The organism is Rhodoferax sp. BLA1, assembly GCF_013416775.1.
In the GTDB taxonomy this organism is placed as follows: Bacteria; Pseudomonadota; Gammaproteobacteria; order Burkholderiales; family Burkholderiaceae_C; genus Rhodoferax.
Map to the genome: position 1 here is coordinate 454297 of NZ_SZVI01000001.1, position 114328 is coordinate 568624.

Here is a 114328-nt window from a genome sequence, read left to right on the forward strand (position 1 = left end):
GACGGCAACCTGCACCCACTCATCATGTTTGACGCCAACGACCCCGATCAGCTGAAACGTTGTGAGCTATTTGGCGCCGAGATTCTGGAAACCAGCGTCGCCATGGGTGGCACGGTGACCGGGGAGCACGGCGTGGGTGTCGAAAAACTCAACAGCATGTGTGTGCAGTTCAGCGCGGAAGAAAACGAGCAGATGTTTGGTGTCAAACGTGCGTTTGACCCGCCCGGCCTGCTCAACCCCGGCAAGGTCATCCCGACCCTGCAACGCTGCGCCGAGTACGGCAAGATGCTGGTGCGCAACGGCCAACTCAGCCACCCCACTATCTCACGTTTTTAATAGCAAACTATGCAAGCAATACAAGGGCTAGCATGGCTTCTGGCCATGCAATCGCTGGGGGAACTGTTGTCCCGCGGACTGTCACTGCCGATCCCCGGGCCGGTGATCGGCATGTTGCTGTTGCTGCTGGCCCTGCGCTGGCCAGCAGTACGTTTGCCGGTAGCCAGCTGCGCCGGTTTTTTGTTGTCCCACTTATCCCTGCTGTTTGTGCCGGTGGGGGTGGGGGTGATGACCCATCTGGGGCTACTGGCTCAGTTTGGGGTGCGCATGCTGGTGGTGATTGTGTTGTCGACCTGGATCGGCCTGGCAGCCACCACGTTGGTCTTGCGATATGTCCGGAGTGCCAGCGATGCCTAAGTTTGTGGAACTCTGGGTTTATCTCTCAGCCACACCGCTGTTTGGCTTGACCGCCACACTGGTGGTCTACGTGCTGACCCAAGCGGTCTATGCTCGCCTGGACCAGGCGGCGTGGGCTAACCCAGTGTTGTGGTCGGTGATTGTGCTGGCCTGCCTGCTGACCCTGACCGGGGAGGACTACCAGACCTACTTCTCGGGCGCGCAGTTCATCCATTTCCTGCTGGGCCCGGCCGTGGTGGCGCTGGCCTGGCCGCTGTGGGAGCGCCGCACCGAGCTGCTGCTACGCTGGCGGGCGCTGTTGCTGGCGGCCTTGGTAGGTGGTGCGGCGGCCAGCAGCTCAGCACTGGCTTTGGGCTGGGCGCTGGGTCTGCCCCATGATGTGGTGCTTTCACTCGCGCCCAAGTCGGTGACCTCGCCAGTGGCCATGGGCATTGCCGACAAGATCGGCGGCATTCCGGCGCTGGCGGCGGTGTTTACCGTGATCACCGGCATGGTCGGCGCCCTCAGTGGCAAGGCGCTGCTGAGCTGGCTCAAGGTGCCGCCCACCGCACACGGTTGGATGTCGCAGGGCTTTGCCTTGGGAACGGCAGCACACGGCATTGGCGCCGCTCGCGCCTTGCAGGTCAACGCCGATGCCGGCGCTTATGCCGGACTGGCGCTGGGCTTGCAGGCAGTGCTGGCGTCCCTGTTGATACCGCTGTTGTTCTGGCTGTTTTGAACCTCAGACGCGCTGGTTGAGGCGCCGGGCGGGTTCGTCATCCGCCAGAATTGCTTGCGCCCAAGGGGTGAGCTTGCTGGTGTCGGCACGCAACACCTCTTGCTTGACCGCCAGAATCTGCGCCGGATGCATCGAAAAACTGCGCAAGCCAAAACCCAGCAGTAGCTTGGTCAGGCTGGTGTCACCGGCCATTTCGCCACAGACGCTCACCGTCTTGCCCTGCAACCGCCCCTCTTCGATTGTGCTGGCCACCAGCCGCAACACGGCTGGATGCAAGGGGTCGTAGAGATGTGCCACCGACTCGTCGGCACGGTCGATCGCCAAGGTGTACTGGATCAAATCGTTGGTGCCGATGGACAAGAAGTCAAAGTACTTCAGAAACACCTTGAGCGTCAAGGCGGCGGCCGGGATCTCGATCATGGCGCCAATTTTCACGCTGCCATAACTCACACCCCGGTTGTCCAGCTGCACCCGGGCATGGTCGATCAAGGACATGGTCTGGCGGATTTCGCTGGCGTGCACCAGCATCGGAATCAGCAAATGCACCGGACCATGCACTGCTGCACGCAAGATGGCGCGCAGCTGGGTCAGGAACATGGCAGGCTCGGACAGGCTCCAACGGATGGCGCGCAAACCCAGCGCCGGATTGAGGTGGCCGATGTCGCGCGCGGTGTCGTCCAGCGGTTTGTCGGCACCAATGTCCACCGTGCGGATGGTGACCGGCAGGCCTTGCATGCCTTCGATGGCACGCCGGTAGGCCTGGTACTGTTCATCTTCGTTGGGCAACTTGCCGTGGCGGCCCATGAACAGGAATTCACTGCGAAACAGGCCAACCCCCATTGCCCCGGCCTGAACGGCCGCAGCCGCGTCGTCGGGCATCTCGATATTGGCCAGCAGCTCCACTTTCTGGCCATCCAGCGTGACAGCTGGGGTGTGCCGCAAACGAGCCAGGCGCCCGCGGGCCAGTTCACCCTGGCGCTGTTTAAAACCATATTCCGCCAAGATGATGGGCGAAGGGTCAATCACCGCCACACCGGCATCCCCGTCCACGATGACCCAGTCGTCCTGGCGGATCAACTGGCTCGACAAACGTGCGCCCACCACCGCCGGTATGTCCAGACTGCGCGCCACAATCGCGGTGTGTGAGGTTTTGCCACCCACATCGGTGATGAATCCGGCAAAAATGCTCTGCTTGAACTGCAGCATGTCGGCAGGTGACAGGTCATGCGCCACCAGGATCAACGGCACATCCACCGTGTCGTCCAGCAGCAGGTCTTGCTGCGAGGCTTTGCGCCCACCACGCCCGAGCGGCTGGATCAACGGAGAGGAAATACCCCGCATGGCGCGCAAGATACGCTCGGTGATCTGCTCCAGGTCGGACTTGCGCTCACGCAGGTACTCGTCCTCCATCTCGTCAAATTGGCGGCCCACCACCTCCAGCTGGCTGGTCAGCGCCCATTCGGCGTTGTAGAGCCGGTCTTTGATCCAGTGTTTGACACCTTGTGTCAGCTGCTCGTCCTGCAGCAGCATCAGGTGCACTTCCAGCAGAGCCGCCAGTTCGTGTGGTGTGTCCTTGGGCCCCATTTGACCAATGCTGGTCTGCAACCGGTGGATTTCCGCAATCACCGCATCACGACCATCACGTACCCGGTTGATTTCGGCAGCGACCTGCGTTGGTTCGATGAAGTAATGGGCGACGTCCAGTCGGCTCGAGGCAACCAGCACCGCACGCCCGATGGCGATGCCCCGTGCGACTGGCAATCCATGGATGGCAAACGTCATAGGTGGGACACCTGGGTCATTTATTCACCTTCGCCGAATTTGTCATTGATCAGGGCCAACAGCGCGTCCATGGCCTCTTGCTCACGTTCCCCGCTGGTTTCAACGTCAACCTCCACCCCTAGACCGGCCGCCAGCATCATGACACCCATGATGCTTTTTGCGTTGACACGGCGGTCACCGCGTGACATCCAGACTTCACACGGGAAGCTGCCTGCCAGCTTGGTCAGTTTGGCCGAGGCTCGGGCATGTAAACCCAGTTTATTGCTGATAGTCGTGGTCGTTTTGATCATGTGGTCTTCGTTTTTGATTCTGAGGTGCGGTCACGGCAACCTGCATCACACCTTGTGTCCCGCCAGCCAAAACCCGCGCCACCAAGGCATCCATGGCTTCCTGTCGGTAGGTCACGGCCCGCAACAACATGGGCAAATTGACGCCGGTGATGAGCTTGGAGTTCACACCATCTGCCATTTTTTGAGCGATGTTGCAAGGCGTGGCACCAAACAGGTCGGTCAGGATCAGGGTGCTCGGTGTGTTGAGCAGCGAGAGTGTCATCCGCGCCGCAGCCAGTGTCTCATCCGTGGGCATGTTGGGCTGGACATCAAACACAGCCAGCGATGTCGCTGCGTCTGGAAACACATGCAACACACATTGACGCAAGGCACTCGCCAGGGGTGCATGGGCAATGATGAAGATACCGTTGTTCATAAGATGAAAGAGGCGCCGGATGTGCAGCGATGTGCGAGGTGGATCCTGCTTGTAACAGTATGGGTGTGATTATGGCGTTGTCGCAGGTGTGTCTGGGTGGGCTGCACAGGGCTATTTCATCGCACCAAAAACCCTCTGCAACACGGCGCTGCCGGTGCCAACGGGATCTTGCCGGATTTTCTTCTCTTCTTCCCCGATCATGAAATAGAGACCATCCAGCGTTTTACCTGTCACATACCGCTCCAGACTGACCTCTTCCCCTTTGAGCAAACCGAAACTGGCGGCTTGGCTGGCAATGCGGTTGTATTTGTCGGCCAGTCTGACCTGCTGGGTGGTTTTCTTGACCATCGGCAGAAACTTGTCGCCCAATTGGACCCTGGTCTTGTCGGCAAAAAACTGCGTCACCGATGTCTCGCCACCCAGCAGAATATTTTTGGCATCTTGAACACTTATCGACTTGACAGCCCCGACCAACACATCACGAGCCAGCGGCACGGCGGCTTCTGCCGCGTGGTTCATGGCTGCAGAGAGTTCATCCAGCCTCGCACCCTGCCCCAATCGGCGTAACAATCCAGCGGCGTCTTCCAGGTACCCAGGCAAAAGAATGCGGACCTTGTCATTACCCAAAAATCCGTTGTTACGCCCCAGGGAGTCGATGGCAAAACGAACCCCGTTCTCTAGCGCGGCCTTCACGCCCTGCGTCGCTTGTGCACGGCTCACATCGTTCAGGGTCACGCCGTGGCTGGCCGTGGGAAGTGCACACAACAAGGCAGCGTATGCAACAGTGAGGCGGCTGAAGTGACGGCGTTTCATAGGCTCAAGCTCGCAAAAAGGGGCGAAAGATGGCCGCAGGCCATCTCCGCCATCAACCCCATCCGGACAGCAGGCTGTGCCCTGGAAGTAAATCACTTGTTTCTGAAATCGTCGTGGCACGACTTGCAGGTGCCACCCGTGGCATTCACAGCTGCCTTGATGCTGTCCAGGTTGCCAGATTTGGCTGCCACGCTGAGTTTGGCCATTTCAGTCTGCAGCTTGTTGGCATAGTCATCAAATTTTCCTTTGTTGGCCCAGATCTCAGGTTTGGCCTTGCTCTCGCCTTTGTCCATGCCAGGACCAAAGCCTGCCCAGGGCAATTTGGCCATGAAGTCAGCCACAGCAGCACTGTCAGCAGCGACCTTGGCGTCAAATGGGATTTTCCCAGCAGCCATACCCGCAACACGGCCAAAGTTTTGCTGCATAACAAACAGAGAACTCTGGCGGTATTTGATAGCGTCTTCCACCTTGGCGAACTGTGCCGAGGCCGGGGCCAATACACAAGCAGCGACCGCTGCCAGAACAAAAGTACGTAGCTTTTTCATCCCATTGCTCCAAGAGTTAAACTAAATCTGACCATCTTCATTCTAGGGTTTTCCTAGCTGAATCGCGTCGACAAGGATTGCTGAGATGTCCAAGAAATTTGTAGTTCGTGTATGGGATGCACCCACCCGTTTATTCCACTGGGCGCTGACCGTGTGTGTAGTCGCGGCGGTGATCACCGCACAAATCGGCGGAGCGGCGATGGACTGGCACTTCAGAATCGGTTACACCGTTTTCACCTTGCTGTTGTTCAGGCTGATCTGGGGCTTCGTGGGCGGGCATTGGTCACGTTTCAGCACCTTCCTGTACCGCCCGGCTCAGATCTTGGCATACATAAAGGGTCACAAAGACCCGCTAGGCGTCGGACATAACCCTTTGGGCGCACTGTCCGTGTTTGCTTTACTGGGCTTTCTGGCACTGCAAGTGGCATCTGGTTTGTTCAGCGACGACGAAATCTCGGCCACTGGACCGCTGGTGGCATTTGTGTCGTCAACCTGGGTTGCCAACGCCACCTATTACCACGCCGAAATAGGCAAACTCATCTTGATCGCACTGGTCACACTGCATGTGCTGGTGATTGGCCTGTATTTCCTGAAGAAGCGGGAGAATCTAGTCAGCCCCATGATTACAGGTGATAAGACCTTGGATAACAACGTAGTGAGCTCCGAAGACCATACCCGAAGCCGGATCAAAGCAACACTGGTCTTGGCAGTTTGTGTCATCTCTGTCTGGGGATTCACGCGCTGGTTGACATAAAAAAAGACTCGCAACAAGCACCCTTGCAGGGCAGCCAGCGCTCAATCTTAGAAAAAATTTTGTCCATAAAAAAAGGCCCACAATGTGGACCTTTTTTTGAGAATGAACGCCTATGGTTGGCGTCTACAAGCTATTTAAACAATAGCGGCTTTTTGCACCAAGCGGGTTGCAACCCAGTTCTTGGTCTTTGAAATCGGCCGACTTTCGGTGATCTCAATCGTATCGCCCAACTTGAACTCACCTTTTTCATCGTGAGCGTGGTATTTGCTGGACTTGCCAACAATCTTGCCATACAGCTCGTGCTTTACGCGGCGTTCAATCAGAACGGTCACTGTCTTGGCACGTTTGTCGCTAACGACCTTGCCAATCAAGGTGCGTTTGAGGGATGTTTTAGCTTCCGTCATTTATCGCTCCTTATTTGGCGGATGTGTCAGCAGCCAGCTTCTCAACCAAAATGGTCTTGGCGCGGGCAATGTCACGGCGCGCAGTGCGGATCGTGGCTGTGTTGGTAAGTTGTTGCGTGGCCTTTTGCATACGAAGACCAAAGTGCGCTTTTTGCAGCTCTTTGACTTCCGCTTTCAAACCGGCAACATCTTTTTGGCGTAATTCAGTCGTTTTCATATCATTTGCTCCTGATTACTGACCGATCATGCGGGCCACAAAAGTGGTGCGCAAAGGCAGCTTGGCCGCAGCCAAACGAAACGCTTCACGAGCCAACTCTTCTGTCACACCGACAATTTCAAAAACGATCTTGCCAGGCTGAATTTCAGCCACGTAGTACTCGGGGTTACCTTTACCGTTACCCATACGCACTTCAGCAGGCTTCTGGGAAATTGGTTTGTCAGGAAACACCCGAATCCAGATGCGGCCGCCACGTTTCACGTGACGAGAAATGGCACGACGGGCGGCTTCAATCTGACGCGCTGTCAAACGGCCACGATCAGTACATTTCAGACCAAAGTCACCAAATGCGACCGAACTGCCTCGGGTCGCAATACCGGTGTTACGGCCTTTTTGCTCTTTGCGGTACTTGCGACGAGCGGGTTGCAACATAGTTATTCTCCTTTACCGTCAGCTGCTGCAGCTGGCGCGGCTACCTTGCGGACGCGCTGAACGGCGGGTTTGTTGGCGTCGGCACCAGTGGCCTCAGCGGGTTTGTCACTGCCATCGGCAGGTGCGTTGTTGCCACCAAGCGGACGACGTGCACCACGAGATGCTGGACGGTCTGCACCAGGACGACGGTCATCGCGACGCGGGCCACGAGGACGACGTTCTTCTTCGGTGCGCTGTTCCACTGCCGGCAAATCGTTGCGACCCAAGGTATCACCCTTGTAGACCCACACCTTGACACCAATGATGCCGTAAGTGGTCTTCGCCTCTGATGTGCCGTAGTCGATATCGGCTCGCAGTGTGTGAAGTGGCACGCGACCTTCGCGATACCACTCGCAACGAGCGATTTCAATACCATTCAGACGGCCAGACGACATGATCTTGATGCCCAAGGCACCCAGACGCATGGCGTTTTGCATGGCGCGCTTCATGGCCCGACGGAACATGATGCGTTTTTCGAGCTGTTGTGTGATCGAATCAGCAATCAGCTTGGCATCGATTTCAGGCTTGCGCACTTCTTCGATGTTGACCGCCACTGGCACACCCAATTGACGACCGAGGTCGCGCTTCAGGTTTTCAATGTCCTCCCCTTTTTTACCAATCACCACACCCGGGCGTGCCGAGAAGATGGTGATGCGGGCGTTCTTCGCAGGACGCTCGATCAGAACGCGAGAAACAGAGGCGTTCTTGAGTTTGGCTTTCAGGTACTCGCGCACCTTGATATCTTCAGCCAGCATGCCCGCGAAATCGCGGTCATTGGCGTACCAGCGAGATGACCAGTTGCGGCTAACCGACAGCCGAAAGCCGGTTGGATGGATTTTTTGTCCCATAACTTCCTGGCCTCTTTCAGTTACCAACCGTCACGTACACATGGCACGTGGGTTTTCTGATTTGGTTGCCACGGCCTTTTGCGCGGGCCGTGAAGCGCCTGAGCGAAGCACCTTGCTCGACGTAGATGGTTTTCACCTTCAACTCGTCAATATCGGCGCCGTCGTTGTGTTCAGCGTTGGCGATGGCAGATTCCAGAACCTTCTTAATGATCACAGCAGCTTTTTTCTGCGTGAACTGCAAAATGTTCAGAGCCTGGTCCACCTTTTTGCCGCGAATCAAGTCCGCGACCAGACGACCTTTGTCTACCGACAAACGGACGCCACGAAGGGTTGCACGTGTTTCCATGGTCGCCTCCTTATTTCTTTTGGACTTTTTTGTCCGCAGGGTGGCCCTTGAAAGTCCGGGTCAGAGCGAACTCACCCAACTTGTGGCCGACCATTTGGTCAGTGATATACACAGGCACGTGCTGCTTGCCATTGTGCACAGCAATGGTCAAGCCGATGAAATCGGGCAGAACCATTGAACGGCGCGACCAGGTCTTGATCGGCTTTTTGTCTTTCGTAGCGACCGCTTTTTCGGTTTTAGCTACCAGATGATGGTCAACGAATGGACCTTTTTTGAGAGAACGAGTCATTACCTACCCCTTACTTCTTGCGACGCGACACGATCATGACCTGCGTGCGCTTGTTGTTTCGGGTACGGTAGCCCTTGGTCAGATTACCCCAAGGATCCACTGGATGACGGCCCTCGCCGGTCTTACCTTCACCGCCACCATGCGGGTGATCCACAGGATTCATCACCACACCGCGAACGGTCGGGCGAATACCCATCCAGCGTTTAACGCCAGCTTTACCGAGTTGACGCAGGCTATGCTCTTCATTGGCGACCTGGCCCAAAGTAGCACGGCATTCAATGTGGATCTTGCGAACCTCACCGGAACGCATACGAACCTGAGCATAGGTGCCTTCGCGCGCCAGCAAAGTAGCCGAAGCACCTGCGGAACGAACAACCTGGGCACCTTTGCCAACTTGCAGCTCAATACAGTGAACAACCGAACCCACCGGAATATTCCGAATAGGCAAGGTGTTACCTACACGAATTGGAGCTTCTGCGCCACTCATGATGGATGCACCAACTTCCAGACCACGCGGCGCGATGATGTACTTGCGCTCACCGTCGGCATAACACACCAAAGCGATGTGCGCAGAGCGGTTTGGATCGTACTCAATACGCTCAACCTTGGCTGCAATGCCATCCTTGTTACGCAAGAAGTCAACAACGCGGTAATGATGCTTGTGCCCACCACCCTTGTGACGGGTCGTGATATGACCATTGTTGTTGCGTCCAGCGTGTTGGAACTGAGGCTCCAACAAAGCTGCGTGCGGCGCACCTTTGTGCAGGTGGTCACGCGAAATCTTCACCACGCCACGACGGCCTGGAGAAGTGGGTTTCATTTTGATAACAGCCATGATTACGCAGCCTCCCCACCAAGGTTAATTTCTTGACCTGGCTTGAGCATCACGTAGGCTTTGCGAACATTGTCGCGACGCCCAACAGACTTGCCAAAACGCTTGGTCTTACCCTTGGTGTTCACCACAGACACGCCCTTGACTTCTACCTTGAACATCAATTCCACAGCGGCCTTGATTTCGTATTTGGTAGCATCTTGGAGCACCTTGAAGGTCACAGCATTGCTCTTTTCCGCAACCATCGTGGCCTTTTCAGACACGATAGGCGCAACGAGAACCTGCATCAAACGACCTTCGTCAAATTTTTGATTGGGGTTATTAGCATGGCTCATGCGAACATCTCCTGCAATTTACCCATAGCCGCTTTGGTCACCAACACCTTGCGGTAGTGAACCAGCGACACCGGATCAGCATAACGAGGCTCAACCACCAAGACATTCACCAGATTGCGCGAAGCGAGGTAAAGGTTTTCGTCAACTTCATCAGCAATCACCAACACCGAATCAAGGTTCATCGCCTTGAATTTGGCAGCCAGTGCCTTGGTCTTGGGCGACTCAACGGTCAACGAGTCGACCACCGCCAGACGACCTTCGCGTGCCAGCTGCGACAGAATCGAAGCCATACCAGCGCGGTACATTTTTTTGTTGATCTTCTGAGCGAAGTTTTCATCGGGCATATTCGGAAAAATCCGACCGCCGCCACGCCACAACGGCGATGACGTCATACCCGCACGAGCACGACCTGTACCCTTTTGCTTAAAAGGCTTCTTGGTAGAGTGACGGACCTGCTCACGATCTTTTTGAGCACGCGTGCCTTGACGAGCGTTAGCCTGAAAAGCAACAACAACCTGGTGAACCAGATCTTCGTTGTAAGCCCGACCAAACACAGTTTCCGGCGCATCCACTGTGGATGCCACTTGACCTTGATCATTAAGGAGTTCGATCTGCATCAGTTCGCCCCTTTCGATTCAACGGTTTTTGCTTTGATGGCGGGACGCACGGTCACAAAACCACCAGCAGAACCAGGGATAGCACCCTTGATCAACAACAACTGACGAGACTCATCAACCCGGACAATATCCAGATTCTGCGTCGTCACCAGATCAACACCCAGGTGACCCGTCATGCGCTTACCAGGAAACACCCGACCCGGATCTTGAGCCATACCAATGGAGCCAGGAACATTGTGCGAACGGCTGTTACCGTGAGACGCGCGCTGCGAACTCATATGGTGCCGTTTGATGGTGCCAGCATAACCCTTACCAATCGTGGTACCTTGGATATCCACTTTTTGACCGACTGCAAAGACAGCAGACACAGGAACCACGGCACCCGCTTGATACGAGGCGGCAGCCTCTGGGGTCACACGAAATTCGCGAATGATTTCACCCGCCTCAACACCCGCCTTGGCAAGATGCCCAGCGGTCGGCTTGTTGACACGAGAGGCTTTTCTCGCGCCAAATGTCACTTGCAAAGCAACATAGCCATCGTTCTCTTGGGTTTTGACTTGAGTCACTCGGTTGTTGGACACATCAATCACAGTGACAGGAATTGCATTCCCATCATCTGTAAACAGACGCATCATGCCAACTTTGCGACCAAGCAATCCAAAGTGATTGCTTAGACTCATTGTTTTCTCCATAACTTTCACCAGCCCCACTTCAATTGGTGAGACTGTTTGGTTGTGAAAGAGGGTTGATAAAAATCTGCGACATAGACTTTTGCAAGCCCATCTCAACAGAGCCAGCGAGTATAACCACAGATCGCCGCGTGCGCAAGCAAATCAGTTCTCGCCGGAAACTGCAGTTACTGCAATTTGATCTCTACATCCACACCTGCCGGCAAATCAAGCTTCATCAGTGCGTCAACGGTCTTGTCAGTCGGATCCACGATGTCCATCAAGCGTTGATGGGTGCGGATTTCGAACTGGTCACGACTGGTTTTGTTGACGTGAGGTGAACGCAAAATGTCAAAACGCTTCATGCGTGTTGGCAAAGGCACTGGGCCTTTGACAATGGCACCCGTGCGCTTGGCGGTGTCCACAATTTCAGCGGCCGATTGGTCGATCAGCTTGTAATCAAACGCCTTCAGGCGGATGCGGATTTTTTGTTTCGTTGCCATAATGTTCCCTTATTAAGCAAGAATCTTGGCAACCACACCGGCACCAACGGTCTTACCACCTTCACGGATAGCAAAGCGCAGACCTTCTTCCATGGCGATGGGTGCAATCAGCTTCACAGTGATCGACACGTTGTCACCAGGCATCACCATTTCTTTGCCTTCTGGCAATTCAATGGCACCGGTCACGTCGGTCGTACGGAAGTAGAACTGAGGACGGTAGTTGCTGAAAAACGGGGTGTGACGACCACCTTCGTCTTTGGACAGCACATAGACTTCACCAGTGAAGTGGGTGTGCGGCTTGATCGAACCCGGTTTGCACAGCACTTGGCCGCGCTGGACGTCTTCACGCTTGGTGCCGCGCAACAAGATGCCAACGTTGTCGCCCGCTTGACCTTGGTCGAGCAGTTTGCGGAACATTTCAACACCGGTGCAGGTGGTCTTTTGGGTGTCATGGATGCCGACGATTTCGATTTCTTCGCCGACTTTGACGATGCCGCGCTCGATACGACCAGTCACCACAGTACCACGACCCGAGATGGAGAACACGTCTTCCACTGGCATCAGGAAGGCACCATCCACAGCGCGCTCTGGCGTGGGGATGTAGCTGTCCAATGCGTCAGCGAGTTTGAAGATGGAACCTTCACCCAATTCACCTTTGTCGCCTTCCATGGCGAGCTTGGCTGAGCCATGGATGATGGGGGTGTCGTCACCTGGGAAGTCATACTTGTCCAGGAGTTCACGCACTTCCATTTCAACAAGTTCAAGCAGTTCAGCGTCATCCACCATGTCGCACTTGTTCAAGTAGACGATGATGTAAGGCACACCGACCTGGCGAGCCAACAGGATGTGCTCACGGGTCTGAGGCATGGGGCCGTCAGCAGCAGAACAAACCAGGATAGCGCCGTCCATTTGAGCAGCGCCGGTGATCATGTTTTTCACATAGTCGGCGTGTCCAGGGCAGTCAACGTGGGCGTAGTGACGTGCAGCGGTTTCGTATTCAACGTGGGCGGTGTTGATGGTGATACCACGAGCCTTTTCTTCGGGCGCTGCGTCGATTTGATCGTAGGCTTTGGCTTGACCGCCAAATTTAGCTGCCAGCACGGTGGTGATGGCTGCAGTCAAGGTGGTTTTGCCGTGGTCAACGTGACCAATGGTGCCCACGTTGACGTGGGGCTTGGTACGTGTGAATTTTTCTTTTGCCATTTTTCAGTTCCTTAAAAGAGCAATGCCCGTGGATTGGTTTAATGTTTGCATGTCGTCACTGGATCCCTTGCCACGGGCAGCGCGGGGTGCGACATCGCAGACAGATTTTTTTACTTGGCGCGAGCTGCCATGATGGCTTCAGACACGTTACGCGGTGCTTCCGTGTAGTGCTTGAATTCCATCGTGTAAGTCGCACGCCCTTGAGACATGGAACGCAGAGTGGTTGAATAACCAAACATTTCAGACAGCGGCACTTCAGCCTTGATGGCCTTGCCACCACCGACCATGTCTTCCATACCTTGAACCATGCCACGGCGTGAGGACAAATCGCCCATCACGTTGCCAGCATAGTCTTCAGGGGTTTCCACTTCCACAGCCATCATGGGCTCAAGAATCACCGGACCAGCCTTGCGGCAGCCTTCCTTGAAACCAAAGATAGCAGCCATCTTGAACGCCAGTTCATTGGAGTCCACATCGTGGTACGAACCGAAGTGCAACGTGACCTTGACGTCAACCACAGGGTAGCCAGCCAACACACCTTGTGTGACGGCTTCGTGAATACCCTTTTCGACCGCCGGAATGAACTCGCGCGGCACCACACCACCCTTGATCGCATCAACGAACTCAATACCCTTACCGGCTTCATTGGGTTCAATCTTCAGCACCACGTGACCGTATTGACCCTTACCACCAGACTGACGCACGAATTTGCCTTCAGCATCTTCAATGGTTTTGCGGATGGTTTCACGGTAGGCGACCTGCGGCTTGCCAACGTTGGCGTCCACGCCAAATTCGCGCTTCATGCGGTCAACAATGATTTCCAAGTGAAGTTCACCCATACCGGCAATCAGCGTCTGGCCAGACTCTTCGTCGGTCTTGACGCGGAATGACGGATCTTCCTGAGCCAAACGCTGCAAAGCGATGCCCATCTTTTCCTGGTCAACCTTGGTTTTTGGCTCGACCGCCTGGGTAATCACTGGCTCAGGGAAAATCATGCGTTCCAGCATGATGATGGCATTTGGATCACACAGGGTTTCACCAGTGGTGACATCTTTCAGGCCAATACAAGCAGCGATGTCGCCGGCGACAATTTCGCTCACTTCTTCGCGCTTGTTGGCGTGCATTTGCACGATACGGCCAATACGCTCTTTTTTGCCGCGAATCGGGTTGTAAACCGTGTCACCTTTGGTCAAGACACCCGAATACACACGCACGAAAGTCAACTGACCCACAAACGGATCGGTCATCAACTTGAATGCCAGCGCAGAGAATTTTTCTGTGTCACTGGCTTGACGCACGATAGGTGCATCATCTTCATCGATGCCCTTCACCGGCGGAATATCCACGGGCGACGGCATGAACTCAATCACTGCATCCAGCATCCGCTGCACACCCTTGTTTTTGAAGGCCGAGCCGCAATACATCGGCTGGATTTCACTGGCGATGGTTCGCGTACGAATACCAAGCTTGATTTCTTCTTCAGACAAATCGCCTTCTTCAAGGTACTTGTTCATGAACTCTTCAGAAGCTTCAGCAGCAGCTTCAACCATCTTCTCGCGCCACTCCTTGGCCAACCCAACGAGTTCGGCCGGGATGTCACGGTAGTCAAACAACATACCTTGCGAGGCTTCATCCCAGATGATGGCTTTCATCTTGAGCAAATCAACCACCCCAGTGAAGTTTTCTTCAGCACCAATCGGGATCACCATGGGCACAGGGTTGGCCTTCAAGCGCAGTTTCATCTGATCGACAACCTTGAAGAAGTTGGCACCCGTGCGGTCCATCTTGTTCACAAAGGCCAGACGAGGCACCTTGTATTTGTTGGCCTGACGCCAAACGGTTTCAGACTGCGGCTGCACACCACCCACAGCACAGTAAACCATACACGCACCATCAAGCACGCGCATGGAGCGCTCAACTTCAATCGTGAAATCGACGTGTCCAGGGGTGTCAATGATGTTGATGCGGTGCTCAGGCAAGGACTTGTCCATACCCTTCCAGAAGCAAGTGGTTGCGGCTGACGTGATCGTGATGCCGCGCTCCTGCTCTTGCTCCATCCAATCCATGGTGGCCGCACCATCGTGCACTTCACCAATCTTGTGGTTGACACCGGTATAAAAAAGCACGCGCTCGGTAGTGGTGGTTTTACCAGCGTCAATGTGAGCAGAAATGCCGATGTTGCGATAACGCTCAATGGGGGTATGGCGGGCCATGATGGATCCTTGGTTGATCTATATTTTCAAACTACTACGCCGCTGAAGGCTTGTGACCTCAGCGGCGCAGGGAGCAGCTTTCAAACCGAGCAGTCTTGCAGGCAGTATCGAGGACACAACCAGAGACTGCAGCGACGCATGAAAACCGCGCAGTAGCCGCTGCTTAGAAGCGGAAGTGAGAGAAAGCCTTGTTGGCTTCGGCCATGCGGTGAACTTCGTCACGCTTTTTCATGGCACCGCCACGACCTTCGGTAGCCTCCAGCAACTCATTGGCCAGACGCAGGGCCATGGATTTTTCACCACGTTTGCGAGCAGCTTCCTTGATCCAGCGCATGCTTAAGGCCAAACGACGGACCGGACGCACTTCCACCGGCACTTGGTAGTTAGCACCACCAACACGGCGGGACTTCACCTCAACCAGCGGCTTCACGTTGTTGATAGCCACGGTAAACGCCTCGAGAGCGTCTTTATCGGGGTGCTTCTTGGCGATTTGCTCCAGCGCGCCATAAATGATGCGCTCAGCAACCGCTTTTTTGCCGCCTTCCATGATCACGTTCATGAATTTGGACAGCTCGACATTGCCGAATTTAGGATCCGGCAGGATTTCACGTTTAGGGACTTCGCGACGACGTGGCATTTTTTTACCTCTATTGCTTCAGTTGGTGTTTCAACAACACCGCGAGAGTTAACAAATAAGACTCTCACTTACTCGACCCGAACCTTGGGTCACTACGTTTGCCGACTGCGCCACGCAGCAACAAACACCTCTTTAAACCAACAGACCAAAAGCTTATTTAGCCTTAGGACGTTTTGCACCGTATTTGGAACGCGACTGCTTGCGGTCTTTCACGCCTTGCAAGTCAAGCGAGCCACGCACGATGTGGTAACGCACACCAGGCAAATCCTTGACACGACCACCACGAACCAGCACCACGCTGTGTTCCTGCAAGTTGTGGCCTTCACCGCCGATGTAAGAAATCACCTCAAACCCATTGGTCAAGCGCACTTTGGCAACTTTACGCAAAGCCGAGTTGGGCTTCTTGGGGGTGGTGGTGTAAACGCGGGTGCAAACACCGCGGCGTTGTGGAGAATTTTCCATCGCCGGGCTTTTGGACTTGATCGTTTCGACCGCGCGCCCCTGACGAATTAACTGATTAATGGTTGGCACCTGAGCCTCCTAAAAACTAAACGTCCCTAAACGCTTAAGAAAACATGAAAATAACGAGAACGTGAACCCCTTCGGAAATTCCGAAAAGCCCGCTACTATATCAGGTAGCCTTGATGAGGGCAATGGACTTTATTTGATCCAGAGCCGCACGGCATCCCACGCGCGGCCAAGCACCCCTGCCTGCTCAACCTCTTGCAGGGCCAGCAGCGGCACCTCGGCCACCAGTTGACCCTGGCTGCTGACCTTGAGCGTTCCGACGGCTTGCCATTTGGTCAACGGGGCCACCAGCGGCTCCGGACGCGCCACCTCGGTGGACAATTTGGTAGTGCTTCCAGCTGGCACCGCCACAATGATCGGCCGGGGTTGCCCCAGGCCAACGGTGGACTGGGTCCCCTTCCAGATGGCAGGTGTCACCACCGCCTGGTTGCCATCAAACAGCTTGACCGCCTCAAAGGCGGTGTAACCCCAATTCAGCAGCTTCTGTGACTCGTTGGCGCGGGCGTTTTCGCTGGCCGTCCCCAACATCACAGACAACAGGCGCCGACTTCCGACCCCTGCCACATCACGGTGAGCAGTGGCAATCAGGCAATAACCCGCCGCATCGGTGTGCCCGGTTTTTAAGCCGTCCACCGTCGGATCGCGAAACAGCAGGGAATTGCGGTTGTTGTCATTGGCCGCAGGGGTGCCCGGATAGCGGTAATGTTTGATTGCGTAATAGTGCACATAGTCGGGAAAATCACGCATCAGCCGCGTGGCCAGCACACTCAAATCACGCGCTGTGGTGGTGTGGCCCGCTTCGGCCAGACCTTCCGGGTTCTTGTAACTGGTGGACTTCATGCCAAGAATCTTGGCCTGCTCGTTCATCATTTGCACAAAACGCTCAACATTGCCACCCACACCTTCGGCCAGTGCCATGGTGGCGTCGTTGCCACTTTGCACAATCATGCCCTTGATCAGGTCTTCCACCGGCACCTGCATCTTCGGGTCAATGAACATGCGTGAACCGGGCATCTTCCAGGCGCGTTCACTCACCGGCAGGGTTTGTTTGAGGTCGATTTTTTTGTTGCGCAAGGCATCAAACACCAGGTAAGCCGTCATCAGCTTGGTCAATGACGCCGGCTCCACCGGCATGTCGATGTCTTTTTGCGCCAGGATCTGATTCGCCGTCACATCCAGCAGCACATACGAGCGAGCGGCAATTTCAGGGGCTTGCGGGGTTTGTGCCGCAGCCGTCAGTGCAACCCAGGCAACCAGAGTCAAGAAGACTTTTTTCATGAGGGGTAAGGCGTCGACCCAGCCACAGGCAGGTTACTAACTATAGTTAATATAGCTATGAGCCCTTTATACATAAGGGCTTGAGCACAAAATATCTTGAATCAAATCAATGCCCCACGTCTGGCGGCACCAGCAGTCGCTCGACCACCTGCCCGTGTTTCAGGTGGGATTCCACAATCTCTTCAATGTCAGCTTTGTCCACATAGCTGTACCAAACTGCCTCGGGGTAAACCACCGCCACCGGCCCCGCTGCACAGCGGTCCAGACAACCCGCCTTGTTCACCCGCACCTGACCTGGGCCCGCCAGCCCGGCCGTTTTCACCAACACCTTGCAGTGCTCAAAAGCGCCTTGGGCGTCAAACTGCGCGCAGCTGGTCTGACCATTGGTTCGCTCATTGGTACAGAAAAAAATGTGCCGCTGAAAATAACTGGCGGCGGGTGCCACCGTGGCAGTGGCAGCCTCTGGGGATGTGGAGTGTGTCATGACTGAATTTTAGTTGCGCGGCTCTTTTCCCCACACCCGACTCAGCACATAGAGCAGTGTCGCAAAAGGCCACAACCAACCCAGCCACTGCGCCAACCCGTGAAAGCGAATAAAACGGCCCTGCTCCCACATGAACAAGGTCTGCTCAAAATAAGGGTCGGTCGAGGTCTGGTTGATCAGGCTCAGATCCACCCCCAAAGCCAACACAGCGAGGGCGGCGGCAGCACGCGGTGGCACCGCCAACAGCAACGCGAGCAGTACCAACGCGACCACCAAAGCACCCCGCACCGATTCACTCAACCAGACCCAGGCGTGCTCTGGCCCAAAACTCAGCGTTGCACTCAAACTGCTCACCCCCACACCCAACATCACCATCCAGATCAGGAACCACAGCCGCTTGCCAGCCTGAGCCATGATGCAATACCCCAACAGACCCGGAACCAGCACCCCCAGCAACACACACAGCCATTCGGTCACCGGCCACAGCGGCTGCAACTCAATGTCACGCACCGGCAACCACTCGAGAAAAGGAGTGTCGGCAAGCAAGTCAGCCAGCGTCGCCTCCAGGCGCTCCATCACCTGACCCAAGCCAAACGGCACCGTGGTCGGAAACAACAAGGCCAGGGGCCACAGCGCCAACAACACCAAGGCACCGCGCGCGTCCGGCACAAACCAATTGGCCCGAAACCGGCTCCAACGCTGCAGCATCCCCAGTTTTTCCAGACCCCAGGCCACCAACGCACCCAAGGCCGCGCCTGAAATGTTCAAGACCAAATCCAGGTTGGATGGCACCCGCGCGGGCAGGTAGATTTGCAAGGTTTCCATGGCCATCGACAAGATGGCGGCGGTTGGCACCGCCAGCAAAATCGCCCAGCGCAGGTGGCCGGTGCGCAGAGCGCCCAGGGTCATGAAAAAACCCAGCGGCATATAACCCAGCACATTGGAGATGACATCAAACGCGGTCCAGTACCTGGGCCAGGGCGCTGTCAGGAACACCCAGGGCGACACCCCCTGGTCGCGCCAGCCAAGAAACGGGTACAGGCTGGCGTAAACGATCAGGCCAACATACACGGCCGCCAACGGCCAGGCCGAGGTTTTGTGCGCAGGCATGCTGATGTCACAGGAAAGGGATCGGGGTCATGCGGCCAGTTTAGGGGAGAACACAGAGCGGCCCAAAAAAAACCCCAGCACAAGGGCTGGGGTGGTAAGCCTATTTGCTGTCACACATCAAGGCCCCGCTCAGGGAGGAAAAGCGGGGGGCAGTAAACTGCCCGGGTCGTAATTTAACAAAATTTTTTCCTTGTTTCAAGTCAAGCACGAAATAATGTCTTTACGACGACAAAATCATGCAAAGGAATTTAAAAATGACCCCTTACGCGCCTTTTCCCCTTGGCCGTGCGCGCCGTCTGCGCCGCGACAGTTTCACCCGCAACCTGGTCCGTGAACATGCGGTGACGGCCAATGATTTGATTTACCCGGTGTTTGTGGTGGATGGCACACAACAGCGCCAGGCGGTGTTGTCGATGCCCGGTGTGGAGCGCCTGAGTCTGGACCTGCTGCTGCCCGTGGCCGAAGACTGCGTGAAGCTGGGCATCCCGGTGATGGCCTTGTTTCCGGTGATTGACCAATCCTTAAAAACCCCTGACGGCCGTGAAGCCCTCAACCCCGACGGCCTGGTGCCACGGGTGGTGCAGGCGCTCAAGAAAGAGTTTCCCGAGCTCGGCATCATGTGTGACGTGGCGCTGGACCCGTTCACCAGCCATGGCCAGGACGGTCTGATTGACCCAGACCCGGCCGAAGACGGCTACATCACGAACGACGCCACGGTGGAGGTGTTGGTCAAACAGGCGCTGACCCAAGCCGGGGCCGGGGCCGACATCGTGGCACCGAGCGACATGATGGACGGCCGCATTGGTGCCATCCGCCAGGCCTTGGAAGCCAACCACTTCGTCCACACCCGCATCATGGCCTACAGCGCCAAATACGCCTCGGCCTTTTACGGCCCGTTCCGTGACGCGGTGGGCTCCTCGGGCAACCTGGGCAAAAGCAACAAAAAGGTTTACCAGATGGACCCCGGCAACAGCAACGAAGCCCTGCGCGAAGTGGCGCTGGACATTGCCGAAGGCGCCGACATGGTGATGGTCAAGCCCGGCATGCCTTATTTGGACGTGGTGCGTCGTGTCAAGGACGAGTTCCAGATCCCGACCTTCGCCTACCAGGTGTCCGGTGAATACGCGATGCTCAAGGCCGCTGCGCAAAACGGCTGGCTCGATCACGACGCCGTCATGCTGGAGAGCCTGCTCGCCTTCAAACGTGCTGGCGCCGACGGTGTACTCACCTACTTTGCCCGCGACGCTGCTCGCTTGCTCAAGAAATAAGAGCTACTGGCCCTTTATCCATAAGGGCTAGACAGCTTTTTCTTATACAACTACTGGGCATGCGCATCTTTGCCATCCACGCGGGCAGCGTGACGGAGAAACTCGGCACCACGCTGGAGGAGTTGCGCCTGCCCGCACCCGGCTTTCTGTGGCTCAGCTGCACCCGCGCCGAATTCGAACAGATGCAACACAGACTGCAAGCCACACTGCAGCGTCTGTGTGGCCTGCAGTTGCTGAACCTGCATGTCTCTGACCTGCTGAACCAGCAACTGCCCTCGCGCTTTGACTACACCTCGCAATACGACATGCTGGTGTTTCGCCGTCTGGCAGAAAGCCAGGTCGACGCGGCCCTGGCGCCAGCTGCGCCACGCACCAACAAGCGCAGCGGCCCCCCCTTGCTGCGACGCATCGACACCCGGGCCGTCGGGCTGGTGGTGTTTGACCAGCTCCTGCTCAGTGTGCACCCGGACGACTGCAGCCAGCGCGACAGTTATGCCCAACGCCTGCTGGCCGCAGGTGGCAACCCGGCCCCGGCCGCTCTGCCCGAAGGCCACACAGCTGGCGCACGTGATCTGCCCGGCAGCCCGGCCGATTTGATGCTGCGCATCGTCAACCACATGGTCGACGGTTTCCTGGCTTTGCGCCGTGAACTCAGCCACCAGCTCGACCACTGGCAAACCGAGTTGATCGACCCCAAAACCCGTTTCACCAACTGGCGCACCGTGCTCGACGCGCGCCAGACCCTGCACCAGCTCGACGAGATCTGCGACGACCAGCGCAGCGCCATCCAGGACTGGATCGAAGCCGTAAAAACCTGGCCGCAGAGTGAAGGCCACCTGGGCCAGCAAGAGCGCGACCTGCTGCAGGTGCGCAGCCGTGACGTGCTGGAGCACATTGACCGGGTGGTGCACCATGTCAGCCAGCTTCAGCGCAACGCCGAGACCGCGGTGCAGATCCACTTCAACGCACAAAGCCACCGCACCAACGAGATCATGCGCACCCTGACTGTGCTGACCGCGGTGTTCCTGCCGCTGAACCTGATTGCCGGTATTTTTGGCATGAACTTCGACTTCATTCCGCTGTTACACCGCGCTTATGGTTTTTGGCTGGCCATGGCCACCATGGGCCTGACCGCCCTGGCCCTGGTTGTTTTCTTCTGGCGCAAGCGTTACCTGGACCGCTCGGCGGCGCGCTAGTTTGTTGCTTGTCATGCCCATGCTGATCCTGCTCCTGGCCCTGTGGATGTTGTGGACCCCCGATCTGGACCGGGCCGACCTGGAGCGCCGTTACCTGGCCGCCCCGAGTGACTTGGTTGAGGTGCAGGGCATCAGGCTGCATGTGCGCGACAGCGGCCCGCGTGAGGCGCCCGCCGTGCTGATGCTGCATGGTTTTGGTGGCAGCCTGCAGACCTGGGACGCCTGGGCCCAAGATTTGTCGGGGTCGCTGCGGGTGATTCGCCTGGACCTGCCCGGCAGTGGCCTGAGTGAGCCCGACCCCACGGGCGACTACAGCGATGGCCGCTCCATCACGCTGATCCTGGCGCTGATGGACCAGCTGCAGCTCAAGCGTGCCAGCCTGGTCGGCCACTCGATGGGTGGTCGCATCGCCTGGACCCTGGCCGCCACCCACCCGCAGCGGGTCGACAAACTGGTGCTGGTGGCGCCCGATGGTTTTACCAGCCCGGGCGAAGTGTATGGGGCCCAGCCAGAGGTGCCGATCACGCTGCAACTGATGCGCTTCACCTTGCCCAAATGGCTGCTGCGCCAGAACCTGGCGCCCGCATACGCCAACACCAGCACACTGACCGATGAACGAACCACGCTCTACCACGACCTGATGCTGGCGCACGGTTCGCGCCAGGCGCTGATGGCACGTTTGCAACAACGGGTGCTGGTGGACCCGCGGCCATTGCTGCAAAGCATCGACGCACCCACACTGCTGGTCTGGGGCCAACAAGACGCGATGATCCCGTTCACCAACGCGGCCGACTACACCCAGGCCATACCACACAGCCAACTGCTGACGCTAGAGGCGGTGGGCCATTTGCCGCAAGAAGAAACGCCCGAACTGTCCCTGCCCGCAGTGCGCGACTTTCTGACTCAAAAGCCATAGCTGTCAGCCCAGACAAATCAAGGGCTAAGCCGAGTTTTTCTCTATAAGGATGTATCTTGTGCTGGCCCGCGTGAGAGGCGGCACAAAAGGCTGTCTTGAGGGCCGACTAAAAGCCTGCCGCAGCCCGGCATGGCGGCTGCGCAAGCAATGTAAGAATCAGGCCTTACCCATAGGCCCGCCATGCAGTTTTTCAAAGACCTTTCCCCCAGTGCTTTCACCGCCGGTTTTGTCGCCGTCCTGGTCGGTTTCACCAGTTCGGTGGCCATCGTGTTCCAGGCCGCGCTGGCGTTTGGCGCCACCCCCGAACACATCACCTCCTGGATGTGGGCGCTGGGCCTTGGCATGGGTTTTTGCAGCGCGGTGCCCTCGCTGATCCTGAAAAAGCCGGTGATGGTGGCCTGGAGCACACCCGGCGCGGCGGTGCTGGCCACCGCCGGTGTGGCGGGTGGTTTCAGCATGGCGGAAGCGGTGGGCGCTTTCATGCTGTGTGCGGCGCTGATCACGCTGGTGGGCGCCACCGGCTGGTTTGAACGTGCCATGAACCACTTGCCCATGGCCATCGCTTCGGGCTTGCTGGCCGGGGTGTTGGCACGTTTTGGCATGCAGGCCTTCACCGCAGCACAAACCAATTTGCCGCTGGTGTTGATCATGCTGCTGACCTATCTGGTGGGCAAACGCTGGCTGAGCCGTTACGCAGTGCCTGTGACCTTGCTGGTTGCTATTGCCTATGTAGCTATGACCTCAGGATTCACGGGGGCTAGCGTGCAATTTGGCTTGGCAATGCCGGTGTTCACCCAGCCGCAGTTCAGCTGGAGTGCGGCCGTCAGCCTGGCGCTGCCGCTGTTTGTGGTGACCATGGCCTCCCAAAACCTGCCGGGAGTGGCGGTGATCAACGCCGCCGGTTATGGCCGCACGGTTGACCAGCGCGGTATTCCGGTGTCAGGGGTGATCACCCTGACCGGCCTGGTCACACTGGTGCTGGCGCCGTTTGGCGGTTATGCGCTGAACCTGGCCGCCATCACCGCCGCCATTTGTATGGGCCGTGAGGTGCACCCGGACCCGGACAAACGCTACACCGCAGCGGTGTCGTGTGGCCTGCTGTACATCCTGATCGGTATTTTTGGCTCCGCCATCACCGGCGCCCTCACCGCTTTCCCCAAGGAGCTGATCGCGGCGATTGCCGGCCTGGCCTTGCTTGGCACCATTGGCTCGGCGCTGACGACGGCGCTGCGCGACGACTTCCACCGCGAGGCTGCACTCATCACTTTTTTGGTCACCCTGAGCGGCGTGGTGATTGCGGGTGTGGGCTCGGCGTTTTGGGGGGTGATTGCCGGGGCGCTGGCACTGTTGGTGCAAAGGGCGGGAAAATCGCACTTTGACCTGCCGCCGCGCTGATCTTTGCAGTGCGCGGCAGTCTCGTTTTGCGTCCCAGGCCCGATGTGGCCCACCCAGAAAGTGATGTTTCCATGAAGTTGTTGTTTGTTGCCGACCCGCTCGAATCGTTCAAGATTTACAAGGACACCACCTTTGCAATGATGCGAGAGGCACAACAACGTGGCCACAGCATCAGCAGTTGTGAACCCACCGACATCCTGTGGCAGCGTGGTGCCCCCGTGACCGCCAGCGTGCGCCACATCACTCTGACCGGCCAAAGCCCTGACTGGTTCACCGAAGCGCCACAAGCGGCCGATGCGCCACCGCTGGCCCTGAAGGACTTTGACGCCATCGTGATGCGCAAAGACCCGCCGTTTGACAGCGAGTTTTTCTACGCCACCCATTTGCTGGAGCAGGCTGAGCGCGAAGGCGCCCGGGTCTTCAACAAACCCCGTGCACTGCGCGACCACCCGGAAAAACTGGCGATCCTCGAGTGGCCGCAGTTCATTGGCCCCACGCTGGTCACCCGTGACGCCCAGGCCATCCGTCGCTTTCACGCGGAGCACAAAGACATCATCCTCAAGCCGCTCGACGGCATGGGCGGCATGGGCATTTTCCGCGTCAAGGAAGATGGCCTGAACCTGGGCGCCATCATCGAAACCCTCAACAAAGACGGTGCCGAGACGGTGATGGTGCAGGCTTTTCTGCCCGCCATTGCCCAGGGTGACAAACGGGTGCTGGTGATTGGCGGTCAGCCAGTCCCCTACAGCCTGGCGCGTATTCCGCAAGGTGGGGAGGTGCGTGGCAATTTGGCCGCCGGTGGCAAAGGTGTGGCGCAGCCCTTGACCGAGCGTGACCGCGAGATTGCCCAAGCCATCGGCCCGGTGCTGGCGGCGCGCGGTTTGCTGCTGATCGGGCTGGACGTGATTGGGGACCACCTCACCGAGATCAACGTCACCAGCCCGACCTGTTTCCAGGAAATTTTTGACCAGACCGGCTTTGACGTGCCTGCCATGTTTGTGGACGCCCTGGAAGCCGCCTGCGCCATCGCTTGATCCACGCAGCGGGTGCTGGTGCAAGTTGCCTGTACCAGCCCGTGTCAGGTCGTGGTCGCCATCCTGGTGCAGGCGCTTGAGGCCCCACAAGCCCGTTGGCACTGAGGCGCCGGTCCTTCGGGCACCACCGGCACCGGACCCAGCGGGTCGGTGATCGGCGCCGGGCGGGGTGGTGCGGCGCACTGGCAACTGCAATGTGCCAGCGTGCCATCCACAAACACCTTGAGCTCACCTGGGGTAAAGACCGTCCAGTCCTCATCGGTGGTTAAGGGCTCGGTCACGATGATGGCCAGACGGTCCTGCGGGCTGTTGAGCTGCGCCAGGTTCACCGTCACGTCGTCGTCTTTCAGGTGCACCTCGTAAAACGGGTGGCCGCGCAGCACATAACACAACTTGGTGGTGGCATGCGCCCACAGCGCCTGGCCGTTGCTGAGCAGAAAATTGAAGGTGCCGTGTTTGGAGATCTGCGGCACCAGCTCCTGCAGGGTACGGGTCAACTCATCCACCGAGGGCACATCGGCATGCGATTTGTCCAGCTCCTGCATCAACCAGCAAAAAGCGCGCTCGCTGTCGGTGTTGCCGACCGGCTTGAAATGGCCGTGCAGGTAGGGGTTGAAGTTCTTCAGGTCACCGTTGTGGGCAAACACCCAGTAGCGCCCCCACAACTCGCGCACAAAGGGATGGGTGTTTTCCAGCGAGACCTGGCCCACCGTGGCCTTGCGCACATGGGCCACCACGTTGTGGCTCTTGATCGGGTAATTCTTGAGCATCTGCGCAATCGGTGAGGTGGCGGCGCTTTGTTTGTCCACAAAATGCCGCACACCTTTGCTGGGCAGGTCACCGTCACTCTCAAAAAACGCGATGCCCCAGCCGTCGCCATGGTGGTCGGTGCAGCCACCGCGCTGTGAAAACCCGGTAAAGCTCAGCGTCAAGCTGGCTGGCAAATGGCTGTTCATTCCGAGAAGTTGGCACATGGTGGGTGTTCTGGTGGCTTGGCACTGGCAAGCGAAATGTTGCACTGAGGCCCAAAGCTTATAGATTTCCTGCTATGTTTTGTTTGAAAGGGGCAAGATGGCAGAAAATAAAGCTGTCTTGCGAGTATGCTTTCAGGGTATCCATTTGGACTTCATTTTGTCAGATCAGCTGGTACACCTGTGCCGGTCACCGGGTCTTTTTCGATGCGTCAATCAACACAACGTGGAACAGCTGTCTTGAAGAACAGAGTCAGTTATTTTGTTGCCTTGATGGCAGTCCTGACGGGTGCAGCGGCACCGGGCCACGCCTTTACCCTGGGTGATTTGCGCGGCAATGCGGTGGTTGGCCGTTCTCTGGATGTGTCTATCCCGGTGTTGCCCGGCTCCGGCGAAGAAGCTCTGGCGTCATGCCTCGCAGCCGATGTTCTGTTTGCCGACGCTCCGCAGGTCAACCCTTCCGTGACCGTGACACCCGTCACCACCGGGCCGGTTCCGATGGCCATGGTACGCATCAGGTCAACAGCTGCGGTTGACGAACCGGTGGTGTCCGTGGTGCTTCGCGCCACCTGTGGTGCCGCCACCTCGCGCCGCTATGTGTTGTTGTCTGACTTTCCTGCGCCAGACCTGCCCAGGGCAAGCGCCGCATCCCTAGCGGAGGCCACCTCATCAACCCCGTTGAAGGCGCCACAAGCTGGCACGGCTGACACCAACTCCTCAACATCATCAGCAGCGGCATCCCCTGTGGTGCAAGAGGCCGCACCGGCCAGAGCACCGGTTGTTGGCAAGCTCACGCCCAAGCCGGTGGTCAAAAAACCAGCTGCGCCGATCAAGCGAGTGGTTGCGCCAGAACCGGTTGCAGCCAAGCCGGTGCTGAAGCTGGATGCGCAGCCCGTTGCGCCGGCCCAAGTGCAAGCCCTGCTGCCTGCAACATTGCCTGCGTCTGCCCCCGCATCTGCACCTGCACCCAGCGATGAAGTGGTGCAGCAAGCCTTGCTCATTCAGGCCTTGCAGAATGATGTCAAAACCCTCAAGGACCTGGCGGTGATCAATCAGGCCAGCTTGGCGGAGTTCCAGTCCAAGCTGCGCCAGGCCGAGGCCGAACGTGTGCCAATGACCTGGTTTTACCTGGTGGTGGGGCTGCTGCTGGCCTCACTCGGTGCACTGACGTGGGTGCTGCGCAAACAACAAAAAGCGCAGCAGGGTGACTGGTGGCAACACGCCCAGAAAGACGCCTCCGAAACACTGGTGATCACACCCGCCTCCACCATTCAACCCTCGGCACCGGTGTCTGATTTTGGCAAGTTCATCCACCAGCAGGCCGCACCACTTGCTGTCGTGGCGCCCAGCACACAACCCGAAGCGGACCCCGATCACGACCTGGACATTGATCTGGACAGTCTGGCACCGTCCAACACGGAGCCCTCCATCTCGACCGAACCTCTGGCCGTGGTGCCGGTGGATGGGTTTGGCAGCGGCCACAACATCAATGTGGAGAGCATCTCCGACATTCGCCAACAAGCCGAATTTTTTGTATCCCTGGGGCAAACGGATCGTGCACTCAACATCCTGCGCCGCCAGATCATGGAAAGCACCGAGCCCAACCCACTGGTCTATCTGGACCTGCTGTCGCTCTACCACGTGCAGGGTTTGAAGGCCGATTTCCGCGAGCTGCGCGTCGCCTTCAGCCAGTTTTTTAATGTATCGGTGCCTGATTTCCCGGCCTACAACAACGAAGGCCGCGACCTGTTGGCCTACGCCGAACCACTGGCTGTGCTGACCCGGTTCTGGCCCAACATCGAAGCCATCGCTTTTCTGGAAGCCTGCATCTTCCACAACGACGCCGCCCCGATGCAACTGTCCTTTGACCTGGCTGCGTTCCGTGACCTGCTGATGCTGCACGCGGTGGCCGAAAAAGTCACCTCAGACTCGCCCTGGAAGATGACCTCACACGGCGGCCTGGGTGCATCCAGCGCAGCGGCGGAAATGGCCGAACTCGCCATGACCATGCGCGGACAATTTGATGAGGCCCCTGCAGGCGCCAGCCCCCTGGACGCCATGGACATGGACACCAGCGGCGACAGCGGCCCGCTGACACTGGACCTCTCGGTGACCGACCAACCGGCGCAAAGTCTGGACCTTGATCTGGACCTGGACGCACCGGGCTACTCCCAGCCTCCTCGCCCCTCGGGCCCGGTGTAAACACCAACAACAGAGAAACACTCTGTCGCGCTTTAGTCATAGACCATCCAGCGCCACAGCCTATTCACCCACAGTGACAGCGCCCTGACCTGGCCTGTTCACACCTCTTTTTTTGTGGCGCACGTGGCGCAAACACACGCGAGGTGTTTGCCTGTGGCAGGAATGCTGTCGAGCAAACTCTGGCTGAACGTGACCTGAGTACACCAGCAGGGCGCTTGCTCCTGACCGGTGGCACGCTGCGCCTCCATCGCGCACTGGTTGGGTTGACCGCAGAGCGGGCACAAGGATGCGGCGCTTGGTGTCGAGGGGATGGCACTGAGTGGCATGGGATCTGCTCCGGTAAGGCCGTTGATCAGCGGAGTGTAGGGTGGGATAGGTTCGTCGATCCCTTGGCTCAGGCCGTCCGTGACATGGTGGAAGCCACAACAAACGGCACCCGCAGGTGCCGTTGGCCTATCCACTTGCAAGAAAAATCAGGCTCTAGCCCTTGTTAAACAACGGCCAGCAGCTACTGATTAAATAGTATTTAGCAATCGCTGCATCAAGCTGCAGCCTTGACCTTCAGCCGCCAGCCATGCAACAGCGGCTCGGTGTAGCCGCTGGGTTGGGCCTGGCCTTTGAACACCAGGTCACAGGCGGCCTGGTAGGCTTTGGAGGTGTCAAAGTGGCCCGCCATCGGTTGGTACAGCGGGTCGCCCGCGTTTTGCGCATCCACCACAGCGGCCATGCGCTGGAAGGTTTCGGTGACCTGGGCTTGGGTCACCACACCGTGGTGTAACCAGTTGGCCATGTGTTGGCTGCTGATGCGCAGCGTGGCGCGGTCTTCCATCAAGCCGATGTTGTGGATGTCGGGCACCTTGGAGCAACCCACGCCCTGGTCCACCCAACGCACCACATAACCGAGGATGCCCTGGGCGTTGTTGTCGAGTTCCTGCTGTTTCTCGGCGGCGCTCCAAGTGGGTGTGGCAGTAACCGGAATGTGCAACAGGCCAGCCAGCAGCGCGTCGTGCTCACTCTGTGCGTCACGTTTGGCGTGGGTTTTTTCGATGTCTTTTTGCACCTCGCTGACCAACACCTGGTGGTAATGCAGCGCATGCAGGGTCGCGCCGGTCGGGCTGGGCACCCAGGCGGTGTTGGCACCGGCCTTGGGGTGGGCAATTTTCTGCTCGAGCATGGCTTTCATCAGGTCGGGCATGGCCCACATGCCTTTGCCGATTTGCGCCTTGCCGCGCAAGCCACATTGCAGGCCCACCAGCACATTGTTGCGCTCGTAGGCGTGAATCCAGACGCTGGCTTTCATGTCGGCTTTGCGAACCATCGGGCCGGCCAACATGGCGCTGTGCATCTCGTCACCAGTGCGGTCCAGGAAGCCGGTGTTGATGAAGGCGACACGGCTTGCGGCTGCCGCAATGCAGGCTTTCAGGTTGACGCTGGTACGGCGCTCTTCGTCCATGATGCCGAGTTTGACGGTGCTCTCAGGCAGGCCCAGCAGTTTCTCGACACGGCCAAACAGCTCGCTGGCAAACGCCACTTCCGCCGGGCCGTGCATCTTGGGTTTGACGATGTAGACCGAACCTTTGCGCGAGTTGCGGATGGCGTCCTTCTTGGTCTTGGCCAGGTCGTGCATCGCAATCGTGGTGGTGACCACCGCATCCAGAATGCCTTCTGGAATCTCACGCACTTCACCGGCTTTGTCGGTGTAGAGGATGGCCGGGTTGGTCATCAGGTGGCCGACATTGCGCACAAACATCAGGCTGCGGCCATGCAGACGCACCGGTTTTTTGCCGTCGGGCGCGGTGTAGAGGCGGTCGGGGTTGAGGCCACGGGTGAAGGTTTTGCTGCCTTTGGCCACTTCTTCGGTCAGGGTGCCTTTGAGGATGCCGAGCCAGTTGCTGTAGGCCAGCACCTTGTCGTCGGCATCCACCGCCGCCACCGAGTCTTCCAGATCAAGGATGGTGGAGAGGGCCGCTTCGACCACCAGGTCAGCCACACCGGCTGGGTCGCTGGCGCCAATAGGTGTGGCGCGGTTGATGATCAGGTCCAGATGCAGACCGTGGTGCACAAACAAGACGCTGGTCGGCGCTTTGGCATCCCCCTGAAAACCCACCAGTTGGTCGTGGTCGGCCAGGCCGGTGGTGCTGCCGTCAGCGAGTTTGACGGCCAGCTTGCCACCCTTGACGCTGTAAGCCACCGAGTCGATATGGGAGCCTTTTTTGAGCGGAGCACAGCGGTCCAACACATAACGTGCGTACTCGATCACCTTGGCACCGCGTTTGGGGTTGTAGCCACCCGTTTTGCCGACTTTTTGACAGCCCTTGGCCTCGTCGATCACATCGGTGCCGTACAGCGCGTCGTACAGGCTGCCCCAGCGGGCGTTGGCGGCGTTGAGCGCGTAGCGGGCGTTGAGGATTGGCACCACCAACTGCGGGCCCGCCTGTTTGGCCAATTCGCTGTCCACATTGCTGGTGGTAATGCGGGTTTTGGAGGGCACCGGCACCAGGTAACCGATGCGCTCCAGAAAGGCACGGTAGACGGGCATGTTGGTGATCGGGCCGGGGTGGGCTTTGTGCCAGGCATCCAGCTCGGTCTGCAGACGGTCACGCTCCTTGAGCAAGGCGATGTTTTTGGGTGCCAGGTCGGCCACGATGCCATCCAGTCCTTTCCAGAACTTGGCGGGCGTGATGCCGGTGCCAGGCAAAACCTGCTGTTCAACAAACTGGCACAAGTTGGATGCCACTTGCAGGCGGTGTTTGGAAATGCGTTGAGTCATGGTGGTGGGTGTCAATTGATGAAGCCAAAGAAAAGAAAACCTCAACAGGGCAAGCGCGGCTTGGAGTAGTTTGTGGCCGTTGGGGCCTGACCGCGCTGACCAGAGCCAACATCCTCTGGTTTTGCCAACATTTGTTGCATTTTAGTGAGGTAAACCGCCGAATTGAACGCCTACCCGGGCACGCAGTTGTGACAAAAAAGGAGGTAATCCATCGGATAAACGCGGGTTTGGGAAATAATCTGCCGCTCATCACCCCCACAGCCCCATGACACCTCCCACTAACACCGCCCCAACCTCTTCCCGGCTACCCCTGTTTGGCTTGCGTGTGGTGGAGTTCACCCACATGGTGATGGGCCCGACCTGCGGCATGGTGCTGGCCGACATGGGCGCCGAGGTGATCAAGGTAGAACCGATCGAAGGGGATCGCACGCGCCATCTGCTGGGCGCTGGCGCCGGTTTTTTCCCGATGTTCAACCGCAACAAAAAGAGCATTGCCATCAACCTGCACCAGCCCGAGGGCGCGGCTGTGGCACGCCAGCTGGCCCAGAGTGCAGATGTGGTGCTGGAGAACTTCAAACCCGACACCATGGCCAAGTACGGGCTGGACTACGGAGCGTTGTCACAGGTCAACCCGAAGCTCATTTACGTCAGCCACAAGGGTTTCCTGCCGGGGCCGTATGAACACCGCACCGCGTTGGACGAGGTGGTGCAAATGATGGGTGGTCTGGCCTACATGACCGGCCGCCCCGGTGACCCGCTACGTGCCGGCACCAGCGTCAACGACATCATGGGCGGCATGTTCGGCGCGATTGGCGCCTTGGGTGCGCTGATCCAGCGCGGCATCACCGGGCGCGGCCAGGAGGTGCAAAGCGCGCTGTTTGAGAACAATGTGTTTCTCGTCGGCCAACACATGCTGCAGTACGCCATGACCGGCCAGGCCGCCGCACCGATGCCTGCACGCATCTCGCCCTGGGGCGTGTACGACGTGTTCACCGCCGGGGATGGTGAGCAGATCTTCCTCTCGGCGGTCAGTGATGCCCAATGGCGCACCTTTTGTCAGGTGTTTGAACTGACCGATCTGTTGGCCGACCCGCGCTACGCCAGCAACAACGACCGGGTGCGTGAGCGCCCGAGCCTGATGCCGGTGCTGCGTGAACGCCTGGCGCGGTACCCCGCAGCGCAGATCGCCCAGATGATGGAAGCCAACAAGCTGCCCTATGCCCCGATTCGCAAACCCGAAGAATTGTTTGACGACGAACACCTGCTGGCCACTGGTGGCCTGGCCGACATCACCCTGCCCGACGGCGCGCGTGCTGGCCAAACCAGCAAGGCGACGCTGTTCCCATTCACGATGGACGGCCAGCGCCTGGGGGTGCGCCTGGACCCGCCCAAGCTGGGCGCCCACACCCACGAGTTGCTGAACGGGCTCGGTTTGGATGACCACCAGGTGCAGGCGCTGCGCCAGGCCGGGGTGGTGGCCTGAGCCGGAGGCCGACACCTGATGAGCAAACTCAAACAACTTGAAACCTTTGTCACCGTGGCCGCACGCGGTGGTCTGACCGCCGCCGCCCGGGCCGAGGGGGTGGCACCGGCCATCATTGGCCGACGCATCGACGCACTCGAAGAGCGCCTGGGTGTCAAGCTGCTGGTGCGCACCACCCGGCGTGTCACCCTTACGCAGGAAGGCAGCGCGTTTCTGGAAGACTGCCAGCGCCTGCTGACCGATCTGGACAACGCCGAGGCGAGTGTCTCAGCCGGGGGTGTACGGGCCACTGGCCACCTCAACATCACCGCCCCAGCGGGTTTTGGGCGCCGCCATGTGGCACCGCTGGTGCCCCGTTTTCGTGAGTTGCACCCCGATGTGACGCTGTCGCTCAACCTGAATGACAGGGTGGTGGACCTGGCCGCAGAAGGTTTCGACTGCGCGGTACGCGTGGGGGACTTGCCCGACTCGAGCCTGGTGAGTGTGCGGCTCGCTGACAACCGCCGCCTGTGTGTGGCCGCGCCCCTTTACCTCAAGCGCCACGGTTTACCCCAAACACCGCAGGATCTGGCCCGTTTTGACTGCCTGACGCTCTCCAGCGACGCTTCCCAGACCCGTGGCTGGGCGTTTTCACAAACCTCACAAGGCGGTACCGAAGTTGTCTACCTGAAACCGGGCGGGCCGCTGAGCTGCTCGGATGGTCAGGTGCTGTTCGACTGGTGTCTGGCGGGCTACGGCATCGCTTGGCGCAGCACCTGGGAGGTGCAGGCCGAGGTGGCTTCGGGCCTGCTGGTGCCGGTGCTGGAGGACTTTGCTGCACCACCCAATGGCATTTATGCGGTGTTTCCGCAGCGCAAACATTTACCGTTGCGCGTGCGCCTGTGGGTGGACTACCTCAAGCAGCAGTTTTCCCGCAAAGCTTATTGGCAAGGCTCGGCTTGACACAGCCGCCCCAACCTAACTTAAAACCATAGCGCCAGACCCTTACAGAATAAGGGCTTAAGCGGCTTTTTATGCAAAACGCCCGACCCAGGCTCGCACCAACGGCCTGGGCCAACCCCACTCAGATTTCGATCTTGGACCCGAGCTCCACCACCGCATTGCTGGGCAGGTTCAGGAAACCGGCCGCACCGCTGGCGTTCAGGTGCATCTGGGCGAAGAGTTTTTCTCGCCAAGGCGCCATGCCGCTGCCCAGCGTGGGGGTGACGGTGTCGCGGCTCAGGAAGTAGCTGGTGGTCATCGGGTCCAGATCACAGCCCCGGCCCTTGATGCTTTGCAGCGCCTTGGGCAGGTCCGGGTCGTTTTTGAAGCCGTAATTGACAATCACCTGCCAGCAGTCATGCCCAAGTGATTCAATGGCCAGGCGTTTGTCCAGACCAATCCACGGCACCTCCTGGCTCACCACGGTGACAAACAGGTTGGTCTCATGCAGCACCTTGTTGTGTTTGAGGTTGTGCAGCATCGCGTTGGGCACGGTGCCGGTTTCTGCCGTCAAAAACACCGCAGTGCCGGGCACACGGGTCGGCGGGCTGACAAACACCGCTTCCAGAAAACTGGTCAGATCGATGGCTTCGGCCTTGATCTTCTGTTTGAGCAGGCGCCGACCGTCTTTCCAGGTCAGCATGATGGTGTAGATGCCCCCGGCAATCAGCAGCGGGAACCAGCCGCCGTCCACCAGCTTGAGCATGTTGGAGGTGAAAAACGCCATGTCCACCACAAAAAACACACCGGTGGCTGCCAGGCACAACAGCAGCGGGTAATGCCAGGCGTAACGGATGACAAAAAACGTCAGCACGGTGGTGATCAGCATGTCCAGCGTGACCGCAATGCCATACGCCGCCGCCAGGTTGCTGGACGACTTGAACAGCACCACGGCCAGCACAATCATCACAAACAGGCCCCAGTTCACAAAGGGCATGTAGATCTGGCCGGTGTCCTTGACGCTGGTGTGCAAGACCTGGAAGCGCGGCAGATAACCGAGCTGGATGACCTGCTTGGTGACCGAAAACGCCCCGGTGATCAGCGCTTGTGAGGCAATCACCGTGGCCAGGGTGGCCAGGCCCACCAGCGGCAACAAGGCCCAGTCCGGCGCCATGTTGTAAAACGGGTTTTTGACCGCAGAGGGATCACTCAGCAGCAAGGCGCCTTGGCCGAAATAGTTGAGCGTCAGCGCGGGCATCACCACCGTGAACCAGGCCAGACGGATCGGCTTTTTGCCAAAGTGACCCATGTCGGCGTACAGCGCCTCGCCCCCCGTCACACACAGCACCACCGCACCCAAGATCAGAAAGGTGATCATGGGGTTGGACCAGGCAAACCCCAGCGCATAGTGCGGGCTCAGTGCCCACAGAATTTCAGGGTTGTGCCAGATGTGGGACACCCCCAACACCGCAATGGTGGCAAACCACAACAGTGTGATCGGGCCAAAAAATTTGCCGATGTCGGCCGTGCCACGCTTTTGCACAAAAAACAGGGCAAACAGAATCACCAGGGTCAGCGGAATCACCGCCTTTTTCAGGGCGGGTGACACCACCTCCAGACCTTCCACCGCCGACAACACCGACACCGCCGGGGTGATCACACCGTCACCATAAAACAGGCAGGTGCCAAAAATGCCCACGTACAAGAGCACCCGGCGCAGTTTGGGTTTGTCCACCACCGATTGGGAGGCCAGTGCCAGCATCGCCACCAGACCACCTTCGCCGTTGTTGTCGGCGCGCAGCACCAGCGTCACATACTTCAGTGAGATGATGACGGTGAGGGTCCAGAAAAAGATCGACAGGACACCCATCACGTTGTCCGTGGTGAAAGGAACGTGGCCTGCGCCAAACACTTCCTTGACGGCATACAGCACGCTGGTGCCGATGTCGCCATACACCACACCGATGGCGCCCAAGGTGAGCGCACGCAAAGTCGTTTTTGAAGTTACCAAGAATCACCAAGCCCCGGAATCATCAGGCTCCATGTCATAACAGGGCGCCATTTTGCGTCAGAAAGGCCCGCAGGTTCTGATGCCCATCCAAGCGCTACTTGATCCAGGACAAGCCCAGGCCCCAACTTGTGGCCTGAAACCAACACCCGAGGCTAGTCGTAGACCTCGGCTTCGGGGTCGGTGGCTTCGAGTTCATAGCTGGCCGCCAGCATGGCCAGGCGGCCCACCACGCCATACATGTAAAAACGGTTGGGCAGGCTGGCCCCAGGCTTTACCCCTGGTTGGGGCAACTGGGTGCTGTGCTCGAACGCCAGCGGGGCATAGTCCGAGCCCGGGGCGTTCAGCGCCTCGTCCACCCCGCGCCCGGCATGCACCCGGTAATAACCACCCACCACGTAACGGTCCATGGTGTAGATCACCGGTTCGGCCACGGCATCGTTGACATGCTCTTGTGTCATCACCCCTTCTTGCACCATGAAGCCATGCGGCATCAGCGGTGTCTTGCGTTCTTTGACCAGGGTATGGACCCGTTCACTCAAAGCCTGCATGTCCTTGGTGTCACGCACGGTGACGATGCCCAGCTCATGCGTGCCATGGTCGGCCTTGACGACCACAAACGGCTTTTCCTTGATGCCGTATTCCTTGTACTTGCGCCGCACGCGGGTCAGCACCAGATCGACCTGGCCGCGCAGGCAGTCCAGCCCGCTGTCTTGCGACAGATCGACCGCCTCGCACTTCTCAAACAAGGGGTTGATCAGCCAGGGGTCGACCCCCATGAGTTTGCCCAGCCGTTTGGCCACTTCCTCGTACGCCTTGAAGTGGTTGCTTTTGCGCCGGGTCGGCCAGCCTGCGTGCAAGGGAGGCAGCAGGTACTGCTCAAAAATCTCTTCCAAAATGCCGGGCACACCGGCGCCCAGGTCGTTGTTGAGCAGGATGGTGCAGGGGTCAAAGTCTTTGAGACCCAGGCGGCGTTTGCCGCGAATCACCGGCTCCAGGGTGACAGACGAACCACTTGGCAGATCCAGGGTGATGGTTTTCTTGAGGGCCGGGTCAATCGAACCCAGCCGCACATTCAGGCCCGCCATGTTGAAGATACGGGTGAGCTGAACCAGGTTTTCGAGATAGCGGACGCTGTGCGGGCCGTTTTTGGGAACAACCAGCAGGTTGCGCGCTTCGGGGCAGATCTTTTCGATCGCGGCCATGGCCGCCTGCACGGCCAACGGCAGCATTTCCGGGGTGAGGTTGTTCCAGGCGCTGGGGAACAGCCGGGTGCTCACCGGCGCAAGCTTGAAACCCGCGTTGCGGATGTCGACCGAACTGTAAAACGGTGGGGTGTGCTCCATCCATTCCAGGCGGAACCAGCGCTCGATGGCGGGCATGGAGTCCAGCACACGCTGCTCTAACTCGTTGATGGGGCCCGTCAATGCGGTAATAAGGTGAGGGACCATGGACGACCTTGCGAAATAGTTGCTTTGATTTTAGGTCGGGGCGATGTCGCTCCAACCCACCTGACGTGACAATCTGTCTGGCACCGGCTCAGAGCAGGCTGCGGCCCGATAGTTCCAGACCCAGCCCCCGTTGGCTGTCGCCCAGCACACACAAGCGGCTCACCCGGGTCAACACTGGCTCATGTCCGAACTTCGCCCTGCCCCAGAACCACGTACTTGAGCGAGGTCAGGCCTTCGATGCCGACCGGGCCACGCGCATGGAACTTGTCGGTGCTGATGCCAATCTCGGCACCCAGACCATATTCAAAGCCGTCAGCAAAACGCGTGCTGGTGTTGACCATGACACTGGCTGAGTCCACCTCGCGCAAAAAAGCTTGCGCATGCACATGGTCACGCGTCAGGATGGCGTCGGTGTGGTGGCTGGAAAAGTGGTTGATGTGGGTTATGGCCTCGTCCACACCAGCCACGATCTTGATGCTGATGATGGGTGCCAGGTACTCTTCAAACCAGTCAGCCTCGGTGGCAGGTGCCAGTTTGAATGCTTCTCCATTTATAGCATCATGCCCTTGATTAACGAGGGCTTGAGCACAGTTTTCTTTATAAGACTGCAGCAAAGCCAGCGCCTCAGGATCGCAGCGCATCTCGACCCCTTTGGCGGCGTAGATGGCGGCGATTTTCGGCAAAAACTCGGCGGCCACGCCGCGCGCCACCAGCAGGCTCTCGGTGGCATTGCACGGGCTGTATTTGTTGGTCTTGGCGTTGTCAGCCACGGTCACGGCCTGGTCGATGTCACACGGGTCATCCACATAGGTGTGGCAATTGCCGTCCAGGTGTTTGATGACCGGCACCTTGGCGTCGCGGCTGATGCGCTCGATCAGCCCCTTGCCACCGCGCGGAATGATCACATCCACAAACTGTGGCATGGCAATCAGCTGGCCCACCACCTCGCGGTCGGTGGTCTGCACCAGCTGCACCGCGTTGTCTGGCAAACCGGACTCGGACAAGGCCTGCTGCACCAGCCGCGCCAGCGCCTTGTTGGAGTCAATCGCCTCGGAGCCACCGCGCAGGATGCAGGCGTTGCCACTTTTGATGCTCAGTGAAGCGGCTTCAATCGTCACGTTCGGGCGGCTCTCGAAAATCATGCCAAACACACCAATCGGCACCCGCATCTGGCCAACCCGGATACCGCTGGGTTGCTCCTTCAGCCCGATGATCTCGCCAATCACATCGGCCATGGCGGCCAGCTGCTCGCAGCCCTGGGCGCAGGTCTCGATCACCTTGGGCGTGAGTTTGAGCCGGTCCACCATCGGCGCCGCCAGCCCGGCGGCCAACGCGCGCGCGATGTCTTTGGCGTTGTCGGTCTGCAAAGCCTCCACATTGCTGCGCAGCAGCGCCGCCAGTTTTTTAAGAGCTGCGTTTTTGCTAGCTGCTGAGGCTTTTGCCATCAGGGCTGAGGCCTGTTTTGCCTGAATACCCAGGGTCTGGATGTACTCGGAAAGCGTAATCTCGTTCATGCGGGTATTTTGGCACGCGGCAGTGCCAACAGCCAGCCTGCAAAGCACAAGCTGGCGCGCGGCAAGATCGGGCCAAAACCCCGATAACAGACCATCACCCTGGACGGTACCGGATACCGCTGTGTGTCATGGGGAGTCTCCCCCCGGGCAGGCTTGCCGCTTTGTGATGGCCGCATACAATGAGAAGTTGTCCTTGGACGGTCCACCCGGGTGCTCAGAGTGGGCGGTTTGTTTATCAATCTATTGAATATCTGGAGTTATTTGTGTTTATTTCTTCTGCATTTGCGCAAACCGCGCCCGCCGCTGCCGCTTCGGGTGACATGCAATCGACCCTGATGGGCATGTTGCCGCTGGTCCTGATGTTTGTGGTGTTGTACTTTGTGATGATCCGCCCGCAAATGAAAAAGGCCAAGGAACACAAAAACATGGTGGAGTCTCTGGCCAAAGGGGACGAAGTGGTGACAGCCGGTGGTTTGCTGGGCAAGGTGACCAAGCTGACCGAAGGTTTCATCAGCGTTGAGATTGCCAACGGCGTTGAGATCCAACTCCAGCGCAGTTCCGTGGTGCAAGTGTTGCCCAAGGGCACCATCAAATAAGCCGTCTTGAAGCTGGCCTTGGCCAGCGTTTTGTTATCTGAAGGGCGGTCATGAATCGTTACCCGGTCTGGAAATACGTGATCATCGTGATCGCGTTGGTGGTTGGAGCGCTGTATGCATTGCCCAACTTTTTTGGTGAATCCCCGGCGGTGCAGGTGTCTGCCGCCAAAACACTGGTCAAGGTAGATGCCAACACCTTGGCCCAAGTGGAGGCGGCCTTGAAGGCAGCCGAGATCACGGTGGACCAAGTTGTGCTGGATGGCACATCGATCAAGGTGCGCCTCAATGACACCGACGCCCAACTCAAGGCCAAGGACGCCATTCAAAGAGCCCTGTTGCCCGACCCCAGCAACCCCGCTTATGTGGTGGCCTTGAACCTGGTCTCGCGTTCACCGGCCTGGCTCACGGGGCTGCATGCGGCGCCGATGTACCTTGGTCTGGACCTGCGCGGTGGTGTGCACTTCATGCTGCAGGTGGACATGCAGGCGGCTTTGAGCAAACGCGCGGAGTCGCTCTCGGGTGATGTGCGCACCAGCTTGCGTGAAAAGAACATCCGGCACAGCGGCATCAACCGCGAAGGCCAGACCATCGAGATCAAGTTCCGGGACGCGGCCACCCGCACACTGGCGCAAGCGGTGTTCCAGGACCAGTTCACCGATCTGCAAACCGCTGAGTCCGCCGACGGCGTGGACTTCAAACTCACCGCCTCCATCAAGCCCGATGCCGCCCGGCGCATCCAGGACCAGGCCCTCAAACAAAACATCACCACACTGCATAACCGTATCAACGAATTGGGTGTGGCTGAACCGGTGATCCAGCAGCAAGGCCTGGACCGCATCGTGGTGCAACTGCCTGGTGTGCAGGACACGGCCAAAGCCAAAGACATTCTGGGGCGCACCGCGACCCTGGAAGTGCGTATGGTGGACGAAAGTGCGGAGGCACGCGGCGCTGAAGCCGGTACCGGCATGGTGCCCTTTGGCTCCGAGCGCTACCTGGAACGCAGCGGCCAGCCCGTCATTGTGAAAAAGCAGGTCATTTTGACTGGCGAAAACCTCACCGACGCCCAACCGGGGTTTGATGGCCAGACACAGGAACCCACGGTCAACCTGAACCTCGACGCAAAAGGCACTCGGATCTTCCGCGACGTGACCCGTGAAAACGTGGGCAAACGCATGGCGATCCTGCTGTTTGAAAAAGGCAAAGGCGAAGTGGTCACCGCCCCGGTGATCCGCACCGAAATTGGCGGCGGTCGGGTGCAAATCTCGGGCCGCATGACCACGATGGAAGCCAACGACACCGCGCTGTTGCTGCGCGCAGGCTCCTTGGCCGCGCCGATGGAAATCATCGAAGAAACCACCATTGGGCCGAGCCTGGGCGCTGAGAACATTGCCAAGGGCTTCCACAGCGTCGCCTGGGGTTTCCTGGCGGTGGCGGTGTTCATGTGTCTCTACTACATGCTGTTTGGTATTTTCTCGAGCATTGCGCTGGCATTTAACCTGCTGCTGCTGGTGGCTCTGCTGTCGATGTTGCAAGCCACCCTGACCTTGCCAGGCATGGCGGCCATGGCTCTGGTGCTGGGCATGGCGATTGACTCCAACGTGTTGATCAACGAACGTATCCGTGAGGAGCTGCGTAACGGCGCCTCTCCGCAAGCGGCCATCCACACCGGGTATGACCGCGCCTGGGCCACCATTTTTGACTCCAACATCACCACCCTGATTGCGGGCCTGGCGTTGCTGGCCTTCGGTTCGGGGCCGGTGCGGGGGTTTGCCGTTGTGCACTGTTTGGGTATCATGACCAGCATGTTCTCAGGCGTTTTCTTCTCTCGTGGCTTGGTGAACCTCTGGTACGGGCGCAAAAATCGGCTCAAGAGTGTCTCCATCGGTACCATTTGGCGGCCTGAATCTGGCGCCACCATCAAAGCGGAATAAGGGAGAACACGATGGAGTTTTTCAGAATCAAGCGTGACATCCCGTTCATGCGCCATGCTCTGGTGTTCAACGCGGTGTCCTTGGTCACCTTTTTGGCCGCCGTTTTCTTCCTGTTTTCCCGTGGTCTGCATCTGTCGGTGGAATTCACCGGCGGCACTCTGCTGGAAGTCACCTACGCCCAGCCTGCCGACGTGGGTGTGGTGCGCGACACGGTGGCCAAACTGGGTTTTGCCGATGTACAGGTGCAAAACTACGGCACTGCCCGTGATGTGCTGATCCGCTTGCCCGCCCAAAAGGGCGTGAGTTCGGCACAGCAAAGCTCCCAGGTGATGACCGCGTTGAAGGCCGTGGATGCCAGTGCCAGCATGCGGCGCACCGAATTTGTCGGCCCGCAGGTGGGTGATGAACTCGCTGCTGACGGCCTCAAGGCGCTGGCTTTTGTGGTGGTGGGCATCATGATCTACCTGGCGATCCGCTTCGAATGGAAGTTTGCGGTGGCGGCGATCATTGCCAACTTGCATGATGTGATCATCATCATGGGGTTTTTTGCCTTCTTCCAGTGGGAGTTTTCCCTGCCTGTGCTGGCTGCGGTGTTGGCGGTGCTGGGCTACTCGGTCAACGAGTCGGTGGTGATTTTTGACCGGATTCGTGAGAACTTCCGTCGTTATCGCAAGATGAACACGGTGGAAATCATCAACAACGCCATCACCTCCACCATCAGCCGAACCATCATCACCCACGGTTCGACCCAGATGATGGTGTTGTCGATGCTGCTGTTTGGCGGCGCAACCTTGCACTACTTTGCGCTGGCGTTGACCATCGGTATCCTGTTTGGCATTTACTCCTCGGTATTTGTGGCCGCATCGATTGCGATGTGGCTGGGCATCCAGCGCGAAGACCTGGTCAAGGGCACCGTGGTCAAGAAAGACACCGACCCGAACGATCCCAACGCAGGAGCCACGGTCTAAGCCGTTGTTTTGAGCATGGCCACCACAGCGCAAACGCCCTCGCAAATGCAGTTGTCTGCACGCGTGCGCCAGCGCCTGGTGTCTCAGACCGGCGCCTCCCTCAACAGCTTGCTTGCCAAGGTACAGGAACGCTTAACGCAACTGATGGATGAGGCGGCGCCATCACGTGAAGTGCAGGTGCGTCGAGATGCCTGGATGGCTTTTCAACGCCAGAAGACGCGTTGGCTTGATGGCACCCTGTCTGCCTGGGAGTCGGCGCTGCTTGCCGAAAAAAAAACGGCCCAGCCATCGAGCCGGGCTGCGTTGGCCGCCGATTTTGAGTTGCAGGGCACGGATGAGGTGGAGAACAAGATCATCGCATCCCGCATGGCGCTGAACCTGATGGAAAAAGGCGCCGAACCGGTCAATGACCTGCGCAAGCGACTCAAGTACCTCAACAACAACCAGGCCTTGTCAACACGCGATATTGTTCACCCTGAGGTCTTGTTCCTCTTGCTGGTGGAGCAATGGGAGGCCGCCGATCTGTCGCGCGAAGCCTTGCAACTGGTGTCGACGGTGGTGCAACGTCATTTCAATGAACACCTGGAGAAAGCCTACACCGCGTGCAACGAGGAACTCATCAAGCTGGGTGTGCTGCCGGTGATCGAGTTTGGGGGCCCCACCAGCGCATCCTCCTTGGAAGACGAACGCGAACCGCACGCCCAGGTGCCAACACCACAGCCCCCGCCCGCCCCCAACCAACAACGCCGCGCTTCCGATCAACCTGGGGGGGCCAACCCGGCGGAACAAAGACGCAGCGGCGGTGTGCGGATAGGTTCACCCGCCGGACGGGTTGGCGGCATCTATGGGCGCGCCCAAGGTCTGATGGAGCAGGTGGGCCGTTTGCTGAGTGGGGCGTTTCTGGAAAATCCACCTGCAGCAGGAGGCTTGAGCGGCGCGTCTGCTTATGCCGCCCAAGGGTTTGTGGGTGCGGAGGGCTACCCCGGGCAAGCCGTGGTCAGTGGCCCCGGTGGGATGCTGTTGCCTGCGTCAGGCGCAGGCGCCGCGCGCCTGGCCTACGCCGGACCGTCCGCCCCCCTGATGATGGCCATGGCACAGCAACCCCGGCTGCAGGAAGTGCAGTTTGTCACCACGGACGGTGGCAGGCAGGTTGTGTACCCGGTGGCAGTGGCCCAGGTTGCTACCGAACTGCGGCAGTTGTCCAGCGAACTCAAGGGCAAGGCCGAAACCGACAATGAAAAAGCCATCATCGAACTGGTGGCCTTGATGTTTCAGTCGATCCTGCAGGAGGATCGTATTCCGCCGGGTGCACGGGTCTGGTTTGCGCGGCTGCAAATGCCGGTGTTGCGCATCGCCCTCGCCGACCCGGACTTTTTCAACAAGCTGGACCACCCGGCGCGCCAACTGATTGACCACATGGGCTCGTGTGTGCTGGGCTTTGACTCGAGTGGCATCAGCACCGACGCGCTGGAGACCGAAATCAAGCGTGTGGTTCAGGTGGTGGAGCAGTACCCCGAGACGGGTGACCGGGTCTACCGACGAGTCTACGAAGAGTTTCAGCAGTTCCTGAAAAAACACCTGGCCAAGAAGCCGTCGACGCAGAAGGTGATGGGGGTGGCCGAACAGCTGGAGCAGAAGGAAACGCTGGCGATCCAGTACACCATTGAGCTGCGTGACCAGCTCAAGGACATGCCGGTGCGTGAAGAAATCCGCTCCTTTTTGTTCAAGGTCTGGACCGAGGTACTGGCGGTGTCCACGGTGCGCCAGGGCAAGCAGCATGAGGAAACCCTGCTGCTGAAAAAGACCGCCACCGACCTGATCTGGGCGGCCAGCGCCAAACCCAACCGGGCCGACCGCACCAAGGTGATTGCCGGTCTGGCCGCCCTGTTGCAAAACCTGCGCGACGGCATGAACCGACTCGGCATCGTGCGAGGTGCCCAGGAAGTGCACATCAAAATCATCAGCGACACCCTGGCCGATGCCTTCATGGCCAAAACCGAAACCGTCGCCGATGCGCAGATCCAGGCCCTGGCCAAACGGCTGGCAGAGTTGGACGACTACATCAGCGACGATGGTGGTGAAGAGCTGCCGCTGGACACCGAAAACATCGAGGAACTGCTGGGTTTTGAAGCATCCGAGCTGGATGTGGTCAGCGAAGGCGGTGAGACCGCCAGCCAGGACATGGCCGAGTGGGCACGTGAACTGGCACTGGGTTCGTGGTTTGCCCTTAACTACAAGGACGTCACGGTGCAGGTGCAGTATGTCTGGCGCAGCCCCCTGGGTCACCTGCACCTGTTCTCCAACAACGTCGGTCACAGCTACCTGTTTCAGACCGCGCGCCTGGCCGCCTATTTGCAGGCCAACCTGCTGACACCGCAGGAAGACGAACCCCTGACAGCGCGGGCGACCCGCTCGGCGCTGGATGAGATCCACGCCCATCCGCAGCGCCTGCTGGGCTGAGGCCTCAGTTTGCTAGGCGTGTGCTCTGGCTGTCGCAGAGTTCGTCCAGCACCAGCACATCTGGCGTGCGGCGCAGGCCCCAGAACACCATCAGCACAATCAGTTTGAGATCGTCCACACCGATGGGACCCGGGCCAGCGGCGGTGACCCGGTCCATCACCAGCTCCAGCTCCAAGGTGGACAGCGCACCCACCGACACCAGAAAAGCCAAAAATCCCCAACCGGCCACACCGAGCCGAGTCCACTCTGGCTGCGACAACACCCGCATCGCGGCGGCACCGGGCAGCGGGGGCACGGCAGCCACAGGGGTCTCGGGCAGCTGTCGCGTGGCGAATCTCAAGTCCTCCAGCCACAACAACGCAGCGTCGACTTCGTTGGCGGCGAAGCCCTGGGTGTTCAAGCTGCGGTGCAAAGCCAGCAGTTCAGGGCATGCATCGCTGTCAAGGTAGTTGTCGTAAACAAACGCGAGGACTTCAAACATGGCCTCAATATACCGCCGCCCGATCACCCCTAACCCTCAAACTGGGCCGGGAATCAGACCTCAGTCGCCCTGGCGTTGAAACAGGCCACCCGCCAGCCGCGCCACCAAGCCGTCCAGCTCCAAACCCATCAACTGGGCTTGGAGATCGGCGGTGGTAAGCCCGGTGCGGGCTTGCAAGGCCTCCAAGCCAACCGGGTCAAAGCCCATGGCCATCAGCAGCGGGGAACTGTGAGGGAAATCGGCCTCGGCCCTGACGTCCTCTGGGTCACCAGCTACAACGGTTGTAGCTATTGGCAAACGACCAGGCCACCGCAACTCCTCCAGCACATCCTGCGCCGACTCGACCAATTTGGCGCCCTGTTTGATCAGCGCATGGCAACCACGTGACTGCGCGGCGTGAATCGACCCGGGAATGGCAAACACCTCGCGCCCCTGTTCGGCCGTGAGGCGCGCGGTGATCAGGGAGCCCGATTGCAGCGCGGCCTCCACCACCAGTGTGCCCTGCGCCAGCCCGGCAATCAAGCGGTTGCGTTTGGGGAAATTGGCGGTGAGCGGTGGGGTACCCAGCGGGTACTCACTCAGCAGCAGCCCGTGCTGGGCAATGCGGTGCGCCAAATCCCGGTGCGCCCGAGGGTAAACACGGTCCAAGCCAGTGCCCACCACCGCAACGGTGACGGCCTGGTGGCTGGCACTGGCGCCGTCCAGCGCGCCTTCGTGGGCGGCACCGTCAATGCCCAGCGCCAAACCACTGACCACGGTCAACCCGGCCTGGGCAAACGATTTGGCAAACAGACGCGCGTTGGCAGCACCTTGGGGCGTGGGGTTGCGGCTGCCCACCATGGCCAGGCTGCTGCTGGTGTCGATGGTGTTGCAAGTCGCTATGTTTTCAGCAGCTATCTGTCCTTTATCCAAAAGGGCTGGAGGCCTATTTTCCTTGAACGCTGCGTTGCCCAGCAGGTACAGCATCAACGGCGGATCGTCCAGGTTCAGCAAGGCATTGGGATAAAGCACATCACCCAGTGTGGCAACCTGACGGCGTAGGCCGTGTTCTGCGTCCTGCTGCAGCCAAGTCCAGGTGCGCTCCAGCAGCTCAGCCAGTTGGGTCGGTTCGGTGCCCAGTGCCTGGGCTCGGGCGGGACTCACCACCTGTTTCAAGGCGGCGCTGCTTTGTTCAAAGATCGCCTGCGGCAGACCAAAAGCGGCCAGCAGTTTGCGGGCACTGTCGTTGCCCACGCCCGGGGTCAGGCTCAGTCTCAGCCAGGCAGCTAGTTCGTCACGTTCCACAACGTTGCGTGTGTCTGTGGCTCAAGCCAGAGGGCCTGCGGCGCCGATCAACGCGGGTTGACGAGCCGGTCACCCACCTTGACACCGCTGACAATGTCCAGCACCAAGCCATAGGACAGCTTGTCGAAGGTGCGAAACACCATCAGCAAACCGTTGCGCTCATCGGGCAGCTTGATGTTGGTCAGCGCCTGATCGGTCTTGTCAACCATGCGGGCGCCGCTCTGCAAAATAGCCAGCACATGCCCATTCTCCAGCCCGTCCAGGCTACCTTTGTTGAGGATCACCACCTGGTTTTGCGCCGCATTGACCACGCCCGTGCCGTAAATCGAGACGATGCGTGCATCCACCGGGCTGGCCGGGGCGTGGGGTACATAGTTCAGCAACTGCCGGGGTGGTTCAGGCAAGAGACGGTCACCGACGCGGATTTCTTCCTTCACATCCACAACGTCGAAGGTCGCAGGGATCACCTCTGAGGGCGCGTCGACCGCTGACGTGGCCGAGGCCTGAGCCCCTTCGCTGCGTGCCAGCAAGGCTTTGCCCAGGTAAGGCGCCTCAAAACCCAGCACTTCCCCGGTCACCGGGTCTTTCAGCGGCTTGGTGTCGCGAAAGATGCGGTAGGCTTTTTGTTTTTGCGTCGGGTCATCCATCAGGTCGCCCGAGCTGCTGCGCACATAAGCGCGGTCACCACGCGTCAGGAACACCCGGCCATCCTGGGTGGCAACAATACGCGGGGCCTGGTTCATGGTCTGATCGTCCACCACGATGCCCTCGGACAGGAAGGGTTCGATCAGGTGGTATTGCACGGTGGGCAAGGCGCTACCGGCCAGCCCTTCAATGCGCGTGCGTGGTGACAGCCTCACCGTGGGGGTGCCGCCGCCATTGTTGGCCTGGGTGCTGAGCCGGGCTCGGCCATTAGCGGTATCCAGATACAGTGTTTGCCCTGGGTAAATCAAATGCGGGTTACGAATGTCGGCCAGGTTCATGCCCCACAACTCGGGCCAACGCCAGGGCGATTTCAAGAACAGGCCGGAAATGGACCACAAGGTATCGCCCGACTGGATGGTGTAACTCTGCGGCGCATCAGGCCGCAGCTCGGTCAAGGCCACCCCGGTTTGTGCAACCTGGTTGGCGGTGGCACGCTGCTGCGCGGTGACGGGAAAGTTCTGCGCCTGGGCAGCCCCAGCGGCCAGCCAGCCAAACGCCAGCGTGACACAAGCCAGAGGGGTGACTGCTGCTCGAAGGAAAGTATGAGGCATGTGGTTCGTACCTTGTTGTATCGCGTGAGATTTTGCGCCCAAGCCCTTGATTGGACAACGATTCTCACCCGGCGATTGTGCAACCAGACAAAAATATAGCGAAAATAACGACATCGCAGGACACATACTATGGCATTACTGACAATTATTTGCTACCCAGACACCCGGCTGCACACGGTGGCCAAACCCGTGGTGGCGGTGGATGACCGCATCCAGACACTGGTCGATGACATGCTGGAAACCATGTACGAGGCCAACGGTGTGGGGCTGGCCGCCACCCAGGTCGATGTGCATGAACGGGTGGTTGTTCTGGACACCTCGGAGGGGCGCGACAGCCCGCTGGTGGTGATCAACCCCACGCTGGTCTGGACCAGCCCCGAAACACACCTCAACGAAGAAGGCTGCCTGTCGGTGCCCGGCATTTACGATGGTGTGATACGCCATGATGCGGTCAAGGTCGAGGCACTGGACCGTGAAGGCAAATCCCGCGTGATCGAAGCCGATGGCCTGCTCGCGGTGTGCCTGCAACACGAGATGGACCACCTGCTGGGCAAGGTGTTTGTCGAGTACTTGTCGCCACTCAAACGCAACCGCATCAAGACCAAATTACTCAAAGCGCAGCGCGACGGCCGCGTTGCCAAGCTGGTTTGAAGCTGGTTTTTGCCGGTACGCCGGAATTTGCCGCCGTTGCACTGGCCAAGCTGCTGGCGGCGGGCCACCAGATCACGCTGGTGCTGACCCAGCCGGACCGCCCGGCCGGGCGCGGCCTCAAATTACAAGCCTCCCCGGTCAAACAACTGGCCATGCAACATGGCATCCCCGTGGCCCAGCCGCGCAGCCTGCGACTGGATGGCAAGTACCCCGATGAGGCGCAAGCGGCCCACGCGCTGCTGCAAGCCGCGCAAGCAGACGCGATGGTGGTGGCCGCCTACGGCCTGATCCTGCCGCAGTGGGTGCTGGATCTGCCCCGGCACGGCTGCTTCAATATCCACGGCTCCTTGCTGCCGCGCTGGCGTGGTGCGGCGCCGATCCACCGCGCCATCGAGGCCGGGGATGCGCAAACCGGCATCACCATCATGCAGATGGACGCCGGGCTCGACACCGGCGACATGCTTCTGGCACAAGCGCTGCCGATTTTGGCCACCGACACCACCGGCAGCCTGCACGACCAGCTGGCAAACCTGGGTGGGGTGTTGATGGTGCAGGCACTGCAGTTGTTGCAGCAAGGCGCACTCCAGCCGGTGCCCCAGCCCACGGAAGGTATCACCTACGCGACCAAGGTCGAGAAGGCCGAGGCGGTGATCGACTGGCGCCAGAGCGCAGAGACCATCACCCGGCGGGTGCGGGCCTTCAACCCGGCACCGGGTGCCAGCACCTTGCTGGCCGGTGAGCCGCTCAAGGTGTGGGCCGCTTGCATCGGCCCGGGTCAACCCTCGGCCGACCAAGTTTGCGGGCAAATTGTGGCTGTAGCCCAGGACCACATTGCCGTCGCTGCTATGGATTCCATTGTCCACATCACCGAACTGCAACGCGCCGGTGGCAAACGCCTGAGCGTGGCCGACTTCCTGCGTGGTGTGCCGCTGCGGCCTGGTACGCAGCTGGGTTAGGTTACGCCCGTGTTTTTGAAGCCCTCTTTGTTCCGGCACCCCGAATTTCGGGTGGGGGTGATGGATGCACTGGGGGCGGCACCGGGATTGGCCGCCTGGGCGCTGATGACCGGTGTGGCCATGGTGAACTCGGGGCTGAGTACCTTTGAGTCCCTGTTGATGGGCCTGATTGTGTTTGCCGGCAGTTCGCAGCTGGCCGCCATTCCGCTGATCGCCGCTGGCGCACCCGCCTGGGTGGTGCTGGCCACCGGCTGGTGTGTCAACCTGCGCTTTGTGGTGTTCAGCGCCCACATGCGTCCCTATCTGATGCATTTGCCACTGCGTGAGCGGCTGCTCACCGGTTATCTGCTGACCGACCTGAGTTATGTGCAGTTCACCCGGCGTTACCCGCAGCATGGCAACAGCCCGGAGCAGCTGCAGGCACAGCAGGCCTATCTGGCGGGCAACTGCGGGCTCAGCTGGGCCTCCTGGGAGAGTTTCACGGTGCTGGGCATTGTGCTGGCGGGCCTGATCCCGGCGAGCTGGGGTCTGGGTTTTGCCGGTATTTTGGCGCTGCTCGGGGTCTTGTTGTCGCTGGCATCGAGCCCGCTGCGCTGGGTCAGCGCCGGTGTCGCCGGAGCCGCTGCGGTGGCGGCATTTGCCTTGCCCTTCAAGCTCAACATCCTGGTGGCGATTGCCGCTGCGGTGGCCATGAGCCTGATGCTGGAGGCGGCCCAGCGGGCCAAAAACACCCAGGTGGAGACCACGCCGTGAGCGCCGAAACCGATCTCTGGACCGTGCTGGTGATCCTCGGTCTGACCGCCATCACGGTGTTGACACGTTCGCTGTTTTTCCTCTCCAGCCGCCCCTGGCAGTTGCCCGGCTGGGTGCAACGCGGTTTGCAATATGCACCGATTGCAGCCCTGGCGGCGGTGATTGTTCCCGAACTGGTCATGACCCAGGGCCAGTTCATCCACAGCTGGCAAGACGCCCGGCTGTTTGCCGCGCTGGCAGGTACGGCCTGGTTTCTGACACACAAGACCCAGCGGCAGGCGGTGCTGGGCACGATTGTGGTGGGCATGCTGGTGTACCTGCCGCTGCATTTGCTTTTGGGTTGGTAGAAGCCCTGACGGCGCCGCAACGGGGCGGCCCCTAGAATGGACTGAGCCCCTCTGACACCCACCGCTGGCTTGTCCAGACGTGTTTCTGGGGCTGGCTCTGAGGCCCAACCGCCTGTCTCAGGCTGATCTGAAAGAAGCCCATGAATCTGTTGTCGCCGGGAATCACATTGCTCAGGCCCTTGTCGGCCCGCTGGCGCTTTTGGGTGTTGCCGATCCCGATGCTGCTGGTAGGGCTGGTCATGGGGTTCATGTGGTTGACAGCTTCGGCGCCCCACGCACCAGCAGGCGCGGTGTTGGTTTGGCTGGTGCTGGCCGGTTTGGCCATCTGGCTGTATTTGCAGCTGGCCTACGTCAGCCTCATGGATGGCGAGACCCAACACATGGACAGCGCCATGACCCGGGTGTCACACGGAGACCTGTCGCAAGCGGCCTCTGGCAAGGAGCCGTCCTTGGGCGGATTTGGCCGACAGTTGCAGCAGATGGTCACCAACATGTCGAGCATGGTGGCCAACATCCGCACCGCGGCCGTGTTGTTGGGGGACACCGGCAAAACCCTGGTCGAAGACACCCGCGGCCTCGCAGAACGTGCGCAGGCCCAAGGCCAGCACTTGCAGCAGACCTCGGTCCACGTCAAACATGTCAGCGAAACGGTGGCGCGCAACGCCCAGGCGGCACAACAGGTCAGCCAGATGACATCCAGCCTGCACCAGGAAGCCGATTCGGCCGGCAAAAAAATGACCGAAGCCATGCAGAGCATGGGCCCGCTGGAGGTGACCTCCAAACGCATGTCCGAGATCATCGGGGTGATCGACGGCATCGCATTCCAGACCAATTTGCTGGCGCTCAATGCCGCGGTGGAAGCGGCACGCGCCGGAGAGCAAGGCCGGGGTTTTGCCGTGGTGGCGGCCGAGGTGCGCAACCTGGCCAAACGCAGCCAGGGCGCGGCCGCTGAAATCCGTGACCTGATTGCCGAGTCGTCCAAACGCGTGGGTGAAACGGTGCATGGCATCAAACAGATCAACGACAGCATGGCCAGCCTGATTTCCGGCATAGGCGGCATTGCCACCAACATCAATGTCATGGCCGAGGGCAGTGCCTCGCAAAGCGCCGCGCTGGAAGAAGTGGTGCACGCGGTGGGCGACCTTGACGTGCTGACCCAGGAGAACGCGGTGCTGGTCAGCCGCGCCGGTGTCAACGCCGAGCGCCTGATCAACCAGGCCTCGATCCTGGAGGTCTCGGTCGGTGACATCCGCTTGCACCAGGGCACCGCCGACCAGGCGCGCCAGATGACGCTCAACGCCCTGGCGCACCTGCGCCAGGTGGGCTACGCCCAGGCGGTGCGTGACTTCCATGACCGCAGCAAACCCTTCATTGACCGCGACCTCTACATCTTCATTTTTGACCGGGCCGGGATCTACCAGGTGCACGGCGCTTTGCCCGAAAAAGACAACACCGACTTGCGTGTGATTCCCGGTCTGGACGCGGAAAAACTGATCACTGATGCCTGGGCGGTGTGTGACAGGGAACAGGGTGGCTGGGTCAATTACGTGATCACCAACCCGGTCAGCCGCGAAACCCAGGCCAAGACCTCGTACGTGGTGCCGCTGGACCAGCAGCACCTGCTGGGCTGTGGTTGTTATCTGAACTCTGAATGGCTCAACGTCTGACCGGGCCCGCCCCAACAAGGCACCCAGCCTGATCACCCTCAACCGGCAGGTGCACAAGACGCCGACGCGATGGCGCCACCACAGCCGGGGCACCCATTGCTATTGAGTAAATAGCAACATACCCATGATTTGTAAGGGCTAGAGCCCTAAAAAACCTGCAATTTCAGACCTGCGGGGTCAGGCGGATGCCCGCACCTACTGGTGTCGTCCGCGCCATGCGAGCAAGCTCTGTGGCAGCGCCTAGTCCGCGTTGAAGCCCGCGCCAAGCTGCTGAACAATATTTTTGTCAAATGCAGTTAACAAAAATCGGTTTTCTTGCGTTTGAACAGTTTCAGGTAAGGTGAAACGCTCAAAATCAGTAGCGTTTGATGCAATGAAACGGTTTTACCAGGAGGTTCAATGAACGCCGAAACGCAGCATGACTTATCCCACAAGGCTCCCGCTTATGTGCGCAACCAAGGTCTGATTTCCTGGGTGGCAGAGATCGCCGCCCTGACCCGCCCCGACGCCGTGTACTGGTGTGATGGCTCGGAAGAGGAATACACCCGCCTGTGCCAGCTGCTGGTGGACGCAGGCACTTTCAAGAAGCTCAACCCGGTCAAACGGCCCAACAGCTTTCTGGCCTGCAGCGACCCCAGCGACGTGGCCCGGGTTGAAGACCGCACCTTCATCTGCTCCGACAAGAAGGAAAACGCCGGCCCCACCAACAACTGGATGGCCCCGGCCGAAATGCGTGCGCTGCTGCAGACCGGCCAGGCCGACGGCACCAAAGCCCTGTTTGAAGGTTGTATGCAAGGCCGCACCATGTATGTGATCCCGTTCAGCATGGGGCCGCTGGGCAGCCCGATTGCGCACATCGGCATCGAACTCTCCGACAGCGCTTATGTGGCGGTCAACATGAAGATCATGACGCGCATGGGCAAGGCCGTTTATGACGTGCTGGGTGCCGACGGTGAGTTCGTCCCCTGTGTCCACAGCGTGGGTGCGCCTTTGACACCTGGTCAAAAAGATGTGACCTGGCCGTGTAACACCAACAAATACATCGTGCACTACCCCGAAACCCGTGAAATCTGGAGCTTTGGCTCGGGTTACGGTGGCAATGCGCTGCTCGGCAAAAAGTGTTTTGCGCTGCGCATCGCCTCCAACATGGCGCGTGACGAAGGCTGGCTGGCCGAACACATGATGATTCTGGGCGCCACCAACCCCGAAGGCAAAAAACACTATGTGGCGGCGGCGTTCCCGAGCGCCTGTGGCAAGACCAACTTTGCCATGCTGGTGCCACCTGCCGGTTTTGAAGGCTGGAAGATCACCACCGTGGGGGACGACATCGCCTGGATCAAACCCGGTGCGGACGGCAAACTCTACGCGATCAATCCTGAAGCAGGCTACTTCGGTGTGGCGCCGGGTACCAACATGTTGACCAACCCGAACTGCATGTTGTGCCTGGACAAAAACGTGATCTACACCAACGTCGCCCTGACCGATGATGGGGATGTCTGGTGGGAAGGTCTGGAATACGACACCCCCGGTAAGGCCCTGCCATCGCATTTGATCGACTGGAAAGGCAACGACTGGACACCCGAAATCGCCAAAGCCACCGGTGCCAAGGCAGCGCACCCGAACTCGCGTTTCACCGTGTCAGCCACCAACAACCCGGCGCTCGATACCGAATGGGACAACCCGGCCGGGGTGCCGATCGACGCCTTCATGTTCGGCGGTCGCCGTGCCAACACGGTGCCACTGGTGACCGAAGCCCGCAGCTGGGTCGACGGTGTCTACATGGCCGCCACCATGGGTTCGGAAACCACGGCTGCCGCTGTGGGCCAGGCCGGTGTGGTGCGGCGTGACCCGTTTGCCATGTTGCCGTTCACGGGCTACAACATGAGTGACTACTTCCAACACTGGTTGACCCTGGGTGCCGAACTCGAAGCCAAAGGTGTCAAGCTGCCCAAGATCTACACCACCAACTGGTTCCGAAAGGATGCGGATGGCAAGTTTGCCTGGCCCGGTTACGGTGAGAACATGCGTGTGCTCAAGTGGATTCTGGACCGTCTGGACGGAACGGCACCCGCAGGGGAAGAGTACTTCTTCGGCCTCACACCGACCTACGCGGCAATCAACTGGAAAGGCCTGGACTTCTCTGAAGCGCAGTTCAAGACCGTCACCAGCATCGACAAGGCCGCCTGGAAAGACGAGATGGCCTTGCACAACGAACTCTTTGCCAAACTGGCTTACCACCTGCCCAAGGCCTTGACCGACACCAAGGCGCGTATCGAGGCCGAACTGGCCGCCTGATAACCCAGGGTGACCTGGGGTCAGCCGTCACAAAGCCACCGCGAGGTGGCTTTTTTGTTGGTGACGCAGTGCCAAGGACCAGATCTGGCCGATGCCAACAAGCTGTCTCTGAGCGCTACACCCTGAATCAGGGGCATTCATGAAAACGATTACATTATTGTTTGATGTTGGTTAAGCTTTGCCTTGGCCGGAGCGCGACAATCAGCGCGCAAGTGCAGATTTTTTGATACGTGACTTGCTGGAAATCATGTGGAGCGGGTTGGTGCTGAGCAGATGCCAACCCGTTGTTGCCCTTGTCAAATTTGCCCAAAATGACCGCTACACACTGTTTTACCTCAGCCAGACGGCCCTGCGCCGCACCGGGTCGTCCAGAGACGCGCGACTTGCTGGGGTTGACCGTGTCAGCATGGCCCCGGTTTTTTCTTCCTCAACTCAACTAACTGAAAAGGATCGTCAATGTCTCAAAAAATTCTCGACGTGGTTCAACCTGGCGTGGTGTCGGGTGACGATGTGCAAAAAATCTTCGCCATTTGCAAAGCCAACAAGTTTGCGATGCCCGCCGTGAACGTCATCAGCACCGACTCCGTCAACGCGGTGCTGGAAGCGGCAGCCAAGGTCAAGGCCCCGGTGGTGATCCAGTTCTCCAATGGTGGTGCGGGGTTTGTGGCCGGTAAAGGCTTGAAGCTCGACGGCCAGCAAGCGGCCATTTTGGGTGGTATTTCTGGTGCCAAACACGTGCACCTGATGGCGCAGGCCTACGGTGTGCCAGTGATTTTGCACACCGACCATGCCGCCAAAAAGCTGCTGCCCTGGATTGACGGTCTGCTCGACGCTGGTGAAAAACACTTTGCGGAAACCGGCAAACCCCTGTTCAGCTCCCACATGCTGGATCTGTCGGAAGAACCCCTCAAAGAAAACATCGAAATCTGCGGCAAATACCTGGCCCGCATGGCCAAGATGGGCATGACGCTGGAGATTGAACTGGGCGTGACCGGCGGTGAAGAAGACGGTGTCGACAACAGCGGTCTGGACCACTCCCTGCTCTACACCCAGCCCGAAGATGTGGCCTACGCTTATGAAGAGCTGAGCAAGATCAGCCCCCGTTTCACCATTGCCGCCTCGTTTGGCAATGTGCACGGTGTCTACAAGCCGGGCAACGTCAAGCTCACACCCAAGATCCTGGACAACTCGCAAAAGTACGTGTCCGAGAAATACAAGGTCGCGCCCAACACGCTGGACTTTGTGTTCCACGGTGGCTCGGGTTCCAGCGCTGACGAGATCAAGGAAGCTATCAGCTACGGCGTGGTCAAGATGAACATCGACACCGACACCCAATGGGCGACCTGGGAAGGTGTGATGAACTTCTACAAAAAGAACGAAGGTTACCTGCAAGGCCAGATCGGCAATCCCGACGGTGATGACAAGCCCAACAAGAAGTTCTATGACCCACGCGTCTGGCAACGTGCTGGCCAGCTTGGCATGATCGGCCGACTGGAACAGGCCTTCAAAGAACTCAATGCGGTGAACACCCTGTAAAACAGGCCAACCGTGTCAAAAAGGGCCGATGGAAACATCGGCCCTTTTTTTATGGCCACGATGTGGGGAAGATGTCTTTTTGGCCAAGGTCTTTGCCGGAAACCGCCACGCCAAGGCCTGGCTTAGGGTTTGCCGTAAGGGTTTTGTTTGCTTTTGTATTTCAAAATACACATTTGTCAAAACCCTCACCAAGGACATCACGATGGCACTTGTTTCTATGCGCGAATTGTTGGACCACGCGGCGGTCAACGGCTACGGCATTCCGGCGTTTAATGTGAACAACCTGGAGCAAGTCCAGGCGGTGATGTCCGCTGCCGACGAGGTGGGCGCCCCGGTGATTCTGCAAGCCAGCGCCGGTGCCCGCAAATACGCGGGTGAACCCTTTATCAAACACCTGATCCAGGCAGCCATCGAAAGTTACCCGCACATTCCGCTGGTCATGCACCAGGACCATGGCCAGAACCCCGGCGTCTGCCAGGGCGCGATCAACCTGGGTTTCAGCTCGGTGATGATGGACGGCAGCCTCGAGGGCGACGGCAAAACCATCGCCAGTTTTGAATACAACGTGGAGGTCACCCGCAAGGTGGTCGACATGGCCCACGCCGTGGGTGTGACGGTGGAGGGTGAACTCGGTTGCCTGGGCAGCCTGGAAACCATGAAGGGTGACAAGGAAGACGGCCACGGCACCGACGCCACCATGACGCGCGAGCAGATGCTGACCAACCCCGAACAAGCTGCCGAGTTTGTCAAACGCACCCAGCTCGACGCGCTGGCGATTGCGATTGGCACCAGCCACGGCGCCTACAAGTTCAGCCGCCAGCCCACCGGTGACATTCTCGCGATCGACCGCGTGATGGAAATCCACGCGCGCCTGCCCAACACCCACCTGGTGATGCATGGCTCCAGCAGCGTGCCGCAGGCCTACCTGGCCACCATCAACCAGTACGGCGGCAAGATGAAGGAAACCTATGGCGTGCCGGTGGCAGAGATCCAGAAAGCCATCCGGTACGGCGTGCGCAAGATCAACATCGACACCGACATCCGCCTGGCCATGACCGCCGCGGTGCGCCAGTTCCTGTTTGAGAACCCCGACAAGTTCGACGCCCGCGACTGGCTCAAACCGGCCCGCGAAGCCGCCAAACAGCTGTGCAAACAGCGTTACCTGGAATTCGGTTGTGAAGGACAGGCCGCCAAGATCAAAGGCGACAACCTGACGGTGGTGGCCGCCAAATACGCACGTGGCGAGCTGGCGCAAGTGGTCAACTGAGTCGACCCCAGCGCTGTGCGAACAAGCCACCTGCGGGTGGCTTGTTTATATAGAAAATATGCCTCTGGCCCTTTTAAATGAAGGGGTTATAGCTATGAAGTTTGTCAACTCAAAATACCATTCCGTGCCGCGCCAACGTGTGTGGTCGGCCATACCTGGCCAGGCAGCAGGCCTCAGACGCGCTGCGCTTTGCGACATCGGCCCACTGCCTGGCCCGGCATGGCCTGCGGCGGATGATGTCATCGGGAAAAGAAGGCCGGTGAGCTGGCATGCATCCAACGGTGGGTGGGCCATTGGGGTACGCCGATGTCGCAAAGCGCAGCGCGTCTGAGGCGGGCCCCAATGGCCCATCCGCCGTCACCACAGGCAGACAGCGTCAAAGACCTCATCCAAGCCGATCAATCACAGTCACCAGCGTAGAAAATCGACCCATTGAACCTAAACTCGACCCCTGGCCTGATTGACTCTTTTGACTGATGCCCACGTTATGACCACCTCTGCTGAAACCACCGTTCACACCTCTTCCCTGACCTCGCTGACCCTGCTGGCTCGCGGCAAGGTGCGCGACAACTACGCGGTGGGGGACGACCGCATCCTGATGGTGGCCAGCGACCGCATCAGTGCCTTTGACGTGATCATGGGCCAACCGATTCCTGGCAAAGGTGTGTTGCTGACCCAGATGGCGCTGTTCTGGTTTGACAAACTCGGCCCCAAGGGGCTGAACCTGTGCCCGATCCACCTTACCGGTGAGGCGCCCGAAAGTGTCGTCACACCCGCCGAAGTGCCCCAGGTCACTGGCCGCTCGATGTTGGTCAAACGCCTCAAACCGATTCCGGTTGAGGCCGTGGTGCGTGGTTACCTGGCTGGCAGCGGCTGGAAGGAATACCAGGCAAGCCAGTCGGTCTGTGGTGTGCCACTGCCCGCAGGCCTGAAAAACGCCAGCAAATTGCCCGAACCCATCTACACCCCCGCGGCCAAAGCCGAGATGGGTGAGCATGATGAAAACATCACCTTTGAGAAAACCGTCGAGATGATTGGTGCCGACCTGGCCACACGCATCCGCGACATCAGCATCGCCATCTACAAAGCCGCCAGCGAGATCGCTGCCACCAAGGGCATCATCATTGCCGATACCAAGTTTGAATTTGGCCTGGACAAGGACGGCACCTTGGTGCTGATGGACGAGGTGCTGACGCCCGACTCATCCCGTTACTGGCCAGCCGAGAGTTATGTGGAGGGGATCAACCCGCCCAGCTACGACAAACAGTTTTTGCGCGACTGGCTGGAAACCGCCCAGGTGGGTGGCCGACTCTGGAGCAAAACACCGCCAGCGCCGCATCTGCCACGTGAGGTCATCGACAAAACCTCGGCCAAATACCAGGAAGCGCTGACCCGGTTGACCAGCTGAGTGATACGTGAAATCAGCCTCTAGCCCTGATACCGATTGGGCTGACAGCTACATTTTTTGAGGCAAAGTGCTTGTCAAGAACAAGCCCTTATTCCATCTCTACTTCCAGATTTTCGTCGGGCTGCAGACGTTTGATGGTCTGTTTGCGTGAGATCAGCATCGGGATGGCCACCCCCACCGACAGCGCCAGCATCACAAAAAAGGCCGACAAACCGTTGTTGACCGTGGCAAAAAAGATCTTGCTGTAGAGCACCGGGTCTTTTTCAACCGTTAACTCAATCATGCCCACCATGGCCTGGTAGGCAAAAAAGCCGGGAATCATCGGGATCACCGCCGGAATCGCAAAAATCATCGGCGGCGCCTTGCGCTGGTGCGCCGCCAGCACACTGAGCAGGCCAATCAGCGCCGCACCGGCCAAGGTGGCCAGGGCCGCCACCGTGCCCTGCTGCACCAGGCCGATTTTGAGCAGCCCGCCCAGAGCGGCGATCACAAAAATGGTGCCCAGCGTGCGCCGAGGCACATTGAACAAGACCGCAAAACCGATGGCGGCACAACCCAACCAGATGCCTTTTTCGAGAAACAACAAGGTATTCATGGCTCAGAACTTGTAGGCCAGCAGGGCAACCGTCAGCCCCAGGGCAATGGCAAACGCCATGATCATCACATTGACACCACGCACGATGCCGTTGAGGGTGTGGCCATCCATCAGGTCAGAAATCGCATGGATCATCGGCACACCCGGAATCAGGAACAACACCGAGGTAGAAAACGCGTGGCTGTAGACCTCGTCAGGGTGAAAGTGGAAATAGGCACCGGCCACCAGCGCGGCGGTGGCCGCAGCGAAAAAGATCGAGACGTAAAAATTGAACTTGAGCTTGATCGCCTCCTGGCGCACATACAGGCCACAAAACGAGGCCACAAACACCGCCAGCATTTCGGTCAGGTTGCCGCCAAACAGCCGACAGAACGAGGCACCGGCCAGCGCCACCAACAGCAGCACCAGGTACCTGGGGTACAGCGGTTTGCGGTTGAGCACTTTGAGCTCCTCGGCAATCCGCGCCACCGACCACTTTTCCAGCACGATCTGCCAGCTCATGGTGCTGATGTCGGAGATCAGGTTGAAATTCAGGTGCATGCCGGGCATCCACTTGACGCTGGTGAACACCTTGTTGCTGTCCGGGTAGGTCAGGGTCAGCATGAGCGCGTGGTTGGTGATCAGCAGATCAGGCACACAGGCAAAGGCGTTGGCGATGCGCTCCACGGTGATCTTGATGCGCTCGGTATTGGCGCCCGAGATCATCAGCATCACACCAATGTCCAGCAACAGTTCGCCCAGTTCATCGTAGTCGGATCGGTGGCTTGTGGGCATGGGTGGGTACAAGTGGCTGCTGGTTGAAGAAAGCGATGCATTTTACGTGCCGGGTGAGCCGCACCCCACAAGACAGACGCGGCTGTCACAACCCGCTACCACCACAAGCGCAGCAGCCCACCCAACAATGCACGAGCCAATCAACCAACAGGAGACAAACATGGCAGCCAAAAAGATACTGATGATCTGTGGTGACTACTGCGAAGACTACGAAACCATGGTGCCGTTCCAGGTGCTGCTGACCGTGGGCCACACGGTGCATGCGGTGTGCCCCGACAAAAAGGCGGGTGATCAGATCAAAACTGCCATCCACGACTTTGAAGGTGCGCAGACCTACAGCGAAAAGCCGGGCCACAACTTCAGCCTGAATGCCACGTTTGCCGACATCCAGGCACAAGACTACGACGCGCTGGTGATCCCCGGTGGCCGTGGCCCCGAGTACCTGCGCACCTACCCGGCGGTGGTGGCTTTGGTGCAGCACTTTTTCACAACCAACAAACCGGTGGCCGCGATCTGCCACGGTGCCCAGCTGCTGGCCGGGGCAGACGTGCTCAAAGGGCGCAGCTGCTCGGCCTACCCGGCCTGCCGTTACGAGGTGGAACGGGCTGGCGGCACCTATGCCGACATTGCCATCGACGGCGCATTTACCGAAGGCAACCTGGTCAGCGCCCCGGCCTGGCCCGCCCACCCGGCCTGGATGGCGCAGTTCCTGGCCCTGCTGGGCACCCAGGTCACACCGTAAAACGACATCAGAGGGTGGCGGTGGGTGGTGGAGGATCAACACACAACCTGCCGGGACGGCCCCTGGTTTGCCCGGATTGACGCCCTCCCACACGGTCGGCATGCTGGCCCGTGCCACCACCTCTCGGAGTCGCCCATGTGCCAGGTCTTTGTCAGCGCTGATCCGCATCTGTACCAAAGTCGCGCACGCTCGGTGCGCCTGCACGGCGTGGCCACCAGCATCCGCCTCGAAAACCTGTTCTGGAATGTGTTGGATACCATCGCCCGGCGTGATGGTTTGGGTGTGCCGCAGCTGTGCACCAAACTCTATGACGAGCTGATCGAGGCGCGCGGTCAGGTGGATAACTTTGCGTCATTTCTGCGGGTGTGTTGCGGGCGTTACCTGGCGCTGCAACTCTCGGGCGGCATCCCGAGCGACGTGTCGATTCCGATTGCCAGCCTGAACGCGCAGCGGGTATTGGCCACCGAACACTGGCCGATGGCCATGCTGGCCGCCGTGCCCGCCAGCGCTGCCCAGGTGCGGGCCGCCTGAACTCGTTCAAAACGAGACGCCTGCCCGGTGGCCAGATGGCCCAGCCGGTCAACGCGGTGCGAGTCGGTGGCGCGGGGTGGTGTCGGTGTGGGTGATCAGCACGCCGGTGTCGCCATCCCATTCCAAAGGTGTCACCGTCATGGTGAACCAGATTTGGGCGCCAGGGGTGTGGCAGGGGTAGGTCATACAGAAGGCTTCCATGCGCCCCGATAACACGTCACGAATACCCTGCACAGCGCGGCTGGCGCTGTCCTCAGGGCTGTGGCCGCGCAAAGCCACCTCAAGGTAGTTGGCACCCAGGTCGGAATCGGAGGCGGGTAGCCCGGACTGGCTGCTGTAAGCCATGGCGTATTGCCGCCAGGCGATGTTGGTCATGACGATGACGCCCTGTGCGTCCAGCACCACCGCGTTGTCCGGCAAGGCATCCAGCGCGGCGCGCAGCAAGACCTTGGGGTCTGGGTGCTTGTCCGCCGCAGGCGGCTTGTTGACATCAGATAAAGGATCGTTCACGACAGATACCCTTCACGGGTTGATCAACCCAGAATCATTCTATCGACTGAATATGTCCGCCACCTGACGTCGGGGAATGGACCCTGGCACATTGACGCGCTGGTGAATCGGCAGCGCGGATGGCGGGTGGGTGACTACCGCAAGCCACCACCCGCTACACGTCAATTGAGCATCATGCTCAGCCGTCGGCGGTAGGTCGAGACCAGGGCAGCCTGCGGGTCCTCGGGGGCTGCCACCTTGCCCAGCACCTCGATGCTGGGGGTGGTTTTGCCCGGCACCGGTGCCGCGGTTTTGGGTTTGGGCGGGGTGAGCAATTCCAGGATCGCCACCATGGCCTTGCGCGGGGCCTCGTCAGCCCACTTCTTGTCACGCATGATGATTTCCAGCAGCTCGTCCATGGCAGCAGTCCATTCACCCACCGCCATCAACAAGCGGGCTTTGGCAAAACGGATGTCAAAGTCACGCTTGTTGGCAGCAATCCGCTCGTCAAATTGCGCCTCGTCCCACATTGCATATGGGCTGGTAGCTATGAATTTGATGGCATTAAGCCACTGTGACAACGCCTCAAAACGCAGCTTGCGCGGGATCTCGGCCAGCTTGGGCGCCAGCGCGGCCTCGGCCTCCTCGTGGCCACCGAGCTGGATCAGCAGGCGCACATAGTCGTAGCGGGTGTCGTCGTTGCCGGGGTCAGCGGCCAGCGCATCACCCAGCTTTTCGAGCGCGGCCTGGGCGTCGCCCGACTCCAGCAACGCCATGGCTTCGTCGGCCTCGGCCTCGCCAATTTCTTCTGCCTCGCTGGGCAGGTGTTTGTCCAGAAAGGCCTTGATCTGGGCCGGCGTTTGTGCACCGGTGAAACCATCCACCGGTTTGCCGCCCGACATCAGGATGCAGGTCGGGATGCTGCGGATGCCAAAGGCACCGGCCAGTTGCTGCTCGTCGTCGGCGTTGATCTTGGCCAGGGTGAAGCGGCCCTGGTAGTCCTCTTCAAGCTGCTCCAGCGCCGGCCCCATGGTCTTGCACGGGCCGCACCAGGGCGCCCAGAAGTCGATCAGGATCGGCTGGGTCATGGAGGCGGCAATCACCTCGGTTTCGAAGTTTTGCAGGGTAATGTCAATCATGGCGGTGGGGGGCTTGGGGGTTGAACGGGGTCAAACGTAAAATTCGGGGATGAAAAACATCCAAATCGGTGTGCTCATGGGTTCCAGCTCGGATTGGGACACCATGCAACACGCAGTCCATATTCTCCAACAGTTCGGTGTGCCACACGAGTACCGTGTGGTGTCTGCCCACAGGATGCCTGATGACATGTTTGCCTACGCGCAAGACGCGGTGGGCCGTGGCCTCAAAGCCATCATCGCCGGAGCCGGTGGTGCGGCGCACCTGCCGGGCATGCTGGCGGCCAAAACCACGGTGCCGGTGCTCGGTGTGCCGGTGGCCTCCAAACACCTCAGCGGGGTGGACTCCTTGCACAGCATCGTGCAGATGCCCAAGGGCATCCCGGTGGCCACCTTTGCCATCGGCGCCGCAGGCGCGGCCAATGCGGCGCTGTTTGCGGTGGCCATGCTGGCCAACAACGACATCGTGCTGCGCGCCCGGCTGGAGGATTTCCGCGCCGAACAAACCCAGACGGCGCGCGACATGACGCTGCCGCCCACACCATGAGCCAGCCCCATTGTTTGCCGGGCAGCACCGGCTGGAGTGACGACGGACAACCCGCCACCCTGGGGGTGATGGGGGGTGGCCAGCTCGGGCGCATGTTTGTGCACGCGGCGCAGAGCATGGGCTACTTCACTGTGGTGCTCGACCCCGACACCAGCAGCCCGGCCGGGCTGGTGAGCCACCAGCACATCCAGCGGGATTACCTGGACGCGCAGGGCCTGGCAAAGCTGGTGCAACACTGTGCGGCCGTCACCACCGAGTTCGAGAACGTGCCCGCCGCCGCCCTGGCCACCCTGGCCGCGACCCGGCCCACCGCGCCAAACGCCGAGGCGGTGGCGATTGCGCAGGACCGCATCCAGGAAAAAGCCCACTTGGCACGCAGCGGGGTGCCGGTGGCGCCTTATGCGGTGATCGAAAACGCGGCCGACCTGGCGACGGTGGCTGACACCCTGCTGCCCGGTATTTTGAAAACCGCCCGCCTGGGTTACGACGGCAAGGGCCAGCTGCGCGTGAGCAGCCGGGCCGAGTTGGCCAGCGCCTGGGACGCCCTCAAACAAGTACCCTGTGTGCTCGAGCAGATGCTGCCGCTGGCCGACGAGTGTTCGGTGATTGTGGCGCGTGGCTGGGATGGCGCTTGTGTCCACTTTGCGCCGCAGCGCAACCTGCACCGCCAGGGCATTCTGGCGGTGACCCAGGCTTATGAAGAAAATCTGCCACCAGCCCTTGTTGATAAAGCGGTAGCAGCTACCAAAAAAATAGCTGATGAGCTGAACTACGTCGGTGTGTTGTGTGTCGAGTTTTTTGTGCTGGCCGAGGGTTCACCCGAGTCGACCGCACTCGGTGGCCTGGTGGTCAACGAGATGGCACCGCGCCCGCACAACAGTGGCCACTACACGCTCGACGCTTGTGACCAGTCGCAGTTTGACCTGCAGGTGCGCACCCTGGCCGGTCTGCCGCTGGTGCAGCCGCGCCACCACAGCGCCGCTGTGATGCTCAACCTGCTCGGGGACCTGTGGGTGGATGGATGCATCCCGCCCTGGGACGCGGTGCTGGCCTTGCCCGGGGTGCATTTGCACCTGTACGGCAAGTTGCAGGCCAAACCCGGGCGCAAGATGGGCCACCTGACCGTGACCGCTGCAACGGCGGCTGAGGCCAATGCGGTGGCCTTGGAGGCCGCCCGCCTGCTGGGGATCGAGGCATTTTGAAGCGACTCCAGAGGACAAGGGGGCGCCTGTGATCCTGCCCGGCAACAACGCGCCATCTATAGCAGAAGCAGCAGACAGCATCAGGGCTGGCAGGTTGTTGGGCTTGCCTACCGAGACGGTCTATGGGCTGGCAGCCGACGCCGACAACGACGCCGCCGTGGCACAGATTTTTGTCGCCAAAGGCCGCCCGGCTGACCACCCGCTGATCGTGCATGTCGCGGATGCAGCGGCGACAGCCCATTACGCGGCAGACATGCCCGACTTCGCGCACAGACTCATGGCGGCCTTCTGGCCCGGCCCGCTGACCCTGATCCTGCCGCGCCAACCCGGTGTGGCCCAGGCCGCCGCCGGTGGCAACCCCACCGTGGGCCTGCGTTGCCCGTCACACCCGGTGGCGCAAGCGCTGTTGCAAGCCTGCGCGACACAAGGGGTGTGGGGTGTGGCCGCGCCGAGCGCCAACAAGTTTGGCCGCGTCAGCCCCACCACCGCTGCCCATGTAGCGGGTGAGTTTGGGGAGGAGCTGCTGATTCTGGACGGTGGCGCCTGCAGCGTGGGCATCGAGTCCACCATCATCGACTGCAGCCGGGGCCAGCCGGTGCTGCTGCGCCCGGGCGCCATCACGCCGGAACAGGTACAGACGGTTTGCGGCCTCAAAGTGCTTCAAAAAGAAGAGCTATCAACCCTTGATACACAAGCACCCAAGGCCTCTGGCACCCTGGAGTCGCACTATGCACCCCGCGCCCGGGTACGCCTGATGGATGCGGCGGCGATGGACCAAGGCGCCCCCTTGATGCTGGGTGAGGCGAGTTCTGCGACTGGCCCGGTGCTGGGCATCTGGTCCCACAAACCGCTGGCCTTGTATGATACCCGCTGCCTGTGGCAGGCCATGCCCGCTGATGCGGCGCAGGCGGCCCAGCAGCTGTTTGCCACGCTGCGTGCGCTGGATGCCCAGGGGGTGTCTCAGATCTGGGTGCAGACCCCACCGACCACGCCCGAGTGGGACGGTGTGCGCGACCGGCTGCAGCGCGCCGCGTATTGAGCGCCAGCGGCGCTCAGCGGTAACGCAGTTTCATCCCCAGGATCATCGCGGCCAACGACACCGTGATGGCATTGGAGATCACGATCGGCCAAGCGTCCATCAGCAGGCCATAGACCAGCCAGCACGCCACACCGGTGGTGAACACGCAGTACATGCCCAGCGAGATGCCGCTGACATCTTTGGTGCGGAAGGTGTGCCAGGCCTGGGGTAAAAAACTGATGGTGGTCAGCGTGGCGGCGACCGAGCCAATGATGTCAATCAAAGTCATGGGAATGGGGTTTAAGGGAAAACCCGATTGTCGGTCAAGCATGTGTCCATTTGTGTCGGCTCTGCTCAACGTCCCAAGGTGGTGTTGCCGGACGTGCTGGCCTCAGCCGCCGCCCAGTCCACCACCGCCTCCAACACTGGCCGTGCGGCGGCCGCATTGGGGTGGTTGACGATGGCCACCAGCGTCAGATGGCGGCCGTTGATGCCATGCACATACCCGGCCACCGCCTGCACATCACGCAGGCTGCCGGTTTTGAGGTGGGCACTGGCCAGGGCCGCACGGCTGCGTTTGAGGGTGCCGTCCAAGCCCACCAGCGGCAGCGAGGCCATCAGCTCGGGCATGTAGGGCGACAGGTAAGCCACCTGCAGCATCCGGCCCAGAGCGGCAGCGCTGATGCGTGCCTGGCGCGACAGACCGGCGCCGTTCTCGATTTGCGGCACCGCGAGCGCCTGGGTGGCCGTGCCAGACAGCGCAATGCGGCGCTGCCACCAGCCCCGCAGCACCTCACGCGCGGCCTCAAAGCTGGCCGGGCTGCTTGCGTCAGCCTGGCGTGCCAGTGTCAAAAACAGCTGCTGCGCCATCACGTTGTTGCTGAACTTGTTGATGTCGCGGATCACCTCGGCCAGGGTGGGTGAACTCACCCAAAAACTCGGGCTGGTGGCCGGGGCGCGGCCATCCAGCACACGGCCATCGAGCTTGCCACCCTGGTTGCGCCAAAGGCCTTCGATCGCACGGGCGGCGTAGCTGGGTGGGTCGATGTAGGCCACCGGCCAAAGTTTTTCACCACAGCCCATCGGGTAACCGCCCGCCAAACGGATGCGGGCCGGGTCAGAAAAATCCGCTTGCAGCCCACCACGGTAGTCTCCGCAGCCGTCTGCGCTGGCACTGCTGAGCAGCGGCACGCTGGTGGGCATCTGCACCCCGGCCAGCGGCGGGTCGATCTGCACCCGCGCCACCCGGTTGGCCGGGTCGGGGGTGAAGGTCATCAGGATGGACTTGAAGTTGATCAGCAGCGCCTCGGGGCTGGCGTTGTAGGGGCGCAGCGGCTCCCCGTCAAAATCACCCGGCTGGCTGGTGGGTGGGGCAAAAGCGCTGCGGTCGAGCACGATGTCACCCGCAATCCGCTGCACCCCCAGGCCTTGCACCCGGCGCAGCAGCAGCCAGAGTTTTTCGAGCGTCAGCGCCGGGTCACCCTGGCCAGCGATCACCAGGTTGCCCTTGAGCACACCGTTGACCACCGGGCCGTCCAGCCAGACCGGGGTGCGCCAAGTGAAGGCCGGGCCGAGCAGGTCCAGCGCGGCCGTGGTGGTCACCAGTTTCATGACCGAGGCCGGGTTGACCAGCACCTCGGCCCGGTGGCTCAGGCGTGGCGCCGAGAGGCCGTTGGCATCCACCACCAGCAGGCTGATGGCGTCCAACGGCAACTGGGCACGCGCCAGGGCGCTGCTGATCGGCTCGGGCAACGCCTGGGCGCCAGCGGCCAGCGCGCTGAGACCAAGCCAGAGGGGTAACAAACAGTGGGCCAGTTGGTGGCATCGACGTGAGGGTGATCGGGTCATGGCCGGATTATCCGGGCCACGGATAATGCCGCTCATGACCGATGTCCCCCACCCTCTTCTGGCCCGTTTCCCCCCCCGCACGGTGGGCATCGCTGCGGCTGTGATCACGGTGCTGATCTGGACCTCGTTCATTGTGATTGCCCGTGCCTCGAACGACCCGGCGCGCGGTGGCCTGCTGACCCCGTTTGACATCGCCTACTGCCGCATTGTGGGCGCCAGCCTGATCCTGCTGCCCCTGGGGGCCTGGCTGGTGCACCAGGACCGTGTCCGTGGCATCCGTGGCTCAAACTGGCTGCGCATCTCGCCCTTGCCGGGCCACATCACCATCAAGACCGGCTTTTTTGGCGGCCTGCTCTACGCCTTGCTGGCCTACAGCGCCTTTGTCTATGCACCGGCGGTACACGCCTCGGTGCTGATGCCGGGCAGCCTGCCGCTGTGGACGGCCTTGCTGGCAATGTGGCTGCTGTCTGACCGGATCACGTCAGCACGCGCTGCGGGTCTGGCGCTGATTGTGCTCGGTGACCTGCTGGTGGGTGGCCTGAGCCTGCTGCAGGTGTTTGAAGGTGGCTCGGTCTGGATCGGTGACCTGCTGTTCATGACAGCGGCCATGTGCTGGGCCTGTTACAGCGTGCTGGCGCGCCACTACCGGCTCGACGCGGTGCGCGCCACCATCGCCATCACCACTTTTGCCTGTGTGGCCTATTTGCCGATGTACACCGCGATGGCCTTGACCGGGGTGGTCAAGTCGCAGCTGTTCCATGCGCCCTGGCGCGACCTGCTGTTTCAGGCGGCGTTTCAGGGCTGGGGCTCGGTGGTGATCTCGGGGGTGACCTTCACCCAGATGATCCGCCACTTTGGCCCGGTGCGCTCGACCATGATCACCGCCCTGGTGCCGGGCCTCTCAGCCCTGAGCGCGGTGCTGCTGCTGGGTGAACCGCTGCACTGGAACCTGGCTGCAGGTCTGCTGCTGGTGACCGGTGGCATTTTGTTTGGGGTGCGCGCGGCAGCGCCAAACCCCTCTAAAAACATAGCTGTCAAGCCAGTATCCAAAGGGGCTGGCGGCTGATTGGATGGATAGACACATGAACCTCTTGGCCCTGGACACCAGTACCGAACAGATGTCGATCGCTGTGCAGCGCGCTGGTGTGGTCACGCCCTGGCATCACAGCGCAGTCGGTGGCGCCCACAGCTCCACGCACCTGATTCCCGAAATCCAAAAGCTGCTGGCGCAGGCCGAGCTGTCTTTTGACCAACTCGACGCGATTGTGTTTGGTGCCGGACCGGGCTCGTTCACCGGGCTGCGAACCGCCTGTTCGGTGGCGCAGGGCCTGGCTTTTGGGGCGGATGTGCCGGTGCTGCCGGTGGACACGCTGCTGGCCGTGGCCGAAGAAGCGCGTTGGCAGCTGTCTGGCGCAAGCGGCTTGGTGGTCACCAGCCTGCTCGACGCACGCATGGACGAGCTGTACACCGCCAGCTACATCTTTGAGAGTGATGTATGGCGACAGATCAAGGGCTGTAGCCTGATCAAGCCTGAGAGCCTGGACTGGGACGGCGTGGGTGTGCTGGTGGGCAATGGGTTTGCCGCCTATGGTGCGCGCCTGCCCGATGGCCCCGGTCTGCGCCTGCTGGCCTTGCCCACCGCAACGGCCATGCTGCGTCTGGCGCCAGCCTTGCTGGCCGCTGGCGGCGCGGTGCCGGCGGCACAGGCGCTGCCCACCTACATCCGCGACAAGGTGGCGCAGACCACGTTGGAACGCGCGGCCGCCAAATCTGCGACCTGAACCCGCCATGAACGCCCAACTGCAGCCTGTGGAAGTGCGCTTTGAGCCCATGCGTGAGGCCGACCTCGACGCGGTGTTGGCGCTCGAGCAGCAGGCCTACAGCCACCCCTGGCAGCGGCGCCACTTTGCCGACTGTCTGGCCGGGGGTTACCAGGCGCAGCTGCTGCTGGCGGGCGACACCCTGCTGGGCTACTTTGTCGCCATGCAAGGTTTTGAAGAGGTGCACTTGCTCAACCTGGCGGTGGCGCCCGGCCACCAGCGCCAGGGCTGGGCCAAGGTGATGCTCGACGCGCTGGTGTTGTGGGCGCGAGGCCAGGGCCTGCAATGGGTCTGGCTGGAGGCGCGCGCCAGCAACACCCGCGCGGTGCAGGTTTACAAGGCGCACGGCTTTCGTTATGTGGGCCTGCGCAAGCAGTATTACCCGGCGGAACTCGGCCAGCGCGAAGACGCGCTGGTGATGAGCCTCAAACTCGACAACACGCCATGAGGGTCGGGCCACAGCCCAGTCGGCCCAGTCGGTGAAAATCAGCCCATGAGCCTTGACCTTGATACCCGCCAACGCGCCATGCTGGCCGAGATGGGGGTGCACGTCTGGTGGCCCGACAACACGGCCCCCGATGAGGTGTTGGCCCAGGCGGCCGCAGCCGATTTACAGGCCGACAGCGACCGCCACCACGATCTGGAAAATGTGGCACCCAGCCCAGACAGTGAAAGGGCTGGAGGCCAATTTCACTCACAAGCTGCGGCACCACAGCCGAGCAGCGCCCGGTCTGCGCCGCCTGCCGCGACGGCGCCACCCGCAGCGCCCGAGCACCCAGCAGATCAGCGGCCAACACCCCCCACCCGAGCGCGCCAGGCCCCGAGCGGCCCAGCCCCCACCGCGCTGACCCCGCTGCCACCAGGCATCGAGACCATGGACTGGCCCACGTTGCAGGCCACGGTGACGGCCTGTCAGGCCTGCGCCATGTGCCTGGGCCGACGTGGCCCGGTGCTGGCCGCCCCGCCAGACAGCCTGCGGGCCGACTGGCTGGTGCTCGGTGAACCACCTGACGACGCGCAGGAGCGCGCTGGCGAACCCTTTGTGGACGACGCGGGCCTGTTACTCGACAACATGCTCAAGGCGGTGGGGGTGCAACGCCACCAAACAGGCCTAGCCGAAGAGAACAACCCGGCCCAGACCGCCTACCTGAGCCTGGTGCTCAAATGCCGCCCGGTGGTGCCCACCACGCCCGACGCGCAGGCGCTGGCCGACTGCGCGCATTACCTGCGCCGCGAAATCGCGCTGGTGCAGCCCAAGGTGATTTTGGCCATGGGTCGGCTGGCGATGCAGGTGCTGCTGAGCCAGGACCACCCGCAAGGCCTCAAACTGCCACTGGGCAAGTTGCGCGGTCAGGTCTGGCATTACCAGGGTGTGCCAGTGGTGGTGACCTACCCACCCGCCTACCTGCTGCGTAACCCGCTGGACAAAGCCCGCGCCTGGGAAGATTTGTGCCTGGCGGCCGAGGTGGCACAAGCCCCAAGCCGCTGAGGGGTCAAACCGCCTCAGGCGCCGGGTGCCTGGGTGTGGTCCAGGTCCGGGCGATGGTAGGGGTCGACGTGGGTCAGCAGGTGCAACACGCGGTGGTGCTGCATCACGCGCTGCTGCGCGGCCACGGTGATGTCGTGCGCCTGCTCCACCGTCAGGGTGGCCAGCACCTCCAGATGCGCGTCCACCACAATCATGTCGCCCATCATGCGGGTGCGGATGTCGTGCACACCACTCACACCGGGGGTTTGCTGCAGGGTCTGGCGGATGGCCTGCAGCTCGGCGTCGTCCACCGCGCGGTCCATCAGGTCGTGCAAGGCGGTCCAGCCAAAACTCCAGCCCATGCGCGTCACCATGAAACCCACCAGCGCCGCCGCAATCGGGTCAAAAATCGGGTAACCGGCCAGGTTGCCGATGATGCCCACGCCCACCACCAGCGAGGACGCCGCATCAGATCGGGCGTGCCAGGCATTGGCCACCAGCATGCTGCTTTTGACCTTTTTGGCCACCAGCAACATGTAACGAAACAGCAGCTCCTTGGCTGTGAGTGCACCCAGCGCCACCCACAGTGCGCCGATGTGCACCGTGGCAATCAACTCTGGGTTTTGCAACTTGCTGGCCGCCGACCACAACATGCCCAGCCCCACCACCAACAGCAGCAAGCCCAGCACCAGGGAGGCAGCGTTCTCGAAGCGTTGGTGGCCATAAGGGTGGTCGGCATCGGCCGCTTTCTGGCTGTGGTGGTTGGCAAACAGCACCACGAAGTCGGCCACCAAGTCTGAGAGCGAGTGCAGGCCGTCGGCCACCAAGGCCTGCGATTTGCTCAGCACCCCGGCCACGATCTGCAGTGTGCTCAACACCAGATTGACCCCAACACTGACCCAGGTGCTGCGCGAGGCCGCACGCGCACGCTCGGCGTTGTTGTACTGGGGAAGGTCCTGGGGGTCGGAAATCGGGTCGTGTTGCATGGGGCACCAAGGGGGCGAAACGAGGGGCAGTTTAGGCGCTTTGTGGCCAAGGCATTCTTACAATGTCGGGCATGAACTTCCTTGACCAACTGGGCGCGGCAGAGCGCCAGAACCAATCTCTGCTGTGTGTCGGTCTGGACCCGGACCCGGCGCGGTTTCCGGCGCACCTCAAAAACGATGCCAGCAAGATCTACGACTTTTGCGCCGCCATCGTCGACGCCACCGCCGATCTGGTGATTGCCTTCAAACCCCAAATTGCCTACTTTGCCGCCCACCGGGCCGAAGCCCAGCTGGAGCAGCTGATTCAACACATGCGCCGCACCGCGCCGCAGGTGCCGATCATTCTGGACGCCAAGCGTGGTGACATCGGCAGCACCGCCGAGCAATACGCGATCGAGGCTTTTGAGCGTTACGGCGCCGACGCCGTCACGCTGTCGCCTTTCATGGGTTTGGATTCGGTACAGCCGTATCTGAAGTACCACGGCAAGGGCGCATTTTTGTTGTGCCGCACCTCCAACCCCGGTGGCGACGATTTCCAGAACCAGCGCCTGGCCAGTGTGCCGGGGCAGCCGCTGCTGTATGAACACATTGCGCGGCTGGCGCAAGGCCACTGGAACATCAACGGCCAGCTCGGTCTGGTGGTGGGCGCCACCTACCCGGCAGAAATTGAGCGGGTGCGGGCGCTGGCACCGAGCCTGCCGCTGCTGATTCCGGGGGTGGGGGCACAGGGTGGGGATGCACTGGCCACGGTCAAGGCGGGCTGGCGCAACCAACGGGCCGCAGACGGCACGGCACAGACCACCGGGCCGATCATCGTCAACTCCTCACGGGCGATTTTGTATGCCAGCGCTGGCGGCGACTTTGCAGCGGCGGCGCGGGCCGAGGCATTAAAAACCCGCGATGTGTTGCGGGCCGCTTGCCAAGCCGCATAAGCTCTTGCATTTATAGCTATCAGCCCTTTTGGGAAAAGGGCTAGAGGCCAAAAAGGCTTATAACTTGAAGACCGAAACCGTTTCCACCAGACCCTGAGACTGCTGGCTCAGGCTGGTGGCGGCGGCGGCAATTTCTTCCACCAGGGCCGCGTTTTGCTGGGTGGTTTTGTCCATCTGGGCGACGGCTTCCACCACCTGGGCCACACCGTCGGCCTGCTCTTTGCTGGAGCTACTGATTTCCCCCACGATCTGGCTCACCTCGCGGATGCTGGCCACCACCTCGTCCATGGTGCTGCCGGCCTGATCGACCAGCTGCGTACCGTGTTCCACGCGCTGCACACTGGCGCTGATCAGGCCTTTGATCTCTTTGGCAGCCTCGGCGCTGCGCCCGGCCAAGGAGCGCACTTCACTGGCCACCACCGCAAAGCCCCGGCCCTGCTCACCGGCGCGCGCCGCTTCCACCGCTGCATTGAGCGCCAGGATGTTGGTCTGAAAGGCGATGCCGTCGATCACACCGATGATGTCGGCAATACGCTGCGACGACTCGTTGATGTCTTTCATGGTGTGCACCACCTGGCCCACCACGTCACCCCCCTTCACCGCCACGGCGCTGGCAGCTTGTGCCAGCTGGTTGGCGCGTTGTGCACTGACCGCGTTTTGCTGGACGGCGGCACCCAGCTCTTCCATGCTGGCCGAGGTTTGCTCCAGCGCGCTGGCCTGAGACTCGGTGCGGCTGGAGAGGTCGTTGTCGCCCTGGGCAATCTCGACACTGGCGGTGGCCACCGCCTCGGAGCCCTGGCGCACCTGCTGCACCACATGAGCCAGCTTGTCACGCATGCTGGCCAGTGCCTGCATCAGCTGGCCGAGTTCGTTGTCGCCGTGCGACAGCACCTTGACCCGCAGGTCACCCTGGGACACCGCATGGGCCACCTCCAGCGCCTGGTTCACCGGTTCGGTGATGCTGCGAATAAAGAGCCAGGACAACCACAGAGCAGCCAGCAGGCCGCTGAGTTGCAACAACGCCACGGCAGCCAGGATGCGGTATTCGGTCTGCAGGCGGGCCTGGAGCTCAGCCACCATGGTCTGCATGGCCAGGCTGTTGAAGGCAAACAGGCCGTCAATGGTCTGGGTGAAGGTGTCAAAGTAGTTCACCGCAGGCAGCGTCAGCTCGGTGGCATTGATGACGCCATCGTTGGCCAGCGCCAGGGTTTTCTCGACGGCGGCGTTGCTGCTTTTGGCGGCGGCATCCAGCGCGCTGTGCAGGCGCGGGTTGGCCTGGGTGGCCAGCGCCACCTGGCGGAACATGCTGGCCTGCAACTCCAGGGCGCGTTTGTTCAGGGCACGCAGCGTGGCTCGGCCTTCGGGCGGGGCGTTGGCCTGGGTCAGGAAGCCGCTGCCCAGGGCGCGCATCAGCCCCAAGTTCTCAGCCAGCCAGGGCATGTCGGCCATGGTGGCGCGGATCAGCGCGGAGGTGTCGGGGTGGGGCTCCAGGCTCAGGCCAAATTCGTCCAGCAGTTCTTCACCGAGTTGCAGCTGGCTGGTGACGATCTGGGTGTGGCGCTGGGTGCTCTCGGCGGCGGGGATGCTGCGGCCCGCCACACTTTGCTCCAACGTGGTCCAGCCTTGTTTGAGTTCTGCCCAGCGCTTCTGTAAAGCGGGCGAAACGCCAGCGGTGGTGAATTCACCCTCCATGGCGCTGATGGCAGCATTGAGCTTGTCGCGCAGGGCCGGGCGGCGGGCGGCCAGTTCCTCGTTGCCATTGAGCATGCTGGCCGACATGCCGCGGTGGGTCTGGCTGAGCTGGATCACCTTGTTGAGCGCCACCAGCGGGCCGGTGCCCAGCAGCTCACGCTGCGCCACCTGGATGTCGGAGAAGGAACGCTTGAAGTACAAACCCGTCGGTATGGCCACCATCACCAGGGCCACCAGCCCCAGGATCAGGAACTTGTGGGCGAGCTTCATGTGTTGCAGCAGCGGCATAGGGGTCTCCTGAAGTGCGGTGTGTGACGGTCTTCTCGACGCATCATACGGACAAGCTGCCCAATGCGCCAGCAGGACTGCGCTTGATGTGGGGTAAGCAACAAATTAGCCTTTAGCCCTTATATATAAAGGACCAAGCGCTATTAAAAACACATCACATCACCCCATCAAAAGGGCGCAACAGCCGCTCAGTCGGGCGGTACAGCGGGCTTGTCCAGCGCCAGCTGGGCTTTCAAAAAACCACCGCTGCCGTAACGCGTGACCTGGCTGTAAAAACGCTCGGACAGCCCCTGCACCATGCTGGCGTAGGCATCGAGCAGCGTCGGCGGGATGCTGAAATTGTCGTAGTTCACCACCACCGCCACACGTTGGCCCAGTGGCGCCAGCAAGTCGGTCACCTGGGCCTCGATCTCGCTGATGTCATCCAGGCTGTCGATGGACAAACCTTCAAAGTTGATGAACAGCAGCCGCTGCTCGACATTGAGTTCCAGGCGCTGGGCCAGCGGTGTGCTCAGCAGGCGCTCACGCAGGCCCAGCGGCTCGGGGTGGAACAAGCTGGCGTCCATCAGTTTCAGATGCGGGCTGATGGCGGGACTGAAGTCCATCTGCCCCAGCACATCGCGCTGCAGGTCCACACCTGGCGCGATCTCGATCAGCTCCAGCGCGGGTGCCTCGACACTGCCGATCAGGCGCAGCACACAGCGCTCGGTCACATACAGCACCTGCTGACCGCGCCGGATGGCCTCGCGTGCGCTGAACGTACGGTGTTCCACCTGGGGCACAAATTTGCGTTGTGTGCCTTCACCCTCGATCTGCAGACGACCTTCGGCCACATGGGTCACCAGCTCACCGGCGGTGAAGCTGCCAACAAACACCACTTTTTTGGCGTTCTGGCTGATGTTGATGAAGCCACCGGCCCCCGACAGCCGCCCACCAAATTTGCTGACATTCAGGTTGCCTTGTGCGTCAGCTTGTGCCAGCCCGAGAAAGGCAATGTCAAGCCCGCCGCCGTCGTAAAAGTCGAACTGGTTGGGCTGGTCAATGATGGCCTGGGCGTTGATGGCAGCGCCAAAACTCAGGCCACCGGCGGGTACACCACCAATCACGCCGGGCTCGGCGGTCAGGGTCAGCAGGTCAAACACCTTCTCTTCAGCGGCAACGGTGGCCACGCCCTCGGGCATACCAATGCCAAGATTCACCACACTGTTGGGGCGCAGCTCCAGCGCGGCGCGGCGGGCAATCACCTTGCGCTCGTTCAGGGGCATGGGCGCCATGTGATCCAGCGGCACCCGGATTTCGCCCGAATAGGCCGGGTTGTAGGCCTCGACAAAGGTCTGCATGTGGTAGGCCGGGTCGCTGGCCACCACCACCGCGTCCACCAGCACACCGGGCACCTTGACGCTGCGCGGGTGCAGGGTGTTGCGCTCGGCCAGGCGCTCCACCTGCGCAATCACGATGCCGCCGCTGTTGCGCGCGGCCATGGCAATCGCCAGCGCTTCGAGTGTGAGGGCTTCGCGCTCCATGCTCAGGTTGCCATCGGGGTCGGCGGTGGTGGCGCGGATGATGCCCACCTGGATGGGCAGCGCCTTGTAAAACAGATAGTCGCGCCCGTCGATGCTCATGCGCTGCACCAGGTCGACCGTGGTGCGTGCGTTGACCTTGCCGCCACCGTGGACCGGGTCGACAAAGGTGTCGAGCCCGACATGGGTCAGCGTGCCGGGTTTGCCCGCCGCGATGTCGCGAAACAGGTGGGTGATCACGCCTTGGGGCAGGTTGTAGGCCTCGATCTGGTTGGCCATGGCCAGCTGCTGCAACTTGGGCACCAGGCCCCAGTGCCCGCCAATCACCCGTGTCACCAGCCCCAGGTGGGCCAGGTGGTTGAGCCCGCGCTGTTGGCCGTCGCCCTGACCGGCGGCGTAGATCAGGGTCAGGTTTTGCGGCGCACCCTGGCCGGTATCAGCCTGCGCCAACAAAAAACGTTGCTCCAGCGCCACCGCAATCTCTTCGGCAAAACCGATGCCCACAAAGCCGCCGGTGGCCACGGTGTCGCCATCGTGGATCAGGCGCACCGCCTCGGCCGCGCTGACCACCTTGTTGCGTCGCGCACTGGCGGCCTGGAATTCATCAAGTCGGTTATGCATGCGCGTCCCCTCCAAAAAGTCCCCGTGCTGACAACTGACCAGGTGGCCGCAGCAAATGTCAGCGCCATAGGGGTTTGTGCCAGCAGTCTACTGCCGAGCGTCTGCCGTGGCGCAGGTGCCTGCTTGGCCTGTCTGGTGGCTGGTTTTCACTGGCTCGATGTGCTATGGTCATCAGCGGCAGCCAGCGCCTGATCCGCTGGTTTTTTGACCCTAGCAGGAGAACACCATGTCACATGTGAATGAAGCCGCTGCTCTGAAACAACAACAAACCGTCAATGACATCAAGGCTGTGATTGCCGATGCCGAGGACGTGTTGTCGGCCACCGCTGGCCAGGTCGGCGAAAAAATGGACAGCTTGCGTGCACGGGTGCAAGCGCGCTTGCATGACGCCAAGGCGCGCCTGGTCGAGGCCGAAGCGCTTCTGGTGGCCAAAACCAAGGCAGCCGCGCGTGCCACCGATGCCTATGTGCATGAGTCACCCTGGGTGGCGGTGGGTATTGCTGCGGGTGTCGGGTTTTTGATCGGCGCGATTGTGAGCCGCCGCTGATCGGGTGCCCGGCCCGTGATAAAAGATGTCGCCAGTTCCCTGTTGGCCGCAGCGCAAACGCGCCTGGCCTTGCTGGGCAATGAGTTAGCGGTCCAAAAACACCTGGTGCTGCAGCAGCTTGCTTTGCTGTTGGCCCTGCTGTTTTGCCTGGGCCTGGCGGTGGTGATGCTGATGGGCCTGGCCTTGGTGCTGTGGTGGGAGTCCCGCCTGACGGTGCTGGCGCTGGTCAGCCTGGTGTTTGTGGGTTTGTCCGCTTGGTTGTATGCCCGGCTGGTGGGTTTGCAGGCGCAGGCCGAGCCGGTGTTTGCGGCCAGCCTGGCTGAGCTGCAAGAAGATGTGCGCCAATTGCGCGAGGCGGCCGGGCATGAAGACAAGCCTCGCTGAACTCGCGTTCGAGCGGGGCCGCCTGATCGAGCGTATTGCCCATCAGCGCAGCACGTTGGCGCAGCAGCTGCAGCCTTTGCAGGACGCGCAAGTGACCAGTCAGCGCCTGATGACGCGCTGGCGCATTGGCGTGGACTACCTCAGTGCCCGGCCTTGGTTGTTGGCGCTCGGTGCGCTGGCGGTGCTGCTGCTCAAGCCCCGACGCGCACTGGCGTGGGGTTTGCGCGGCGTGGTGTTGTGGCGGTATGTGCGCAGGCTGCGTGCGTCCGTGCCACCGGAGCTGTGGGCCTTGGCGACACGGTGGTTTCGTCTGTAACGACTGCAGGGGTGGTTTAAGGCACCAGCAGGTGGCGCAAATACCGCCCGGTGTGGCTGGCCGGGTTGGCCGCCAGAGTCTCGGGCGTGCCCACACCCACCACGGTGCCACCACCACTACCACCCTCGGGGCCCATGTCAATCAACCAGTCGGCGGTTTTGATCACGTCCAGGTTGTGTTCGATCACTACGATGGTGTTGCCCGCGTCGCGTAACTGGTGCAACACCTGCAGCAGCAGCTTGATGTCGGCAAAGTGCAGGCCGGTGGTGGGTTCGTCGAGGATGTAGAGGGTGCGCCCGGTATCGCGTTTGGACAATTCGAGTGCCAGTTTGACGCGCTGAGCCTCGCCACCCGACAAGGTGGTGGCGGCTTGGCCCAGGCGGATGTAACTCAGGCCCACGTCCAGCAGGGTGTGCAACTTGCGCTCGATGGTGGGCACGGCCTTGAAGAACTCGTGCGCGGCTTCGACGGTGAGGTCCAGGATCTGCGCGATGTTTTTACCTTTGTAGAGCACTTCCAGGGTTTCGCGGTTGTAGCGTTTGCCCAGACACACGTCGCAAGGCACGTACACATCGGGCAGGAAATGCATCTCGACTTTGACCATGCCGTCGCCCTCGCAGGCTTCACAACGCCCGCCGCCGCTGGCCTGGCTGACATTGAAACTGAAGCGCCCCGGGCCATAACCACGTTCGCGTGCGGTCGGCACCTCGGCCATCAGCTCACGGATCGGGGTGAACAAGCCGGTGTAGGTGGCCGGATTGGAGCGAGGTGTGCGGCCAATCGGGGACTGGTCGACGTTGATGACTTTGTCGAAATACTCGATGCCTTCGATGCTGCTGTGTTCGGACGGCTCGTCATGTGCGCGGTAGATGGTGCGAGCCACCGCTTTGTAAAGGGTGTCGTTGACAAGGGTCGACTTGCCCGAGCCCGAGACACCGGTGACGCAGGTGAACAGCCCGACCGGAAAGGCGACGTCGACGTTTTTCAGGTTGTGGCCGCTCGCGCCAATGACTTTGAGCGCCTGCAAATCACCCAGCGTGGCGTTGTGTTGCGCCTCACGTTCGGCGCGCCGTTGTGCCGCCGGGCTGGGCGCAAAACGGCTGGGTTTGCCAGCGTTGAAGGCTTTGGGAGCCTGGGTCGGCAGCCAAGCGGTGCGCTGCACTGGCACCTCAATTTTCAGAGTGTGCGCCAGGTACTGGCCGGTCAGCGACTGGGGGTTGGCCTTGACTTCATCAAAGCTGCCCTGCGCCATGACACGCCCGCCGTGTACACCAGCGCCGGGGCCGAGGTCGATGATGTGGTCGGCGGCACGCATCATGTCTTCGTCATGCTCGACCACCAGCACGCTGTTGCCAATGTCGCGCAGGTGTTTCAGGGTGTCGATCAGCCGGTCGTTGTCGCGCTGGTGCAGGCCGATGCTGGGCTCGTCGAGCACATACATGACACCGGTCAAACCCGAGCCGATCTGGCTGGCCAGGCGGATGCGCTGGCTCTCACCACCGCTGAGCGTTTCGGCGCTGCGGTCCAGGCTCAGGTAGGTCAGGCCCACGTCGTTGAGGAACTTCAGGCGCAGGCTGATTTCGCGCACCACCTTGGCGGCAATGTCGCCCTTGGCGCCGGTCATGCTCAGGCTGCTGAAGTAGGCAAAACACTCGGCCAGGGTCTGGTGGCTCAGTTCAAAAATGGCACGGGCTTGTGCACCCTCACCAATCTTGACATGGCGTGCCTCGGTGCGCAGGCGGCTGCCAGCACACACCGGGCAGGGCTGGGTGCTTTTATAACGCGCCAGGTCTTCGCGCACCACCGACGAGTCGGTCTCGTGGTAACGCCGCTGCATATTGGGGATGATGCCCTCGAACGGGTGTTTTTTGTTGAGCTTTTTGCCAGCGTTAGCGCCTGAATCGAGGGTGTAGGCAAACTTGATCTCTTCCTCACCCGAGCCCTGCAGCACCGCCTGCTGCACATGGGGGGGCAGGTCCTCAAACGCCTGGTCAATGTCAAACTTGTAGTGCGCCGCCAGGCTCTCCAGCATCGCAAAGTAGTAGGCGTTGCGCCGGTCCCAGCCCTTGATGGCGCCGCTGGCCAGGCTCAAAGTCGGGAAGGCGACGACCCGGGTCGGGTCAAAAAACTCCTGCTGGCCCAGACCGTCACAACTCGGGCAGGCGCCCACCGGTGAGTTGAACGAAAACAGCCGCGGCTCCAGTTCGGCAATCGAATAATTGCAGACCGGGCAGGCGAACTTGGCGTTGAATACATGCTCTTTTGGCTTGTAGCCCTTATCAGATAAGGGCTGAGCGCTATCCATTTCGAGAACAATGGCGCGGCCATTGGCGAGCCGCAGCGCGGCCTCGAAACTCTCGGCCAGGCGCTGTTTGAGCGCGGCATAGTCGGCGTGGGCGGCTTGCACCGCCGCATCAATCTCGGGTTCGTCACCCGCCTCGGCATCACTTACCAGGGCGCTGGGTGGGGGGGCGTAGCGCACCTTGATGCGGTCGATCACCACGTCGATGTCGTGTTTTTCGGTCTTTTTCAGCGCGGGCAACTGATCAAACTCATAGGCCAGACCGTTGATCCTGAAGCGCACATAACCTTGCGCCTGCATGTCGGCAAACACCTCGAGGAACTCACCCTTCTTCTCACGCGCCAGCGGCGCCAGCACCATCAGCCGGGTGCCTTCGGGCAGCGCCAGCGTGGTGTCGACCATCTGGCTCACGGTTTGGGACTGCAACGGCAGCTGGTGGTCCGGGCAATACGGTGTGCCCGCGCGGGCAAACAACAGGCGCAGGTAGTCGTGGATTTCGGTCACCGTGCCCACGGTGGAGCGCGGGTTGTGGCTGGTGGCTTTTTGTTCGATGCTGATGGCGGGCGACAGGCCCTCGATCATGTCCACATCGGGTTTGTCCATCAGCTGCAAAAACTGGCGTGCGTAGGTGGACAGGCTTTCCACATAACGGCGCTGGCCCTCGGCATACAGTGTGTCAAACGCCAGGCTGGACTTGCCCGAGCCGGAGAGGCCGGTGATCACCACCAGCTGGTTGCGCGGGATGTCGAGGTCGATGTTTTTCAGGTTGTGCGTGCGCGCACCACGGATGCTGATGTGCTGGTGCTGCAGGGCCTTGGCAAGGTACTTGCCATCTTCAGGTGTGTTCAAAGCGGTAGCTGCTCAAAAAATGCTGGTGAAGATGCACCAGGAAACCCGCCATGATAGTGAAGTCTGGCTCGCCCGTCTCTGGCGGTGTGCTGGATCAGAGCGGGCTGCCCAGGGCCCTGCGCCCGGCTCAGTGGCCACCGAGGTAAGCGGCGAACTTGCGGTCCTCGATCAGCAGGTGCTGCGCGGTGAACTCAAACACCACAAAGTGCAACAACTCTGTGGTGTCGAGCTGGTCGCGGGCATAACGCGCACGCAGCAGTTGAGCGCGCGCCAGCAGTTGCTGATGCCGCGCCGCGTGGGCGGCGCACCCGGGGAAGTCCGAGCGGGCCAAGATGACCTCTTCGTCCTGCATGTGTTGTGCCGAGAGGGCCACAAAGGCGTCGATCTTCGCGGCGATGGTGTCCTTGGTAGCACCACTCACCATAGCGTCGATCAGGGTATTGGCAGCGTCAAACAGTTGGCGGTGCTGGGCATCGATGGTGGTGTGACCCAGGGCATACACCTCACGCCAGACCAGGCGCAGCAATTCGGTGCCCTGGGGTGAAGACGCGCTGGCTGGCAGCAAGGGCAGTTCAGCAACAACCCGGTTGCGCCCCTGCGCTTTGGCCTGGTACAGCGCCTGATCGGCACGTTGTAACCATTCGTCCCAACTGTCGGTCGAGCGGTAGGAGGCAAAACCAAAACTGGCGGTGACCTTGTGGCCCTCACCATAGACACTGGTTTCGATGGCGCGGCGTATGCGTTCGGCGCTGTCCGCTGCGGCCGAAAAGCCGCTGGCGGGTAGCAGCACCACAAATTCCTCGCCACCCCAGCGACCCAACACGTCGGTGTTGCGGATGCAGACCTGCGCGGTTGCCGCAACCTCCTGCAGGATCAGGTCACCCACCGCATGGCCATAGGTGTCGTTGACATCCTTGAAGTGGTCGATGTCGATCAGAATCAGCGACACCGGCGTGGCGTAACGCTGCAGGCGCAGCATCTCGTACTGCGCGGTCTCTTCGATGCGAAAACGGTTCCAGCAACCGGTCAGCTTGTCGGTCATCGCCATCAGCCGCGTTTTTTCATCGGCGGCTTCCTTGGCCATCAGGACAAAACCGATGGCCACCAGCGTGAGGGACACAAAGGCCGAGAGGTACACCAGCGTCTGGGATGTGCCCGGATCGGTGATGTGCGCGACCAGGTGCTCGTCCGTGAGAGCCATCCAGGCACGGTAGACCATGGTCAAGAGGTTGAGGGTGACCCCCGCCATGAGCAGGTGCTGGCCGCGACCAACTGTCCGCTTGGCGCCGTCAAGCAGCAGCCACAGCAGAATCAGGTCCTGGACACCGTACACCACACTGGAGATGGCAATGCGGATCACAATATTTGGGAAGAAAGCCCCGAGGCCCAGCGCAAACACCAACATCGGTAGCCACAGCAAAAGCAGCGACAGCCGACGATGCTGAAACTGGGCGAGCGCCAGAGCCACCAGGGCATAACTGCCAGTGACGGCCATGTTGGCGACAAAAATCGACAAAAAGTCGGGAATACGCCCCCGCAAGGCGTACAGGACGTAAGCCAACGCTTGCAGCGTCAGCGCAAAAATGAGGGGCCGCAGTCCATCATGGCCCTCGTTCGCCGCGACCCAGCCGATGGAGATCGCCAGTGTCAGGCACAAGGCGATGTTCACCAGGAACATCGTGGGGATGTCGATCAGCATGCTGTGTCCACCGCGGCGCGCCAAGAATGGTGGCGCCAGAAACTTATGTAAATCCGCGATGATAGTGACATCGGGTTGGCGCTTCAGTCGCGCTGACCCCGGCCCACGCTCACACCAGTTTCCAGCCGTCAATGGCCAGGAACTTTCTGCCCAGCACTTTCCTCGCACGAATCGACAGCGGCAGCATGCTGGGAAAATCGTGTGGCACAAAGACATCGGCACCCTGGATCTGCTGCAAGCTGTGCTGATCAGGGACGCGTGGTTTGCCCAAACGCACGCTGGGGCAGGGCGTGATTTCGATGCAGCAACCGTGCACAGTTTGCGGCACATCAATGACAACAGACTGCCTGCGTTCGGCAATGAGTTCGAGGGCGTCTTTTGAAAGGGTCAGCATGGTCTTCATGTCAAATACGGGTGATTGTCCGGGCAGCGTGACTGTGTGGCAACACGCCCGACACCGATGGCAGACCAGAAGCGCGAGGCTGGTTCCGGTCTGTAAAGGGGTCATCTTAGACAGGCCGTGGCCTTGAGTGGCCATCTTTCTGCCAGCGGCAAGCCGCCACGCTTGTGCGGTTATCTAGACGTTGCGAACGGTTGCGGCGGCTCCCACCAGCTGACGCACTGACAGGCCAAGTTCGTCTGGTGACGCGGGCAAAGATCCGTGACAATGCCGCGCCATGGCTTGCCCTGGCAGGCGCATGATGTTTCAAACCAAGCTGACCCTGCCACCCCAACATGCCACCCACCTTGTCACCCACCGCCTCCAGCGCTTTGACACGTGCTGAATGGCGTGCCAACTTGTCTCTGGCGTCGATTTTTGGCCTGCGCATGCTGGGCCTGTTCATGGTGGTGCCGGTGTTTGCCCGCGAGGCCGCGCAGTACCCCGGCGGTGACAACACCAGCCTGATCGGGCTGACACTGGGGATTTATGGCCTGACGCAGGCGGCGCTGCAGTTTGTCTATGGCCTGGCCTCGGACCGTTTTGGCCGCAAGCCGGTGATCATCGTCGGGCTGCTGGTGTTTGCGGCAGGCAGCACGGTGGCGGCGCTGGCGCCGTCACTGCTGTGGCTGTCGGTAGGGCGAGCGCTGCAGGGTGCAGGGGCGGTGTCGGCGGCGGTCACCGCCTTGCTGGCCGACCTGACGCGGGACGGCGTGCGCACCAAGTCAATGGCTTTGCTGGGCGCCAGCATGGGGCTCACCTTTGCGCTGTCGTTGGTGGTGGCGCCGGTGCTGGCGGCTTGGGGCGGGCTGGTCGCGATCTTTGCGCTGACGGCGCTGCTGTCATTGATGGGCATCGCGGCGGTGCTGTGGTGGGTGCCGCCCGAACCGTTGCAGCACCGCTACCAACAAGAGGGCCGGGTGCTGGATGTGCTGCGCCTGCCCGAGCTGCTGCGGCTCAACTACGGCGGTTTTGTGATGCACGGGGTGCAGCTCGCCATGTGGCTGGCGGTGCCGTCGATGCTGGTGGAGGCCGGTTTGCCCCAGTCGCAGCATTGGCAGGTCTATTTGCCGGTGCTGGTCGGCTCATTTGTGGTGATGGGTGGCAGCTTTTTTCAGCTCGAGAAGCGTGGTTATGTGCGTGCCGCGTTTTTGACCGCCGTGGCGCTGATGGCGCTGGTGCAGCTGGGTTTATGGTGGCAAATTGGCATCCAACCCTCTATCTACCTGATCGGATTGCTACTGTTTTTGTTCTTCTATGGGTTCAATGTGCTGGAAGCCTGCCTACCCAGCATGGTGTCCAGGCTGGCACCACTGAGCGCACGCGGTGCGGCCATCGGGGTCTACAACACCATGCAGTCAATTGGTTTTTTTGCCGGTGGGCTGCTGGGGGGCTGGGCCATGCAATGGGGCGGGCCGCACGCCCTGTTTACCGGCTGTGGTGTCTTGATGACGCTGTGGTTGGGGCTGGCCTGGCCAATGCGAGTTCCCCCAGCCAGGCCAGTGGAGTTGGCGCACAAAGCCTGATAAAGTGCGCGTTTTCAGGCAGCGTAGCCTGACTCTCAATATGGAAAGCAAACTATGGCCTCGGTAAACAAAGTGATTTTGGTGGGTAATTTGGGCCGTGACCCGGAAGTGCGTTATTTGCCCAGCGGTGACCCGGTGGCCAACGTCACCATCGCCACCAGCAGCCGCTACAAGAACAAATCCGGCGAAATGGTCGAAGAAACCGAATGGCACCGCGTGACCTTTTTTGGCCGCTTGGCCGAAATCGCCAGCCAGTACCTCAAAAAAGGCCGCCCGGTGTATGTGGAAGGTCGCATCAAGACCCGCAAATACACCGACAAGGACGGCCAGGAAAAATACGCCACCGACATCATTGCCAATGAAATGCAGCTGCTCGGTGGCCGCGAAGGCATGGGTGGCCCTGCGGGTGAAGACGATGGCTACGGCGGCGATGCTGGCGACAATTACAACAGCCGCCCGGCACCGGCCCCACGTCCCAGTGCCCCACGCCCCAGCGCCCCAGCACCACGCCCGGCACCCGCCCCGGCCCCAAGCCGCCCAGCCAGTGGCTTTGATGACATGGATGACGATATTCCGTTTTAATTTATACCTAAGACCATTAGTGTAAATTTTCTCCCCAAAAAGCCCTGCAATAGCAGGGCTTTTTTCATTTGAGGATCAAAAAATTATGTAAAGTTGCATTGAATACTAATCCTGAATGTGTTACCTTAAGAACTGTATTGATTCATCAAGATAATTGCGTTTTCAATGCTATTCAGGAAGTTCCAAATCAAGAGCTTTGTGATGCAAAGCGGCGAACGCTATTGTCTGTTGATTGATAAGGCAACCGGGATGCCATTGTTCTACCCGAACCTGTTCGTGACGACACAGGTGAGAAACCATTCCAAGTCGGTAGCTATGATGGAAGCGGCTTTATCCGGCATCAACGTTCTGCAGAGTTTTTGTGATGAGCGCGGAATTGATTTGACTGACCGCTTTTTGAAGCGGGAGTTTTTTCTCCATGGTGAAATGGATGCGATCCGTGACTATTGTCAGCAGGATTTTGGCAAGAGACGTACCGACTCACTTGAAAAAGTAAGATCCATCACTTCCAGAGTGAAGCAGAAGCCAACTCGTAAGATCGGGCTTACGAGCGAATACAAGCGCCTTACACACATTGCCAAGTATGCGGCATGGTTGGCGACAATCTTGTTGGAGCGTACTGGTGATCGCAAGACCTCGCAAGATATCGCCGATATGAAAAAAGGGTTTGAGTCACGGAGGCCTTCCAATAAAGGCCGCAATCAAGTGGGTAGAGAAAAGGGACTTACTCACGAACAAGAGGTCGCCCTTCTTGATATCGTTCGACCTGGCTCCGAGCGAAATCCTTTTGAGGACGAGGCCACACAGGTCCGCAACCAGCTATTGATCTTATTGCTATTGCACCTGGGTATTCGCAGTGGTGAGTTGCTCAACATCAGGGTGTCTGACATTGATTGGTTGAACAATCAGATTGTCATTGCACGGCGAGCGGATGAGAAAGACGACCCACGGCGCAGGCAACCCTTGGTGAAGACACTGGATCGGCGAATACCACTCAAAGACACGCTTGTTCAGGCGATTCACAACTATGTGATTCACTTCCGCCGAAAGGTCCCAGGCGCAAGGAAGCGTGAGTATTTGTTGGTGACACACAAGGCAGGCCCAACGCAGGGACAGGCCATGTCACGGTCGACATTGGTCAAAGTGATCAACATGGTGGCGGAGGCCGATCCGAGCCTATCTAGTCTGCATGCCCATGAACTGCGCCATACATGGAACAACCGGTATTCAGAGTACATGGACACCAAGATGGACGCGCCAACACCAGAGGAGCAGGAAAGCCAGCGCTCCTACCTGCAGGGTTGGAAACCAGACTCAGGTACTGCAGCAACCTACACCAAGCGATTCACGCGCGAGAAGGCGATTGAGGCGGGTCTCAAGTTGCAAGATGGCATAGCAAGAGTACCGGAGAATTTGCAGAATGATTGAGAGGAGTGGATCAGACGCCAACCAACAGTCAGAGGGTGAAACAATCCATCCTGTTGCGAATCAGGGCTACAAGCGATATCAGTCGAGAGCTGGATATTGGTTTGATGAATGCGAGCCCATTTGGAAGTTGGACAAAAACAATGACGTCTATATTTCTAAGATATTCGAGTTCTTGCCGGCCGAAGCTAAAAATGGATTCATCTCAACTCTTGTCTACTATGCCGTAACACTTTCTGCAGCCCATACAAGGAACATCTTCGAATCGTTTCTAGTAATGCTACGAGATACCAAGCCAAAGAAAATTGACACTATTGCTTTACTGAACTGGCGTGCAAAACTTAGTCGCCAAACGGAATGGAAGCTGGCCACCGTTCGCGGATTCTTATACAAGTGGCACGACCTTGGCTATTCAGGTGTTGGGGAGGATGTCATTGATCTGTTGGAAAGCTGGACGCTAAGAGGAAATATCAAGGGCGATGCGGTCAAGCGACTTGATCCAACTGAAGGGCCACTTACAGACAATGAATTGTTGGCTTTCAATGAGGGCGTAATCCGCGCATTTGAGCAAGCCAAAATTGAGTTGAGCGAATTGGCAATCTGTTTGCTGTTGAGCCATACGGGGCGGCGTCCAAAGCAGCTCACCCATACGAAAATTTGCGACCTAGACGGAACCAAGGTAAATAAGAAGGGTGAACCGATGTTCCTCATCCACATTCCTCGTGCCAAGCAGCGTGGCGAAGTGTTCCGGGACAGCTTCAAGACCTTTGCGATGACACTGGAACTTTGGACTGTACTTAGCGCACAGCGTAAATATGCAATTTCGTCAGTTGAACGGTTGTTGGGGTACGAACTTCAAGAGGCGGACCGAGTGGCGTTGCCCTTATTTCCCGACTTGGCGGCGTTTGATGGCATTGAATCGGTGAACTCGCTTCGTTCGCTGCTTGCAACAGATAACCTTCATTTGCAGTCTGACGATGTGACTGCGACGGTAAAGATGGTTGTTAAGGCTGCGGGGATTACGTCAGAGCGAACGGGCGAGCTCATTGAGCTTGTCGCGACGCGCTTTCGGTACACCAAGGGCACTCGAGCGGCGAGGGAAGGATTTGGGCAAATGGTGATCGCAGAGCTCCTAGATCACACGGATACCCAAAACGTGGATGTTTATACACAAAACGTACCTGAGCACGCGCGGGCTTTGAACAAGGCGATGGCCCTGCAGCTTGCTCCTTACGCACAAGCGTTTCAAGGGGTTCTGGTGGACCGTGAATCCGATGCAAAGCGAGGCGACGACCTGGCCAGTCGGATCAAGTTCAAGGGCAAAAACACGGCGACTTGTGGACAGTACGGTTTTTGTGGGGCCAACGTACCGATTCCTTGTTACACGTGCCAACACTTCCAACCTTGGTTGGAAGGGCCTCATGAAGAGGTTCTTGCAGACTTGCTGGCGGAACGAGAACAAGTAGAGCACATAACCGGCGATGTTGTGGTCGCTGCGGTGAATGATCGAACCATATTTGCTGTAGTCGATGTCATCCAGCGATGCCACATCCGTCGCGCTGAACTAGCAAAAATGGCCAAGAAAGCAGGCAAATGATGGCTGATCTCAAACACTTTGCGCCGAGGTCCGAACTAGTAGCTTCCGAAAATCTAAACGAGTTCATTCGCATGTGTCGAGAGGACTTGACGACTTTTGGCTCTGAGCTGAATTGGTCTGACGTTAGTTGGCCTGGTGCAATGAATTTCACAAAGTTAGGCGCACATGGCCGAGGGTATCAAGAGTCGGATCGAATGAATGATGGGTTCATAGACTTTGCCAAGGCCTACTTTCGCTATCAACAGGGGCACAAGCCAACGGAGACAAAGAATGAATCCAAGGCTCTGCGCGTGATTGAAGCAGCGTTACTTCAAGCCAACGAGTTGGCCGATGTAGCCCGCATTAACTTTGCAGTTCTCGACGAGGCTGCAGTGATAGCCAGGGGCCACTACTCACCCGGTGCGGACTATCAGTGCGGGCGAGAAATTGAGAGACTAGCTCGCTTTATTTCGGAACGACAGTTGATTGCAAATGGGCTGAGTACTTGGAGAAGTCCAATCAAGAAGGCTCGTGACATCACCATCCAAACCGGCAGCAAGGCAAAGGCTATCCAAGACAGGAAGTTACCAAGCCCTGAGGCTACGGGCGCTCTTGCAGAGATTTTCGCGAACGAGCCGACCAATCCCAAGGACAACTTCACTTCCAGTACCTTTGCGATGACCATGTGTGCCCCGTCACGCATATCCGAGATTATGGAGTTGCCTGTGGATTGCGAAGTCGAAGAACCCGACTCGAAAGGCGATATTCAATACGGTTGGCGTTTCTACTCCGCTAAGGGCTTCGAAGGAGACATTAAATGGATTCCAGAGGTAATGGTTCCCATCGCAAAGGAGGCTATCCGGCGAATTCGAGCGCTAACCGATGAACCGAGAAAGCTCGCAAAGTGGCTTGAAACGAATCCAGAAAAACCTTATAGACACTCTGACTGCCCTGATGTGGCAGATGACGATCCGCTGACCATTTTTCAAGCATGCGCATTCTTAGGTCTTGCGAGACATACACGCAAGGCCTGCACAACTAGCCTCTACCAGATCAAACTGGCACAAAAAGACAACGTGCATACGTTGAACAGTCTGTGGCAAAGAACTTTGATGAATCAACCACAGACGCATCCTTGGTTAAATGAAAAAAAGCGAATTAAGTACAGTGAAGCCCTTTTCTGTATGACTCGCAATCTCATCGGTGATCAACGCGGAACCAGCCCTGTAGTTCTCTGGGCACCCTCTCCTGACGTTTTCAACAATACACTTTCCCCGCGTGAATCGCTCGGAAACCATAAGAGCATATTCGATCGTTATGGATACAAAAACGGGAGAGGTCAACCGATTAAGTTGACATCACATCAAGCACGCCATCTACTCAATACGCTTGCCAATCGAGGTGGACTTTCGCAAGAACAACTCGCCAAGTGGGCTGGTCGTGCGGAACAGAAGCACAACCGCGTCTACAACCACATGAGCGAGTGGGAGATGGTTGCAAAAGCCGAAACCTTGGATACCACGCTCACGCTCTTTGGTCCTCAAGGTGAAGTCAGCCGACATGTTCCGGTGACAACTCAGGATGTCAACTTGATGGAGCGCGGTGCGATGCATGTCAGCCCGTGGGGTGTGTGCAGCCACGACTTCATCATGTCGCCCTGCGATAAATTTCGCGACTGCCTTAACTGTGAAGAGCATGTGTGCATTAAGTGCTCAGGACCAGACAATGCCAACCGTTTGACACGTATCAGAGAGCGTTTGACTCAGGTTGAACGAGACTACGCCTCGGCCAGACTTGCATTGGCTGAAGGCTATTCCGGCGCCGATCGTTGGTTTGAATACCATCAGAAAACTGTGGATCGCTTGCGTCAATTGATCGAAATTCTGGAAAATCCTGAGGTTGAAGACGGGGCACAAATTAAGCTGCGCGACGGCAAAGATTTCAGTCACTTACGGCGAGTCATCAGAATGAAGGCTATAGACGCTTTAGCGCGGGATATGCCCAATGCGGCTCTTCTGTCTGATATGAAGGAGATGTTGGGAGGCCGTCTTGGCTAAGCATCTGCGACCTAGGGATATCGATGCCATCGTCGACATAATTATTGGCTGGCCCACCGAGAAGCTGACTTGGCAGGGTATTTGCGAAGCTGCATCCAACGTCATTGGAAGCACGCCAACCCGGCAGACGTTGAATGCTCACGCAACAATCAAGGCTACCTATGATGCCAAGAAAAGTGGACTGAAGATTCATGGACCGAGAACGGCGATGCCCAGTAGTTTGGCTGCGGCGGCTCAAAGAATCGCCCGACTACAGTCGGAGAACGACGATTTGAGATCGAGAAATGATGCGTTACTAGAGCAGTTTGTGAAATGGCAGTACAACGCGTATAAGCGTGGCGTTAAAGGGCATCAATTGAACGAAGACCTCCCTCGCATTGACCGAGAGCGGACAGAGGATGCCAATATTCCCAAATAAAGCTGAGTCAAGCTAACAGGTTTTTGCGTTGCATGTCTTCTACAACGCGGAAATGCTGTCAGATCAGTTCTGTGGATGGCAATCGGAAATCGTCAACTGGCTCGGCCCTGATTTGGGAAAAGTGAATCCGACAGTAAATCACAGATATCGACATTCAACGCCAACGCCAGTTTTTCTATATTGTCTAGCGACACGTTTCGCTCGGAACGTTCGACTGAACCCACATATGTCCGGTGCAGTTCAGCCAAGTCTGCCAAGGTCTCCTGCGACAACCCGTCTCGCGCACGCAATAGTCTTAAGTTTTTGGCTAGCCGCGCTCTCGCGGACAAGGAAGTCTTCACCTGCTTTTTCATGCAGGTAGCTTCTTGGTATGATGCTTTTAAGTCTACAGACTTAAAGTAGCATTTGCATTATGAAAATTCCAAAAACTGATCTATCCCTCGTCGCCAAAGCCATTGAATCGCGTTCAGCAGACGCAGCACTTCCGTCCAACCTTGATGATGTGATCCTTCTTCAAATCGCCAGAGATCTGCGACTGATTGAACTTTCCGCAACGGTGGACGACAGTATCAAACCACCCATTGCTGGCCCTATGTATCTGATCTTGCACCTGATGTCCAACCTAGCGACCAACCTCAAAGGCAACCCGACCTTGCAAATGACTGAGGAACGCTTGCGGCATTGGTTGCAGAGATACATGTATTACATCGAGCGGGAATTAGTGTCCCGCTCGCTAAAGATGCCATGTCAGCTCGACGCGATTGACTTGATGACTGAGATTCGAGGTGATCTGGCGACTTCCTGCTAAGTTCACATTGAACTTCATCCACTTTCAACGCCAATTTTCAGTTTCCAGTTCGACGCTGCACGAATGCCTGCTGGCTCAGTTTCATGCGCCATCCCGTCAAGCCATTTGATCGCAAAACCTCAACAAGCTTCACCTCGGTCGTCTTGTTCCCACGCGACTTGATCTGCCCCATCAGGGCGGACCTCGTGGCGGGATCGAAGACGTCTGCCATCGCTATTTCGGCAAGGCTTTGAGCAGGCCGAGAAGCGAAACGATTCTTGGGACGCCACGCTGGGCGCCGACGTTGCCGCCATGTCGAGCCAAGTTTGTGGCCTCGAATTCGCGCACTGCCCGCAGGATCGTCTTCGCTGGCCATGTCACGCCAGCCCAATCCGGCTGATCGGCGACGTCGAACAGCGCATGGACCTCGCCGATCGCAGGCGACGGATAACCCATGGCGACCAGATCTACATCGGTCAGGATTCGATAGCCGGGAGCGGTCAAACGCAAAAGCCCCGCGGAAGGGCCTCCAACGCGATTTCGAAGCAACAAGTGCCTCGCCCTCGATAAATCCGATTGAACGTGCCACACGCCCGCGACAGGTCCAAGACGGGCCACGCCGACTTTGTTGACGCGCATCCACGCGAGCTGTTCGTCTTCGTAACCCCATGCGACCAAGACCATGTGTTCGGCCGGAGGCAGCGCTCGATAGGCGTCCCCAAAGACATCCAACTCGGGAAGCGCCAATCCGGCTTTGGGCGCGACGTCGGCCTTGGATCGATAAGCCTCCATGAGGTAAAAGCTGCCGCGTTCTTGCGCGGTTGTCCTGTCGCACAAGTGGGCGAGCATTTCATCGAGAAAAAGCGATAGGCGATCCATCCCCTGAGCCCGGCCCGCATCGTCCGGCGACACGCTGAAAGCGCCCAAGCCTGGCAAAATTTCATGAAAGCCCTCGAACCGCACGGGCTTCGACGAACTACCTGGATACAAAACGTAGGCTCCCTGCGAGCGTTTGATGGCATCTCGGTAGGCGTGCATCTTCAACAGATCCTGCCTCTTGTAATTACCGTCGGTTTCCTCATCGGCGTCGTCCGAGCTCTCCGTTCCAAAAAGGCCTTCGATGTTCTCCACCCGATATTTCGCGTCGAAGTGGACGTGGACCAACAACTCGTCGCACTCCGCCTTTTGTTCATCAATCCCCTCGGGCCAGAACGTCAGCGTGTAGTCCGGGTGCAATGCCCTCGTCCAACTTCCGCCCGCGCTCCGCTCCTTGGTCGGCCCGAAGCGCTTGTTGTAGGAGAAGCGCGCATTGAGCCTGCGTTGACTCCCGGCTACCATGCCTACGAACGGCCCCAACTCGATCCGCTTTCGGAGCCGCAAATTTGGCTCCCCCTCATTGAGCCCGTCGACCAACTCTTCGACCGCTGGGCGATCGCCTCCTTGGCACCTGCCATAGAACCACTCCAGCAGCTCGAAAAACAGCCAATACTCATAGAGGCTCGCCACGTCGCGTTGCCCAGCCTTGAACAAATCTTCGCCGCCCTCCCAAGACAATTCCGCCGCCGTTCGGAAACGCAGCCACCAGCGAAGAATCTCCCGGTAACCCGCTTTGCGTTGGAGAACAGGACTGCCCAAAGGGGCTAGGCTCATTGGGCCAACTTCGCGAAACAACGATCGGCCAAGCCAGTCCTCAACGGTTCCCGCGAGTCGTTTGGCTAGAGACGAGGAAGCGCCCCATCCTTTGCGCGATTCGAAAACCACTTGGGCATGGGTCAAGAACGAGCGGAACTCGCCCAAGGCGAATTTCACAAATCTATTCTCAGGCGTGTCGAGGTCGCGCGATCGGCGTGGAATCAGCACCCTCTCGGCGACACTCTCCAATCCCGTGGCAACCCGCAGCGGGTGTCCGGCCGGTATCGCTCGTCGCGGGTTGCCGCCCACGAGTTGGCGCACAGCTGATGGCGTCCAACGAATGGGTCGTTCGGTGGAAACCGAATCGACCACGGTCGTCAGCCGCTCATGCGGATAACTAAGGATGCGCTGCATGGCCGACGAAAAGTCGGAGCAGTCGAGCGTTTCGCGGAGCAATTCAAGCTGTATTTGCAGCCACCCCTCGTCGGTCCTCTCTTCGAAAGACGATTGAAAGCCCACCTTCGCGGAGGAGCGAGAGTCGGCCACTAAACCTGCGAGCTCATCGGCCAAGCGGCGAAGCATGCCTCGGTATTCAGTCCGGTAATCGAGTTTGAGCGAACGGACGTCGATCAACGCTGACGCCACCGGAGCCTTGTCGTTGTCCACAAGGCCTTGGACCAGCTCCAAAAGAAGCGTCCCGCAAAACGTTTTAGTCTCGATCAATCCCTCGTCGCGCGCACCTGTCGCCGCCAAGCTGCTGCGCCTGCTCGACAAGCTGCAACGCAAGCGCAGGTCGTCGCCATTTTCAGGAAACACCTTGTATTCGTAACGCTCGGACTCTCGCAACTGGACCGTGGTCTCGCCATGTTCGCGTGCCTCCGCCTCGTCTATTTCGACCAGGGGGGCTGATTCGTCGCGCGCGGTCGCCTTTGCTGGCGTCAGCTTGACGCGGGCGAGCAACGCTCCCGAAGAGGCTCGGAAAAGGACTTCGTGATCCGAAAGCGGACGCACGATCTCACGCCTCGGCGAAAGAGGCGAATCCGTTGTCGTTGAGCAAGCGCCACATGCGAGCGATCTTCTCTGCACTCACCGCATAGGGCGCGCCATCTGGAACCACCGGCGACGGCTCAAAGGTCTTCACAGTGGACTTGGCAGCGGCCTCCGCCGCGGCCAGAGCGTTATCGCCCCGAGCAACCGTGTCGGACACGCAAAGGAACCAGAGCTTTTTGAGCAGCGGGCCAAGCTTGGCTCGCGAACCATGAAGCTTCGGCAAAAATTTCTGGGCGACCAAACAATCGAAAGCCTTGGCGAACCACGCCAGATCGGAGTCGGCGTGTCCTCCGAGCAGCTTGTAAAAGTGTATAAACCGAGCAGCCTCATGCGCCACCCTGTAGCCAAACTCGGCACCGTTGCCGCTAAGCGCCTTGAAGAACAACAGCATTTCCGCCTCGTATTGGCTTTTGAGCGGATCGGCGAATTGGGGAACTTGGCCACCAGCTTGCGCCACAAAGGCAGGGCCGAACGCCGCACCCTTACCAGCGATTTTCAACAAGTCAGGTTTGCTCGGATTTCCTAGGAAAATAGCGAGCTCTTCGGCATCCATGCGGAACTCGATCACGCTTGCCCTGTCGAGAACCTTTGGCGAAAACATGTAGGTCGTTTCGTCGACATTGACCGTGCCTATGATGAACAGATTCTTGGGCAGGCCAATCTCATTGGGGACCACTACGCCATCAGACTTGCGCTCGGCGTCCCTGTGCAAGTTGATCTTCTCGTCGGACTCTATGACGGAGAGCACATCGGCGAAGTAGCGTTCCACATGCGAGAGGTTCATCTCGTCCAATATCAGGATATGTGGGACCGAAGGATTTGCCTTGGCTTGAAGCATCAGGTCCAAGGCTGGCTTGGACACGTAACTCTTGACATCCAACCCGTTGGCGTATCCGAGGATGTTTTCATTTCCGGTCCAATCGGCGCCGACCGGGACGACTTCGTAACATTTATCCCCGCCTTTTTTGACGCGAGCCTTGATTAACGCGAGTGCAGCCAATTTCAGGAACGGGCGGAAGCGATGCAAATATGGGCTGAACAGGCTCGTTTTTTCGATCTCATTCGATATCGTCAAGATCGGCACATCTTCTGCATTTTTGTTGGCTTCGAACCAATTGGCCCACTCTTCGATGATTTCACGCGGCACCATGTTTTTTATGGTTCGCTTGCCACCCTCACCCTCACCCGCATCCGCATCCGCATCCTTTTCGCTTTTTTCATCATCTGCGTCGCCATCGGCCTCATCGGCCTTCGCCTCGCTGGCTACATGCCCATTCTCATTCCAAAATTCAACGCCCACCGAATCGGACTTCTTGACCACATACTTCACGCGATCAGATTCGAAAATTGTTCCGGGGACAAATGGATCAGCGATCGACGCCGATGGCGTCAGCCATGTCGCGAATGCTTGCGCAAGCTTAGTCTTTCCCGATCCAGCAAGTCCCGAGGCGATCAAAAACCGCTTAGACAGAAGGCTGGCCAAAAAGCGATGGGCTTCGGCCGGATCGATGCGCAGTTCGGCGACATCAGCGTCGGCTTTAAATTGCTTGACGATGTTGGCGAAATCGACGGGGCCAGAGCTGCTTGACGGGCTAGAAGGCGCGGGAGCGGAGCTTTCCCCTTTGGGATCAGGCGGCTCATAGGCGAACAAGTTCTCCAATTCAGGATAGGCCGCGACCGTCTCCGCTCGGAACGTTGGGTGAATCGCGTTCAAGCCATAAACGAGCGCCATGACGTTTTGATTGGGCTCGGTTCTCTTGATCATCTGCACCGTTTGATTTGCATGGGTGTCCACGCCAAGGACCGGCACGTCCGAGCACCAGTAGTAGGCCACCGGGGCAATGCCAAGCAAATCCTTCTGGTTCACCGACTGCGGCAAGATGACTTTGATCTCGACGCCCACCACCCACTGATCCGCGTAATTGGGGCCACCGCTCTTTTTTGTGACGGTGCCAAGAGCCCGGAGTCCACGCGTCCAGTCGATGGCTCCGCCCTTGTTGTTGTCAGAGCCAAGGCAAATGAACGCGAAGTCGCCAAGGGCAAGCTCCGAAGGAACCTGGGTGCAGCTCACGTCGATCAACACGGGAGGCGTCGGCGACTTCTTCCACGCGTCTATCTTCTTGATGTCTGCGACGCTGTCTTTGCCCAGTCTGATGATCGCAAAATTTCCCATGGCCACGCTCCCTATCTTATTCTGATTTGATTGATCAGTCCCCATGAGTGTCGCCTAGATTTCATGGGGCCTTTTTCGCCAACCGCTGCAATGCGGCTTCCAAGGGCTGGAACAATGTCCGATCCTGGCTGTTCACCCTGCGCAGGATTCCAGTCGCCGCGTTCGGGCTCAGGAAATAACGCGCAGAAGGCTTGACCTTGTCGAGCGAATCGACCACCCGCGAGTGCACCGGCTTCTTGGGCGCGGGAGACACTGGCGACATGTGGCACAAGCCATCGAACATCACTCCGCCGTTGTTCCACTTGATCTTCGGCGCGTTGTCGCGGTCCACGAAAGTCTCGATCTGAACTGTGGTGGCCTTGGCGGAAGCAAAGTCTGGCACGCGGCTCTTGGCGTAATCGATCACCGCGTCGGCAGGCTCCGCCCCTTTGGCCTTCGGTACGGCGACTTTGAGCTCCGCCCGAATGCGCTTGGCGACCCACTCCACAACCGGAACCGAGACGGCGTTGCCAATTGCGTGATAGCGCATGGTGTCGATAGCGTCATCGCTCAAATGAAAATCTTCGTGCGGGAAGGTCCATCCCTCAGGGAAGCCTTGAAGCTTCTCGCATTCTGTGGGCGTCAACCGACGAACCTCGTCGTGATACGAGATATAGGAGCGACTCCAATCGGTGCCTGTGTGGCGCCCCGACGTCGCTGCAAGGCAAAACGCCACTTCGGGAACATGAGCGCCGGTTTCTTCGCATACGGTTGGGCGCAAGAAGCCCAAACGAGCGCTTTCGGGCAAAGCCGTGTGGCCCGCCTCATAGAGAACGTTCAACGCGTTTATGGCCGAGCCCTTCCACGCGCAGATATAGACCCGCGGCCTCGACTGGGGAGCTCCGAAGTAGCGGGTGTTGAATATGCGCCAAGCCACGCCGTATCCAAGCATCTGGAAGGTTTGCAAGATGACGGCGAAGTCGCGGCCATCGTGCGAGTTCAGCAAGCCCGACACGTTCTCCATGAGAACCACGGGCGGCAATTTTTGCTTGACCAGCTCAGCGAAGGGATAAAACAGGCCCGTGTTCTTGCCGCTCAAACCATCGCGCCCCAGCCAGCCGCGGGCGACCGACACGTCCTGGCATGGAAAACCACCGCACCAGACCTCCGCATCGGGAATCTCCTCGGCCTTTAACTCCAAGATGTTCGGGACACATGGGACAGCGGGCCAGTGGCGGCGCAGGACGCTAGTGCAAAAACTGTTGATCTCGCAATGAAACGAAGTCGATATCCCCGCCCGATCAAACCCTAGATCGAAGCCCCCGATCCCCGCGAAGAAGGAATTCACCCTTGGCTTTTTCGAACTTGTCTTTGGCGCCTCGCCCTTGATATGTTGAGCCGCTTTCGCTTTTTTGGTTGCCATCAGAAATTGAAAAAAATGCCTTAAACATAGCCACGAGGACTCTCAAGGCCAAACGTTGCCTCTCACCGCTCACGCCACGGGAACCCTCGCACGATCGAATCCGCACATGCGTAGACGCCCCATTGTCCGCTATGGACAACGACTCGATGCAGAGGAGATCGTAGTGAACCGCCGTCCAATATAACTGGTTTAATTTACACACTGTTTGTTTGAACAGTATAAGCGTAAGCGAGTCGTGGCCTTCAAGCGACGTTCCCTCTCAAAACCTCCCATGGCCCGCAATTTCCCATGCGCGCATGGGAGCACAATTCAGAAAAAAGGGGGGGTTTGTGACGATTCTTCAAGAAATACACAAATGGTCGAAGGCGCAGCCTGCTTGGCAACAAGACGCGATCCGGCGGCTTTATGTCGATCGGACGCTTTCCGGGCCTGACATAGACGACCTCTATGCCTTGGCCAAGTCCGAACATGGCATCGAGGACCCAAATGAACGCATGCCAGCGGCGCTTGCCGATACCGATCTGGCTCCGCCGCCCGTCCCCGACCGACTCGTCCAGATCTCCGCCATCAAAAATCTGGTGAACGTGAACGCATTGGCTGAGGGCCAGAGCCTTCCAATCAGCCTGACGGGCCTCACCGTCATCTATGGAGAAAACGGCACGGGAAAATCAGGATACAGCCGGGTGCTCAAAAAAGCGTGCCGGGCGCGCAATCAAGCAGAAGCGATACTGCCCAACGCACGAAAAGAGACTGGCAAGTTCGGCCCGCCGGAAGCTGAATTCGTCGTCCACGTCAACGGAACGGAATTGCCTTTGGCGTGGAAAGGCGGACACGCTTCGCCGGAGGAACTGTCCGAAATCGCTATATTCGACTCGCACTGCGCTCGAGCCTACGTGGACAACGAGGGAGACTTCGCCTATGTCCCCTATGGGCTAGACCTTCTCGAAGGGCTTGCCAAGGCATGCACCACCATTAAAGGGTTGGCCCTTCATGAAATCGCAGCCAACAAGCCCAACTTAGAGCCGTTCGCTTCAATTGCGAAGACCGCCACAAAAGTCGGGAAGTTGCTTTTTGGACTTTCAGCAAAGACCAAAATCTCCGATGTCGATGCGCTCGCCACGCTGTCCGAAGGAGATTTGGCACGGTTGGCCGTCCTCAACAAGACCCTCGCCGAAGCCGATCCAAAGCAAAAGGCGCAAGTTTTGCGGCTTCGCTCCACCCGCTTCACTGGACTGGCCACACGGGTTGGCGCCGCGGCTTCGAAGGTCGACGACGCCAAGATCAACGCGTTACACGCATTGGTAAACAAATCCAACGCAGCCAAAGCGGTCGCCCAGCTCGCGTCCAAGCAATTCAAAGAAAAACCAGGCCAATTGGCCGGAACTGGCGATCAGCTTTGGAAAGATCTCTTTGAAGCTGCCCGCGAATTTGCGACTGTTTCGCATGCGGGGCATATCTTTCCGCATCTACCGCCCGATTCAACTTGCCCACTTTGCCAAAACTCGTTGGGGAACGATGGCGTAGCTCGACTTATTGCATTCGACACATTCATTCAACAGGCTGCGGAGACCGCCGCCAAGGCCGCTAAGAAGACAGCCGCAGACGCTTATAGGGAGCTCGAAACGGCCACCCTTGATCTCCTTATCGATGAAGCCTTGGCCAACGAAATCATCGATGCGTTTCCCGAAGATCTGACCGCGTGCTCCGGATTTCAAAATGCAATGCTGGATCGCCGGAACGCCGCCTTGAAGGCCTGCGGCGCCACCTCGACATGGGAATCCATCTCGCCATTGCCGACAAACCCGAGCACCTTGCTGACAGCCAAAGCGACGGCGCTGCTCGCAGAGGCCAAAACGCTCGAAGCCTCCATGGACGAAAAAGCCAAGGCGGCGATGGTTTTAGAGCAGGCCGAACTTGAAGCTCGGACCAAACTTTCCGATTTAAAAACGACTGTCATGGACGCCATTGGCAAGCTGGCTCTGACCGCAAAACTGCAAGCCTGCGTCAACGGTCTTTCAACCACTGGAATCTCTCGAAAGTCGACGGACCTCTCCAAAGACCTCGCGACACAAGAAGTCGCGGACGCCCTCAACGATGAATTGAAGGTTCTCAACGTCCATGAGCTTCAAGCCGTCATGAAACCGGTGTCGGTTGGTGGCCGGACCCAATTCAAACTCGCGTTGCAGCTTCCCGGCGGCGGAGCCCCCTCAGCCATTCTCAGCGAAGGCGAACAGCGGGCCATCGCGATCGCATCGTTCCTAGCGGAGGTGAAGCTTGGAAAAGGACTCGGAGGCGTCGTTTTTGATGATCCAGTTTCATCCTTGGACCACCGCCGGCGCGCCCATGTTGCCAGTCGACTGGTTGAAGAATCCAAGCAGCGGCAGGTCATCGTGTTTACGCACGACATCTATTTCCTTTGCATCATCCAGCAAGAGGCTGACCTTTCTGGCTCGCCCGCCACAACCCAGTGCATTGGCAAGGGAACCGCCGGATTTGGTGTTCAAGCCGACAGGCTACCCTTCGACACGCTCAGCACCTCAAAGCGCGTGAAAGCGCTTCGCCAACTTTGCGACAACGTCGCAATAATTCACAAGACCGGCGACGAAGCCGAGACCACGCGCCTCACCCGCGAGGCCTACGCACATTTGCGCATGGCTTGGGAGCGCGGGGTTGAAGAGGTCCTTCTTCAAGGGGCCGTCACACGATTCATCGAAGGTGTGTCTACCCAAAAGCTCAAATATGTGATCGTTGAGGATAGCGACTATCAAGCCATCAACGCGGGCATGACCAAGAGCTCGAAGTATTCGGGACACGATCCCGCGACACCGGCCCAGTTAGCCACACCACACTACGACGACCTACGCGCCGACATCGATAAGCTGGAAAGTTGGCGAGCTGCGGTGGAGGCGAGAAAATCGACTGTCGAGGCACGCCGCAAGTAATGGTCTCAACCGAAAGTTAGCATGCCACGTGACGAAGAACCTTGCTGACCCTTGAGACGATCACAGATCAACTCGACAGTGTTTTCTTCTACCGCCCAGACTCCTAGGAGCTGTCATATGAACTGATGCCTGCGTGTGGGTACTTTCTGAGGTCATCTTTCATATCTACAAGCGCATTTTCTTTGCCTTCCTACAATCCGCTTCCGATCAGAACAAAAACCTGATGCACGGGCAACCGCGAACCAGATCGTCTTCTATTGATCCATCCGGTGTCCTACCCCGTTTGACGTTGTTTCTCTCTTTCTCCAAGGACCTGCTCTCCATGCCAATCTCTACTTCCACCCTCACTGCTCTGCAAAAGGCCGGTACCGCCATCTTCCATGCCGACGAAAAGTTGAAAAGTGAAGTCGCTGCCTACGCCCAACGCGCCAACGCCGCCGTCCTCAACACCCCCTACAGCCTGGGCAACGCTGCCCTGATCGAGAGCTGGCAAGTGGTTGCCCGTCTATCCAAGAAGCTGTCGGGCATCGAAGAGGAACTGCGCGAGCTCTATCGCATTGCCGGTGAACTGACCGAAGAAGACCTGCCCATCGTGCGCGAAACCCGCGCCCTGAGCGCACCGACCAGCGTACCAACCAGCACAGGCACCAAGAAGGCGGCCAAGAAGACTGTCTCCAAAGCCGTCGACCTCAGCGCCACCACCGTCAAGGTGAAAAAAACGACCCAAAAACAGACGGCCAAGGCAACCAAGGCGCCAACGGTTGTACCCACCACCAAAGCAGCTACACCGCTTGCCAAAGGCAAGAAGTCCGCAGCCAAGGCCCCAACAGGCAAACCGACCAGCAAAGCGTCTGTGACCCAGCCCGCAACCAAAGCCATTGCCAAGGGCGCCAAGGTCACGGCCGGTACCACAGCAGTTGCCCCCCAGGAGCTCCAAGGCAACCCCGCCAAGCTCCTGGCCTATCTGTTGAAGATTCTCAACACCGACAAGTTTGAGCACATCAACCAGACAGCGATTTCCAAAGACACCAACATTCCCGTGGGCTCCATGACTGCGGCGCTGGCTCGCCTCACCAAGGTAGGCCGACTGGTGGCCGGTCCTCAGGGCAGCTACAAGCTGGTCAAGGTGGCGGTCAAGGCAACCAAGAAGAGCCCGGCACCGGCAAAAAAACCGGCAGCAGCTCCTGAAAAGACCCCGGTACAGGCAACAACCCCTGCACCAACTGCGACAACAGCAGCTGCACCTGCACCGACACCAGCCCAGCCCGAAGTCCAGGCAGTAGCGACGCCTGAGGCACAGGCCTAAGCTGGACGATCTCTCAGGCGTATGAAGCTGCTTGCCCGTCTTCTGGGTTTAGGCTTGTGCCTGAGTCTGTGGCTCGGTGCCTCCCAGGTCCAGGCCTGGGGCGTACAAGGCCATCATGTCATTGCCAATCTGGCCTGGGATCAGCTGACACCACAGGCCAAGGCAGAAGTGTCCCGGCTACTGGCACTGGAGCCCGGAGAAACACTGGCCTCCATCTCCACCTGGGCTGATGAGCACCGCAGTCCCAGTACGGCACGCTGGCACTATGTGAACTTCCCCAGGGAGTCCTGTGTGTACCAGCGTGAGCGCGATTGTCCCGATGGCCAATGTGTGGTGGAAGCCATCGAGAGGCAAACCGAGGTACTGGCTTCAAAAGCTACCGATGACAAGCGCCTGCTGGCTCTCAAGTACCTGGTTCACTTTGTCGGAGATGTGCACCAGCCCTTGCATGCCGGGTATGGTGATGACCGGGGTGGCAACAGCTACCAGCTACAGGCATTCGGAAAGGGCAGCAACCTGCATGCGCTATGGGACAGTGGTCTGATCAAGATGGTGCAGGAAGACACGGACACGCTGAGCCAGCGTCTGCTGGTCAGGACCCCAAAAGGTACGACAGCACCCTGGAGCGCTGCCCAGGCAGCCCAGGCGTCCTGCCGGATTGTGGCCAGTGAGGGTTTTTATCCGGGTCGGTTTGTGGAGCAGGACTACGTTCAGGCATTCACACCGGTGATGGAGAACCAGTTGGTGACGGCTGGTGCAAGGTTAGCGGAGTTGCTCAATCGAGTGCTGCGTTAGTAGTTGATTGGCGGGTCTGGGACGGTGCTGGATCCAAGTTCAGTCAAAGCCAATGGTCGCGTCACTTTCTCATACAGAAAAATCGCCGGTGGCAACGCGGTACTGCGGTGATCAATGGCAAGGTTTCTGAGTGGCTCGGGTTAGCTGACAGATTTTGCACACTCAAGCGCATAGCGCTGTATCGCCAGGGGATCGCTGTCAATACGACTGCTTTTTGGGTGGCGCTGCATAAACCACCCAACCAAATCGTTGATGGATTTCTCGCTCACATAGACTTGACGCTCCAGGTCAGGGCGGCCCACGCTGGGCGGCAATGCCTCATCCCAAGACTCAAACGCACTTGGAGCTGGGGCAATGAAACAACCACCATGGGTGGCAGATTGAATGAGCACCCAGCATTGGCCCTCACCTACACCATACGCAAAAAGCGAGGAAGGCTCTTTCTTCAGACTCGCCCATGATGGCGTGGGAGTTACTTCCAGATGCGTCTGCTGGGGCTCCAATGGTTCTGTGTAGGCTGGTTGCATAGCGCGAGTGGATGGATTTCGTAGCTCAAACAGGGCTTTTAGCGACCTCAGTTTCTCAACCATCGCCTGTTGTCTGGCGGCCTCTTGCGCTTGGTCCTGAAGGCGTTTTTCTTCTGCCAATTCCATGGCCTTGCGGCGCTCGGCCTCAAACTGCTCCAGCAACGCTCGTGTGTTGTTGACCAACAGCTCACGTTCTGCTTCGGTAAGCACCCTTCCGCCGCCTCCCTGCCCATGGACACCAGACGTCTGGACAGCACCATACCGCTTTGCAAAGCAGTCCGATCCCAAGACAAGCAGTTGACCACCCTCTTCGACAACATGAATCCGAGCATAGACACCGTGCCCGCAGTGCGGTTGTTGACAGCGAACGCGGTGTGCTTGATCGACAGCCACAATGGCGAGCAATCTATGCGACTGATCCGTCATCCAACATCTCCAGCTACGAGGATTGAGCAAGTTTTGCGAACTAGGGTATGCAGATCATGCAGTGCCAAAGACACTGCATGGGCAGTGACATTTTGCATCTGAGTCATGGTTGAGCCAACGGTGCAGCGGCCAATTTCATCCGCGCCGAAGAAACACCGCAGCGGCTGAGTTAACCCTTACAAGCTCCGTTCTGCTGGAGAACAAGGGGGCAAAAGGCGGATTGCTACGTCCCACGACTTCGACGTTTGTTCAGTTCATTCAGCCGGTCGTCGCAGCCCGGCAATGGTCTGGGCACCCTACTCAGCGCGAATGAGGGGAGGCTATTGCAATTTCTATCTTCTGTTGCTCAACAGCCGAACTCTTCGCGGGCGAGGTGTCACCAAAGGTCGACGAGAGACTCGCATCTTGTTCGTCTTCTCCTTTGCAACCTCCTCAGAAACAGGCCGCGTTGCGACCCAGAGGCCAAAAACACTAATGAGACCAGCAACGATGCTCAAAACAAGAATGTCCATGTCGTGCCCTTTGCCTGTTGCGCCCGGTTGGGGTTGCGCAGCGCAACCCTTTCTGAGGCGAATCAATCAACTCATTTCTGCGAAAGTGACTCAGAATCACCACTCAAGTCTACCAATCTCACTGTTGAGAAAAGCCACGTTGGGCTTAGACTTACGAACAAAATAGCGCGGCGTCAATGAATATGACCTTAACCCGTGATTTCAAGGCAACCGATGTTGAGCGTGTTGAGCATGATCCCACGTTTGCAAAGGCTCTCCTCGACGAAGCCGCAACGCTTTTTCTCAGTGGTGAGCCCGAAGTAGCCCGCCTGATCCTCCGGGATTTGGTGAAGCCAGAAGCGAAGAAGTACCACCTCAAACACGACGAATAGAGGATCGCCAAAGTAGTTTCCGTAAATAGCTGGCTACACAAAATGTCAAACGAATTGCTGATTGCTTTTGGTATCTTTACCTTTGTTCTGTGCGGAATTGGGCTTTACGTCAACACGCACAGGTTAGAGGATGTGAGCCCCAACTCGAAGCCCAAGAGCGATGCTGATAACGCTGAATGAGTCACATCCTGGAGACTGACTGATGTTCGATTACTTGCTGCTTTTCATTGTTAGCTGCATCATCTTTGGTGGTGGCCTCTATCTGATTTCTGAGGCGAAAAAGTACCGAATCAAACGTGATAGCGGTTCGAATGAGCCACAGCATGTGCAATGTGACGCTGAATAGCCGAAGTCTGGCGACCACCCAAGAGATGAGTCAACAGATGGCCGAGGCAATTGAAGTTGGCACTGCCAATGTGTATGCAGATCTGGGCTATGTCGACCCAGAAGCTATGCAACGCTAATCTTCACTGGTAGGGAATGCCACTGTTGGCACCAATGCACTCATTTACTTCCTGGGTTTGAACCCGAATCTCCAGGCAGACGCTCACGGTGCATGATGGCGAACACCGCCAATCCGACACCGCCAATGGCTATCAGTGCAAATGCGATGACAAGTCCTGCAGCAGTGGTCATGGCTTCAATGTTAGCCCAACACTTTGACAACGTGTGCAATGGCCAATCAGAGTCATTTTGGCCGTCACCACCGATTCAGCACCAGCCATCCAGGTGGCTTTCAGTGATTGGGAATAGTGACGCCAAACTTCGACAGCCACAGCTGTGCTGACGTCATGGCCCAATTCCAGCAGCGCTTTCTGGACGTTGATTGCGGCTTGGGAATCCCATTCATCCGAGTTCGGAACCCCACTCGCTTGTTGCGTTGATATGGAGACAAGTTCGTCCAAGTTGGCCTGCCTCCTTTGATGGTCTTCCTGCTCCAGTCGTTCGTAATCCGGACTTCCAAATTCACGGCCAATTGGCACCATATCGAGCCAAGCTCGTTCCTCCTCGGAACGCCAGATAAAGCGCATGGAATGAAATCGGCCATGCAGAAGATGGCCTATCTGACGTTTACGCTTCCAACTTTTCACATGCGACTCCGGTCCAGGCTTGGGATTGATTGAACAGCCTCGAACGAGGCATGCTGCAGATGAACTGTTTCAAGAACTCGTCAGAGCGAAGTGGCCCTTGCAAGTTTTCATCCGTTCGACACGTTGCTGTTGTCGAATAGAGTTTGAAGACATCCGGGCGACTTGTAAAGCCCGGTTTGAACCACAGCGTACCGGATTCGCCCCTTAAGCCTGTCACACCCCATATCAATCCTCGCGTAGGTCTATTTCCAGTTCCACTTCTAGACTCCTGGCTCGATCATAGGTCTGCGGGTTGTACATGGCATAGAGCTCTGGGAACAGGCCCCCCAAACCACTGCGCATATTGGTTGGCCTGATTCCCTGTCTTGTGTTTGCCAAAGCGCACATCCGGGTACAGTCGGTCATGCCGACATAAGCAAAGGGTTTGCCATCCTGATAGTCTGGGTTTGGCCGCATGAACCGGGCGTTGTCCAACACCTCCATGGACAACTCGATCACATAGACGTGATAGTGCTTGCCACGCGCCATGTTGAATTTGTCGCCCCGCCTATTCCGACCCAGCTGCTTCAGTCCAGCAATGAAGCCTGCGCAGGCCGCTCAGCAGACGCCACCAACTGCCCGGCATAGACCCGCATGAAGTCCATGCTGTCCTGCGGCCTGGCCTGTAGCCAGGCGTCATAACTGTCGGGCGGCAAGATTACCACCATGCGTTTTTCGTCCACCGGCTTGTGAAACTGGCACATCAGTTCATGGCTGTCAGCGTTGACGGTCAGCATGGTGAAGCTGTGAACCAGCCCCTTCAGTGACTTCCAGGCTGACCACAGACCCGCAATGCCTAGCGGGTCACCGTTCTCACTGCTGATGCGGGTCGGCACGGCCTTGCCACTGCGCCAATCGGGCTCGAAGAAAGCATCCACCGGGATGATGCAGTGCTGGGCATTCTTCCAGGCATCTCGAAAGCTCGGCTTTAAGGCCACAGTCTCACTGCAGGCGTTGTAGGTCTTGCGTCCAATCAGGGTATCGGTAGCCCAGTGGGGGATCAGACCAAACTGACCAGACACTGCTTCACGCTGGGGAACGGCATCATCACCAACATCCGCTTCTCTGGGGCGCCTGATGAACGATGCGGCGTAACCCGGCCAGACATCGAACTTGCCTGGCTCAGCAGGCGGTGCCACGCCAAAATGGCGGCGGTACCGGTCCTGCTCCTTCATGGCTTGGTAGTGGCTACACACGGCGATCACCTACCCCCGTACCGGCTCACCGATGGCATAAAACTGCCCCCCTGCGACATGGTGAAGGGTGCGTAAGTCATCCGATGCCGATTCAAACTGCCAGTGACCGTCACGAAAGACACGCTCATCAGCCCAGGCACCAACCACTTCACCGATGAACAGGTCATAGGTCTGCTCGTTGTGGGGTTCGGGAACCCGTTTGCAGATCAACCAGCCCACACAACCTGCAACCAGGGGAACGGTGCTGCCGGGTGCATTGAACAATTGGACTCCGTGTTTGGTCAGCTTGTCCGGCACCTCCCGGGCGCTGTCAGTGCCCACACCCACGGTCAGTGTTACCAGCGCCTTGGGTGGCAGCTGCAGGGCGAACTCACCGCTGGCCATGAGCAGTTCACGCGTGTAGGTTGCCTTGTCCAGCACCACTGTGACTTTGGGTGACTGACCAAAGTCGAGCACACAGGCCCAAGCTGCAGCCATCACATTGGCCACACCGTCATGAGCAGCAGACACCAGTACGGTTGGCCCATGGTTGAGCAGGCGATAAGACTTCTCTAAAGGGACGGCTGTGAAGTGTTCTGGTGTCATGGCTGGGTTCAATGTGTCGGTGTTGCGGACATCGTAGCGCAGACCTTGTCCCCAATATGTGGGCCCAACCCTGTGGACAAAATAAGGGACAAGTCGGCAAACCCACACCGGCTGTGGCCTGGCGAGGTGTGCTCAAAGATTGGGCACAGTGGCTGGTCGGGTATTGTTTGGACACAGGGTAGCGGCATATACTGTACAAATGAACAGTTATATCTCAACCCAGCAGCCGGTGCCCATCTCCGAGGTACCGCTGCAGGTGTTGCTTCTCAAAAACCAGGTTTGTGCGGGTTTTCCGTCCCCCGCAGAAGACCTCGGTGCCCAGCGCATTGACCTGACCCAGGTCCTGATCACCCATCCACAAGCCACTTACTTCCTGCGTGCCAGCGGGCACTCCATGACCGGTGCCGGTATCACTACCGAGTCATTGAGCGGGTGACCCCATTGAAGACCCCATCGGGGGCAACGGATGTGTATCGCGCAATTTATGAGGTGCACTATGAGTCAGACGGACGCCCGGTAGCTTACAGCGAGCATCCGGCGACCATCGGGTGGGACCCGTCCGATGGCGATGATGCCCCGTTGGCGATCCTTGACCGCATGCGTGAGGCATTGACCAAGCCAGTATTGACCGAGCAAGACTTTCAGTCGCGTGACGCAGGCATCGAAGCCGTGGAGTTGGCCAATGTAGGGATGAAGTCTTTCGAGGCTGAAATTCTGGAATCACTCAATGACTTGAAAAACCATCCGGAATCTGTCACACCTTACAAGTTTGGGTAACGATCCCTCGACTTTGAGTCCTTGCCTGGCAACGTCCAATCCATGCCGATGCGTTCATTCATCCGCACATAAATCGCATTGGCGGGAATGATGCAGCACTGGTTTCGCTTGTAGGCATCGCTGAAACTGGGCTTGATCGCAGCGGTCTCTGAGCGGCAATTGAAAGTGCTCTTGGTGATTTTGATATCCGTTGACAAGTGTGGCACCAGACCAAAGAGCCCAACCATGGCTTCAGAAGGTGGCACAGCCTCATCGCCCACATCAGCATGGGGATGGCGGCGAATGAAGGGCCCCATGTAACCCGGCCAAAGATCCAGCTTGCCACCTTCAGGGGGCGGGGTCACACCGTAGATTGGCCGTGAACTCAAGGATCGAGGCCTGTTCATGCGACTGAGAAGCAGCAAATGTCATCTTGAACTTCCTGGGTTTGAACCCGAATCCTCAGGCAGCCGCTCACGGTGCATGATGGCAAACGCCGCCAGTCCGACACCGCCAAAGGCTATCAGTGCAAATGCGATAACAAGTCCGGCAGCAGTACTCATGGCTTCAACATTAGCCCAACACTTGGCCGACAAATAAACTTCCTTAACGTTTTGATCTAGCCCGCATCAGCGCGTGCTTGGACCTCTTGGCTCGGCCAACAGTTGCCTTCAAGACTTCTTGGTTTCGTTGAAACTTTTTCGCTTCATGAAGGGCGAAAAACCCAAAGGCAATCGAAACCGTGGCGAATATTGCAGCCAGTATGTAATCATTCATGATGCCGCGCTCTGAGTTTAGTCACAGGCATTGTGGCACCGCCCCAACTGGATGCTTCAAATGTCAGCCCGAATTTGACCGTTTAACCCGACTAACAACGTTCATCGAGGTGAAACTCGAGCGCCAGGAAACTGCCCGTCAATTGACCACATTGCATTCACTTTGTTGATATTGGCAATGCCTCTGCCTAAGACAGTTCAGCAGCGGGAGCTGACTTAAAGATTTGTGATCTGACTGCTCCATAGCAGACGTTGGCATCCAAGAAATGACTGGCGGCTATATAGCAAGCACTTCGTTAAAGTGGGCACCCGCCATCGACCAGTTGCAGTCTTTGGCCAATGACAGCAATCAGAAAAGAGAATGAAAAGATTTAGTGGCCAAAACGGCCATTCCGTTGGATTCAAATCCAAGGCCAAACGCTACTCAGTCCCAAGGGGAGGTTGCGGGAACTACCCAAAAATAGCAACGTTCTGTCGGGCAACAAGTACGGGGTTACCGTCTGAATTCCAAATCACCGTGCTTTGCGCTGAGTACCCCTCTTGCGAGGTGTCCGCCTTTGCTTGGACAAGCCACCAACCATCACCTGTGGAGGGCTGTGCTTCAAGCATATCGATGGACCAAGTCATGGTGCTGATAGGGTGCAGTACTTCCGACATGACCATCGAGGCAGGTGGTAATGCATCGGCTAGTGCCATTAGGCGTACCAAGCTTGATTCGTCACCACGATCATGGTGACGTAGCCATACTGTCATTTCCGGCGGCATTCCCGGAGTTCCTGGCATAGCGCCCTCTGCAAGGCGCCCTTCAAAGTGATTCATAAAGTTGGGGCGACTTGGCCATTCATAGTAGCTTGGACAGACATCAGGACCTTTGAGCATTGGCATCACGAAGAATTGATAGTCATGTGCTGACTTTCGCCCGACACCAAAACACATGGTTGCTCTGACCGCCAGTCCACCTTCGCCTGTAAGGTCCACGCCCACAACGACTGTTGACTTTCCTTTGCGAAGTATTGATGGGCTTATCATGAGCTGCCCTGTTGCTGGACCAATGAAGCAGAACTGCGCAGAGCGAAGCGGTGGAAGGTCTGGAGCGGCTCGATACGTTGCTTCAAGACAAAGCGCTGCGGACAGCCCGCCATAAGCTGTGCGACCCTGCAGCCAATCTGAGGGCAGGTTAATGATCTGGTGATCACCTTCTTTCTGCATGGCTGCAGTCAGACTTGAAAATGGTGTCAGTTCCATAGATGCCTCTTTTCTTCTGTGTTTAACGGGGGGAATCCTCGTACGTATCCTGATTATTTGACAGCAATCGAATTTCAAATCACGCCCGAAGGCGCTTGGTTCTGAAAGTTCCCCAAGAGCTCTTCATCAGGCTCTTGACAAAGGCCATCAATCCGCTTTCATTAGGTTTGGGTGCTCATAAGCGGCCATTCGTTGAGCTAATTTCTTCAAAGCCGTCATCCACCACGAAATATCAGAAAGTCGGCACAGTCCGCTCCTGTGCAGCGATTGCAGTCGATGCCGCACCGTGTTGCTCCACCTGTCACGTAGCATTCAACTTGAAAATTGCTGCCGGAACGTATTTGTGAAAAGGTGTCTTCGAAAACTGCTCGCAATGACTCGTTGACGTCAATTGATTGACGGGAGGGCCAATCGGTTTGCTGTCTTGAAAGCTGGCACCATAGCCGTGCGGCAAGGTCACCACCCCGGGACGAACAGTCTCGTCAATTTCGACCGTCACATTGATTGATCCGCGCTCGGTTTGGCACTGAGCAGCGTCTCCAGTTGCCAGGAATAGCACTCTTGCATCGTCCGGATGAATGCGTAACGCTCCTGCGTGGTCGACCTTTCGCCACGCTGGATCACGAAATATCTGATTGGCGTTGTAGGTGCGCCGTTCACCCGCCATCAAAATGAAGGGAAATTCCGTTGCAAGCGGCGCTTCCGTCGCAACGACACGGATTTCATCCAACATTTCGGGCACATGCAAATACACCCGGCGATCCGAGGTCTTGAGCAGCGACCACATCTCAGAGTGTTCATGCTCGCTGAGTACAGTGCCCGACTCCCCCTCAAGAATGGCACGAAACAAGTTGGACCCGAGCGTGAGCGAAGTTCCACGGTGCCCGGCACGCCTGACCGCGACTGCGTGCTCCTTGGCGTAACCCATGGCGATCGGTAGCAAGGGTGCCGCCGCTGCCAGTGGCAATGCACTGCCCAGGGTTCGATACATGATCGAAGCGGCATAGGGTGCCCAGCGTTTGTTCCTTGACAGCGTGACACCGAGTGCAGTCATGTAGCCCAGATGCCCAGTAATGTTTGGTTCGCTGCGTGCGATGGCCGCCAGGAACGGAAAATGTGGAGGCAGGATGCCCATCTTTTCAAGCAACCGTGTGTAGATCTCCGGCTCTGGCAGGGATTCCCCGATTGGCGCAATGATTGGCGGGCGCAGGTGAAAGTAGTTTTGTGGAAACTCCAGAGTGAAACCAGTGGCCTCAGTTTTTTCAAACTGGGAAGCCGCCGGCAGGATGTAGTGCGCCAGCCAGGCAGTTTCGGTCATGGCGATGTCCACCACCACCAGCAGGTCCAGTGCTTTGAACGCTGCCTCTTGGGCGGTGCTGTCTGCATAGGTCAACAACGGGTTGGAGCTGTCACAAACAACCGCCCGCACCCGCTGCTCGCCGGCTTTGAGAATCTCGTCAGGCAGGATGTTGGGCGGGTACATCCCGCCAATTGGCATCATCTTGTGAAAGGCAGTGCGCTTTAACGACTTACCGGGTTTTACCTTGGTTTCATCGGTGTTCCCGATCAACGGCAAGAAGGCGGTGTGCAGGTTGTTGCTCCCGGCCTGTCCGAAGTTTCCTGTGATCAGATAGAGCAGCTTTTCCAAATAGGCGTTGAGAGTTGTATGCAGCGTATGCTGGGTGCCCAAATCCACCCGAACACAGCCGCGCTTGGCACTCGCAAAGCCACGTGCAACGCGCTCTACATCAACAAGTGGCACGTCTGCTCGGTCGGCATACTCCGCCACCGGAACCTTTAGTAGTTCGGCCTTGACTTCGTCAAACCCCGTACAGCGAGTGTCAATGAAGGACTGGTCATGCAGATTCTCCCGAACAATGATGGACAGCATGGCCAGCAGTAGAAAGGCATCGGTGCCTGGTCGAAGCTGCAAATGAATATCGGCCTGATCAGCGGTTTCGGTACGGCGTGGGTCAATCACCACCATGGTGCGTGCCGGGTTATTCCTGATGTCCTTCAGAACATCACGGGCATTCACGATGCCATGGGACTGGTACGGATTGGCACCAATGAAGAGGACATAGTCAGCATGTTCAACATCTTCCATAGGGTGGCAGTTCTGGGCACCGAAAAGCCGACCATTCACCCAGAAGTCCCCAGTCTTTTCTTGTGCGAGCGAGCTATAGGCAAAGCGGCTCTTCATGGCGGGGAGCAGTTGGCGGCCATACGCACCGCCCAGATGATTGCCTTGTCCACCGCCGCCGACAAAGGCAAAAGCATCTCCGCCGTAGGTGTCGCGGATCGCATTCAATTGTTGAGCAATGTCTTGCAGCGCCTGATCCCAGGTGACACGCACGAAGCTGCCATCCGCTTGGCGTTTCAGAGGATGGGTCAACCGGTCGGCATGGTTTTGGTAATTGTCCAGACGTGCAGCCTTGTTGCACAGGTAACCCTTGGAACTTGGATGCGCGGTGTCGCCGCGAATCTTCTTGAGACGGCCGTCAACAACATCGACCTCAAGACCACAGTTGCGGGAACACAGGATGCAGGCTGTCTTGGCGGTTGTCATGAGATGTCTTAAATGTTGGAGGGGTGAATCACTTCTATGTCGAGTGGCATAATTTTGGCGAATCATACATCAGCTATGCCGTGTGACATACTCCAAGCATGAATACCGAGACAAGAACCAAAATGATTGCGGGCGCAGCAGAGATGATTGCCCGCCGTGGTGTCAGTGCGACCAGTGTGCGTGAAGTGGTGCGCTATACCGAAACGCCCCGAGGGTCCATTGCCCATCACTTTCCGCTTGGCAAGCAGCAGCTCATTGAAGAGGCCGTGGCCTTTGCCGGGACAGCCATCGCAACACCAATGAACAAAATGCTTCAGGAGGAGGGTTCGGTTGAGGGTGTGCGCCTATTCATAGCGTTTTGGCGCAAACATCTGGAGCGCACCAAATTCGGCTCTGGATGCCCGGTGCTTGCCGTTTGTCTGGAAGAGGCTTCGGATATGCAGGGGGGTGCTTCATGCGAAGGGGACACTGGCGAACAGGTGCGACTCTTGGATATTGCAAATTCAGTCTTTGACGCCTGGCGGTCCATCATCGTGGAAGCGCTGCAGCGCGATGGAGTGTCCGCAAGCCGTGCAGAAAGTCTGGCAACGCTTTGCGTGGCGGCCATTGAAGGAACGGTTGCCTTGTGTCGTGCGTCTCGCAACGTCCAGCCGCTAGACGATGTGGGCGCGGAATTGACGCTTGCCATTTCCGTAGCCGTTGAGTCAGCGAAGATGTCTTGAGTCGCACAGGTCGTGAATTGCCGGTGCTGCAGCGCATAGAAATTGACAGGGAACTTGAGCCGCAACAGGTGTACCGGAAACTGCAGTTGCGACCAGGACAGCTCCCGGCGCGAACGTCTTGGGCGGACTGCAAAATCCAGCGCAGCAGGAAGCTCCAACAATGCTTCGGGTATCCGTGAGCATAGCCGGGTCGGTCATGTTGATCGTCGCGGCAAGCAGTCAGACACCTCGCCCACAAGGACCGGTTTGCCCAACACTGGCTGACCGCTTTGGGCACGATGGCGAAGGCCATGAATGGCTGCTGAACCGGGCTGAACTGGACAACCGGGAAGCCGACTATCGGGAGCACCCGCTTCCAGCCTTGAAGAGTCACAGGCCTGAAGGTTGACCAGTTTTCCGGGCGGCCGACTGTTGAAGGCTGAAAGCAGGTCTACACGACGGTCCGGTATCTGGTGGTCCGGCTCAATGTCAGTCGGCGGCCGATCATGACCTGCGCCATCGTGCCCAAAGGGGACTTCGGCGATGTTGAGTCGGCAGCGAAGCCTGACGCCTTAGCCGCCCATGATGCGGGGGCGCTGAACTCCGGTGAGCTCAAGTGGGCTGAAATAGTCAAATAGAACGTGCAGCGAGATTGCCTCGAATACTTATAGCCGAAAAGTCGTCGCCAAAATTCCAATTCACTTGGCTGTAAGGCGTGCTTACGATACCAGTTCATCAACCACTCTTCGGAAAATCTTATGGCTAAATCTACTGCTCGTCCCCCTGCCCGCGTCTCGGCGCCCATCCGGCCTGCTAACCTGAATCACCATGCGAACCAGCTCAATTCCAATCCGGGTACCAGCGGTACGAACCCGGCCAATGCGCATGTACATGGCAACCGTGGCGGACAACTCAACCCGAATCGCCGTCCTGGCTGATCTAGTGCAGTCCTCCAGCTTCGTCTGGAGGACTGCAGTGTCGAAATGACAACTACAGTAGGCTTTGCCACCCATGGCGAGACCCTCAAATTGCTCTATGACGCGTTTGGCATGCTGCCCCGCAAGGAGGCTCGCTTTGATGAGTTTGACGAGACAGACAAGAAAACACTTCAGAAGCAGTTGGCCCGACTCGCATCCGAAG

At 58.9% G+C, this 114328-nt stretch carries 110 protein-coding genes and 1 pseudogene (2 of these 111 running past the window's edge); 54 read left to right on the top strand and 57 right to left on the bottom strand.

Annotated features, from left to right (window positions below):
* The 3 genes in view from FDG13_RS02225 to FDG13_RS02235 are tightly spaced (at most 9 nt apart) and all read left to right on the top strand, a layout consistent with a single transcriptional unit that may run on beyond the window.
* Window positions 1-336, top strand: partial view of an FAD-linked oxidase C-terminal domain-containing protein gene (locus FDG13_RS02225; protein ID WP_180125164.1) — the 3' end only. The gene continues 1167 nt to the left of window position 1, outside the view; the window shows 336 of its 1503 coding nt (coding positions 1168-1503); its start codon lies beyond the left edge, outside the window; the stop codon is at window positions 334-336.
* A 9-nt stretch (window positions 337-345) separates the two neighbouring features.
* On the top strand, window positions 346-693 hold the full coding sequence (locus FDG13_RS02230) for a CidA/LrgA family protein (RefSeq protein WP_180125165.1): 348 nt from the start codon (window positions 346-348) through the stop codon (window positions 691-693).
* Complete coding sequence (locus FDG13_RS02235) at window positions 686-1411, top strand: LrgB family protein (protein ID WP_180125166.1); 726 nt, start codon at window positions 686-688, stop codon at window positions 1409-1411. The genes FDG13_RS02230 and FDG13_RS02235 overlap by 8 nt, the downstream gene beginning before the upstream one ends.
* 3 nt (window positions 1412-1414) lie before the next feature.
* Here the strand turns inward: FDG13_RS02235 and ptsP are convergent, their stop codons facing one another.
* The 5 genes from ptsP to FDG13_RS02260 all read right to left on the bottom strand — a co-directional run bounded on the left by ptsP (window position 1415) and on the right by FDG13_RS02260 (window position 5256).
* Window positions 1415-3193 (bottom strand): phosphoenolpyruvate--protein phosphotransferase, encoded by a 1779-nt coding sequence (ptsP, locus tag FDG13_RS02240; RefSeq protein ID WP_180125167.1) that lies wholly within the window; start codon window positions 3191-3193, stop codon window positions 1415-1417.
* Between the two features lie 20 nt (window positions 3194-3213).
* The gene (locus FDG13_RS02245; RefSeq protein ID WP_180125168.1) at window positions 3214-3483 is read right to left on the bottom strand and encodes an HPr family phosphocarrier protein; all 270 of its coding nucleotides are present in this window, start codon (window positions 3481-3483) and stop codon (window positions 3214-3216) included.
* On the bottom strand, window positions 3452-3898 hold the full coding sequence (locus FDG13_RS02250) for a PTS sugar transporter subunit IIA (protein WP_078364567.1): 447 nt from the start codon (window positions 3896-3898) through the stop codon (window positions 3452-3454). The genes FDG13_RS02245 and FDG13_RS02250 overlap by 32 nt, the downstream gene beginning before the upstream one ends.
* 111 nt (window positions 3899-4009) lie before the next feature.
* Window positions 4010-4711 carry a DUF4197 domain-containing protein gene (locus tag FDG13_RS02255; RefSeq protein ID WP_180125169.1) on the bottom strand — a complete coding sequence of 234 codons (702 nt, stop codon included), beginning with the start codon at window positions 4709-4711 and terminating at the stop codon, window positions 4010-4012.
* A gap of 92 nt (window positions 4712-4803) precedes the next feature.
* Window positions 4804-5256, bottom strand: coding sequence for a cytochrome c (locus FDG13_RS02260; protein WP_180125170.1), 453 nt, complete (start codon window positions 5254-5256; stop codon window positions 4804-4806).
* Window positions 5257-5341: 85 nt separating this feature from the next.
* Between FDG13_RS02260 and FDG13_RS02265 the strand changes: the two genes are divergently transcribed.
* Window positions 5342-6010, top strand: a complete 669-nt coding sequence (locus FDG13_RS02265; protein WP_180125171.1) for a cytochrome b/b6 domain-containing protein — start codon at window positions 5342-5344, stop codon at window positions 6008-6010.
* Between the two features lie 134 nt (window positions 6011-6144).
* Here the strand turns inward: FDG13_RS02265 and rpsQ are convergent, their stop codons facing one another.
* From rpsQ to FDG13_RS02355, 18 genes are all read right to left on the bottom strand, one after another.
* Window positions 6145-6414 carry a 30S ribosomal protein S17 gene (gene rpsQ / locus FDG13_RS02270; RefSeq protein WP_078364571.1) on the bottom strand — a complete coding sequence of 90 codons (270 nt, stop codon included), beginning with the start codon at window positions 6412-6414 and terminating at the stop codon, window positions 6145-6147.
* Window positions 6415-6424: 10 nt separating this feature from the next.
* On the bottom strand, window positions 6425-6631 hold the full coding sequence (gene rpmC / locus FDG13_RS02275; RefSeq protein WP_078364572.1) for a 50S ribosomal protein L29: 207 nt from the start codon (window positions 6629-6631) through the stop codon (window positions 6425-6427).
* A 15-nt stretch (window positions 6632-6646) separates the two neighbouring features.
* Window positions 6647-7063 (bottom strand): 50S ribosomal protein L16, encoded by a 417-nt coding sequence (gene rplP / locus FDG13_RS02280; protein ID WP_078364573.1) that lies wholly within the window; start codon window positions 7061-7063, stop codon window positions 6647-6649.
* A 2-nt stretch (window positions 7064-7065) separates the two neighbouring features.
* Window positions 7066-7950 (bottom strand): 30S ribosomal protein S3, encoded by an 885-nt coding sequence (gene rpsC, locus FDG13_RS02285; RefSeq protein ID WP_180125172.1) that lies wholly within the window; start codon window positions 7948-7950, stop codon window positions 7066-7068.
* A 16-nt stretch (window positions 7951-7966) separates the two neighbouring features.
* Window positions 7967-8296 (bottom strand): 50S ribosomal protein L22, encoded by a 330-nt coding sequence (rplV, locus tag FDG13_RS02290; protein WP_075585605.1) that lies wholly within the window; start codon window positions 8294-8296, stop codon window positions 7967-7969.
* A 10-nt stretch (window positions 8297-8306) separates the two neighbouring features.
* Window positions 8307-8585, bottom strand: a complete 279-nt coding sequence (gene rpsS, locus FDG13_RS02295) for a 30S ribosomal protein S19 (RefSeq protein ID WP_180125173.1) — start codon at window positions 8583-8585, stop codon at window positions 8307-8309.
* 10 nt (window positions 8586-8595) lie between these two features.
* Window positions 8596-9420, bottom strand: coding sequence for a 50S ribosomal protein L2 (gene rplB, locus FDG13_RS02300; RefSeq protein WP_180125174.1), 825 nt, complete (start codon window positions 9418-9420; stop codon window positions 8596-8598).
* A gap of 2 nt (window positions 9421-9422) precedes the next feature.
* Window positions 9423-9752: a 50S ribosomal protein L23 gene (gene rplW / locus FDG13_RS02305; RefSeq protein ID WP_180125175.1), complete on the bottom strand. Its 330-nt coding sequence runs from the start codon at window positions 9750-9752 to the stop codon at window positions 9423-9425.
* A complete protein-coding gene (gene rplD, locus FDG13_RS02310) occupies window positions 9749-10369 on the bottom strand; it encodes a 50S ribosomal protein L4 (RefSeq protein ID WP_180125176.1) in 621 nt (206 codons plus the stop codon). The genes rplW and rplD overlap by 4 nt, the downstream gene beginning before the upstream one ends.
* Entirely contained in the window at window positions 10369-11049 is a 681-nt protein-coding gene (rplC, locus tag FDG13_RS02315; RefSeq protein ID WP_180125177.1) for a 50S ribosomal protein L3, read from the bottom strand. The genes rplD and rplC overlap by 1 nt, the downstream gene beginning before the upstream one ends.
* A gap of 176 nt (window positions 11050-11225) precedes the next feature.
* On the bottom strand, window positions 11226-11540 hold the full coding sequence (gene rpsJ, locus FDG13_RS02320) for a 30S ribosomal protein S10 (protein WP_028250951.1): 315 nt from the start codon (window positions 11538-11540) through the stop codon (window positions 11226-11228).
* 12 nt (window positions 11541-11552) lie between these two features.
* Window positions 11553-12743, bottom strand: coding sequence for an elongation factor Tu (tuf, locus tag FDG13_RS02325; RefSeq protein ID WP_180124803.1), 1191 nt, complete (start codon window positions 12741-12743; stop codon window positions 11553-11555).
* A gap of 110 nt (window positions 12744-12853) precedes the next feature.
* Window positions 12854-14956, bottom strand: coding sequence for an elongation factor G (gene fusA / locus FDG13_RS02330; RefSeq protein WP_180125178.1), 2103 nt, complete (start codon window positions 14954-14956; stop codon window positions 12854-12856).
* 163 nt (window positions 14957-15119) lie between these two features.
* Window positions 15120-15593 (bottom strand): 30S ribosomal protein S7, encoded by a 474-nt coding sequence (gene rpsG / locus FDG13_RS02335; protein WP_075585502.1) that lies wholly within the window; start codon window positions 15591-15593, stop codon window positions 15120-15122.
* A gap of 153 nt (window positions 15594-15746) precedes the next feature.
* Window positions 15747-16124 (bottom strand): 30S ribosomal protein S12, encoded by a 378-nt coding sequence (gene rpsL / locus FDG13_RS02340; protein ID WP_078364581.1) that lies wholly within the window; start codon window positions 16122-16124, stop codon window positions 15747-15749.
* 129 nt (window positions 16125-16253) lie between these two features.
* Window positions 16254-17399 (bottom strand): D-alanyl-D-alanine carboxypeptidase family protein, encoded by a 1146-nt coding sequence (locus FDG13_RS02345; protein WP_180125179.1) that lies wholly within the window; start codon window positions 17397-17399, stop codon window positions 16254-16256.
* A 106-nt stretch (window positions 17400-17505) separates the two neighbouring features.
* Window positions 17506-17883 (bottom strand): ferredoxin, encoded by a 378-nt coding sequence (locus tag FDG13_RS02350; RefSeq protein WP_180125180.1) that lies wholly within the window; start codon window positions 17881-17883, stop codon window positions 17506-17508.
* A 9-nt stretch (window positions 17884-17892) separates the two neighbouring features.
* Complete coding sequence (locus FDG13_RS02355) at window positions 17893-18993, bottom strand: VanZ family protein (RefSeq protein ID WP_180125181.1); 1101 nt, start codon at window positions 18991-18993, stop codon at window positions 17893-17895.
* 254 nt (window positions 18994-19247) lie between these two features.
* Here FDG13_RS02355 and hemB point away from each other — a divergent pair, with 254 nt between their 5' ends.
* From hemB to gshB, 5 genes and pseudogenes are all read left to right on the top strand, one after another.
* Window positions 19248-20261 (top strand): porphobilinogen synthase, encoded by a 1014-nt coding sequence (gene hemB, locus FDG13_RS02360; RefSeq protein WP_180125182.1) that lies wholly within the window; start codon window positions 19248-19250, stop codon window positions 20259-20261.
* Window positions 20262-20320: 59 nt separating this feature from the next.
* Complete coding sequence (locus FDG13_RS02365; protein WP_180125183.1) at window positions 20321-21457, top strand: magnesium transporter CorA family protein; 1137 nt, start codon at window positions 20321-20323, stop codon at window positions 21455-21457.
* 19 nt (window positions 21458-21476) lie between these two features.
* Window positions 21477-22373 (top strand): alpha/beta fold hydrolase, encoded by an 897-nt coding sequence (locus FDG13_RS02370; protein WP_255435034.1) that lies wholly within the window; start codon window positions 21477-21479, stop codon window positions 22371-22373.
* A gap of 174 nt (window positions 22374-22547) precedes the next feature.
* A pseudogene (locus tag FDG13_RS02375) lies at window positions 22548-23768 on the top strand (benzoate/H(+) symporter BenE family transporter); the annotation flags it as partial.
* A gap of 71 nt (window positions 23769-23839) precedes the next feature.
* Entirely contained in the window at window positions 23840-24802 is a 963-nt protein-coding gene (gene gshB, locus FDG13_RS02380) for a glutathione synthase (RefSeq protein ID WP_180125186.1), read from the top strand.
* Window positions 24803-24846: 44 nt separating this feature from the next.
* Here the strand turns inward: gshB and FDG13_RS02385 are convergent, their stop codons facing one another.
* Window positions 24847-25776, bottom strand: coding sequence for a class II glutamine amidotransferase (locus FDG13_RS02385; RefSeq protein ID WP_180125187.1), 930 nt, complete (start codon window positions 25774-25776; stop codon window positions 24847-24849).
* 237 nt (window positions 25777-26013) lie between these two features.
* Between FDG13_RS02385 and FDG13_RS02390 the strand changes: the two genes are divergently transcribed.
* Entirely contained in the window at window positions 26014-27975 is a 1962-nt protein-coding gene (locus tag FDG13_RS02390; protein ID WP_180125188.1) for a FimV family protein, read from the top strand.
* 98 nt (window positions 27976-28073) lie between these two features.
* On the opposite strand, the gene FDG13_RS02395 is transcribed toward FDG13_RS02390, so the two are convergent.
* Window positions 28074-28301, bottom strand: a complete 228-nt coding sequence (locus FDG13_RS02395) for a cysteine-rich CWC family protein (RefSeq protein WP_180125189.1) — start codon at window positions 28299-28301, stop codon at window positions 28074-28076.
* A 215-nt stretch (window positions 28302-28516) separates the two neighbouring features.
* Entirely contained in the window at window positions 28517-30745 is a 2229-nt protein-coding gene (locus tag FDG13_RS02400) for a malate synthase G (protein WP_180125190.1), read from the bottom strand.
* A gap of 265 nt (window positions 30746-31010) precedes the next feature.
* Here FDG13_RS02400 and FDG13_RS02405 point away from each other — a divergent pair, with 265 nt between their 5' ends.
* Window positions 31011-32228: a CaiB/BaiF CoA-transferase family protein gene (locus tag FDG13_RS02405; protein ID WP_180125191.1), complete on the top strand. Its 1218-nt coding sequence runs from the start codon at window positions 31011-31013 to the stop codon at window positions 32226-32228.
* Window positions 32229-32246: 18 nt separating this feature from the next.
* Window positions 32247-33170: a LysR family transcriptional regulator gene (locus tag FDG13_RS02410; RefSeq protein ID WP_180125192.1), complete on the top strand. Its 924-nt coding sequence runs from the start codon at window positions 32247-32249 to the stop codon at window positions 33168-33170.
* Window positions 33171-33291: 121 nt separating this feature from the next.
* Here FDG13_RS02410 and FDG13_RS02415 read toward each other — a convergent pair whose 3' ends face one another.
* The 3 genes from FDG13_RS02415 to FDG13_RS02425 all read right to left on the bottom strand — a co-directional run bounded on the left by FDG13_RS02415 (window position 33292) and on the right by FDG13_RS02425 (window position 38122).
* On the bottom strand, window positions 33292-35160 hold the full coding sequence (locus FDG13_RS02415) for a potassium transporter Kup (RefSeq protein ID WP_180125193.1): 1869 nt from the start codon (window positions 35158-35160) through the stop codon (window positions 33292-33294).
* A gap of 152 nt (window positions 35161-35312) precedes the next feature.
* On the bottom strand, window positions 35313-36608 hold the full coding sequence (gene gshA / locus FDG13_RS02420) for a glutamate--cysteine ligase (RefSeq protein WP_180125194.1): 1296 nt from the start codon (window positions 36606-36608) through the stop codon (window positions 35313-35315).
* Between the two features lie 179 nt (window positions 36609-36787).
* Complete coding sequence (locus tag FDG13_RS02425) at window positions 36788-38122, bottom strand: glutamate-5-semialdehyde dehydrogenase (protein ID WP_180125195.1); 1335 nt, start codon at window positions 38120-38122, stop codon at window positions 36788-36790.
* Between the two features lie 263 nt (window positions 38123-38385).
* On the opposite strand from FDG13_RS02425, the gene yajC reads away from it, so the two are divergent.
* Genes yajC through FDG13_RS02445 form a run of 4 tightly spaced genes read left to right on the top strand, consistent with a single transcriptional unit; the run spans window position 38386 to window position 44077 of the window.
* Window positions 38386-38718, top strand: coding sequence for a preprotein translocase subunit YajC (gene yajC / locus FDG13_RS02430; RefSeq protein ID WP_180125196.1), 333 nt, complete (start codon window positions 38386-38388; stop codon window positions 38716-38718).
* Between the two features lie 50 nt (window positions 38719-38768).
* Entirely contained in the window at window positions 38769-40649 is a 1881-nt protein-coding gene (gene secD / locus FDG13_RS02435; RefSeq protein ID WP_180125197.1) for a protein translocase subunit SecD, read from the top strand.
* Window positions 40650-40660: 11 nt separating this feature from the next.
* Window positions 40661-41617: a protein translocase subunit SecF gene (gene secF, locus FDG13_RS02440; protein WP_180125198.1), complete on the top strand. Its 957-nt coding sequence runs from the start codon at window positions 40661-40663 to the stop codon at window positions 41615-41617.
* 15 nt (window positions 41618-41632) lie between these two features.
* Window positions 41633-44077 carry a DUF1631 family protein gene (locus FDG13_RS02445; RefSeq protein WP_180125199.1) on the top strand — a complete coding sequence of 815 codons (2445 nt, stop codon included), beginning with the start codon at window positions 41633-41635 and terminating at the stop codon, window positions 44075-44077.
* A 4-nt stretch (window positions 44078-44081) separates the two neighbouring features.
* Here FDG13_RS02445 and FDG13_RS02450 read toward each other — a convergent pair whose 3' ends face one another.
* From FDG13_RS02450 to FDG13_RS02460, 3 genes are read right to left on the bottom strand one after another with little or no spacing between them, the layout of a single operon-like run.
* A complete protein-coding gene (locus FDG13_RS02450; RefSeq protein ID WP_180125200.1) occupies window positions 44082-44558 on the bottom strand; it encodes a DUF494 domain-containing protein in 477 nt (158 codons plus the stop codon).
* 60 nt (window positions 44559-44618) lie between these two features.
* Window positions 44619-45842, bottom strand: a complete 1224-nt coding sequence (gene dprA / locus FDG13_RS02455; protein ID WP_180125201.1) for a DNA-processing protein DprA — start codon at window positions 45840-45842, stop codon at window positions 44619-44621.
* 47 nt (window positions 45843-45889) lie between these two features.
* Window positions 45890-47098 carry a LysM peptidoglycan-binding domain-containing protein gene (locus FDG13_RS02460; protein ID WP_180125202.1) on the bottom strand — a complete coding sequence of 403 codons (1209 nt, stop codon included), beginning with the start codon at window positions 47096-47098 and terminating at the stop codon, window positions 45890-45892.
* Window positions 47099-47227: 129 nt separating this feature from the next.
* On the opposite strand from FDG13_RS02460, the gene def reads away from it, so the two are divergent.
* From def to FDG13_RS02505, 9 genes are all read left to right on the top strand, one after another.
* Window positions 47228-47749 (top strand): peptide deformylase, encoded by a 522-nt coding sequence (def, locus tag FDG13_RS02465; protein ID WP_180125203.1) that lies wholly within the window; start codon window positions 47228-47230, stop codon window positions 47747-47749.
* Complete coding sequence (gene fmt / locus FDG13_RS02470; protein WP_180125204.1) at window positions 47746-48705, top strand: methionyl-tRNA formyltransferase; 960 nt, start codon at window positions 47746-47748, stop codon at window positions 48703-48705. Before def ends, fmt begins: the two co-directional genes overlap by 4 nt.
* 9 nt (window positions 48706-48714) lie before the next feature.
* Entirely contained in the window at window positions 48715-49458 is a 744-nt protein-coding gene (locus FDG13_RS02475) for an AzlC family ABC transporter permease (RefSeq protein ID WP_180125205.1), read from the top strand.
* Window positions 49455-49805 carry an AzlD domain-containing protein gene (locus FDG13_RS02480; RefSeq protein WP_180125206.1) on the top strand — a complete coding sequence of 117 codons (351 nt, stop codon included), beginning with the start codon at window positions 49455-49457 and terminating at the stop codon, window positions 49803-49805. Before FDG13_RS02475 ends, FDG13_RS02480 begins: the two co-directional genes overlap by 4 nt.
* Window positions 49806-49945: 140 nt before the next feature.
* Entirely contained in the window at window positions 49946-51472 is a 1527-nt protein-coding gene (locus tag FDG13_RS02485; RefSeq protein WP_180125207.1) for a methyl-accepting chemotaxis protein, read from the top strand.
* A gap of 399 nt (window positions 51473-51871) precedes the next feature.
* Window positions 51872-53767, top strand: coding sequence for a phosphoenolpyruvate carboxykinase (GTP) (locus FDG13_RS02490; protein WP_180125208.1), 1896 nt, complete (start codon window positions 51872-51874; stop codon window positions 53765-53767).
* 456 nt (window positions 53768-54223) lie between these two features.
* Complete coding sequence (gene fbaA / locus FDG13_RS02495; protein WP_180125209.1) at window positions 54224-55303, top strand: class II fructose-bisphosphate aldolase; 1080 nt, start codon at window positions 54224-54226, stop codon at window positions 55301-55303.
* Between the two features lie 202 nt (window positions 55304-55505).
* Window positions 55506-56570: a class II fructose-bisphosphate aldolase gene (gene fba, locus FDG13_RS02500; RefSeq protein WP_180125210.1), complete on the top strand. Its 1065-nt coding sequence runs from the start codon at window positions 55506-55508 to the stop codon at window positions 56568-56570.
* 487 nt (window positions 56571-57057) lie between these two features.
* Complete coding sequence (locus FDG13_RS02505) at window positions 57058-57978, top strand: phosphoribosylaminoimidazolesuccinocarboxamide synthase (protein ID WP_180125211.1); 921 nt, start codon at window positions 57058-57060, stop codon at window positions 57976-57978.
* A gap of 88 nt (window positions 57979-58066) precedes the next feature.
* Here the strand turns inward: FDG13_RS02505 and FDG13_RS02510 are convergent, their stop codons facing one another.
* Together FDG13_RS02510 and FDG13_RS02515 are read right to left on the bottom strand one after the other, a co-directional pair.
* On the bottom strand, window positions 58067-58573 hold the full coding sequence (locus tag FDG13_RS02510; protein ID WP_180125212.1) for a threonine/serine exporter family protein: 507 nt from the start codon (window positions 58571-58573) through the stop codon (window positions 58067-58069).
* Window positions 58574-58576: 3 nt separating this feature from the next.
* Window positions 58577-59347, bottom strand: a complete 771-nt coding sequence (locus tag FDG13_RS02515) for a threonine/serine exporter ThrE family protein (RefSeq protein WP_180125213.1) — start codon at window positions 59345-59347, stop codon at window positions 58577-58579.
* A 160-nt stretch (window positions 59348-59507) separates the two neighbouring features.
* Between FDG13_RS02515 and FDG13_RS02520 the strand changes: the two genes are divergently transcribed.
* Window positions 59508-60089: a DJ-1/PfpI family protein gene (locus FDG13_RS02520; RefSeq protein ID WP_180125214.1), complete on the top strand. Its 582-nt coding sequence runs from the start codon at window positions 59508-59510 to the stop codon at window positions 60087-60089.
* Window positions 60090-60224: 135 nt separating this feature from the next.
* Window positions 60225-60620, top strand: coding sequence for a ribbon-helix-helix domain-containing protein (locus FDG13_RS02525; RefSeq protein WP_078364618.1), 396 nt, complete (start codon window positions 60225-60227; stop codon window positions 60618-60620).
* A gap of 48 nt (window positions 60621-60668) precedes the next feature.
* Here FDG13_RS02525 and FDG13_RS02530 read toward each other — a convergent pair whose 3' ends face one another.
* Both FDG13_RS02530 and trxA read right to left on the bottom strand, forming a co-directional pair.
* The gene (locus tag FDG13_RS02530) at window positions 60669-61130 is read right to left on the bottom strand and encodes a PAS domain-containing protein (RefSeq protein WP_180125215.1); all 462 of its coding nucleotides are present in this window, start codon (window positions 61128-61130) and stop codon (window positions 60669-60671) included.
* A 161-nt stretch (window positions 61131-61291) separates the two neighbouring features.
* Window positions 61292-62248 carry a thioredoxin gene (gene trxA / locus FDG13_RS02535; protein ID WP_180125216.1) on the bottom strand — a complete coding sequence of 319 codons (957 nt, stop codon included), beginning with the start codon at window positions 62246-62248 and terminating at the stop codon, window positions 61292-61294.
* A gap of 49 nt (window positions 62249-62297) precedes the next feature.
* Here trxA and purE point away from each other — a divergent pair, with 49 nt between their 5' ends.
* Genes purE through FDG13_RS02550 form a run of 3 tightly spaced genes read left to right on the top strand, consistent with a single transcriptional unit; the run spans window position 62298 to window position 65033 of the window.
* Window positions 62298-62792, top strand: coding sequence for a 5-(carboxyamino)imidazole ribonucleotide mutase (gene purE / locus FDG13_RS02540; protein ID WP_078364621.1), 495 nt, complete (start codon window positions 62298-62300; stop codon window positions 62790-62792).
* Window positions 62789-63994: a 5-(carboxyamino)imidazole ribonucleotide synthase gene (locus tag FDG13_RS02545; RefSeq protein ID WP_180125217.1), complete on the top strand. Its 1206-nt coding sequence runs from the start codon at window positions 62789-62791 to the stop codon at window positions 63992-63994. Before purE ends, FDG13_RS02545 begins: the two co-directional genes overlap by 4 nt.
* A 28-nt stretch (window positions 63995-64022) precedes the next feature.
* Window positions 64023-65033, top strand: a complete 1011-nt coding sequence (locus tag FDG13_RS02550; RefSeq protein WP_180125218.1) for an L-threonylcarbamoyladenylate synthase — start codon at window positions 64023-64025, stop codon at window positions 65031-65033.
* A gap of 13 nt (window positions 65034-65046) precedes the next feature.
* On the opposite strand, the gene FDG13_RS02555 is transcribed toward FDG13_RS02550, so the two are convergent.
* Both FDG13_RS02555 and dacB read right to left on the bottom strand, forming a co-directional pair.
* Window positions 65047-65301 carry a SemiSWEET transporter gene (locus FDG13_RS02555; RefSeq protein WP_078364624.1) on the bottom strand — a complete coding sequence of 85 codons (255 nt, stop codon included), beginning with the start codon at window positions 65299-65301 and terminating at the stop codon, window positions 65047-65049.
* A gap of 65 nt (window positions 65302-65366) precedes the next feature.
* A complete protein-coding gene (dacB, locus tag FDG13_RS02560) occupies window positions 65367-66860 on the bottom strand; it encodes a D-alanyl-D-alanine carboxypeptidase/D-alanyl-D-alanine-endopeptidase (protein WP_180125219.1) in 1494 nt (497 codons plus the stop codon).
* A 34-nt stretch (window positions 66861-66894) separates the two neighbouring features.
* Between dacB and FDG13_RS02565 the strand changes: the two genes are divergently transcribed.
* The 4 genes from FDG13_RS02565 to FDG13_RS02580 are packed head-to-tail and all read left to right on the top strand — an operon-like array spanning window position 66895 to window position 70169.
* On the top strand, window positions 66895-67926 hold the full coding sequence (locus tag FDG13_RS02565; RefSeq protein ID WP_180125220.1) for a DMT family transporter: 1032 nt from the start codon (window positions 66895-66897) through the stop codon (window positions 67924-67926).
* A 16-nt stretch (window positions 67927-67942) separates the two neighbouring features.
* Window positions 67943-68641: a tRNA (adenosine(37)-N6)-threonylcarbamoyltransferase complex dimerization subunit type 1 TsaB gene (tsaB, locus tag FDG13_RS02570; RefSeq protein WP_180125221.1), complete on the top strand. Its 699-nt coding sequence runs from the start codon at window positions 67943-67945 to the stop codon at window positions 68639-68641.
* Window positions 68642-68648: 7 nt separating this feature from the next.
* Window positions 68649-69128: a ribosomal protein S18-alanine N-acetyltransferase gene (rimI, locus tag FDG13_RS02575; RefSeq protein WP_180125222.1), complete on the top strand. Its 480-nt coding sequence runs from the start codon at window positions 68649-68651 to the stop codon at window positions 69126-69128.
* Between the two features lie 45 nt (window positions 69129-69173).
* Window positions 69174-70169 carry a uracil-DNA glycosylase gene (locus FDG13_RS02580; protein WP_180125223.1) on the top strand — a complete coding sequence of 332 codons (996 nt, stop codon included), beginning with the start codon at window positions 69174-69176 and terminating at the stop codon, window positions 70167-70169.
* Window positions 70170-70183: 14 nt separating this feature from the next.
* Here the strand turns inward: FDG13_RS02580 and FDG13_RS02585 are convergent, their stop codons facing one another.
* Entirely contained in the window at window positions 70184-71134 is a 951-nt protein-coding gene (locus FDG13_RS02585; protein WP_180125224.1) for a cation diffusion facilitator family transporter, read from the bottom strand.
* Between the two features lie 71 nt (window positions 71135-71205).
* On the opposite strand from FDG13_RS02585, the gene pyrF reads away from it, so the two are divergent.
* Entirely contained in the window at window positions 71206-72066 is an 861-nt protein-coding gene (pyrF, locus tag FDG13_RS02590; RefSeq protein WP_180125225.1) for an orotidine-5'-phosphate decarboxylase, read from the top strand.
* 57 nt (window positions 72067-72123) lie between these two features.
* On the opposite strand, the gene FDG13_RS02595 is transcribed toward pyrF, so the two are convergent.
* Entirely contained in the window at window positions 72124-74046 is a 1923-nt protein-coding gene (locus FDG13_RS02595; RefSeq protein ID WP_180125226.1) for a methyl-accepting chemotaxis protein, read from the bottom strand.
* A 188-nt stretch (window positions 74047-74234) separates the two neighbouring features.
* Entirely contained in the window at window positions 74235-76187 is a 1953-nt protein-coding gene (locus FDG13_RS02600; RefSeq protein WP_180125227.1) for an acyl CoA:acetate/3-ketoacid CoA transferase, read from the bottom strand.
* Between the two features lie 226 nt (window positions 76188-76413).
* On the opposite strand from FDG13_RS02600, the gene FDG13_RS02605 reads away from it, so the two are divergent.
* Genes FDG13_RS02605 through FDG13_RS02615 form a run of 3 tightly spaced genes read left to right on the top strand, consistent with a single transcriptional unit; the run spans window position 76414 to window position 77434 of the window.
* Window positions 76414-76734: a YqjD family protein gene (locus FDG13_RS02605; RefSeq protein WP_180125228.1), complete on the top strand. Its 321-nt coding sequence runs from the start codon at window positions 76414-76416 to the stop codon at window positions 76732-76734.
* Window positions 76735-76749: 15 nt separating this feature from the next.
* On the top strand, window positions 76750-77118 hold the full coding sequence (locus FDG13_RS02610) for a phage holin family protein (protein WP_180125229.1): 369 nt from the start codon (window positions 76750-76752) through the stop codon (window positions 77116-77118).
* Window positions 77099-77434: a YqjK family protein gene (locus tag FDG13_RS02615; protein ID WP_180125230.1), complete on the top strand. Its 336-nt coding sequence runs from the start codon at window positions 77099-77101 to the stop codon at window positions 77432-77434. The genes FDG13_RS02610 and FDG13_RS02615 overlap by 20 nt, the downstream gene beginning before the upstream one ends.
* Before the next feature lie 16 nt (window positions 77435-77450).
* Here FDG13_RS02615 and FDG13_RS02620 read toward each other — a convergent pair whose 3' ends face one another.
* From FDG13_RS02620 to FDG13_RS02630, 3 genes are all read right to left on the bottom strand, one after another.
* Window positions 77451-80585 (bottom strand): excinuclease ABC subunit UvrA, encoded by a 3135-nt coding sequence (locus FDG13_RS02620; RefSeq protein WP_180125231.1) that lies wholly within the window; start codon window positions 80583-80585, stop codon window positions 77451-77453.
* A gap of 127 nt (window positions 80586-80712) precedes the next feature.
* Complete coding sequence (locus FDG13_RS02625) at window positions 80713-82284, bottom strand: diguanylate cyclase (RefSeq protein WP_180125232.1); 1572 nt, start codon at window positions 82282-82284, stop codon at window positions 80713-80715.
* A 109-nt stretch (window positions 82285-82393) separates the two neighbouring features.
* Complete coding sequence (locus tag FDG13_RS02630) at window positions 82394-82678, bottom strand: CC/Se motif family (seleno)protein (protein WP_143541644.1); 285 nt, start codon at window positions 82676-82678, stop codon at window positions 82394-82396.
* 341 nt (window positions 82679-83019) lie between these two features.
* Between FDG13_RS02630 and FDG13_RS02635 the strand changes: the two genes are divergently transcribed.
* From FDG13_RS02635 to FDG13_RS02660, 6 genes are all read left to right on the top strand, one after another.
* A complete protein-coding gene (locus FDG13_RS02635; protein ID WP_180125233.1) occupies window positions 83020-84249 on the top strand; it encodes an MFS transporter in 1230 nt (409 codons plus the stop codon).
* 54 nt (window positions 84250-84303) lie between these two features.
* Window positions 84304-84831: a single-stranded DNA-binding protein gene (gene ssb / locus FDG13_RS02640; RefSeq protein ID WP_180125234.1), complete on the top strand. Its 528-nt coding sequence runs from the start codon at window positions 84304-84306 to the stop codon at window positions 84829-84831.
* A 201-nt stretch (window positions 84832-85032) separates the two neighbouring features.
* Window positions 85033-86259, top strand: a complete 1227-nt coding sequence (locus FDG13_RS02645) for a site-specific integrase (RefSeq protein ID WP_180125235.1) — start codon at window positions 85033-85035, stop codon at window positions 86257-86259.
* Window positions 86252-87853 carry a site-specific integrase gene (locus FDG13_RS02650; protein ID WP_218942581.1) on the top strand — a complete coding sequence of 534 codons (1602 nt, stop codon included), beginning with the start codon at window positions 86252-86254 and terminating at the stop codon, window positions 87851-87853. The genes FDG13_RS02645 and FDG13_RS02650 overlap by 8 nt, the downstream gene beginning before the upstream one ends.
* Window positions 87854-88047: 194 nt before the next feature.
* Complete coding sequence (locus FDG13_RS02655) at window positions 88048-89889, top strand: hypothetical protein (RefSeq protein WP_218942582.1); 1842 nt, start codon at window positions 88048-88050, stop codon at window positions 89887-89889.
* Window positions 89882-90307, top strand: a complete 426-nt coding sequence (locus FDG13_RS02660) for a hypothetical protein (RefSeq protein ID WP_180125237.1) — start codon at window positions 89882-89884, stop codon at window positions 90305-90307. Before FDG13_RS02655 ends, FDG13_RS02660 begins: the two co-directional genes overlap by 8 nt.
* Window positions 90308-90399: 92 nt before the next feature.
* Here the strand turns inward: FDG13_RS02660 and FDG13_RS02665 are convergent, their stop codons facing one another.
* Complete coding sequence (locus tag FDG13_RS02665) at window positions 90400-90660, bottom strand: helix-turn-helix transcriptional regulator (RefSeq protein WP_180125238.1); 261 nt, start codon at window positions 90658-90660, stop codon at window positions 90400-90402.
* Window positions 90661-90719: 59 nt separating this feature from the next.
* On the opposite strand from FDG13_RS02665, the gene FDG13_RS02670 reads away from it, so the two are divergent.
* Complete coding sequence (locus tag FDG13_RS02670; protein ID WP_180125239.1) at window positions 90720-91115, top strand: hypothetical protein; 396 nt, start codon at window positions 90720-90722, stop codon at window positions 91113-91115.
* Between the two features lie 213 nt (window positions 91116-91328).
* Here FDG13_RS02670 and FDG13_RS02680 read toward each other — a convergent pair whose 3' ends face one another.
* The 3 genes from FDG13_RS02680 to FDG13_RS02690 all read right to left on the bottom strand — a co-directional run bounded on the left by FDG13_RS02680 (window position 91329) and on the right by FDG13_RS02690 (window position 97351).
* Window positions 91329-93737 carry a DUF2357 domain-containing protein gene (locus FDG13_RS02680; RefSeq protein WP_180125241.1) on the bottom strand — a complete coding sequence of 803 codons (2409 nt, stop codon included), beginning with the start codon at window positions 93735-93737 and terminating at the stop codon, window positions 91329-91331.
* A gap of 4 nt (window positions 93738-93741) precedes the next feature.
* The gene (locus FDG13_RS02685) at window positions 93742-95949 is read right to left on the bottom strand and encodes an McrB family protein (RefSeq protein WP_180125242.1); all 2208 of its coding nucleotides are present in this window, start codon (window positions 95947-95949) and stop codon (window positions 93742-93744) included.
* A 61-nt stretch (window positions 95950-96010) separates the two neighbouring features.
* Window positions 96011-97351, bottom strand: a complete 1341-nt coding sequence (locus tag FDG13_RS02690; RefSeq protein ID WP_180125243.1) for a DNA cytosine methyltransferase — start codon at window positions 97349-97351, stop codon at window positions 96011-96013.
* A gap of 329 nt (window positions 97352-97680) precedes the next feature.
* On the opposite strand from FDG13_RS02690, the gene FDG13_RS02695 reads away from it, so the two are divergent.
* The 3 genes from FDG13_RS02695 (at window position 97681) to FDG13_RS02705 (ending at window position 102394) form a co-directional block, all read left to right on the top strand.
* Window positions 97681-100293, top strand: a complete 2613-nt coding sequence (locus tag FDG13_RS02695; RefSeq protein WP_180125244.1) for an AAA family ATPase — start codon at window positions 97681-97683, stop codon at window positions 100291-100293.
* 322 nt (window positions 100294-100615) lie between these two features.
* Window positions 100616-101599 carry a hypothetical protein gene (locus FDG13_RS02700; protein WP_180125245.1) on the top strand — a complete coding sequence of 328 codons (984 nt, stop codon included), beginning with the start codon at window positions 100616-100618 and terminating at the stop codon, window positions 101597-101599.
* A gap of 21 nt (window positions 101600-101620) precedes the next feature.
* Window positions 101621-102394 carry a S1/P1 nuclease gene (locus FDG13_RS02705; RefSeq protein WP_180125246.1) on the top strand — a complete coding sequence of 258 codons (774 nt, stop codon included), beginning with the start codon at window positions 101621-101623 and terminating at the stop codon, window positions 102392-102394.
* A 140-nt stretch (window positions 102395-102534) separates the two neighbouring features.
* On the opposite strand, the gene FDG13_RS02710 is transcribed toward FDG13_RS02705, so the two are convergent.
* On the bottom strand, window positions 102535-103347 hold the full coding sequence (locus FDG13_RS02710) for a hypothetical protein (protein ID WP_180125247.1): 813 nt from the start codon (window positions 103345-103347) through the stop codon (window positions 102535-102537).
* Between the two features lie 688 nt (window positions 103348-104035).
* Here FDG13_RS02710 and FDG13_RS02715 point away from each other — a divergent pair.
* Entirely contained in the window at window positions 104036-104230 is a 195-nt protein-coding gene (locus tag FDG13_RS02715) for a hypothetical protein (protein WP_255435035.1), read from the top strand.
* Between the two features lie 504 nt (window positions 104231-104734).
* On the opposite strand, the gene FDG13_RS20970 is transcribed toward FDG13_RS02715, so the two are convergent.
* From FDG13_RS20970 to FDG13_RS02735, 5 genes are all read right to left on the bottom strand, one after another.
* On the bottom strand, window positions 104735-104866 hold the full coding sequence (locus FDG13_RS20970; protein ID WP_255435036.1) for a hypothetical protein: 132 nt from the start codon (window positions 104864-104866) through the stop codon (window positions 104735-104737).
* The gene (locus FDG13_RS02720; RefSeq protein WP_180125248.1) at window positions 104863-105321 is read right to left on the bottom strand and encodes a hypothetical protein; all 459 of its coding nucleotides are present in this window, start codon (window positions 105319-105321) and stop codon (window positions 104863-104865) included. The genes FDG13_RS20970 and FDG13_RS02720 overlap by 4 nt, the downstream gene beginning before the upstream one ends.
* Window positions 105322-105546: 225 nt before the next feature.
* Entirely contained in the window at window positions 105547-105849 is a 303-nt protein-coding gene (locus FDG13_RS02725; RefSeq protein ID WP_370528142.1) for a hypothetical protein, read from the bottom strand.
* Window positions 105850-105887: 38 nt separating this feature from the next.
* Entirely contained in the window at window positions 105888-106556 is a 669-nt protein-coding gene (locus FDG13_RS02730) for an SOS response-associated peptidase family protein (RefSeq protein WP_180125249.1), read from the bottom strand.
* 9 nt (window positions 106557-106565) lie between these two features.
* On the bottom strand, window positions 106566-107141 hold the full coding sequence (locus FDG13_RS02735) for a flavin reductase family protein (protein ID WP_180125250.1): 576 nt from the start codon (window positions 107139-107141) through the stop codon (window positions 106566-106568).
* A 199-nt stretch (window positions 107142-107340) separates the two neighbouring features.
* Between FDG13_RS02735 and FDG13_RS02740 the strand changes: the two genes are divergently transcribed.
* Entirely contained in the window at window positions 107341-107577 is a 237-nt protein-coding gene (locus FDG13_RS02740; protein WP_180125251.1) for a S24 family peptidase, read from the top strand.
* On the top strand, window positions 107574-107918 hold the full coding sequence (locus FDG13_RS02745) for a hypothetical protein (RefSeq protein ID WP_180125252.1): 345 nt from the start codon (window positions 107574-107576) through the stop codon (window positions 107916-107918). Before FDG13_RS02740 ends, FDG13_RS02745 begins: the two co-directional genes overlap by 4 nt.
* Here the strand turns inward: FDG13_RS02745 and FDG13_RS02750 are convergent.
* The 3 genes from FDG13_RS02750 to FDG13_RS02760 form a co-directional block, all read right to left on the bottom strand.
* Complete coding sequence (locus FDG13_RS02750; RefSeq protein ID WP_370528143.1) at window positions 107903-108262, bottom strand: SOS response-associated peptidase family protein; 360 nt, start codon at window positions 108260-108262, stop codon at window positions 107903-107905. The genes FDG13_RS02745 and FDG13_RS02750 overlap by 16 nt on opposite strands.
* 861 nt (window positions 108263-109123) lie before the next feature.
* Entirely contained in the window at window positions 109124-109918 is a 795-nt protein-coding gene (locus FDG13_RS02755; RefSeq protein ID WP_180125254.1) for a thioesterase family protein, read from the bottom strand.
* 301 nt (window positions 109919-110219) lie between these two features.
* Window positions 110220-112487: a molybdopterin-dependent oxidoreductase gene (locus tag FDG13_RS02760; protein WP_180125255.1), complete on the bottom strand. Its 2268-nt coding sequence runs from the start codon at window positions 112485-112487 to the stop codon at window positions 110220-110222.
* A gap of 98 nt (window positions 112488-112585) precedes the next feature.
* Here FDG13_RS02760 and FDG13_RS02765 point away from each other — a divergent pair, with 98 nt between their 5' ends.
* The 3 genes from FDG13_RS02765 to FDG13_RS02775 form a co-directional block, all read left to right on the top strand.
* The gene (locus FDG13_RS02765; protein WP_180125256.1) at window positions 112586-113209 is read left to right on the top strand and encodes a TetR/AcrR family transcriptional regulator; all 624 of its coding nucleotides are present in this window, start codon (window positions 112586-112588) and stop codon (window positions 113207-113209) included.
* A 737-nt stretch (window positions 113210-113946) separates the two neighbouring features.
* Window positions 113947-114126: a hypothetical protein gene (locus FDG13_RS02770; RefSeq protein ID WP_218942584.1), complete on the top strand. Its 180-nt coding sequence runs from the start codon at window positions 113947-113949 to the stop codon at window positions 114124-114126.
* Window positions 114127-114171: 45 nt separating this feature from the next.
* On the top strand, window positions 114172-114328 hold the 5' portion of the coding sequence (locus FDG13_RS02775) for a hypothetical protein (protein ID WP_180125257.1). The gene runs 1415 nt beyond the window's last position; only the first 157 of its 1572 coding nucleotides appear in the window; its start codon is at window positions 114172-114174; its stop codon lies off the right edge, out of view.

What these genes read in the sequence shown, in the direction of transcription:
- FDG13_RS02255 (WP_180125169.1), bottom strand. Translation starts at nt 4,711, where the DNA reads ATGAAACGCCGTCACTTCAGCCGCCTCACTGTTGCATACGCTGCCTTG.
- secD (WP_180125197.1), top strand. Translation starts at nt 38,769, where the DNA reads ATGAATCGTTACCCGGTCTGGAAATACGTGATCATCGTGATCGCGTTG.
- FDG13_RS02595 (WP_180125226.1), bottom strand. Translation starts at nt 74,046, where the DNA reads ATGCCGCTGCTGCAACACATGAAGCTCGCCCACAAGTTCCTGATCCTG.
- FDG13_RS02580 (WP_180125223.1), top strand. Translation starts at nt 69,174, where the DNA reads ATGAGCCTTGACCTTGATACCCGCCAACGCGCCATGCTGGCCGAGATG.
- rpsC (WP_180125172.1), bottom strand. Translation starts at nt 7,950, where the DNA reads ATGGGACAAAAAATCCATCCAACCGGCTTTCGGCTGTCGGTTAGCCGC.
- FDG13_RS02755 (WP_180125254.1), bottom strand. Translation starts at nt 109,918, where the DNA reads ATGGAACTGACACCATTTTCAAGTCTGACTGCAGCCATGCAGAAAGAA.
- rpsG (WP_075585502.1), bottom strand. Translation starts at nt 15,593, where the DNA reads ATGCCACGTCGTCGCGAAGTCCCTAAACGTGAAATCCTGCCGGATCCT.
- FDG13_RS02265 (WP_180125171.1), top strand. Translation starts at nt 5,342, where the DNA reads ATGTCCAAGAAATTTGTAGTTCGTGTATGGGATGCACCCACCCGTTTA.
- ssb (WP_180125234.1), top strand. Translation starts at nt 84,304, where the DNA reads ATGGCCTCGGTAAACAAAGTGATTTTGGTGGGTAATTTGGGCCGTGAC.
- fba (WP_180125210.1), top strand. Translation starts at nt 55,506, where the DNA reads ATGGCACTTGTTTCTATGCGCGAATTGTTGGACCACGCGGCGGTCAAC.
- FDG13_RS02710 (WP_180125247.1), bottom strand. Translation starts at nt 103,347, where the DNA reads ATGACGGATCAGTCGCATAGATTGCTCGCCATTGTGGCTGTCGATCAA.
- hemB (WP_180125182.1), top strand. Translation starts at nt 19,248, where the DNA reads ATGACCCCTTACGCGCCTTTTCCCCTTGGCCGTGCGCGCCGTCTGCGC.
- FDG13_RS02260 (WP_180125170.1), bottom strand. Translation starts at nt 5,256, where the DNA reads ATGAAAAAGCTACGTACTTTTGTTCTGGCAGCGGTCGCTGCTTGTGTA.
- FDG13_RS02230 (WP_180125165.1), top strand. Translation starts at nt 346, where the DNA reads ATGCAAGCAATACAAGGGCTAGCATGGCTTCTGGCCATGCAATCGCTG.
- FDG13_RS02235 (WP_180125166.1), top strand. Translation starts at nt 686, where the DNA reads ATGCCTAAGTTTGTGGAACTCTGGGTTTATCTCTCAGCCACACCGCTG.
- FDG13_RS02510 (WP_180125212.1), bottom strand. Translation starts at nt 58,573, where the DNA reads ATGAATACCTTGTTGTTTCTCGAAAAAGGCATCTGGTTGGGTTGTGCC.
- FDG13_RS02345 (WP_180125179.1), bottom strand. Translation starts at nt 17,399, where the DNA reads ATGAAAAAAGTCTTCTTGACTCTGGTTGCCTGGGTTGCACTGACGGCT.
- rpsJ (WP_028250951.1), bottom strand. Translation starts at nt 11,540, where the DNA reads ATGGCAACGAAACAAAAAATCCGCATCCGCCTGAAGGCGTTTGATTAC.
- gshA (WP_180125194.1), bottom strand. Translation starts at nt 36,608, where the DNA reads ATGGTCCCTCACCTTATTACCGCATTGACGGGCCCCATCAACGAGTTA.
- FDG13_RS02405 (WP_180125191.1), top strand. Translation starts at nt 31,011, where the DNA reads ATGACACCTCCCACTAACACCGCCCCAACCTCTTCCCGGCTACCCCTG.
- tuf (WP_180124803.1), bottom strand. Translation starts at nt 12,743, where the DNA reads ATGGCAAAAGAAAAATTCACACGTACCAAGCCCCACGTCAACGTGGGC.
- rplB (WP_180125174.1), bottom strand. Translation starts at nt 9,420, where the DNA reads ATGGCTGTTATCAAAATGAAACCCACTTCTCCAGGCCGTCGTGGCGTG.
- FDG13_RS02350 (WP_180125180.1), bottom strand. Translation starts at nt 17,883, where the DNA reads ATGACACACTCCACATCCCCAGAGGCTGCCACTGCCACGGTGGCACCC.
- fbaA (WP_180125209.1), top strand. Translation starts at nt 54,224, where the DNA reads ATGTCTCAAAAAATTCTCGACGTGGTTCAACCTGGCGTGGTGTCGGGT.
- FDG13_RS02655 (WP_218942582.1), top strand. Translation starts at nt 88,048, where the DNA reads ATGAATGATGGGTTCATAGACTTTGCCAAGGCCTACTTTCGCTATCAA.
- rplC (WP_180125177.1), bottom strand. Translation starts at nt 11,049, where the DNA reads ATGAGTCTAAGCAATCACTTTGGATTGCTTGGTCGCAAAGTTGGCATG.
- rplD (WP_180125176.1), bottom strand. Translation starts at nt 10,369, where the DNA reads ATGCAGATCGAACTCCTTAATGATCAAGGTCAAGTGGCATCCACAGTG.
- rimI (WP_180125222.1), top strand. Translation starts at nt 68,649, where the DNA reads ATGAACGCCCAACTGCAGCCTGTGGAAGTGCGCTTTGAGCCCATGCGT.
- FDG13_RS02555 (WP_078364624.1), bottom strand. Translation starts at nt 65,301, where the DNA reads ATGACTTTGATTGACATCATTGGCTCGGTCGCCGCCACGCTGACCACC.
- FDG13_RS02670 (WP_180125239.1), top strand. Translation starts at nt 90,720, where the DNA reads ATGAAAATTCCAAAAACTGATCTATCCCTCGTCGCCAAAGCCATTGAA.
- FDG13_RS02245 (WP_180125168.1), bottom strand. Translation starts at nt 3,483, where the DNA reads ATGATCAAAACGACCACGACTATCAGCAATAAACTGGGTTTACATGCC.
- FDG13_RS02765 (WP_180125256.1), top strand. Translation starts at nt 112,586, where the DNA reads ATGAATACCGAGACAAGAACCAAAATGATTGCGGGCGCAGCAGAGATG.
- rplV (WP_075585605.1), bottom strand. Translation starts at nt 8,296, where the DNA reads ATGGAAACACGTGCAACCCTTCGTGGCGTCCGTTTGTCGGTAGACAAA.
- FDG13_RS02760 (WP_180125255.1), bottom strand. Translation starts at nt 112,487, where the DNA reads ATGACAACCGCCAAGACAGCCTGCATCCTGTGTTCCCGCAACTGTGGT.
- FDG13_RS02515 (WP_180125213.1), bottom strand. Translation starts at nt 59,347, where the DNA reads ATGCCCACAAGCCACCGATCCGACTACGATGAACTGGGCGAACTGTTG.
- FDG13_RS02485 (WP_180125207.1), top strand. Translation starts at nt 49,946, where the DNA reads ATGAATCTGTTGTCGCCGGGAATCACATTGCTCAGGCCCTTGTCGGCC.
- gshB (WP_180125186.1), top strand. Translation starts at nt 23,840, where the DNA reads ATGAAGTTGTTGTTTGTTGCCGACCCGCTCGAATCGTTCAAGATTTAC.
- rplP (WP_078364573.1), bottom strand. Translation starts at nt 7,063, where the DNA reads ATGTTGCAACCCGCTCGTCGCAAGTACCGCAAAGAGCAAAAAGGCCGT.
- FDG13_RS02650 (WP_218942581.1), top strand. Translation starts at nt 86,252, where the DNA reads ATGATTGAGAGGAGTGGATCAGACGCCAACCAACAGTCAGAGGGTGAA.
- ptsP (WP_180125167.1), bottom strand. Translation starts at nt 3,193, where the DNA reads ATGACGTTTGCCATCCATGGATTGCCAGTCGCACGGGGCATCGCCATC.
- FDG13_RS02520 (WP_180125214.1), top strand. Translation starts at nt 59,508, where the DNA reads ATGGCAGCCAAAAAGATACTGATGATCTGTGGTGACTACTGCGAAGAC.
- FDG13_RS02630 (WP_143541644.1), bottom strand. Translation starts at nt 82,678, where the DNA reads ATGCTGACCCTTTCAAAAGACGCCCTCGAACTCATTGCCGAACGCAGG.
- def (WP_180125203.1), top strand. Translation starts at nt 47,228, where the DNA reads ATGGCATTACTGACAATTATTTGCTACCCAGACACCCGGCTGCACACG.
- purE (WP_078364621.1), top strand. Translation starts at nt 62,298, where the DNA reads ATGAAAAACATCCAAATCGGTGTGCTCATGGGTTCCAGCTCGGATTGG.
- rpmC (WP_078364572.1), bottom strand. Translation starts at nt 6,631, where the DNA reads ATGAAAACGACTGAATTACGCCAAAAAGATGTTGCCGGTTTGAAAGCG.
- FDG13_RS02635 (WP_180125233.1), top strand. Translation starts at nt 83,020, where the DNA reads ATGCCACCCACCTTGTCACCCACCGCCTCCAGCGCTTTGACACGTGCT.
- FDG13_RS02600 (WP_180125227.1), bottom strand. Translation starts at nt 76,187, where the DNA reads ATGCATAACCGACTTGATGAATTCCAGGCCGCCAGTGCGCGACGCAAC.
- FDG13_RS02400 (WP_180125190.1), bottom strand. Translation starts at nt 30,745, where the DNA reads ATGACTCAACGCATTTCCAAACACCGCCTGCAAGTGGCATCCAACTTG.
- FDG13_RS02370 (WP_255435034.1), top strand. Translation starts at nt 21,477, where the DNA reads ATGCTGATCCTGCTCCTGGCCCTGTGGATGTTGTGGACCCCCGATCTG.
- fusA (WP_180125178.1), bottom strand. Translation starts at nt 14,956, where the DNA reads ATGGCCCGCCATACCCCCATTGAGCGTTATCGCAACATCGGCATTTCT.
- FDG13_RS02645 (WP_180125235.1), top strand. Translation starts at nt 85,033, where the DNA reads ATGCAAAGCGGCGAACGCTATTGTCTGTTGATTGATAAGGCAACCGGG.
- FDG13_RS02615 (WP_180125230.1), top strand. Translation starts at nt 77,099, where the DNA reads ATGAAGACAAGCCTCGCTGAACTCGCGTTCGAGCGGGGCCGCCTGATC.
- FDG13_RS02705 (WP_180125246.1), top strand. Translation starts at nt 101,621, where the DNA reads ATGAAGCTGCTTGCCCGTCTTCTGGGTTTAGGCTTGTGCCTGAGTCTG.
- FDG13_RS02565 (WP_180125220.1), top strand. Translation starts at nt 66,895, where the DNA reads ATGACCGATGTCCCCCACCCTCTTCTGGCCCGTTTCCCCCCCCGCACG.
- tsaB (WP_180125221.1), top strand. Translation starts at nt 67,943, where the DNA reads ATGAACCTCTTGGCCCTGGACACCAGTACCGAACAGATGTCGATCGCT.
- FDG13_RS02665 (WP_180125238.1), bottom strand. Translation starts at nt 90,660, where the DNA reads ATGAAAAAGCAGGTGAAGACTTCCTTGTCCGCGAGAGCGCGGCTAGCC.
- pyrF (WP_180125225.1), top strand. Translation starts at nt 71,206, where the DNA reads ATGAACTTCCTTGACCAACTGGGCGCGGCAGAGCGCCAGAACCAATCT.
- secF (WP_180125198.1), top strand. Translation starts at nt 40,661, where the DNA reads ATGGAGTTTTTCAGAATCAAGCGTGACATCCCGTTCATGCGCCATGCT.
- FDG13_RS02490 (WP_180125208.1), top strand. Translation starts at nt 51,872, where the DNA reads ATGAACGCCGAAACGCAGCATGACTTATCCCACAAGGCTCCCGCTTAT.
- rpsQ (WP_078364571.1), bottom strand. Translation starts at nt 6,414, where the DNA reads ATGACGGAAGCTAAAACATCCCTCAAACGCACCTTGATTGGCAAGGTC.
- FDG13_RS02605 (WP_180125228.1), top strand. Translation starts at nt 76,414, where the DNA reads ATGTCACATGTGAATGAAGCCGCTGCTCTGAAACAACAACAAACCGTC.
- FDG13_RS20970 (WP_255435036.1), bottom strand. Translation starts at nt 104,866, where the DNA reads ATGACCACTGCTGCAGGACTTGTCATCGCATTTGCACTGATAGCCATT.
- FDG13_RS02715 (WP_255435035.1), top strand. Translation starts at nt 104,036, where the DNA reads ATGAATATGACCTTAACCCGTGATTTCAAGGCAACCGATGTTGAGCGT.
- FDG13_RS02365 (WP_180125183.1), top strand. Translation starts at nt 20,321, where the DNA reads ATGCGCATCTTTGCCATCCACGCGGGCAGCGTGACGGAGAAACTCGGC.
- FDG13_RS02725 (WP_370528142.1), bottom strand. Translation starts at nt 105,849, where the DNA reads ATGGCGCGTGGCAAGCACTATCACGTCTATGTGATCGAGTTGTCCATG.
- FDG13_RS02410 (WP_180125192.1), top strand. Translation starts at nt 32,247, where the DNA reads ATGAGCAAACTCAAACAACTTGAAACCTTTGTCACCGTGGCCGCACGC.
- dacB (WP_180125219.1), bottom strand. Translation starts at nt 66,860, where the DNA reads ATGACCCGATCACCCTCACGTCGATGCCACCAACTGGCCCACTGTTTG.
- FDG13_RS02425 (WP_180125195.1), bottom strand. Translation starts at nt 38,122, where the DNA reads ATGAACGAGATTACGCTTTCCGAGTACATCCAGACCCTGGGTATTCAG.
- trxA (WP_180125216.1), bottom strand. Translation starts at nt 62,248, where the DNA reads ATGATTGACATTACCCTGCAAAACTTCGAAACCGAGGTGATTGCCGCC.
- FDG13_RS02740 (WP_180125251.1), top strand. Translation starts at nt 107,341, where the DNA reads ATGAACAGTTATATCTCAACCCAGCAGCCGGTGCCCATCTCCGAGGTA.
- FDG13_RS02685 (WP_180125242.1), bottom strand. Translation starts at nt 95,949, where the DNA reads ATGGGAAATTTTGCGATCATCAGACTGGGCAAAGACAGCGTCGCAGAC.
- FDG13_RS02545 (WP_180125217.1), top strand. Translation starts at nt 62,789, where the DNA reads ATGAGCCAGCCCCATTGTTTGCCGGGCAGCACCGGCTGGAGTGACGAC.
- FDG13_RS02250 (WP_078364567.1), bottom strand. Translation starts at nt 3,898, where the DNA reads ATGAACAACGGTATCTTCATCATTGCCCATGCACCCCTGGCGAGTGCC.
- FDG13_RS02395 (WP_180125189.1), bottom strand. Translation starts at nt 28,301, where the DNA reads ATGCCACTCAGTGCCATCCCCTCGACACCAAGCGCCGCATCCTTGTGC.
- FDG13_RS02585 (WP_180125224.1), bottom strand. Translation starts at nt 71,134, where the DNA reads ATGCAACACGACCCGATTTCCGACCCCCAGGACCTTCCCCAGTACAAC.
- rplW (WP_180125175.1), bottom strand. Translation starts at nt 9,752, where the DNA reads ATGAGCCATGCTAATAACCCCAATCAAAAATTTGACGAAGGTCGTTTG.
- FDG13_RS02505 (WP_180125211.1), top strand. Translation starts at nt 57,058, where the DNA reads ATGACCACCTCTGCTGAAACCACCGTTCACACCTCTTCCCTGACCTCG.
- FDG13_RS02450 (WP_180125200.1), bottom strand. Translation starts at nt 44,558, where the DNA reads ATGTTTGAAGTCCTCGCGTTTGTTTACGACAACTACCTTGACAGCGAT.
- rpsS (WP_180125173.1), bottom strand. Translation starts at nt 8,585, where the DNA reads ATGACTCGTTCTCTCAAAAAAGGTCCATTCGTTGACCATCATCTGGTA.
- FDG13_RS02445 (WP_180125199.1), top strand. Translation starts at nt 41,633, where the DNA reads ATGGCCACCACAGCGCAAACGCCCTCGCAAATGCAGTTGTCTGCACGC.
- FDG13_RS02385 (WP_180125187.1), bottom strand. Translation starts at nt 25,776, where the DNA reads ATGTGCCAACTTCTCGGAATGAACAGCCATTTGCCAGCCAGCTTGACG.
- FDG13_RS02525 (WP_078364618.1), top strand. Translation starts at nt 60,225, where the DNA reads ATGTGCCAGGTCTTTGTCAGCGCTGATCCGCATCTGTACCAAAGTCGC.
- FDG13_RS02770 (WP_218942584.1), top strand. Translation starts at nt 113,947, where the DNA reads ATGGCTAAATCTACTGCTCGTCCCCCTGCCCGCGTCTCGGCGCCCATC.
- FDG13_RS02735 (WP_180125250.1), bottom strand. Translation starts at nt 107,141, where the DNA reads ATGACACCAGAACACTTCACAGCCGTCCCTTTAGAGAAGTCTTATCGC.
- FDG13_RS02460 (WP_180125202.1), bottom strand. Translation starts at nt 47,098, where the DNA reads ATGCCTCATACTTTCCTTCGAGCAGCAGTCACCCCTCTGGCTTGTGTC.
- FDG13_RS02690 (WP_180125243.1), bottom strand. Translation starts at nt 97,351, where the DNA reads ATGGCAACCAAAAAAGCGAAAGCGGCTCAACATATCAAGGGCGAGGCG.
- FDG13_RS02700 (WP_180125245.1), top strand. Translation starts at nt 100,616, where the DNA reads ATGCCAATCTCTACTTCCACCCTCACTGCTCTGCAAAAGGCCGGTACC.
- FDG13_RS02355 (WP_180125181.1), bottom strand. Translation starts at nt 18,993, where the DNA reads ATGCCTGCGCACAAAACCTCGGCCTGGCCGTTGGCGGCCGTGTATGTT.
- FDG13_RS02625 (WP_180125232.1), bottom strand. Translation starts at nt 82,284, where the DNA reads ATGCTGATCGACATCCCCACGATGTTCCTGGTGAACATCGCCTTGTGC.